This window comes from Mycobacterium sp. RTGN6, assembly GCF_033804605.1.
Classification (GTDB): domain Bacteria; phylum Actinomycetota; class Actinomycetes; order Mycobacteriales; family Mycobacteriaceae; genus Mycobacterium.
In genome coordinates, this window is the sequence record NZ_JAPZKZ010000002.1 from 170,184 (window position 1) to 283,734 (window position 113,551).

Annotated in this window: 107 protein-coding genes (2 of these 107 only partly in view); 43 read left to right on the forward strand and 64 right to left on the reverse strand. The window is 68.2% G+C overall.

Going from position 1 to position 113,551, the window contains the following annotated elements:
• The 6 genes from SLQ33_RS05120 to SLQ33_RS05145 all read left to right on the forward strand — a co-directional run.
• A protein-coding gene (locus SLQ33_RS05120) for a CDP-diacylglycerol diphosphatase (protein WP_319452719.1) crosses the window boundary here: on the forward strand, positions 1-702 show its 3' portion. It extends 96 nt beyond the left edge of the window; the window shows 702 of its 798 coding nt (coding positions 97-798); its start codon lies beyond the left edge, outside the window; the stop codon is at positions 700-702.
• A gap of 140 nt (positions 703-842) precedes the next feature.
• Positions 843-2,681, forward strand: coding sequence for a hypothetical protein (locus SLQ33_RS05125; RefSeq protein ID WP_319452720.1), 1,839 nt, complete (start codon positions 843-845; stop codon positions 2,679-2,681).
• Positions 2,681-2,881, forward strand: coding sequence for a hypothetical protein (locus SLQ33_RS05130; protein WP_319452721.1), 201 nt, complete (start codon positions 2,681-2,683; stop codon positions 2,879-2,881). The genes SLQ33_RS05125 and SLQ33_RS05130 overlap by 1 nt, the downstream gene beginning before the upstream one ends.
• Positions 2,878-3,327, forward strand: coding sequence for a hypothetical protein (locus tag SLQ33_RS05135; protein WP_319452722.1), 450 nt, complete (start codon positions 2,878-2,880; stop codon positions 3,325-3,327). The genes SLQ33_RS05130 and SLQ33_RS05135 overlap by 4 nt, the downstream gene beginning before the upstream one ends.
• The gene (locus SLQ33_RS05140; protein ID WP_319452723.1) at positions 3,324-4,613 is read left to right on the forward strand and encodes a hypothetical protein; all 1,290 of its coding nucleotides are present in this window, start codon (positions 3,324-3,326) and stop codon (positions 4,611-4,613) included. The genes SLQ33_RS05135 and SLQ33_RS05140 overlap by 4 nt, the downstream gene beginning before the upstream one ends.
• A gap of 10 nt (positions 4,614-4,623) precedes the next feature.
• Positions 4,624-5,175 carry an isochorismatase family protein gene (locus SLQ33_RS05145; RefSeq protein WP_319452724.1) on the forward strand — a complete coding sequence of 184 codons (552 nt, stop codon included), beginning with the start codon at positions 4,624-4,626 and terminating at the stop codon, positions 5,173-5,175.
• Here the strand turns inward: SLQ33_RS05145 and SLQ33_RS05150 are convergent.
• Positions 5,172-5,927 carry an enoyl-CoA hydratase/isomerase family protein gene (locus SLQ33_RS05150; protein WP_413467583.1) on the reverse strand — a complete coding sequence of 252 codons (756 nt, stop codon included), beginning with the start codon at positions 5,925-5,927 and terminating at the stop codon, positions 5,172-5,174. The genes SLQ33_RS05145 and SLQ33_RS05150 overlap by 4 nt on opposite strands.
• 167 nt (positions 5,928-6,094) lie before the next feature.
• Here SLQ33_RS05150 and glgX point away from each other — a divergent pair, with 167 nt between their 5' ends.
• Complete coding sequence (gene glgX / locus SLQ33_RS05155; RefSeq protein ID WP_319452726.1) at positions 6,095-8,242, forward strand: glycogen debranching protein GlgX; 2,148 nt, start codon at positions 6,095-6,097, stop codon at positions 8,240-8,242.
• On the opposite strand, the gene SLQ33_RS05160 is transcribed toward glgX, so the two are convergent.
• Positions 8,243-8,584 (reverse strand): hypothetical protein, encoded by a 342-nt coding sequence (locus tag SLQ33_RS05160; RefSeq protein WP_319452727.1) that lies wholly within the window; start codon positions 8,582-8,584, stop codon positions 8,243-8,245.
• Between the two features lie 57 nt (positions 8,585-8,641).
• Between SLQ33_RS05160 and SLQ33_RS05165 the strand changes: the two genes are divergently transcribed.
• The 4 genes from SLQ33_RS05165 to SLQ33_RS05180 all read left to right on the forward strand — a co-directional run bounded on the left by SLQ33_RS05165 (position 8,642) and on the right by SLQ33_RS05180 (position 11,396).
• Positions 8,642-9,220 (forward strand): hypothetical protein, encoded by a 579-nt coding sequence (locus tag SLQ33_RS05165; RefSeq protein ID WP_319452728.1) that lies wholly within the window; start codon positions 8,642-8,644, stop codon positions 9,218-9,220.
• Positions 9,221-9,320: 100 nt separating this feature from the next.
• Complete coding sequence (locus SLQ33_RS05170) at positions 9,321-9,770, forward strand: MarR family winged helix-turn-helix transcriptional regulator (RefSeq protein WP_319452729.1); 450 nt, start codon at positions 9,321-9,323, stop codon at positions 9,768-9,770.
• Positions 9,767-10,585 carry an ATP-binding cassette domain-containing protein gene (locus tag SLQ33_RS05175; protein ID WP_319452730.1) on the forward strand — a complete coding sequence of 273 codons (819 nt, stop codon included), beginning with the start codon at positions 9,767-9,769 and terminating at the stop codon, positions 10,583-10,585. Before SLQ33_RS05170 ends, SLQ33_RS05175 begins: the two co-directional genes overlap by 4 nt.
• Positions 10,575-11,396 carry an ABC transporter permease gene (locus SLQ33_RS05180; RefSeq protein WP_319452731.1) on the forward strand — a complete coding sequence of 274 codons (822 nt, stop codon included), beginning with the start codon at positions 10,575-10,577 and terminating at the stop codon, positions 11,394-11,396. The genes SLQ33_RS05175 and SLQ33_RS05180 overlap by 11 nt, the downstream gene beginning before the upstream one ends.
• Here SLQ33_RS05180 and SLQ33_RS05185 read toward each other — a convergent pair whose 3' ends face one another.
• A complete protein-coding gene (locus tag SLQ33_RS05185) occupies positions 11,397-13,319 on the reverse strand; it encodes a glycosyltransferase family 39 protein (RefSeq protein ID WP_319452732.1) in 1,923 nt (640 codons plus the stop codon).
• Positions 13,320-13,504: 185 nt separating this feature from the next.
• Between SLQ33_RS05185 and SLQ33_RS05190 the strand changes: the two genes are divergently transcribed.
• A complete protein-coding gene (locus SLQ33_RS05190; protein WP_319452733.1) occupies positions 13,505-14,635 on the forward strand; it encodes a cellulase family glycosylhydrolase in 1,131 nt (376 codons plus the stop codon).
• A gap of 3 nt (positions 14,636-14,638) precedes the next feature.
• Here SLQ33_RS05190 and SLQ33_RS05195 read toward each other — a convergent pair whose 3' ends face one another.
• Genes SLQ33_RS05195 through SLQ33_RS05215 form a run of 5 tightly spaced genes read right to left on the reverse strand, consistent with a single transcriptional unit; the run spans position 14,639 to position 19,948 of the window.
• Positions 14,639-16,000: a maltokinase N-terminal cap-like domain-containing protein gene (locus tag SLQ33_RS05195; RefSeq protein WP_319452734.1), complete on the reverse strand. Its 1,362-nt coding sequence runs from the start codon at positions 15,998-16,000 to the stop codon at positions 14,639-14,641.
• Positions 15,997-17,787 (reverse strand): maltose alpha-D-glucosyltransferase, encoded by a 1,791-nt coding sequence (gene treS / locus SLQ33_RS05200; protein WP_319452735.1) that lies wholly within the window; start codon positions 17,785-17,787, stop codon positions 15,997-15,999. Before treS ends, SLQ33_RS05195 begins: the two co-directional genes overlap by 4 nt.
• A 36-nt stretch (positions 17,788-17,823) precedes the next feature.
• Positions 17,824-18,321, reverse strand: a complete 498-nt coding sequence (locus tag SLQ33_RS05205) for a hypothetical protein (protein ID WP_319452736.1) — start codon at positions 18,319-18,321, stop codon at positions 17,824-17,826.
• Positions 18,322-18,340: 19 nt separating this feature from the next.
• Positions 18,341-18,853, reverse strand: coding sequence for a signal peptidase II (gene lspA / locus SLQ33_RS05210; protein ID WP_319452737.1), 513 nt, complete (start codon positions 18,851-18,853; stop codon positions 18,341-18,343).
• 60 nt (positions 18,854-18,913) lie between these two features.
• Positions 18,914-19,948, reverse strand: coding sequence for a hypothetical protein (locus SLQ33_RS05215; protein WP_319452738.1), 1,035 nt, complete (start codon positions 19,946-19,948; stop codon positions 18,914-18,916).
• Between the two features lie 208 nt (positions 19,949-20,156).
• On the opposite strand from SLQ33_RS05215, the gene SLQ33_RS05220 reads away from it, so the two are divergent.
• A complete protein-coding gene (locus tag SLQ33_RS05220) occupies positions 20,157-20,957 on the forward strand; it encodes a HugZ family protein (protein WP_319452739.1) in 801 nt (266 codons plus the stop codon).
• Positions 20,958-20,988: 31 nt separating this feature from the next.
• Entirely contained in the window at positions 20,989-21,567 is a 579-nt protein-coding gene (pyrE, locus tag SLQ33_RS05225) for an orotate phosphoribosyltransferase (RefSeq protein WP_319452740.1), read from the forward strand.
• Between the two features lies 1 nt (position 21,568).
• Here the strand turns inward: pyrE and SLQ33_RS05230 are convergent, their stop codons facing one another.
• The 4 genes from SLQ33_RS05230 to SLQ33_RS05245 are packed head-to-tail and all read right to left on the reverse strand — an operon-like array spanning position 21,569 to position 25,339.
• On the reverse strand, positions 21,569-22,609 hold the full coding sequence (locus SLQ33_RS05230) for an ABC transporter ATP-binding protein (protein ID WP_319452741.1): 1,041 nt from the start codon (positions 22,607-22,609) through the stop codon (positions 21,569-21,571).
• A complete protein-coding gene (locus tag SLQ33_RS05235) occupies positions 22,606-23,364 on the reverse strand; it encodes an ABC transporter permease (protein ID WP_319452742.1) in 759 nt (252 codons plus the stop codon). Before SLQ33_RS05235 ends, SLQ33_RS05230 begins: the two co-directional genes overlap by 4 nt.
• Positions 23,361-24,212 (reverse strand): ABC transporter permease, encoded by an 852-nt coding sequence (locus SLQ33_RS05240; protein ID WP_319453262.1) that lies wholly within the window; start codon positions 24,210-24,212, stop codon positions 23,361-23,363. The genes SLQ33_RS05235 and SLQ33_RS05240 overlap by 4 nt, the downstream gene beginning before the upstream one ends.
• Positions 24,209-25,339, reverse strand: coding sequence for an ABC transporter substrate-binding protein (locus SLQ33_RS05245; RefSeq protein ID WP_319452743.1), 1,131 nt, complete (start codon positions 25,337-25,339; stop codon positions 24,209-24,211). The genes SLQ33_RS05240 and SLQ33_RS05245 overlap by 4 nt, the downstream gene beginning before the upstream one ends.
• A gap of 223 nt (positions 25,340-25,562) precedes the next feature.
• On the opposite strand from SLQ33_RS05245, the gene SLQ33_RS05250 reads away from it, so the two are divergent.
• The 6 genes from SLQ33_RS05250 (at position 25,563) to SLQ33_RS05275 (ending at position 34,589) form a co-directional block, all read left to right on the forward strand.
• Positions 25,563-26,180 (forward strand): hypothetical protein, encoded by a 618-nt coding sequence (locus tag SLQ33_RS05250; RefSeq protein ID WP_319452744.1) that lies wholly within the window; start codon positions 25,563-25,565, stop codon positions 26,178-26,180.
• The gene (locus tag SLQ33_RS05255) at positions 26,177-26,587 is read left to right on the forward strand and encodes a TIGR03668 family PPOX class F420-dependent oxidoreductase (protein ID WP_319452745.1); all 411 of its coding nucleotides are present in this window, start codon (positions 26,177-26,179) and stop codon (positions 26,585-26,587) included. The genes SLQ33_RS05250 and SLQ33_RS05255 overlap by 4 nt, the downstream gene beginning before the upstream one ends.
• A 261-nt stretch (positions 26,588-26,848) precedes the next feature.
• Positions 26,849-27,148, forward strand: a complete 300-nt coding sequence (locus SLQ33_RS05260; protein WP_319452746.1) for a hypothetical protein — start codon at positions 26,849-26,851, stop codon at positions 27,146-27,148.
• Between the two features lie 133 nt (positions 27,149-27,281).
• Positions 27,282-29,384: an elongation factor G gene (locus SLQ33_RS05265; protein WP_319452747.1), complete on the forward strand. Its 2,103-nt coding sequence runs from the start codon at positions 27,282-27,284 to the stop codon at positions 29,382-29,384.
• Positions 29,384-30,451, forward strand: coding sequence for a dihydrodipicolinate reductase (locus SLQ33_RS05270; RefSeq protein WP_319452748.1), 1,068 nt, complete (start codon positions 29,384-29,386; stop codon positions 30,449-30,451). The genes SLQ33_RS05265 and SLQ33_RS05270 overlap by 1 nt, the downstream gene beginning before the upstream one ends.
• Before the next feature lie 202 nt (positions 30,452-30,653).
• Positions 30,654-34,589, forward strand: a complete 3,936-nt coding sequence (locus SLQ33_RS05275) for an Ig-like domain-containing protein (RefSeq protein ID WP_319452749.1) — start codon at positions 30,654-30,656, stop codon at positions 34,587-34,589.
• An 80-nt stretch (positions 34,590-34,669) separates the two neighbouring features.
• Here the strand turns inward: SLQ33_RS05275 and car are convergent, their stop codons facing one another.
• Entirely contained in the window at positions 34,670-38,116 is a 3,447-nt protein-coding gene (gene car / locus SLQ33_RS05280; RefSeq protein WP_319452750.1) for a carboxylic acid reductase, read from the reverse strand.
• Between the two features lie 174 nt (positions 38,117-38,290).
• On the opposite strand from car, the gene SLQ33_RS05285 reads away from it, so the two are divergent.
• Complete coding sequence (locus SLQ33_RS05285; protein WP_319452751.1) at positions 38,291-39,229, forward strand: class I SAM-dependent methyltransferase; 939 nt, start codon at positions 38,291-38,293, stop codon at positions 39,227-39,229.
• Between the two features lie 242 nt (positions 39,230-39,471).
• Here SLQ33_RS05285 and SLQ33_RS05290 read toward each other — a convergent pair whose 3' ends face one another.
• The 5 genes from SLQ33_RS05290 to SLQ33_RS05310 form a co-directional block, all read right to left on the reverse strand.
• Entirely contained in the window at positions 39,472-40,365 is an 894-nt protein-coding gene (locus tag SLQ33_RS05290) for a DMT family transporter (protein ID WP_319453263.1), read from the reverse strand.
• Between the two features lie 84 nt (positions 40,366-40,449).
• The gene (locus SLQ33_RS05295; RefSeq protein ID WP_319452752.1) at positions 40,450-40,722 is read right to left on the reverse strand and encodes a hypothetical protein; all 273 of its coding nucleotides are present in this window, start codon (positions 40,720-40,722) and stop codon (positions 40,450-40,452) included.
• Positions 40,723-40,766: 44 nt separating this feature from the next.
• Complete coding sequence (locus SLQ33_RS05300) at positions 40,767-41,981, reverse strand: cytochrome P450 (protein ID WP_319452753.1); 1,215 nt, start codon at positions 41,979-41,981, stop codon at positions 40,767-40,769.
• Between the two features lie 88 nt (positions 41,982-42,069).
• On the reverse strand, positions 42,070-43,059 hold the full coding sequence (locus SLQ33_RS05305) for a LacI family DNA-binding transcriptional regulator (protein ID WP_319452754.1): 990 nt from the start codon (positions 43,057-43,059) through the stop codon (positions 42,070-42,072).
• A gap of 17 nt (positions 43,060-43,076) precedes the next feature.
• Positions 43,077-44,357 carry an MFS transporter gene (locus tag SLQ33_RS05310; RefSeq protein WP_319452755.1) on the reverse strand — a complete coding sequence of 427 codons (1,281 nt, stop codon included), beginning with the start codon at positions 44,355-44,357 and terminating at the stop codon, positions 43,077-43,079.
• Between the two features lie 92 nt (positions 44,358-44,449).
• Between SLQ33_RS05310 and SLQ33_RS05315 the strand changes: the two genes are divergently transcribed.
• Together SLQ33_RS05315 and SLQ33_RS05320 are read left to right on the forward strand one after the other, a co-directional pair.
• Entirely contained in the window at positions 44,450-45,235 is a 786-nt protein-coding gene (locus SLQ33_RS05315; protein WP_319452756.1) for an oxidoreductase, read from the forward strand.
• 74 nt (positions 45,236-45,309) lie between these two features.
• Positions 45,310-45,963, forward strand: a complete 654-nt coding sequence (locus tag SLQ33_RS05320; RefSeq protein ID WP_319452757.1) for an O-methyltransferase — start codon at positions 45,310-45,312, stop codon at positions 45,961-45,963.
• On the opposite strand, the gene SLQ33_RS05325 is transcribed toward SLQ33_RS05320, so the two are convergent.
• Entirely contained in the window at positions 45,960-46,391 is a 432-nt protein-coding gene (locus tag SLQ33_RS05325) for an SRPBCC family protein (protein ID WP_319452758.1), read from the reverse strand. The genes SLQ33_RS05320 and SLQ33_RS05325 overlap by 4 nt on opposite strands.
• 27 nt (positions 46,392-46,418) lie before the next feature.
• Positions 46,419-47,375 carry an alpha/beta hydrolase family protein gene (locus SLQ33_RS05330; protein ID WP_319453264.1) on the reverse strand — a complete coding sequence of 319 codons (957 nt, stop codon included), beginning with the start codon at positions 47,373-47,375 and terminating at the stop codon, positions 46,419-46,421.
• A gap of 321 nt (positions 47,376-47,696) precedes the next feature.
• On the opposite strand from SLQ33_RS05330, the gene SLQ33_RS05335 reads away from it, so the two are divergent.
• Positions 47,697-48,074: a heme-binding protein gene (locus SLQ33_RS05335; RefSeq protein ID WP_319452759.1), complete on the forward strand. Its 378-nt coding sequence runs from the start codon at positions 47,697-47,699 to the stop codon at positions 48,072-48,074.
• A gap of 3 nt (positions 48,075-48,077) precedes the next feature.
• On the opposite strand, the gene SLQ33_RS05340 is transcribed toward SLQ33_RS05335, so the two are convergent.
• Both SLQ33_RS05340 and SLQ33_RS05345 read right to left on the reverse strand, forming a co-directional pair.
• Entirely contained in the window at positions 48,078-48,887 is an 810-nt protein-coding gene (locus tag SLQ33_RS05340; protein ID WP_319453265.1) for a rhomboid family intramembrane serine protease, read from the reverse strand.
• A gap of 46 nt (positions 48,888-48,933) precedes the next feature.
• Entirely contained in the window at positions 48,934-49,758 is an 825-nt protein-coding gene (locus SLQ33_RS05345) for an acyl-CoA thioesterase (protein WP_319452760.1), read from the reverse strand.
• 108 nt (positions 49,759-49,866) lie between these two features.
• On the opposite strand from SLQ33_RS05345, the gene SLQ33_RS05350 reads away from it, so the two are divergent.
• Both SLQ33_RS05350 and SLQ33_RS05355 read left to right on the forward strand, forming a co-directional pair.
• Positions 49,867-50,175: a hypothetical protein gene (locus SLQ33_RS05350; protein WP_319452761.1), complete on the forward strand. Its 309-nt coding sequence runs from the start codon at positions 49,867-49,869 to the stop codon at positions 50,173-50,175.
• A gap of 90 nt (positions 50,176-50,265) precedes the next feature.
• Positions 50,266-51,717 carry an RNA polymerase sigma factor gene (locus SLQ33_RS05355; protein ID WP_319452762.1) on the forward strand — a complete coding sequence of 484 codons (1,452 nt, stop codon included), beginning with the start codon at positions 50,266-50,268 and terminating at the stop codon, positions 51,715-51,717.
• Positions 51,718-52,149: 432 nt separating this feature from the next.
• Here the strand turns inward: SLQ33_RS05355 and SLQ33_RS05360 are convergent, their stop codons facing one another.
• Complete coding sequence (locus tag SLQ33_RS05360; RefSeq protein ID WP_319452763.1) at positions 52,150-52,590, reverse strand: hypothetical protein; 441 nt, start codon at positions 52,588-52,590, stop codon at positions 52,150-52,152.
• A 59-nt stretch (positions 52,591-52,649) separates the two neighbouring features.
• Here SLQ33_RS05360 and SLQ33_RS05365 point away from each other — a divergent pair, with 59 nt between their 5' ends.
• A complete protein-coding gene (locus SLQ33_RS05365) occupies positions 52,650-52,961 on the forward strand; it encodes an ATP-binding protein (protein ID WP_319453266.1) in 312 nt (103 codons plus the stop codon).
• A gap of 698 nt (positions 52,962-53,659) precedes the next feature.
• On the opposite strand, the gene SLQ33_RS05370 is transcribed toward SLQ33_RS05365, so the two are convergent.
• Together SLQ33_RS05370 and SLQ33_RS05375 are read right to left on the reverse strand one after the other, a co-directional pair.
• Positions 53,660-54,343, reverse strand: a complete 684-nt coding sequence (locus SLQ33_RS05370; protein ID WP_319452764.1) for a response regulator — start codon at positions 54,341-54,343, stop codon at positions 53,660-53,662.
• Positions 54,325-56,013: an ATP-binding protein gene (locus SLQ33_RS05375; RefSeq protein WP_319452765.1), complete on the reverse strand. Its 1,689-nt coding sequence runs from the start codon at positions 56,011-56,013 to the stop codon at positions 54,325-54,327. The genes SLQ33_RS05370 and SLQ33_RS05375 overlap by 19 nt, the downstream gene beginning before the upstream one ends.
• Positions 56,014-56,195: 182 nt before the next feature.
• On the opposite strand from SLQ33_RS05375, the gene SLQ33_RS05380 reads away from it, so the two are divergent.
• Entirely contained in the window at positions 56,196-56,816 is a 621-nt protein-coding gene (locus tag SLQ33_RS05380; protein ID WP_319452766.1) for a hypothetical protein, read from the forward strand.
• Between the two features lie 189 nt (positions 56,817-57,005).
• On the opposite strand, the gene SLQ33_RS05385 is transcribed toward SLQ33_RS05380, so the two are convergent.
• The 8 genes from SLQ33_RS05385 to SLQ33_RS05420 are packed head-to-tail and all read right to left on the reverse strand — an operon-like array spanning position 57,006 to position 63,746.
• Entirely contained in the window at positions 57,006-57,470 is a 465-nt protein-coding gene (locus tag SLQ33_RS05385) for a hypothetical protein (protein ID WP_319452767.1), read from the reverse strand.
• The gene (locus SLQ33_RS05390; protein WP_319452768.1) at positions 57,467-58,729 is read right to left on the reverse strand and encodes a DUF58 domain-containing protein; all 1,263 of its coding nucleotides are present in this window, start codon (positions 58,727-58,729) and stop codon (positions 57,467-57,469) included. Before SLQ33_RS05390 ends, SLQ33_RS05385 begins: the two co-directional genes overlap by 4 nt.
• Complete coding sequence (locus SLQ33_RS05395) at positions 58,726-59,703, reverse strand: MoxR family ATPase (RefSeq protein ID WP_319452769.1); 978 nt, start codon at positions 59,701-59,703, stop codon at positions 58,726-58,728. Before SLQ33_RS05395 ends, SLQ33_RS05390 begins: the two co-directional genes overlap by 4 nt.
• A complete protein-coding gene (locus SLQ33_RS05400) occupies positions 59,700-60,185 on the reverse strand; it encodes a hypothetical protein (protein ID WP_319452770.1) in 486 nt (161 codons plus the stop codon). The genes SLQ33_RS05395 and SLQ33_RS05400 overlap by 4 nt, the downstream gene beginning before the upstream one ends.
• Positions 60,182-61,141: a DUF4129 domain-containing protein gene (locus tag SLQ33_RS05405; protein WP_319452771.1), complete on the reverse strand. Its 960-nt coding sequence runs from the start codon at positions 61,139-61,141 to the stop codon at positions 60,182-60,184. The genes SLQ33_RS05400 and SLQ33_RS05405 overlap by 4 nt, the downstream gene beginning before the upstream one ends.
• Positions 61,142-61,169: 28 nt before the next feature.
• Entirely contained in the window at positions 61,170-62,348 is a 1,179-nt protein-coding gene (locus SLQ33_RS05410; RefSeq protein WP_319452772.1) for an alpha/beta hydrolase, read from the reverse strand.
• A 4-nt stretch (positions 62,349-62,352) separates the two neighbouring features.
• The gene (locus SLQ33_RS05415; protein WP_319452773.1) at positions 62,353-62,829 is read right to left on the reverse strand and encodes an SRPBCC family protein; all 477 of its coding nucleotides are present in this window, start codon (positions 62,827-62,829) and stop codon (positions 62,353-62,355) included.
• Positions 62,830-62,840: 11 nt separating this feature from the next.
• Entirely contained in the window at positions 62,841-63,746 is a 906-nt protein-coding gene (locus SLQ33_RS05420) for an SDR family NAD(P)-dependent oxidoreductase (RefSeq protein WP_319452774.1), read from the reverse strand.
• A gap of 101 nt (positions 63,747-63,847) precedes the next feature.
• On the opposite strand from SLQ33_RS05420, the gene SLQ33_RS05425 reads away from it, so the two are divergent.
• A complete protein-coding gene (locus SLQ33_RS05425) occupies positions 63,848-64,216 on the forward strand; it encodes a hypothetical protein (protein WP_319452775.1) in 369 nt (122 codons plus the stop codon).
• 4 nt (positions 64,217-64,220) lie between these two features.
• On the opposite strand, the gene SLQ33_RS05430 is transcribed toward SLQ33_RS05425, so the two are convergent.
• From SLQ33_RS05430 to SLQ33_RS05445, 4 genes are all read right to left on the reverse strand, one after another.
• A complete protein-coding gene (locus SLQ33_RS05430; RefSeq protein ID WP_319452776.1) occupies positions 64,221-64,661 on the reverse strand; it encodes a response regulator in 441 nt (146 codons plus the stop codon).
• Positions 64,658-66,169 carry a sensor histidine kinase gene (locus SLQ33_RS05435; RefSeq protein ID WP_319453267.1) on the reverse strand — a complete coding sequence of 504 codons (1,512 nt, stop codon included), beginning with the start codon at positions 66,167-66,169 and terminating at the stop codon, positions 64,658-64,660. The genes SLQ33_RS05430 and SLQ33_RS05435 overlap by 4 nt, the downstream gene beginning before the upstream one ends.
• 62 nt (positions 66,170-66,231) lie before the next feature.
• Positions 66,232-67,377 (reverse strand): fused response regulator/phosphatase, encoded by a 1,146-nt coding sequence (locus tag SLQ33_RS05440; RefSeq protein ID WP_319452777.1) that lies wholly within the window; start codon positions 67,375-67,377, stop codon positions 66,232-66,234.
• 90 nt (positions 67,378-67,467) lie between these two features.
• Positions 67,468-68,577 (reverse strand): FAD-dependent oxidoreductase, encoded by a 1,110-nt coding sequence (locus SLQ33_RS05445; protein ID WP_319452778.1) that lies wholly within the window; start codon positions 68,575-68,577, stop codon positions 67,468-67,470.
• A 63-nt stretch (positions 68,578-68,640) separates the two neighbouring features.
• Between SLQ33_RS05445 and SLQ33_RS05450 the strand changes: the two genes are divergently transcribed.
• Together SLQ33_RS05450 and lipE are read left to right on the forward strand one after the other, a co-directional pair.
• On the forward strand, positions 68,641-69,126 hold the full coding sequence (locus SLQ33_RS05450) for a peroxynitrite isomerase (RefSeq protein ID WP_319452779.1): 486 nt from the start codon (positions 68,641-68,643) through the stop codon (positions 69,124-69,126).
• Positions 69,123-70,409, forward strand: coding sequence for a lipase LipE (gene lipE, locus SLQ33_RS05455; RefSeq protein WP_319452780.1), 1,287 nt, complete (start codon positions 69,123-69,125; stop codon positions 70,407-70,409). The genes SLQ33_RS05450 and lipE overlap by 4 nt, the downstream gene beginning before the upstream one ends.
• Here the strand turns inward: lipE and SLQ33_RS05460 are convergent.
• On the reverse strand, positions 70,363-70,791 hold the full coding sequence (locus tag SLQ33_RS05460; protein ID WP_319452781.1) for a PPOX class F420-dependent oxidoreductase: 429 nt from the start codon (positions 70,789-70,791) through the stop codon (positions 70,363-70,365). The genes lipE and SLQ33_RS05460 overlap by 47 nt on opposite strands.
• Positions 70,792-70,899: 108 nt before the next feature.
• Between SLQ33_RS05460 and SLQ33_RS05465 the strand changes: the two genes are divergently transcribed.
• Both SLQ33_RS05465 and SLQ33_RS05470 read left to right on the forward strand, forming a co-directional pair.
• Positions 70,900-72,093, forward strand: a complete 1,194-nt coding sequence (locus SLQ33_RS05465) for an acyl-CoA dehydrogenase family protein (RefSeq protein WP_319452782.1) — start codon at positions 70,900-70,902, stop codon at positions 72,091-72,093.
• Positions 72,086-73,240 (forward strand): acyl-CoA dehydrogenase family protein, encoded by a 1,155-nt coding sequence (locus SLQ33_RS05470; protein ID WP_319452783.1) that lies wholly within the window; start codon positions 72,086-72,088, stop codon positions 73,238-73,240. Before SLQ33_RS05465 ends, SLQ33_RS05470 begins: the two co-directional genes overlap by 8 nt.
• Positions 73,241-73,253: 13 nt before the next feature.
• Here SLQ33_RS05470 and SLQ33_RS05475 read toward each other — a convergent pair whose 3' ends face one another.
• A complete protein-coding gene (locus SLQ33_RS05475) occupies positions 73,254-73,937 on the reverse strand; it encodes a GAP family protein (protein ID WP_319452784.1) in 684 nt (227 codons plus the stop codon).
• Between the two features lie 67 nt (positions 73,938-74,004).
• On the opposite strand from SLQ33_RS05475, the gene SLQ33_RS05480 reads away from it, so the two are divergent.
• The gene (locus SLQ33_RS05480) at positions 74,005-74,658 is read left to right on the forward strand and encodes an MOSC domain-containing protein (RefSeq protein WP_319452785.1); all 654 of its coding nucleotides are present in this window, start codon (positions 74,005-74,007) and stop codon (positions 74,656-74,658) included.
• A 62-nt stretch (positions 74,659-74,720) separates the two neighbouring features.
• Here the strand turns inward: SLQ33_RS05480 and SLQ33_RS05485 are convergent, their stop codons facing one another.
• The 6 genes from SLQ33_RS05485 to SLQ33_RS05510 form a co-directional block, all read right to left on the reverse strand.
• Positions 74,721-74,888 (reverse strand): hypothetical protein, encoded by a 168-nt coding sequence (locus tag SLQ33_RS05485; protein WP_319452786.1) that lies wholly within the window; start codon positions 74,886-74,888, stop codon positions 74,721-74,723.
• Between the two features lie 209 nt (positions 74,889-75,097).
• Positions 75,098-76,369, reverse strand: coding sequence for a wax ester/triacylglycerol synthase domain-containing protein (locus SLQ33_RS05490; RefSeq protein WP_319452787.1), 1,272 nt, complete (start codon positions 76,367-76,369; stop codon positions 75,098-75,100).
• A gap of 9 nt (positions 76,370-76,378) precedes the next feature.
• Complete coding sequence (gene hrpA / locus SLQ33_RS05495) at positions 76,379-80,293, reverse strand: ATP-dependent RNA helicase HrpA (RefSeq protein ID WP_319452788.1); 3,915 nt, start codon at positions 80,291-80,293, stop codon at positions 76,379-76,381.
• Between the two features lie 25 nt (positions 80,294-80,318).
• The gene (locus tag SLQ33_RS05500) at positions 80,319-80,699 is read right to left on the reverse strand and encodes a VOC family protein (protein WP_319452789.1); all 381 of its coding nucleotides are present in this window, start codon (positions 80,697-80,699) and stop codon (positions 80,319-80,321) included.
• On the reverse strand, positions 80,696-81,106 hold the full coding sequence (locus tag SLQ33_RS05505; protein ID WP_319452790.1) for a hypothetical protein: 411 nt from the start codon (positions 81,104-81,106) through the stop codon (positions 80,696-80,698). Before SLQ33_RS05505 ends, SLQ33_RS05500 begins: the two co-directional genes overlap by 4 nt.
• A 166-nt stretch (positions 81,107-81,272) precedes the next feature.
• Positions 81,273-82,166, reverse strand: a complete 894-nt coding sequence (locus SLQ33_RS05510; protein WP_319452791.1) for a mycobacterial-type methylenetetrahydrofolate reductase — start codon at positions 82,164-82,166, stop codon at positions 81,273-81,275.
• Between the two features lie 137 nt (positions 82,167-82,303).
• On the opposite strand from SLQ33_RS05510, the gene SLQ33_RS05515 reads away from it, so the two are divergent.
• A complete protein-coding gene (locus SLQ33_RS05515; RefSeq protein ID WP_319452792.1) occupies positions 82,304-83,758 on the forward strand; it encodes a protein adenylyltransferase SelO in 1,455 nt (484 codons plus the stop codon).
• Positions 83,759-83,777: 19 nt separating this feature from the next.
• Here SLQ33_RS05515 and SLQ33_RS05520 read toward each other — a convergent pair whose 3' ends face one another.
• The 6 genes from SLQ33_RS05520 to SLQ33_RS05545 all read right to left on the reverse strand — a co-directional run bounded on the left by SLQ33_RS05520 (position 83,778) and on the right by SLQ33_RS05545 (position 88,362).
• Entirely contained in the window at positions 83,778-84,986 is a 1,209-nt protein-coding gene (locus SLQ33_RS05520) for a hypothetical protein (protein ID WP_319452793.1), read from the reverse strand.
• A 31-nt stretch (positions 84,987-85,017) separates the two neighbouring features.
• Positions 85,018-85,488 carry a nitroreductase/quinone reductase family protein gene (locus tag SLQ33_RS05525; RefSeq protein WP_319452794.1) on the reverse strand — a complete coding sequence of 157 codons (471 nt, stop codon included), beginning with the start codon at positions 85,486-85,488 and terminating at the stop codon, positions 85,018-85,020.
• A gap of 262 nt (positions 85,489-85,750) precedes the next feature.
• On the reverse strand, positions 85,751-86,176 hold the full coding sequence (locus SLQ33_RS05530) for a cupin domain-containing protein (RefSeq protein ID WP_319452795.1): 426 nt from the start codon (positions 86,174-86,176) through the stop codon (positions 85,751-85,753).
• Positions 86,177-86,217: 41 nt separating this feature from the next.
• Complete coding sequence (locus SLQ33_RS05535; protein WP_319452796.1) at positions 86,218-86,940, reverse strand: SDR family oxidoreductase; 723 nt, start codon at positions 86,938-86,940, stop codon at positions 86,218-86,220.
• A gap of 2 nt (positions 86,941-86,942) precedes the next feature.
• On the reverse strand, positions 86,943-87,704 hold the full coding sequence (locus SLQ33_RS05540) for an SDR family oxidoreductase (protein ID WP_319452797.1): 762 nt from the start codon (positions 87,702-87,704) through the stop codon (positions 86,943-86,945).
• A 106-nt stretch (positions 87,705-87,810) separates the two neighbouring features.
• Positions 87,811-88,362, reverse strand: a complete 552-nt coding sequence (locus SLQ33_RS05545) for a hypothetical protein (protein ID WP_319452798.1) — start codon at positions 88,360-88,362, stop codon at positions 87,811-87,813.
• A gap of 58 nt (positions 88,363-88,420) precedes the next feature.
• Between SLQ33_RS05545 and SLQ33_RS05550 the strand changes: the two genes are divergently transcribed.
• Positions 88,421-89,149 (forward strand): TVP38/TMEM64 family protein, encoded by a 729-nt coding sequence (locus tag SLQ33_RS05550; RefSeq protein ID WP_319452799.1) that lies wholly within the window; start codon positions 88,421-88,423, stop codon positions 89,147-89,149.
• 9 nt (positions 89,150-89,158) lie between these two features.
• Here the strand turns inward: SLQ33_RS05550 and SLQ33_RS05555 are convergent, their stop codons facing one another.
• The 3 genes from SLQ33_RS05555 to SLQ33_RS05565 are packed head-to-tail and all read right to left on the reverse strand — an operon-like array spanning position 89,159 to position 91,209.
• Positions 89,159-89,815: a hypothetical protein gene (locus tag SLQ33_RS05555; RefSeq protein ID WP_319452800.1), complete on the reverse strand. Its 657-nt coding sequence runs from the start codon at positions 89,813-89,815 to the stop codon at positions 89,159-89,161.
• A gap of 23 nt (positions 89,816-89,838) precedes the next feature.
• Complete coding sequence (locus tag SLQ33_RS05560; protein WP_319452801.1) at positions 89,839-90,459, reverse strand: DUF3159 domain-containing protein; 621 nt, start codon at positions 90,457-90,459, stop codon at positions 89,839-89,841.
• 33 nt (positions 90,460-90,492) lie between these two features.
• Positions 90,493-91,209, reverse strand: a complete 717-nt coding sequence (locus tag SLQ33_RS05565; RefSeq protein WP_319452802.1) for a cutinase family protein — start codon at positions 91,207-91,209, stop codon at positions 90,493-90,495.
• A 146-nt stretch (positions 91,210-91,355) separates the two neighbouring features.
• On the opposite strand from SLQ33_RS05565, the gene SLQ33_RS05570 reads away from it, so the two are divergent.
• Positions 91,356-92,237 carry an endonuclease/exonuclease/phosphatase family protein gene (locus SLQ33_RS05570; RefSeq protein ID WP_319452803.1) on the forward strand — a complete coding sequence of 294 codons (882 nt, stop codon included), beginning with the start codon at positions 91,356-91,358 and terminating at the stop codon, positions 92,235-92,237.
• A 7-nt stretch (positions 92,238-92,244) separates the two neighbouring features.
• On the opposite strand, the gene SLQ33_RS05575 is transcribed toward SLQ33_RS05570, so the two are convergent.
• Positions 92,245-93,741, reverse strand: a complete 1,497-nt coding sequence (locus SLQ33_RS05575) for a potassium/proton antiporter (RefSeq protein WP_319452804.1) — start codon at positions 93,739-93,741, stop codon at positions 92,245-92,247.
• A 129-nt stretch (positions 93,742-93,870) separates the two neighbouring features.
• On the opposite strand from SLQ33_RS05575, the gene SLQ33_RS05580 reads away from it, so the two are divergent.
• Positions 93,871-94,560, forward strand: a complete 690-nt coding sequence (locus tag SLQ33_RS05580; RefSeq protein ID WP_319452805.1) for a TrkA family potassium uptake protein — start codon at positions 93,871-93,873, stop codon at positions 94,558-94,560.
• 10 nt (positions 94,561-94,570) lie between these two features.
• Positions 94,571-96,436, forward strand: a complete 1,866-nt coding sequence (locus tag SLQ33_RS05585; RefSeq protein WP_319452806.1) for a M48 family metallopeptidase — start codon at positions 94,571-94,573, stop codon at positions 96,434-96,436.
• Between the two features lie 8 nt (positions 96,437-96,444).
• On the opposite strand, the gene SLQ33_RS05590 is transcribed toward SLQ33_RS05585, so the two are convergent.
• Positions 96,445-98,073: a class I SAM-dependent methyltransferase gene (locus SLQ33_RS05590; protein ID WP_319452807.1), complete on the reverse strand. Its 1,629-nt coding sequence runs from the start codon at positions 98,071-98,073 to the stop codon at positions 96,445-96,447.
• Positions 98,074-98,232: 159 nt separating this feature from the next.
• Here SLQ33_RS05590 and SLQ33_RS05595 point away from each other — a divergent pair, with 159 nt between their 5' ends.
• Positions 98,233-99,153 (forward strand): acyl-ACP desaturase, encoded by a 921-nt coding sequence (locus SLQ33_RS05595; RefSeq protein WP_319452808.1) that lies wholly within the window; start codon positions 98,233-98,235, stop codon positions 99,151-99,153.
• Here the strand turns inward: SLQ33_RS05595 and SLQ33_RS05600 are convergent.
• On the reverse strand, positions 99,150-100,331 hold the full coding sequence (locus SLQ33_RS05600; protein WP_319452809.1) for a metallophosphoesterase: 1,182 nt from the start codon (positions 100,329-100,331) through the stop codon (positions 99,150-99,152). The genes SLQ33_RS05595 and SLQ33_RS05600 overlap by 4 nt on opposite strands.
• 59 nt (positions 100,332-100,390) lie before the next feature.
• Between SLQ33_RS05600 and SLQ33_RS05605 the strand changes: the two genes are divergently transcribed.
• Entirely contained in the window at positions 100,391-101,143 is a 753-nt protein-coding gene (locus tag SLQ33_RS05605; protein WP_319452810.1) for an alpha/beta hydrolase, read from the forward strand.
• On the opposite strand, the gene SLQ33_RS05610 is transcribed toward SLQ33_RS05605, so the two are convergent.
• The 4 genes from SLQ33_RS05610 to SLQ33_RS05625 form a co-directional block, all read right to left on the reverse strand.
• Entirely contained in the window at positions 101,051-101,989 is a 939-nt protein-coding gene (locus SLQ33_RS05610; RefSeq protein ID WP_319452811.1) for a hypothetical protein, read from the reverse strand. The two genes, SLQ33_RS05605 and SLQ33_RS05610, sit on opposite strands and share 93 nt — an antisense overlap.
• A 4-nt stretch (positions 101,990-101,993) precedes the next feature.
• Positions 101,994-102,611 (reverse strand): sigma-70 family RNA polymerase sigma factor, encoded by a 618-nt coding sequence (locus tag SLQ33_RS05615; RefSeq protein ID WP_319452812.1) that lies wholly within the window; start codon positions 102,609-102,611, stop codon positions 101,994-101,996.
• 141 nt (positions 102,612-102,752) lie between these two features.
• A complete protein-coding gene (locus SLQ33_RS05620; RefSeq protein WP_319452813.1) occupies positions 102,753-105,551 on the reverse strand; it encodes an ATP-binding protein in 2,799 nt (932 codons plus the stop codon).
• 36 nt (positions 105,552-105,587) lie between these two features.
• Positions 105,588-106,262: a nitroreductase gene (locus SLQ33_RS05625; protein ID WP_319452814.1), complete on the reverse strand. Its 675-nt coding sequence runs from the start codon at positions 106,260-106,262 to the stop codon at positions 105,588-105,590.
• A gap of 152 nt (positions 106,263-106,414) precedes the next feature.
• On the opposite strand from SLQ33_RS05625, the gene SLQ33_RS05630 reads away from it, so the two are divergent.
• Positions 106,415-108,145 (forward strand): L-aspartate oxidase, encoded by a 1,731-nt coding sequence (locus tag SLQ33_RS05630; protein WP_319452815.1) that lies wholly within the window; start codon positions 106,415-106,417, stop codon positions 108,143-108,145.
• A gap of 8 nt (positions 108,146-108,153) precedes the next feature.
• On the opposite strand, the gene SLQ33_RS05635 is transcribed toward SLQ33_RS05630, so the two are convergent.
• The 3 genes from SLQ33_RS05635 to SLQ33_RS05645 form a co-directional block, all read right to left on the reverse strand.
• On the reverse strand, positions 108,154-110,934 hold the full coding sequence (locus tag SLQ33_RS05635) for a helix-turn-helix transcriptional regulator (RefSeq protein ID WP_319452816.1): 2,781 nt from the start codon (positions 110,932-110,934) through the stop codon (positions 108,154-108,156).
• A 284-nt stretch (positions 110,935-111,218) separates the two neighbouring features.
• The gene (locus tag SLQ33_RS05640) at positions 111,219-112,085 is read right to left on the reverse strand and encodes an SDR family NAD(P)-dependent oxidoreductase (protein WP_319452817.1); all 867 of its coding nucleotides are present in this window, start codon (positions 112,083-112,085) and stop codon (positions 111,219-111,221) included.
• A gap of 41 nt (positions 112,086-112,126) precedes the next feature.
• Positions 112,127-113,182, reverse strand: coding sequence for an aldo/keto reductase (locus SLQ33_RS05645; RefSeq protein ID WP_319452818.1), 1,056 nt, complete (start codon positions 113,180-113,182; stop codon positions 112,127-112,129).
• Between the two features lie 104 nt (positions 113,183-113,286).
• Between SLQ33_RS05645 and SLQ33_RS05650 the strand changes: the two genes are divergently transcribed.
• Positions 113,287-113,551, forward strand: partial view of a helix-turn-helix domain-containing protein gene (locus SLQ33_RS05650; protein ID WP_319452819.1) — the beginning only. It continues 299 nt past the right edge of the window; the window shows 265 of its 564 coding nt (coding positions 1-265); it begins with the start codon at positions 113,287-113,289; its stop codon lies beyond the right edge, outside the window.

Genomic DNA, 113,551 nt, shown 5'->3' on the forward strand with positions numbered 1-113,551 from the left:
GCGCTGTGGATCATCACTCACGACAAGTGCGTGCCAGATCAGGAACGGCGCGACGACCCCGCCCCGTGCGCGCTCGTCGACCTCGCCGGTGGTGAGCGCGGCGGCTATGTCGTGCTGAAGGATCTGGTCGGCGCAACGCAATTCCTCCTGATCCCCACTGACCGGATCGACGGCATCGAGAGTCCGGAGTTGCTCGAACCGGGCGCGCCCAACTACTTCGCGGCGGCGTGGCGCGCCCGCAGCTTCGTCGAGCAGCGCGCAGGCACCTCCATCCCGCGCGACTGGATGAGCCTGGCCATCAACTCCGCCGTGGCCCGCTCCCAGAACCAGCTTCACATCCACGTCGACTGCGTGCGTGCGGACGTACGGGAAGCGTTGTTGCGCAACGTCAACGGCCTCGGACCGACCTGGACTCCGTTTCCGGAGCCGCTGGCCGGACACGACTATCTGGCCACCGTCGTAGCCGGCGACGACCTCGACGGCGTCGACCCGTTCGTGATGCTGGCCGACGGTGTCGTCGGCGCGAAGGCCGACATGGGCGCCGAGACACTGGTGGTGGTGGGCGCGTACCTCGCCGACGGCCGGCCGGGTTTCGTGCTGCTGTCGGACCGCGCCGATCCCGCGGCGGGTGTGGAAGCCGGCGGCGAGGAACTGCAGAACCACGACGCATGCCCGCCGCCGAGAGGCCAGTGGAGCAAATGACGACGCCATGATTCTGGCGCCTTGATGGTCCGTTAGCCCAGGTAATTACCCGGTACCCCTGGTTTCACCTAGCGGATTCTGGCAACATTACCGACCAGTAAGAATGGTTGCTCCACTCACCGGATGGGAATGAGCAGGCAATGACGACGGAGTCCCTTGCAGCGGCCAACGAGGGTGGCGGCGCCGCGCTCGACCAGGTAATCGGCATGTCGGCCGTCGCAGCGGTGGTGTCCCTCGCGCTGCTGTGGATCGGCTACCTCCACCGCCAACGCCGCATCACGTGGCTGAAGAACCTGGCGGAACGGTTGGGCACCAAGTTCAAGCGCCCGCCGTGGGTGGCACTGCAGGTGTTCCTGTTCACCGCGACGATCATCGCGGCGCTGTTCGGCTTCATCTGGGACGTCAGCCTGCACATCGGCAAGGGCCGCGACCCCGGTCCGCTGGCCAACCCCGCCCACTACTTCATCCTGTTCGGGCTCTTCCTGCTCTTCATCGCGGGCACCCTCGCGATCGTCCAGCCCTACGACAAGCCAGGTCCCGCCGCGATACGCATCACCCGCACCTGGTTCGCGCCGGTCGGCGGTGTGCTGATGGCGCTGTGCGGGCTGTACGCGCTCATCGGATTCCCGCTCGACGACATCTGGCACCGCATCTTCGGCCAGGACGTCACGCTTTGGGGCCCAACGCATCTCATGCTGATCGGCGGTGCAGGACTGTCGCTCATCTCCGTGCTGCTGCTGGAGTACGAGGGCAGACGGGTCATGCCCCCGGGAGACCAGACGGACGACACCTGGTACCTGAAGCTGTTGCGCTACTTGTCGTTCGGCGGCCTGTTCATCGGGCTGTCGGTGTTCCAGATCGAGTACGACTTCGGCGTCGAGCAGTTCCGGTTGGTGCAGCAGCCCATGATGATCGCCGCCGCCGCGGCGCTTGCCGCAGTGGCCGCCCGCATGGTGCTCGGCCGTGGTGCCGCGCTCATCGCCGCCGCGCTGGCGGTCGTGCTACGCGGTGCCGTGTCGCTGGTCGTCGGCCCGGTATTCGGTGGTCCGACAAGCTGGTTCGCGCTCTATCTCGGCCCGGCGCTGGTGGTCGAACTCATCGCCCTGACGCCGCTGTTGAAGAAGCCGATCCTCTTCGGCGCGGTCGCCGGGCTCGGCGTCGGCACCGTCGGCCTCTGGCTCGAGTCGTTCTGGATCGACGCGGTCTACCACTACCCGTGGCCGACGAGCATGTGGCCGGAGGCGCTGGCCATGTCGGTGCCAGTCGCGGTCGGGATGGGTGTCTGCGGCGCATTGCTCGGCATGGTGCTCACCGGGCAACGGCTGCCGCGGTCCGCGCTCGGCATCACGGCCGTCGTCGTCACCGTGCTGGTCATCGGCGGCGCGGTCGCCAACGGGCTACGTACCGAGGTGCCCGCGAACGCCAACGCCACGATCACGTTGATGGACCTGTCCAGCGACGCGGGCAAGCGCATGGTCTCGGCGGACGTGCGGATCGCCCCAAGCGACCTGATCAGCTCCGACCCCGAGTGGGTCACGATCCTGGCCTGGCAGGGTGGCCTGGCCAACGACCGCGGGCTGGCCATCGACAAGCTGGAGAAGGTCGGTGAGGGCCATTACCGCTCGACGCAGCCGATCCCGGTGTGGGGTTCGTGGAAGACGTTGCTGCGCGTGCAGGACGGCAACACCATGGCCGGCGTTCCGATCTTCCTACCCGCCGACCCCGGCATCGGTGCCGTCGAGACGCCCGCCCTGGCGTCGAGCACCCGGCCGTTCGTCGGTGAGCTCACCATCCTTCAGCGCGAGCGCAACCAGAACCACCCGTCGTGGTTGTTCACCGTCGCCGCACTGGTGGTGTTGGCCTGCACGCTGGTGCTCATCGCCGCGCTGACGTGGGGCGCCGGGCGGATCAACGCCCGCGATACGTTCACCGACGCCGAGGTAACGCCTGGGCCCAAGGAACCGGTGCCGCACGCCTGATGACGGTCGAAAACCTCGCCGATCACACGCTGCTGCTGGCGCTGCCCGCGTTCGCGCCCGCGGTGGTGGTGGTCGGCGTGGTCGTCTACGTGGCGATGCGGGATCGGCGCAGACCCGATGACGACGAGGCCGCCGCCGACCTCGGAGACGAGCCTCACAGTGAGCGCCCAGGCGCTGCCGACCAAGATGGAACCCCGTGACCACTTCGCCCCTTTCCCGGACACTGCTCACCCTGGCCGCGACCGCGCTGATCGTCGCGGGCTGCGGCGGATCCACCGGCACCGAGACGTCCAGCTCCACAGCGAGCGGGTCGAGCAGCCCCAGCGGGCCGCCGGCATCCACCGCCGCGCCGCAGCTCACCGACGATCAGTCGCCACCGACCCGACTGGTCGTCGACGTCACGATCAAGGGTGGTGAGGTGACGCCGACCAACGAGCCGCTGCAGGGCGCGGTCGGCGAGCCCATCGTCATCCGGGTCAACAGCGATGCCGCCGACCAGTTGCACGTGCACTCCAACCCGGAGCACACGTTCACCGTGGAGCCCAAGAACGGGCAGCAGTTCCAGTTCACCGTCGACGTGCCCGGCAAGGTCGACGTCGAACTCCACGAACTGAAGAAGACGGTCGCCACCATCACGGTGCAGTGACGGTTCTCGCCCACGGGTTGGGCGGGTCGGCCGATCTTCCGATCCCGTACACCTACGCGCTGATCGGCGCAGCGTGGGCGTTGACGTTCACGTTCGCCGTCGTCGCGCTCGCCTGGCGGCGGCCGCGATTCGACCCGGCCAAGCCGGGTCGCCCACTGCCCCAATGGGTTACGTCGGCGGTGGACGCGCCTGCGACGCGGTGGGCGGCGGCGATCGCGGGGCTGCTGTTCGCGGGCTGGGTGACGTTGGCGGCGGTGTTCGGCCCGCAGGACGGCGCCAACCCGCTGCTCGGCGTGTTCTACGTGCTGCTGTGGGTGGGGCTGGTGGCGGTGTCGCTGGCGATCGGGCCGGTGTGGCGCGCGGTGTCGCCGGTTCGCACCGTGTACCGGTTGCTGCCGCCGTCCCGCCGACCGCCGCCGACGGCGTATCCCGCGGGTTGGGGGTACTGGCCCGCGGCGTTGGGCCTGTTCGCGTTCGTCTGGCTCGAACTAGCCAGCCCCGATCCGGGTTCCCTTGCAGCGGTGAAGATTTGGCTGCTGCTGTACCTGGCGGTGACGCTGGCTGGCGTGCTTGTGTTCGGGACGCGCTGGCCGGCCAACGCCGATCCGTTCGAGGTGTACGGGGTGGTCGCATCGCGGCTGTCACCGCTGCGCCGAAACGCGGATGGCCGTGTCGCGCTGGGCAACCCGTTCGACCACCTACCCTCGATGCCGGTACGCCCAGGCACGTTGGCGGTGCTCGCGGTGCTACTGGGGTCGACGGCGTTCGACAGCTTCTCCGCGATGCCGCAGTGGCGCAACTTCGTCGACGCGCACAGCGATTCCCTCCCCGCGGGCGCAGTGCTGATCCGCAGCGCCGGGCTGCTGGTGTTCGCGGCGGCGGTGGGCGCGACGTTCTGGCTGGCCGCACGCGCCACCGGCGGCGTGACGCGGCAGCAGCGGCGGGCCTTGCCGGGGCAGATGGCGCACTCGCTGATCCCGATCGTCATCGGCTACGTGTTCGCCCACTATGTGACGTATCTCGTCGAGCGTGGACAGCAGACGGTGATCGGGCTGCTCGGGCTCCGCGACGTCGAGGTGAATTACGTACTGTCCCTTCATCCGTCGGTGTTGGCGACGCTGAAGGTCTGCTTCGTGGTGGCCGGGCACATCGCCGGCGTGATCGCCGCGCACGACCGGGCGCTGTGGCTGCTGCCAAAGGGCCATCAGGTGACGGGCCAGCTGGCCATGATGCTGGTGATGGTCGGCTACACGTTCACCGGGTTGTACCTGCTCTTCGGCGGCTAGGGTTGGACCCATGCGGGCGCTGATCGTCGTCGACGTACAACGGGACTTCTGCGAGGGCGGGTCGCTGGCCGTCGACGGCGGCGCCGAAGTCGCGCAGAAGATCACCGACCTGCTGATCGAGCACGACTACGACCACGTCGTCGCGACCAAGGACTACCACATCGACCCGGGCGACCACTTCTCCGACGACCCCGACTACCGGGACTCCTGGCCGCCGCACTGCGTCGTCGGAACCTCAGGCGAGGACTTCCACCCCGGGTTCAACCCGGTGCTCGCCGAAGCCGTCTTCCACAAGGGCCACTACTCCGCGGCCTACAGCGGTTTCGAGGGTGCCCACTCCGATGACGGCACCTCGCTGGCCGAGTGGTTGCGGGAACGCGGCGTCGACGAGGTCGACGTGGTGGGCATCGCCACCGACTACTGCGTGAAGGCCACCGCGGCCGACGCGGTCGCGGCCGGCTTCGCCACCCGGGTGCTGCTCGACCTGACCGCAGGTGTGTCACCGGCAACCACGGCCGACGCCGTCGAGTCGCTGCGCGCCGCGGGCGTCGCCATCGTCTAGCGGGTTGGGTCGACGGGGCGCCCAGTCCACTCCGGCGGGCGCTTGGCGAGGAACGCCCGCACCCCCTCCTTCGCGTCGTCGTGTCCCATGAGCGCGAGGTGGATGTTCGTCTCCCGCTGCCCCACGGCGGCGCGGTCCAGCTCGAACGAGTCCCACAGCAGCCGCTTGCTCGCCGCCACCGACATGGGGGCGGTGTTGGTGGCGATGTCGGCGGCCAGCTCGAGCGCGGCGGGCAGCACCTCGTCGGCGGGCAGCACCCGGCTGCCGAGGCCAAGCGCGACCGCGCGGTGGCCGTCGAACGTCGCCCCGGTCAGCAGGACTTCCGCCGCGTTCGCGATGCCGACGAGCCGGGGCAGTACCCAGTGCGAGTAGGCGTCGCCGACGACGCCGCGGCGGACCTGCACCACGCCGTAGCGGGCGTCGGCCGCGAAGAACCTCACGTCGCACTGCAGCGCCAGCGTCAGCCCCAGACCAAGGGCGTGCCCGTTGATCGCGGCGATCACCGGCTTGCTCAGCGACCACGCGGGCACGTCGAGGCCCGCCGCGCTGAACCCCGGCCCCGGGGCGTCGAACGTCGCATCGCCCGCGGCCAGATCGGCGCCGGCACAGAACGCCGGAGGCGTGCCGGTCAGCACGATCACCCGGACCGCGTCGTCGCCGTCGCACCTGGTGTAGGCGTCGGCCAATTCCTCCCGCATGCCGTCGCCGATCGCGTTGCGCTGGGCGGGCCGGTTCAGCGTGAGAGTGGCCACACCGGCCTCAACGCGAGTTTGCAACGTGCGGTAAACGGGCAGTTCAGCGTGTGTGTTCAACCGGCTCAGCTCCTGTCGCAGCGGTTCGCCCGCCAAGGTCTCGCCCCTCGGAACACCGTAAGGTCACCTTGGTCGACAAGGCGAAATTGCCAGACGAAAGGTGCATCTTGACTTCAGGCGCGCAGGCCACCCCCAAGGCTCCCGAACAGGAGATCTGGCGCGGCAAGGCCTACCCGCTGGGCGCGACCTACGACGGGTCGGGGACAAATTTCACGCTGTTCAGTGAGGTCGCCGAACGCGTCGAACTGTGCCTGTTCGACGCCGACGGCGCCGAGACGCGAATCGTCCTTCCCGAGGTCGACGGCTTCATCTGGCACGGCTTCGTGCCGGGCATCGAGCCCGGCCAGCGCTACGGCTTCCGCGTAGCCGGACCCTACGATCCCGCGACCGGTCACCGGTGCAACCCCAACAAGCTGCTGCTGGACCCCTACGCCAAGGCCATCGACGGAACCTTCGAGTGGAACCAGTCGCTGTTCGGCTACACCTTCGGCGACCCGGACAGCCGCAATGACGACGACTCAGCCGCCGCGATGCCCAAGTCGGTGGTGATCAACCCGTTCTTCGACTGGGGCACCGACCGGCCGCCGAACCACGAGTACGCCGACACCGTCATCTACGAGGCTCACATCAAGGGGCTCACCGCGACGCATCCGGACATCCCCGAGTCGATCCGCGGCACCTACGCCGCGGTTGCCCACCCGGCGATCATCGATCATCTGAAGGCGTTGGGCGTCAACGCAATCGAGCTGATGCCGATCCACCACTTCGCGAACGACGCCACCCTGATCGAGAAGAAGCTGTCGAACTACTGGGGCTACAACACGATCGGGTTCTTCGCGCCGGACCACAAATACGGCAGCAGCGCCACGCCGGGTGGGCAGGTGCAGGAGTTCAAGGCCATGGTGCGGACGCTGCACGACGCGGACATCGAGGTGATCCTCGACGTCGTCTACAACCACACCGCCGAGGGCAACCACATGGGTCCGACACTGTCGATGCGCGGGATCGACAACGCCGCGTACTACCGGCTCGTCGACGACGACAAGCGCTACTACACGGACTACACGGGAACGGGCAACAGCCTCAACGTCGGACACCCGCACTCGCTGCAGCTGATCATGGACTCGCTGCGCTACTGGGTGACCGAGATGCACGTCGACGGGTTCCGCTTCGACCTGGCGTCCACGCTGGCCCGTGAGTTCTACGACGTCGACAAGCTATCGACGTTCTTCGAACTGGTGCAACAGGATCCGACGGTCAGTCAGGTCAAGCTGATCGCCGAACCGTGGGACGTCGGGCCTGGCGGGTACCAGGTTGGCAACTTCCCGCCCCAGTGGACCGAGTGGAACGGCAAGTACCGCGACACGGTCCGCGACTTCTGGCGCGGCGAGCCCGCGACGCTCGACGAGTTCGCCTACCGCCTGACCGGTTCGGCCGACCTGTACGAGCACACCGCGCGGCGGCCGGTGGCGTCGATCAACTTCGTCGTCGCCCATGACGGGTTCACGCTGCGGGACCTGGTGTCCTACAACGACAAGCACAACGAAGCCAACGGCGAGGGCAACAACGACGGCGAGAGCCACAACCGGTCGTGGAACTGCGGCGTGGAGGGGCCGACCGACGACGCCGAGATCACCGCGCTGCGCGCGCGTCAGGAACGCAACTTCCTGACCACTCTGCTGCTGTCCCAAGGTGTTCCGATGATCGGCCACGGCGACGAGCTCGGCCGGACGCAGGGCGGCAACAACAACGGCTACTGCCAGGACAACGCGGTCACCTGGGTCGACTGGGCGGCCGCCGACACCGAACTACTCGAGTTCACGAAGTCGGTGTCGGCGCTACGCGCGGCGCACCCGGTATTCCGGCGACGTCGCTTCTTCAGCGGCAAGCCCGTGGGCAGACGCGGCCAGGAAGGCCTCCCGGACATCACCTGGTTCACTCCAGAAGGCACCGAGATGACCGGTGAGGACTGGGGATCGAGCTTCGCCAAGTCGGTCACGGCCTACCTCAACGGGCAAGGCATCCCCGACCGAGACGCACGCGGGCAACGGGTGACGGACGACTCGTTCGTGCTGTGCTTCAACGCACACTACGAACCGATCGAGTTCTTGATGCCCCCAACCGAGTTCGGCTCCAAGTGGCAGACGGTGCTGCGCACCGACGGAGCGGACGAGACGACCGTGGCCGCCGCGACGGCTCTGACCGTCGAGGCCCGCACGGTCATCGTGCTGCAAGCGGTCGACAAGCCCGCCTGATCACTCGACGACGTCGTAGAACGATCCGCCGTCCTCCGGCGTCCCGTCGATCTGGCCGCGGTCGCGGCCGTGGTGGGTCGGGTCGATCCGATCGAGTTGGTCGCCGCTCATCAAGACGAGTCCGCCACCTTCGCCCGAATCGTGGGAATCCATCGACACCGGATCCTCGGGCGTGACGTCGGGGACTTCGTCGGCCAGCCGCTCGGCGAGCGACTCGTGCTCTTCGGCCTCGATCCATCGCTCCGGAGGGTCGACCACCTCGTCGCCGTCGTCGTTGCGCACCTGTTCGGAGTCGAGGCTCTCGGACTTGTCCAACAGCCCTTCGGTTTCCTCACCGCTCATGCCGCCATGTTGCCCGACTCAGGGCGGGGAACATACCGCGACATCTAAATTGGCCTGGTGAAGTGGGCAGAGCGGGTGGCGGGCCACGTCAACGGTGAGACGGTGGTGACGGCGGCATTGTTCCAGCGGCGTGGGTCGGGCAGGGTCGGCGACGAGGGCGGCATGCCGTCGGGCGCCGCGTCGGAGTTGGAGGCGCCGGGCTTTCCGTCGAACACGATCTTCGCGGTGACCGACGCCGGAATGCTCTACGCGTTTCACAAGAACCCGGACGACGGGCTCATCGGGCGCTGGCCGCTCGCGGAGGTCGGCGCGCGGCTCGAGGAACGGGAGTCCAACTGGAACCACCTCGAGATCGTCGGCTCTTGGGAACTCCTGCTGACGTTCCCGAGTGGGCGTTCGGGCGCCTTCGAGAGCTCCAAGCGCGACGAGGACTGCAAGGCCACCTGCCGGGCCATCGCGGCGGGCGCAGGCGAGCTGACGCGCAACCTGCCCAAGCCCCGCTCCCTCGATCCCAACTTCACCGACTGGGATCCCGACGACATCGACACCTGGGACGAGCGCATCGTCATGGTGGCCGACGAGGCGGACTTCCTCGAGTGGCAGCGCGAGTGGCTTGAAGAGACCGGCCGCAGTTAGCGATTTCGGCGCGCTTTCGCCCGCTCACAGTCCGCGAGCGCGCCCAAATCGCGAGATGCCGGGTGGTAATTAGCTCTGCAACAGAGGTATTGTGGTCGACGTGGAGACTCGTACCGACCTCGCCGTGGAGCTCTTCGCGACCGTCGGCCGGTTTCGTCGCCAGGTCCGCCGCTCCGGCGGCCCCGCGATCGGCACCGGGCTGCCCGAATCCCAGGCCGAGTTGCTCCGGCTGGTGGGCCGCCAACCCGGCATCTCGGTGCGCCAGGCGGCGGCCGAGCTCGGGCTCGCCGCCAACACCGCGTCCACCCTGGTGTCGCGACTGTCGGCCGACGGGCTGCTGATTCGCGCCGTCGACCCCGACGACCGCCGCGTCGGCAGGTTGCGCCTTACCGAGTCGGCACAGGCCGTCGCCGACGAGTCGAGGGCGGCTCGCCGCGCCGCGCTGGTGGCGGTGCTCGAACGCCTCGACGACACCCAACTCGACCGCCTGACAAAGGGATTGGAGGTCGTCTCGGAGATGACCCGCATGCTGCAGGAGGACCGAACATGACCGCCCCGGCGATCGAATGCCGCGGACTGCGCCACCGCTACGGCGATTTCGTCGCCGTCGACGACCTGAACCTGACGGTCGAGGCGGGCGAGACCATGGGCCTGCTCGGGCCCAACGGGGCGGGCAAGACCACCGTGGTGCGGGTGCTCACCACCCTGACTCCCGTCCAGGAGGGCCAGGTGCGCATCTTCGGGCTCGACGCCCGCCGCGACACCATGGACATCCGGCACAACATCGGCTATGTGCCCCAACAACTCTCGATCGAGTCGGCGCTCACGGGTCGGCAGAACGTCGACCTGTTCGCCCGGCTGTACGACGTGCCCCGTCGACAGCGACGCGCCCGCGTCGACGAAGCGCTCGACGCCATGAGCCTGCTCGACGTGGCCGACAACCTCGCCGGCACCTACTCCGGCGGCATGGTGCGGCGCCTCGAGTTGGCCCAGGCGCTGGTCAACCGGCCGTCGCTACTGCTGCTGGACGAGCCCACCGTCGGGCTCGATCCGATTGCGCGCGACAGTGTTTGGACTCAGGTGGCGGACATGCAGGCCGAATACGGTATGACCGTGCTGCTGACCACCCACTACATGGAGGAAGCCGACGCACTGTGCGACCGCGTCGCGCTCATGCACCACGGCGTGCTGCAGGCCGTGGGAGCGCCCGAGGAGCTCAAGGCCGGGCTCACCTCCGAGGCCTCCCCCACCCCGTCGCTGGAAGACGTGTTCCGGCACTACGCCGGGTCCGACCTCGACGAGGACACCAGACGCGGTTTGCAGGAGATCCGCACCAGCAGAAGGACGGCCCGCCGTGTCAGTTGATCGCGCCGTTCACGTCGAGCTGATCCGGGCCCCGCGCGGCCTGCGCCGGGTCAGCGGTCTACTGCGTCGCATGGGCGCCTTCGGGCTCGTCGAATTCCAGAAACTGGGCCACGACCGCAGTGACCTGATCACCCGTATGGTGCAACCGGCGTTGTGGCTCTTGATCTTCGGGCAGACGTTCTCGCGGCTGCACGTCATCGACACCGGCGGCGTTCCGTATCTTTCGTTCCTCGCGCCCGGCATCATCGCCCAGTCGGCGCTGTTCATCTCGATCTTCTACGGCATTCAGATCGTGTGGGATCGCGACGCGGGCATCCTCGCCAAGCTGATGGTGACACCCGCCCCGGCCGCGGCGCTCGTCACCGGCAAGTCGTTCGCGGCGGGTGTGCGCTCGGCCGCACAGGTGGTCGGGGTGCTGGTGATCGCGTACCTGATGGGCATCGGACTGACGTTCAACCCGCTGCGCATCCTGGCGGCGATGGCGATCGTCGTGCTTGGCTCGGCGTTCTTCGCGTGCCTGTCAATGACTTTGGCGGGTCTGGTGCGCAACCGCGACCGCTTGATGGGCATCGGCCAGGCCATCACCATGCCGCTGTTCTTCGCCTCGAATGCCTTGTATCCGGTGGACGTGATGCCGAGTTGGCTGCGGGCGCTCTCGGCCATCAACCCACTGTCCTACGAGGTGAACGCGCTACGCGCAATCCTGTTGGGCACGCCGGGCAACACCCTGCTCGACGTCGCCGTGCTGGTGGTCGCCGCCGTCGTCGGCGTGCTCGCCGCGTCCGCGTTGCTGCCCAGGCTGGTGCGGTAGTCAGCGGCGCGATGACAGGTCGTACACGGTGGCGCTGCCCACCTTGGTCGCGGTGAAGTTGGCCGCCACCCACTTGGCGATATCCGCGTGGGCGTGGGAGTTCCACCCAGGGCGGTGACTCCCGGAGCCCGTGCTGACGTAGTACGCGACGCGATGGTTGGCGACGTCGTCCTTGAACTGCGGCAGCGTCGGCGCCGGATCGGTGCCCGAGAACCCGCCGATCGCCATCACCGAAGTGCCGGAGGACAATTCGAGCGCCGCAGCGCTCGACGACCGTTCGATGGCGGCCGACCACTTGGTGTCGGTCTGCTTCAGCATGTCCGCCAACTCGGGGCTGTCGACGCCCCTCGCCATGCCTCCGCCGAAGTGGCCGTCTTGAGCGGGGCCCACCGATGGCCCGCCACCCTCGTGCGCCGCGCCAACCGTCGCCACCGCGTATGCCGTAGGCCCGGCTAGCGCCGCCGTCAACGCCAGCGCCAGGGCCGCCGCGGCCGCCGCCGGCCTGGCTCGCGCGAGCCATCCGCTCGCCAACACCACCGCCGCCGCCACCGCCACCGCGAGCACCGCCCACCGCAACGCGGGCAGCCAGTCGGAGTTGCGGTGCAGGATCCACCACCCGAACGCCCCGGTGGCCAGCAGGAGAATCGCGAGTGCGCCTCGGTACCAAGCGGATTCGCGACGGGCCCACAGCTGGCCAACGCCGAGGGCGAACATCGCGGCGATGGGCGGTGCGATGGACAGGCTGTAGTACGGGTGGATCATGCCGTGCATCAGCGTGAGCACGGCCGCGTCGATCGCGAGCCAGCCGCCGAACATGATGGCGCCCGCGCGCACGAGATCGGTTCGAGGCGCGCTGCCCCGGGCGATCACCACCAGCACGGTGGCCACCAGTGCGGTGGGCAGCAGCCATCCGATCTCGTAACCGAACTCACCCGACACCAACCGCATCGACCCCGATGACTGGGAGCCGAACCCGCCGAAGGCCATCTGTGGACCCGTGCGTAGCTGCGTGCCCGCGAAGGTGCCGACGTCCGCGGGCGGCGGCGTGAATGCCGGGTGGTTGCGGCCCATCACCCTCGCGAAACCGTTGTAGCCGAGCACCAGGTTCATGAAGTTGTTGTCGGCGGACCCGGCGAGGTAGGGGCGCGACGACGCCGGCCACAGCAGTGTCAGCACCACGAACCAGCCCGCAGCCGCAACGAACGCGGCGGCCGCCCCCAGCAGGTGCAGCAACCTGCGCCGCATCGGGACGGGCGCGGCGACCAGATACGCCGCCCCGAGCGCGGGCATCACCATGACGCCCTCGAGCATCTTGGCCAGGAACGCGAACCCGACGGCGACGCCCGCGAGCGCCAGCCAGCGCGCCCCGTTGTGCTGCAGCGCCCTCACTGTGCAGTAGGCCGCGGCGGTCATCAGCAGCACCATCGCCGCGTCGGGGTTGTTGAACCGGAACATCAGCACCGCGACCGGCGTCACCGCCAAGGCCAGGCCTGCCAACAGCCCCGTCCACTGGCCACTGATGCGGGCGACCGCGGCGTACGTCAACGCCACGGCGGCCACGGCCATCAACGCCTGCGGGATCAGCATGCTGGCGCTGCTGAATCCGAATAGCTGCCCGGAGAGTCCCATGACCCACTGCGACAGCGGCGGCTTGTCGACGGTGATGAAGTTCTGCGCGTCGAGCGACCCGAACAGCAACGCCTCCCAGTCGCGTGACCCGGCCTGGGCGGCAGCGGCGTAGAACGGGTTGCCCATGCCGTTGATGGTGATGTTCCACAGGTAGAGCGCGGCCGTGGCGACCAGCAGGAGCACCAGGTAGGCGCGGCGGAAGGGGATGCGGAACGCTCGCGTGGACTGCGGCGGGTCGGCGGGCCCCTCGTTCGACGGGTCCCAGGTCTCCGGCCGCTCGAGCGTCTCTGTCACACCGACCAGTGGGCCATCGCGACATTGTGGCAACCTGTGAACCGACGGCGAGCCTGCTGCGGGTCCTGCCTCTGCAGCCTCATCGGTAACGCGGCGACGGCCCGGCGACGAAGTTCAAGTGACGTCATGATTCGGCCGATGTGCTGGACTTTGTTAGTTTTGAACTGCCAAGCGCCGGCTTTCCGGTGCCCAAGATTGGGGAGACTGTGCGCAACGCCTTCAAGATCGCCAAGGTGGTGGCCGCCGTTGCGGCCGTCGCCGTCGTGTCGGCCACCGCGGTACAGATGTTGACGCCGTCGCCGTCGCCGTCGGCGAAGCAGGAGACGGTGACCGTCCCCGTCCGCGAAACCGCGTCGATCAACGCGTCGGGCAGCACGGTCGGTATCTCGGACTCCGACATCTACGGCATGTCGCCCGAGGACGTGAATCACACGTTCGACTTGATGACCTCGACCGGTGTCCGCACGGTGCGCGTGATGATGCCGTGGGCGGGCATGGAGCCCAGCCCCGGCCAGTACGACTTCGGTCAGGTCGACATGATCGTCGACGCCGCCAACGCCCGCGGCATGTCGGTGCTGGGCACCCTGGTGTCCTCGCCCGGTTGGGCGGTCGAACCCGGACTGCCTGCCGTCTCGAGCCCGCCCGCGTCTGCGGCCACCTATGGCGACTTCGCCGGCGCGGCAGCCAGCCACTTCCGCGGCCGGGTCGCCGCCTACGAGATCTGGAACGAGCCCAACGCCGCGATGTCGTGGACGTCGGGTCCGCAGGGCCCCGAGCCCGCCGTGTACGCGGGGCTGCTCAAGGCGGCGTACCCGAAGATCAAGGGCGCCGATCCGTCCGCGCTCGTCATCGGCGGCGTCGTCGGCGCCGTCGTGTCGTTCTTCTCGCTGACGATGGATCCGGTGACGTTCGTCGAAAAGATGTACGGCGCAGGCGCGCAAGGCTCGTTCGACGCGCTGTCCTACCACCCGTACCAGTACACGACGATGTTCTCGGCGGGCGGCAACCTGCCGAATTCGCCGATCCTTCAGCTCGGGGCGATTCACGACAAGATGTCGGCCAACGGGGACGGCGGCAAGAAGATCTGGGCCACCGAGTATGGCGAGCCCACGTCGAGCGTCGACGAGGCCACGCAGGCCGCGTACCTGACCGACTTCCTGACGAAGTGGCGGGCGCTGCCCTATGCGGGCCCGGCGTTCATCTACACCACCCGCGACCGCAACACCGGCAGCGGCGCCCCCGACGACACGTTCGGGCTGTACCGGACGGATTGGTCGGCCAAGCCAGCGGCGGCCGCCGTCCAGGCGCTCGCCTGACGGCTAGCTGACCAGCCGCGAGATCGACTCCAGCGGGATGCCGAGCCAACTCGGGCGGTGTCGGGCCTCGTAGCCGACCTCGTACACGGCCTTGTCCAACTCGTAGACGGCGAGTAGCTCCGCGGAGTCGCGCGGATCGGCCCCCGACTCGGCGGCATACCCCACGCAGAACGCCGCCCGGTTGCGGTCCACCCATTCGCGGGCCCGCGCCGCCAGCTGCTTGTCGAGCTGCTCGTCGCCGCCACGGTCGGGCGGCCGCTCGACCACCCGTTGGTATGCCGCGTACTCGTAGGACCGCAGCACGCCCGCGACGTCACGCAGCGACGAGTCGGGGCGGCGGCGCTCTTCCAGCGGCTGTCCGGGCTCGCCCTCGAAGTCGATCACCACCCACTTCTCCGGCGTGCGCAACACCTGGCCCAGGTGCAGGTCGCCGTGCACGCGCTGCACGACGACTTGGCCGTCATCGAGTCCGTGGGCGCACTTGCGGTAGCGCTCCTCGATGAGCTCGACGTACGGCGCCAGGTCGGGCACCGCACTGGCCACCGAGTGCAACCTGGCGAGCAGCGTGTCGGTGGGAAACGGTGCGTGCGTCGTCCCGAGTGTCTGCGCCAGGCTGCGGTGCACGGACGCGACCGCCTCGCCGAGCCGTTCGGACTCCGCCGCGAAGTCTCCGCCCACTTCGTCGGCGTACAGGTCGCCCTCGGCGAACAGGTCGCGCGTGCTCGCCATCGCCATGTCCCAGCCCTCGGCCGAATTGGCCGCGAAGTCGGTGACCATGCCCAGTGCGTACGGCTCGCCGTCCGATTCCGTCTCGAACGAGCCGAGCAGCCGCGCCACGTGGGGGTTGCCCGCCCTGGCCAGCTCACGGTTGAGCTCGACGTCGGGGTTGATCCCCGGTGTCACACGGCGGAACACCTTGAGGATCGCGGTGTCCTCGAACACCACGCTCGTGTTGCTCTGCTCGACACCCATCGGCCGCGGCCAGGCCGCCACCGGCAGCTCCACGTCGGGTTCGCGTGAAAACCGCAGGGGCCCGACGACGGCCGACTGGTCGATGAGCGCCAGCAGGTGCTGCGCCGCGATCGGGTCGTAGAGCGCGTCGTAGCCGACGCGCACGCCGTGCTCGCCCGCGGCCTCACCGATGGTCGCGGCGTCGCTGAACTCCTCGCTCGGGCCGGTCCCCCAACGCACCAGCAGCTGGTAGCGCTCGGCCGGTCCGTCGTCGGCGTACGAGACGTCGAGCAGAACGTGGTCGAGGTCGTCGCGCAGCGCCACGACGGCGTGTGGCACGGCGGAGCGCAGCTCGCGGCCCCGCCCGGCGTACCACCGCTGCTGCGGTAGCCACTCGTCGAACGGCAGGTTCACGGCTGCGCTCCTTCCGTTTCGCTGGGGTCTCGCAACGGCGCCCTGAGTTGGAACCAGTAGAACCCGTGGCCAGGCAACGTCAGCAGGTAGGGCAGCTGGCCGATGGAAGGAAACTCGACGTATCCGGTCATCTCGACGGGCGTGTACCAGTTCCACTGCTGCAGGTTGAGCTCGATGGGCTGCGGGAACCGCGACAAGTTGTTGACGCACAGCACGGCGTCGGTCTGACCGTCCTCGCGGGTGAGCTCCCGCACGTAGGCGAGCACCGACGGGTTGGACCCGCCCAGCTCCCGGAAGCCGCCGATGGCGAACGCGTCGTGGCGACCGCGCACCGCCAACATGGTGCGCGTCCAGTTCAACAGCGACGTGTTGCTGTCGCGCTGGGCCTCGACGTTGACCGACTGATAGCCGTAGACGGGGTCCTGGTTCGGTGGAAGGTACAGCCGGCCGGGGTTGGCGGTGGAGAAGCCCGCATTGCGGTCGGGTGTCCATTGCATCGGGGTGCGCACGCCGTCGCGGTCGCCGAGCCAGATGATGTCGCCCATGCCGATCTCGTCGCCGTAGTACAGCACCGGAGAACCGGGTAGGGACAACAGCAGCGCGGTGAAGAGCTCGATCTGGTTGCGGTCGTTCTCCAGCAGCGGAGCGAGCCTGCGCCGGATGCCGACGTTGGCCTTCATCCGCGGGTCCTTGGCGTACTCGGAGTACATGTAGTCGCGCTCTTCGTCGGTGACCATCTCCAACGTGAGCTCGTCGTGGTTGCGCAGGAAGATGCCCCAGTGCGCCATGTCGGGGATCTCCGGGGTCTGCGCCAGGATCTCCGAGATCGGGAATCGGGATTCGCGGCGGACGGCCATGAAGATGCGCGGCATCAACGGGAAGTGGAACGCCATGTGGCACTCGTCGCCGCCGGTCGCCGGGTCGCCGAAGTACTCGACGACGTCAGCGGGCCACTGGTTGGCCTCGGCCAGCAGCACGCGCCCAGGGAACTCGTCGTCGATGACCTTGCGGCAGTGCTTGAGGAAGGCGTGCGTCTCGGGCAGGTTCTCGCAGTTGGTGCCCTCGCGCTCGAAGAGGTAGGGCACGGCGTCGAGCCGGAAGCCGTCGATGCCGAGGTCGAGCCAGAACCGCAGCACGTCGAGCATCGCCTCCTGGACGGCCGGGTTGTCGTAGTTCAGGTCGGGCTGGTGGGAGAAGAACCGGTGCCAGAAGAACTGCCGTCGCACCGGGTCGTAGGTCCAGTTGGACTCCTCGGTGTCGACGAAGATGACGCGCGCATCCGAGTACTTCTCGCTGGTGTCGCTCCACACGTAGTAGTCGCCGTACGGGCCTTCGGGGTTGCGCCGCGACTCCTGGAACCACTCGTGGCTGTCCGACGTGTGGTTCATCACCAGGTCGGTGACGACGCGGATGCCACGCCGGTGCGCGGCGTCGAGCAGGGCGACGAAGTCCTCGACAGTGCCGAACTCGGGCAGCACCTTGTAGAAGTCCCTGATGTCGTAGCCGCCGTCACGCAGCGGCGAGTCGTAGAACGGAGGTAACCAAAGGCAGTCGACGCCAAGCCATTTCAAGTAGTCGAGCTGCTCGGTTAGCCCCCGCAGATCGCCAGCTCCGTCGGAGTTCGAGTCGTAGAACGCCCGGACTAGGACCTCGTAGAACACGGCGTGCTTGAACCACGTGCGGTCCTCCGGCAGCACGCGTGCATGCCGGTAGTCGTCGGCGGTGGGATGCTCCACGACGCCGTCATGGCTGACGTCGGGTTCGTCTTCTTCGGTCACGTGGCTCATCAGTTCTGAAACCTACCCACGGAACCTGATTCTGAATCACGCCGCGGTCGGCGGCGCGTCGGGGGGTGTGCCACCCTCGATTTGTGCGGCGAGCGTGTCCCGCAACGTGGCGGCGCCGGCCGGGTCCTGCGCGTACTTCGTGGCGAAATGCTTTCCCTGACGGGCGATTTCGACCGGCCACCGGGCGGTCCCGACGAGTCGCAGCAACACGATGAACGGCATGACCACCAGTTCGAGTGCGAGTTCGAGCAGCGATACCACCACGAACAGCACGATGACGACGGCGTAGAAGAGCACCTTGGCCGCACCCCACACCACCCAGACGAGTCCGGCCAGCACCAGCAGCACCACCCGGAGCACGACGTTGCGGGGCAGCCCCTCCTCGGAGGTAGCGGGCGGCTCACCCTCGGCGGCCGGTTCGCTGGGCGAGCTACTCCATGCTTCGCGGAACGACAGCGCCCGGCGCCACGGATACCAGCGCCGGTGCACCCGCCACTGCACGCCGGCGGGATCGAGCACCTGCCGCGTCGCCACCCGACGAACCTACCGTTCCTCAGAACCGATCGTCGGCATCCCACCCGTAGCGCTCGGCGTGCGGCACCGCCGGTCCCGCCAGCTGCCGCCATGCCAGCGCCGCCACCCCCGCGAGCACGCAGACGTCGGCGGCGTTGAAGATCGGCGCCCAGCCCACCGAGACGAAGTCGACGACCGCGCCGCGCATCGGCCCGGGGCCACGGAACAGCCGGTCGGCCAGGTTGCCGCACGCGCCACCGAGCACCAAGCCGAGGGCGACCGCGGCGGCCCTGGACGCCACGCTGCGCCCGCGCCACGCGACGACGCCGACGATCGCCGCCAGGACCAGCGTGAGGTACACGGTCGAGTTGGCCCCCCACGAGAACGCTGCGCCCGGGTTGCGGATGAGCAACCACGCCACCACCTCGCCGACGACGGGTACCCGGTCGCCCGGATCCAGCACGCCCACCGCGACGGACTTCGTCACGACGTCGACGACCAGCGCGCCGGCGGCGGTGCCGAGCAGGAGTCCGAGCCTGGGGCGGTCGCGCATCGGTTGATCTTGGCGGGCGCCAGTGACCGAAAGGTGAACAGTCTGCGACCAGGTCACCTCTTAGCGAACGAAGCGCACCGCATCCTCGCGCAAGCGCCGACCCGAGTTCGCCTGCCGGTATCCGACCACGCTGCCGCTTGCGGTGAGGGCCATCAGGCCGAGCACGCCCGGCACCGCGACCGCGGTGAGCTCGCCGATGCCCGCGGTGCGCAGATACTGCGGATAGCCCTGTCGCAGGGCAGGACGGCCCACGGGCGCGGACGCTCCACCGGGAATGACTTCGGTGACCTGGACCGAACCGTTGGGCGTCACCGAACCGCGGATAGCGGGGGTCTGCGCGCCGGCAGACCCGCCGCCGATCACCTCGGGGCGGGCACCGCCGCCGCGGATGGGCTCCGGGAACCCGCGCGGCGCGCCGGCGATGGGCGGCGGCGGGACCATCGGGGCTTGCAGTACCGGAAGGTTCCCGCCACCCGGTCCTGCGGCGTACGAATGGGAATCGACGCCGTCGGCATCGAGCACCGGTTCCTCGGCCGTGATCCTGAACGACGGCTCCGGCTTCGGCGGCGGGAACGGGTTGTAGGGCGCATACGCGTCGGCGATCAACGAGTTGACGGTGTTGAGCGTCTGTTCCACGGTCGAGTACGTCGTATAGGGATCGGTCAGGTCGATCGACAATCGGAGGCCTTCGGTTCCTGGCAACGTGGGCAGGGGCACCGTGAACGCGGGGGTGAATGGCAGTTTGACGTCAGCGGCGGCCGACGTCCACACCGGCGTCTTGGGCGCGACGGGCTCGGGGGCCGTCGGCTCCGGCACCACCGGCTTGCGCGGCACCACGCCGTCGGACCCCGGGTCGGATTTCTTCGAGCTGGGCTTGACATCGCCGGGTTTCGGGACGTTAGGCGTGGCCCATTCGCCGGGAACGCGGCCGTTGCCGAAGATGCTCAGCGGCCGGTGCAGGAAGTCGCGGATCTGCTCGGCAATACTCCGCGGAATGGGGGCCGGGATGACGGTCGGCTCGGTTTCGGGGGGGTTGCCGGCGTCGGTGCTGGTCTCGGTGTCGGTATTGTTGCCGGGGTCGTCGGGGTCGGCCATCGCAATCCCCGCACCCGCACCGCTGAGTATTAGCGTCGCTGCAAGCGCGCCAATTATCAGGCCAAACCGGGCAGACGGGGTCGGCACAACCCTCTCGCTTCGAGTTGAATGGTGACCCATCGCGGGGTCGGTCTGCAGTTAATTGTCGCATACAAAACTCCTGGTACGTCAGTTTTTTGGTAGCCACGCACTCGGGTAGGGTTCGGTCGTGACGACCCGCGATCACGGCGACCCCGGCGATGCGCCGTCGGTCCCGCCCCCGTTGACCCCCATTGCCGAATTTGCGCGACCGTCAGCGGCCGAGGAGGCGCGCACCATCGCCGTGTCGACCAACACCGGCACGCTCGCCACCCTGACCTCGGCGGGTGACCCGTGGGCATCGTTCGTCACCTACGGACTGCTCGGCGGGGCGCCGGTGCTGTGCGTCTCGAACCTCGCCGAACACGGCCGCAACCTCGCGGGTGACCCACGGGCCAGCATCGCGATCGTCGCGCCGACCACGGACACCGATCCGCTGGCCAGCGGCCGCATCACCCTGGCCGGCGTGGTCGAGCGGCCGGCGGGTGACGAGCTCGCCGAGGCACGTCAGGCGCACCTCGACGCCGTCCCCGCGGCGAAGTACTACCTCGACTACAGCGACTTCACGCTCTGGGTGCTCCGCGTCGACCGGGTGCGCTGGGTGGGGGGCTACGGGCGCATGGACTCCGCGGACGCAGCGTCCTATGCGAGCGCCCAACCCGATCCGGTCAAGCCGGTGGCAGCGGGCGCCGTCGAGCACCTCAACGCCGACCACGCGGACTCCCTCGTCGCCATGGCGCGAAAGCTCGGCGGTTACCCCGACACCGTCACCGCGACCTGCACCGGCGCCGACCGCTACGGGCTCGACCTCCGCGTCACCGCCGAGCGCGGCGTGGCCTACACCCGCATCGGATATGCGAAGCCAATCGACTCCATCGATGAATTACGCATGGCCACAGTCGAATTGGCTCGACGCGCGCGGGAAGCCTGAGCTCGCCACGGCGGGCCGATACCATCAGGTCATGCCTGCCGACACCGAGCGCCCGGACACCTGGCGAGCCGCGTTCGACCTGATCCGCACCCGCGGCCACGAGCGTCGCGAGGAGCCCTTCAAGCTGGCCAGCGGCCAACTGAGCCACGACTACATCGACGGCAAGTTCGCGGTGGACACCGGCGAGCGGCTCACGATCGTCAGCAAGGCGGTGGCCGACCTCGCTGCTAGCCACGGCATCGAGTTCGACGCCGTCGGCGGCCTGACCATGGGCGCCGACCCGCTCGCACACGGCGTCGCGATGGTGACCGGTAAGGCCTGGTTCTCCGTGCGCAAGGAGCAGAAGCAGCGCGGTCGGGAGCAGTGGGTCGAGGGCACCCGCCTTCAGCCCGGCACCCGGGTGCTGCTCGTCGACGACGTCATCAGCACGGGCGGCTCCACGGAGCTCGCGCTCGAGCGGATCGCCCCGCTCGGCGTCGTCGTCACCGGCGTCATTCCGATGGTCGACCGCGGCGACGTCGCAGCCAAGCGCTTCGCCAAGCGCAACGTGCCGTTCGTCGCGCTGGTCACCTATCGCGACTTGGGCATCGAACCCGTCAAGGACGTGTGAGCTAGCTGGGCACCACCAGCACGCGGGTCTGCTCGACGCCGACGGTCACCGACGCCCCAGGCTCGAACACCCGAGCTTGGGTCGACGACAGCTGCGCGTCGATGACGGCACCGTCGGCCAGTGCCACGTACACCCGCGAGATCGGCCCGAGGAACGCGACCGACTTCACGGTCGACGTGCCCGCCGCATCCGCGGTGACGGTCACCGACTCGGGGCGCAGCAGCGCGGTGCCTGCACCCGATGCGATCGACCCGTCCAGCGTCGCCACCTCGGTGCCGAGCAGCCGGGCGCGCCCGGACGCGACGTCGGCGGGCACCTTGTTGTTCAGCCCGACGAATTCGGCGACGAACGGCGTGGCGGGATCGGCGTACACATGCGCGGGTGGCGCGAGCTGCTCGAGCTTGCCCTGGCTCATCACGCCGACCCGGTCGGCGACGGCGAGCGCCTCCTCCTGGTCGTGCGTGACGAACACCGTCGTCGTGCCGACCTCGAGTTGCACCCGCCGGATCTCGTCGCGCAGCTGGACGCGCACCTTCGCGTCCAACGCGGACAGTGGCTCGTCGAGCAGCAGCACGCTGGGCTGGATCGCTAATGCGCGCGCCAATGCGACTCGTTGCTGCTGACCGCCGGACAGCTCCGAGGCGTACTTGTCCATGTGCGCGGAAAGCCCAACCAACTCCAGCATCTCGGACGCGCGGGCGCTGCGCTTGGCCCGCTCGCGACCACGAACCTTCAGCCCGAACTCCACGTTCTGGCGCGCAGTCAGGTGCGGGAACAGGCTGTAGGCCTGGAACACCATGCCCATGTCGCGCTTGTTCGCGGGAACCGACGTCACGTCGCGACCGCCCACCGAAACCGTGCCCGACGTGGCTTCGTCGAGCCCGGCCAGGATGCGCAGCGCCGTCGTCTTGCCACACCCGGACGGGCCCAGCAGCGCGACGAACTCCCCCGGTTCGATGTGCAGGGTCAGGCCGTCCAGCGCGCGTACCGTGCCGTACACGCGAGTGAGGTCGGTCAGCTCTACGGCCACACCGGTCGTCACGTTCTCCGCCTCCGTCTGGTCAATAGCGAAAGTCCTAGCAGCAGCACGAATCCGAACACCAGCACCGCCAACGATGCGGCCACCGACGTCGGGCCGTCGCTCTTGCCGATCGCGACGATCTGCACCTGCAGCGTCTCGAACCCGGACAGCGACGCGATGGTGTACTCACCGAGCACCACGGCGACCGAGATGAACGCCGCCGACAGCACACCGGATGCGATGTTCGGCACCAGCACCCGCACGATCGTCGTGGTCCAGCCCGCGCCGAGTGACCGGGCCGCTTCGGCGAGCGTCTGAAGGTCGATGGCCGACAGCGCGGCGTCGAGCGCCCGGTACGCGAACGGCAACACCACGACCACATAGACGAACGTGAGGGTCAAGGCCGACTCACCGAGCAGATATGTCACCCAGAGGTAGACGTTCTTGAGCCCCACCACGATCACCAGCGCCGGGATGGTCAGGGGCAGCAGGCAGAGGAACTCGACGAGGCCCTTCGCCCACGGTGTGCGCAGCCGCACCCAGATCATGGTGGGCACCAGCACGACGAGCATCGCGACGACGGTCAGCACGGCCAGCAGCAGCGACGTGATGATCGCCTCGTACAGCGCCTCGTCGGTGATCAGGTTGGCCCACGCGGCCCCAGTTCGCCCGCCCTTGATCAGGTTTCGTGTGGAGAAGTCCGCCATCGCGTACAGCGGGAACAGGAAGAACAGGCCGAACACGAGCCAGAGCGCGCCGCGGCCCAGCGTCCTCATCGAAGCCACCGTGCCGTCCGGCGGACCAACAGGTTGTAGGCCACCATCACCACTGCCACCACCACGATCATCTCGAGCGCCAGCGCGTAGGCGAAGCCGGCCTGCCCGAGCACCACCTCGCTGGTGAGCGCCGAGCGGATCAGCAGTGGCAGGATCGGACTGCCCTGGCTGACCAGCGCGGCCGCGGTCGCGTAGGCGGCAAAGGCGTTGGCGAACAACAGAAGTATCGAACCGAGGAACGCGGGCGTGAGCAACGGGACGGCGACTTCACGCCAGTACTGCCACGTCGACGCGCCGAGGCTGATGGCGGCTTCCCGCCACTGCTCGCGCAGGCCTTCGAGCGCGGGCAGGAAGACGATGACCATCAGCGGGATCTGGAAGTACGTGTACACCAGGATCAGCCCGGGCAACCCGTAGAGCCAGCCCGATCCGGTCAGGTTCGCGCCGAGGTACTCCTGCACCCACAGGGTCAGTACGCCGTTGAGCCCGATGGTGGCGAGAAACGCGAAAGCCAGTGCGACACCGCCGAACTGGGCGAGCACGCTGCACAGCGACAACACCGTCCGGCGCACCAGTGACTCGGCGGGCCGGGTCACGATGAGCCACGCCAGCAACGCGCCGAAGATCGCGCCGAGCAGCGCCGTGCTCCCGGAGAGCAGCACGCTCTTGCCCAGCGCCGAGAGGGCGGTCTCGCTGAACAGCGCCTGCACGCGCGCCAGCGAGAAGCCACCTTCGTCGTAGACCGCGCCGACGAGAACCGTGATCGTCGGCACGATCAGGAAGATCGCGACGACCGCGAAGAACGGCAGCAGCGGTAAGGCGTCTCGGAGTCGGCGGAACAGGATCAGCCGACCGCCTTCGCCCAGTTGGCTTCCAAATACTTCTTCGCTTCCTGGTTCTGCGCTTCGGAGATGAACGTTGCGCCGCCGTCGACGGGCGGCAGCTGCCGGTATGCCTCGAGGTCGATGGTGCCCGCGACCACCATCGTGTCCGCGCGCACCGGCCGGGCCCCGCCCTTCAGGTAGAGGTTCTGCCCCTCGTCGCTGTACAGGAACTCCTGCCACAGCCGCGCGGCGGCCGGGTGCGGCGCGTCGGCGTTGATGGCCTGGTAGTAGTACCCCGCGACGGCGGCGTTCGGCGGGATGACGACCTTCCACGACGGGAGCTTCTTGGTCTCGGCGACGTTGAGGTAGTCCCAATCCATGACGACGGGCGTCTGGCCGGACTCGACGGTGGCGGGCGTCGGGTCGACGGGCAGAAAGTTGCCTGCCTCCTTGAGCTTTCGGAAGAACTCGACCCCCGGCGCGATGTCGTCGGGCGAGCCGCCCTGGCTCACCGCCACCATCATCACTCCGGAGAATGCCGCGCCCGCCTGAGTCGGGTCACCGTTGAGCGCCACCTTGCCCTTGAACTCGGGCTTCAACAGGTCGTTGACGCCGGTGATCTCGGGCACCTTGCTCGAGTCGTAGCCGATCGACATGTAGCCGCCGTAGTCGTTGATCCACTTGCCATCCGGATCCTTGAACGACTCCGACACGTCGTCGAACTTCGCCACCTTGTAGGGCGCGAACATCGACGTGTTGGCCAGCGCAACGGACTGACCGAGGTCGAACACGTCGGGCGCGGTGCTCTTGCCCTTCTGCTGGTTGGCGGTGTTGATCTCGTCCTGGCTGTTGGCGTCGGGCTGCGCGGAGTTGACCGCGATGCCGTACTTGTCCGAGAAGGCCTTGATGATGGCGCCGTAGTTGGCCCAGTCGGGCGGCAGCGCGATGACGTTCAGCTCGCCCTCCTTCTTGGCGGCCGCGACGAGGCCCTCCATGCCGCCGAAGTCGGCGGCCGAGGTGGCTTCACCCGCCTTCACCCCCGATTCGGTCCGCGCGCCGTCGTCCTCCTTCTGAGGGGGTGCGCAGGCCACCACTCCGCCCGTGACGAGTAGGACAAGGGCGCACGCGGCGACGAGCCGGGAATTCTTCATTGCCGAACCTTCTTATGGTCGGGAGGCGCTGCGATGACGCAGACCCCAATGCGGGGTGACTGCGCCGGGGCGCCACGGTGAACGAATCGACATCGACCGCGACCTTACCGGTGGGACTGAGCAGCGGCGGACGTTCTCGAGACACCCGATACCGCGGCAGGCACGACGTGACGATTTGGACACGACCGCACGATTGACCAGGTAGCCACCTAGCATCAGAGGGGTGGCTGACAGCGAGGCCTCGGGGGATTCGAGAGTGGACGATCCGGTCGACACCGACCGGCTCGGTGTTCAGGCGCCCGATAGCGCCGAACCCGAGCAGGAGTTCGACTACCTCTTCGAGCAACAGGGCGAGGGCGACCCGCCGACCGAACTCGAATATGCACCGGTAGAACACGGCACCGACTGGGGCCCCGTCGCCGCCGCCGACGAGCCTCGCGACGACAGGTTCGACGCCTTCGACGCGAACACCTGGCACTTCAAACCCGCTCCGACTCCGTGGTTTGCGACCCGGACCGCGATCCTGGGCATCGGTGCGGTGTCGATCGCGGTGGTTGCGCTCGTCGTGTCGGTCGTGCTGCTCGCGTTCCAGCCCTCCGAAGACGTTCCCACGCAAGGCACGTCGACGACCCCTAGCTCGGCGCCCACCACGGCGACAGCCACCAGCAGCGCCCTACCCCCGCCGCCGCCTCCGCCGCCCCCACCACCGCCACCGCCGCCTCCCTCGCAGTCGGCGCCGGCGTACTACCCGCGCAGTCAGCCAAGGCCGACCAAGAAGCCGGAAATCAACGTCACGCGTGCGCCGATGAGCGTGTCACCCCAGCCGCGCGGCACGAGGTGACCAGCGAGTCGGATCCCGCCGCCGTGTTCGCGGCCGCTCCCGTCGCGGCGCTGGCGACGGTGGGGTCCGACGGTGCGCCCCATGTGGTTCCGGTGGTCTTCGCGCTGCACGACGACGTCGTCTACACGGCCATCGACGCGAAGCGGAAGACCACCCACCGGCTGCGTCGGCTCGCCAACATCGCCGCCAATCCGCGGGTGAGCCTGCTGGTCGATCACTACGACGAAGACTGGTCGCAGCTGTGGTGGGTGCGCGCCGATGGCGTTGCGGCGGTTCACGACAGCGGCGAACAGATGGCTGCGGGCTACGCACTGCTGCGCCAGAAGTACTCACAGTACGAGCGGATCGCGCTGAACGGTCCCGTCGTCACGGTGAACGTCCTGCGCTGGTCGTCCTGGGAAGCATGAACGGTAGCTGACCCCTCCGTTTCGGGCGACCATCACGCACGGGTCTGTTGAGTGACGCGCGGCACGAGAAGGCTTGTGACGTAGATCAATTCCTGCCAACCGTCGATCATTTACTGCCACCGGAATTAAATGCCTGACCACTTGGTTTGACCTATCGGACCGGGTTGGGAAATGGCCCCCAAACCGGCGATTGGGGAGCATCCGAGCCGCGGTAGACCTACCACGGCTCGCGTGCAGAAGAAGATGAAGAGGTAGCACCACATGAAGAAGTTCGGATTTGCCACTGTCGTTGCGAGCGGGCTAGCCGCCGCCGTCCTCGGGTTCGCTGCACCCGCCTTCGCCGCACCGAGCGGCCCGGGCAGCGCCCAGGACACCATCAGCAAGCTCGAGGCGCAGGGCTACAACGTGATCGTCAATCACGTTGGCACCACGCCGCTGGATCAGGCGAGCGTCGTAAGCGTCCGTCCCGGACAGACCTACAGCCGCACGGATTCCGGCAACCCGGGTGACGATCTGCTCACCACGGTGACCGACAAGACGGTCTACGTCGACGTGAAGTAGCCCATCGCGCGACGGCTTGAGAGGGGCACCCCGCATGGGGTGCCCCTCTTTCGTGCGTCGGTGCCTTGTGCCACGCCCCGGTTCGGGGAATGGTGGATCGACGGGGACCCCAAGGGCGCTGGAGGGGCATGTCATGGCAGACAAGGCGAATAGTTCGCACGGCAACGGAGCCGCCCCCACCGCGGACGATCCGGCTTCCATCCGCAACGTGGTGCTCGTCGGGCCGTCGGGCGGCGGCAAGACAACGCTCGTCGAGGCGCTGCTGGTGGCGGCGAGCGTGCTGACGCGACCAGGCTCGGTGGCCGACGGCACTACGGTCTGCGACTGCGAGGACGCGGAGGTCGACCAGCAGCGCTCGGTCGGACTCGCACTCGCGTCCCTTTCGCACGACGGCGTGAAGATCAACCTCGTCGACACGCCCGGCTACGCCGACTTCATCGGGGAACTGAGGGCCGGCCTGCGGGCGGCCGACTGTGCCCTTTTCGTCGTCGCGGCCAACGAGGACGTCGATGAGCCGACGCGCTCGCTGTGGTGGGAGTGCAGCCGGGTCGAGATGCCGCGCGCGGTGGTGATCACCAAGCTCGACCACGCGCGCGCCAACTTCGCGAACGCGGTCGCGACGGCGCGGAAGGCGTTCGGCGACAAGGTGATCCCGTTGTTCGTGCCCGACGGCGGCGGCGTGACCGACCTGCTGTCCGAGTCGGCGCCCGACGAGCTGCGCAGCACGCTGATCGAGGGCATCATCGAGGAGTCCGAGGACGAGTCGCTCATGGAGCGCTACCTCGGCGGCGAGTCCGTCGACCGCGCGGTGCTGATCGACGATTTGGAGAAGGCCGTCGCGCGCGGCTCGTTCTTCCCGGCGCTCCCGGTGTGCAGCACTACCGGGGTCGGCACCCGCGAACTGCTCGACGTGATCGCGCGCGGCTTTCCTGCGCCGCTCGAGCACCCGATGCCCGAGGTCTTCACCTCAACCGGTGCGACCCGCCCGTCGCCCGCGTGCGATCCGGCGGGTCCGCTGCTTGCCGAGGTGGTGAAGACGACGTCGGACCCGTACGTCGGCAGGGTCAGCCTGGTCCGGGTCTTCTCGGGCACCATCTGGCCCGACATGACGGTTCACGTGTCGGGCCATTTCTCGTCGTTCTTCGGATCCGAGGCGGTCGGGCCACTCGCCGGACACGTCGATCACGACGAGGACGAGCGCATCGGCGCGCTGTCGTTTCCGCTCGGCAAGCGCCAGCGCCCGGCACCCGCGGCGGTGGCGGGTGACATCTGTGCGATCGGACGGCTCAGCCGCGCCGAGACCGGGGACACGTTGTCGGACAAGGGGCATCCTCTGGTGCTGAAGCCGTGGACCATGCCCGAGCCGCTGCTGCCCATCGCCGTTGCGCCGCACGCCAAGACCGACGAGGACAAGCTCGCGGTCGGGTTGGGGCGGCTGGTCGCCGAGGATCCGACGCTGCGCGTCGAGCAGAACTCCCAGACGCATCAGATCGTGTTGTGGTGCATGGGCGAAGCGCACGCGGGAGTGGTGCTCGACGCGCTGTCGAAGCGCTATGGGGTCGCCGTCGACACCGTCGAACTGCACGTGCCGCTACGGGAGACGTTCTCGCGACCAGCCAAGGGGCACGGCCGTCACGTCAAACAGTCCGGCGGGCACGGCCAGTACGCGGTGTGCGACGTCGAGGTCGAGCCGCTGCCGGAAGGGGCGGGCTTCGAGTTCGTCGACAAGGTCGTCGGCGGCGCCGTGCCGCGCCAGTTCATCGCGAGTGTGGAGAAGGGCGTTCGTGCGCAGATGGAGAAGGGGGTGTCGAACAGCGCGGGCCCAGGTCATCCGGTCGTCGACATCCGCGTCACGCTGGTCGACGGCAAGGCCCACAGCGTGGACTCGTCGGACTTCGCGTTCCAGGCGGCGGGCGGGCTGGCGCTACGCGAGGCCGCGGCCACGGTGCCGGTGAAGCTGCTCGAGCCCGTCGACGCCGTGTCGGTCGTGGTGCCCGACGACTTGGTCGGCGCGGTGATGAGCGACCTGTCGAGCCGACGCGGCCGCGTGCTGGGCACCGACCGCGGGGCCGACGACCGCACGGTGGTGAACGCCGAGCTGCCCCAGGCCGAGTTGACCCGCTACGCCATCGAACTGCGCGCGCTATCGCACGGCGCGGGTTCGTTCACCCGAACCTTCGCCCGATACGAGGCCATGCCAGAATCAGCAGCCGCCAAAGCGAAGACGGGAGTCTGATGGCACTGCGCATCGTTCAATGGGGAACCGGTGCCATCGGCAAGGAAGTGCTCGCGACCATCCTCGATCCGCGGTCCGGGCTCGAATTGGCCGGGGTGAAGGTGTATTCCGACGACAAGGACGGGGTCGACGCGGGCGTCCTGCTCGGGCGCGACCCCGTCGGGGTGACGGCGGCGAAGGACACGGCGACGATCCTCGCGCTCGACGCGGACTGCGTGGTCTACACACCGCGGCTCACCGACGTCGACGAGGTCTGCGCGATCCTCGCCAGCGGCAAGAACGTGGTGACGACGGCGTTCCTGTTCCATCCGGACCGCATCGCCGCGACCGACCGCGACCGGCTGCTCGCGGCGTGCCACCAGGGCGGCACCACGGTGCACGGCTGCGGGCTCAACCCGGGCAACATCTCCGGAGCGCTGCCGCTGGCGCTGAGCGGGATGAGCCGCACCATCTCCAAGCTGACGCTGCAGGAGCGCGCCGACTGGTCGGTTTACGACAGCACGGCCATCACGTTCGACAACATGCGCTTCGGTGCGCCCGTCGACGAGATCAGCGTCACCGCAAACGATTTCCTCGCATTCAACAGTTCGATCTTCACCGAGCAGGTCTGGCTGCTGGCCGACGCCTTGCATGCGGGCATCGACGAGGTGACGGCGACAGTCGAGGCGGTCGCCGCCGAACACGACCACCAGATCTTCGATCACGTGCTACGCGCGGGCACCACCGCGGGGCAGCGGTGGAACTGGGTCGGCAGGCGCGCGGGAGAGCCGCTCGTCGAGATCGAGACGTTGTGGACCGTCGGCAACGAGTACCCCAAGCACTGGCCGAAGCCTCAGCACGGCTGGACGCTGACCATCGAGGGCGACCCGTCGATGCGGACGCACTTCTTCTCGCTGGCCAGCTTCGAACGGGACGCCACGATGCTCGAGCACGTCAACTCCGCGAATGTCGCAACTGGGATGCAGGTGCTCAACGCGGTGCCTGCGGTGTGTGCGGCCGCGCCGGGTTTCGCGACGGCGGCGACGTTGCCGCAGGTGCACACCCTCATCGGCTTCGGCAACGCCTGAGCTCGCCGACACCGACGCCAGCCACCGCCCCTCGAAACTGCGGTGAGATCGCGATTCTCGATGTTTTCGCGATCTCACCGCAGTTTCGACGAGCAACGTCAGCGAATTCATTGGTCATTGCCAGACCCCATGTCGGGGGCTAGCCTCACCCTTACTGAGAGCTGGCTGATTGTTTGCTGCCTCCCGGGGGGAGGTCGTCGTCGTGGGATGTGCGAAGTACGTGGGCCGGGTCGGCGCGCTGGCGGTGGCACTGGGCATTGGCTCGGCGATCGCAGGCGCGGCGGGGGTCGCGGTAGCGGAGCCGACGAACCCCGACACGGCGTCGGCCACGGAGAAGGGCCAGGCGCCACCCCCGCCACCTGCACCGGAGGCGCCCGCCTCGAAGGACGACGCCCCACCTCCCGCCCAGGAACCAGCAGACCCTGACGAGAACGCCGCGCCGGAATCGGCAACGGAGTCGACCGTCGAGGTGGCGGACGGCGTAGTGGTGTCCAGTTCGGGCGGGCCGCACACCTCGACACACAGCGCATCCGAGCGCGTCTCGAAGAAGTCGGCCAAGCCGAGGCAGACGGCTACCCCTTCGTCCCCGTCGACGCCGGAGTCGACGACGTCCAACCGTCGCGCCGTCGACGCCGATACCGCGAAGCCGAGCGTCTCGTCGCCGGCGCCCTCGGTGGCCAAGCAGTCGTCCTCCGAGCCGACGTTCGCGACGACTGCGACGGTGCGCGCCTCGGTGCCGCAGCCTTCGACGCCGCCCGCCGCGGCGCCCGCTCCGATCGTGAACGTCGTGTTGAGCGCGCTGGCCGCGGCGTTCGGAGCCACCGGTGGACCAACATCGCCCGTGCAGTCGCCCATGGCGTGGGTCGTCACCGCCGTTGCCCGCCGCGACCTGGGCGAACCGCTCGACACGACCGCCGCCGCGCGCACCTCCGCCGTCACGCTGGCCGCGGCCGCCCCCAATCAGCCGCCGACGAATCCCGTTGCGACGGTGAGCACTCCGAACTCCTCGACGGGCGTGGTGACCGGAACCGTCAGCGCCACCGACCCCGACGGCGACACCCTGACCTACACCACCCCGGCCAACACCACCAAGGGCAGCGTCAGCATCACCAGCACCGGAGCCTTCACCTACACCCCCACCGCCGCCGCGCGGCACGCCGCCGCAGCAGTCGGCGCCACCACCGCCAAGGAAGACACCTTCACCGTCACCATCAAGGACCCCTACGGCGGCACCACCACCAAGGCCGTCACCGTCACCGTGCTCGGCAAGAACACCGCACCCACCGGCTACGCCTACGTCGGCTACCCCAACGGCACCACCGGCGTCGTCACCGGCTCAATCTCCGCCGGCGACAACGACTACGACCCACTGAGCTACTCAGCCACCAACACCACCAAGGGCACCATCACCGTCACCAACACCGGCGCCTGGACCTACACCCCCACCGCCGCCGCCCGGCACGCCGCCGCCGCGGTCGGTGCCCCGGCCACCGCCAAACAAGACACCTTCACCATCGCAGTCAAAGACGGCTACGGCGGCACCGCCAACATCAACGTCACCGTCACCGTGCTCGGCAAGAACACCGCACCGGTCAATCCCATTGCGACGGTGGGCAGTCCGAACTCCTCGGGTGTGGTGACGGGGACCGTCAGCGCCACCGACGCCGACGGCGACATCCTGACCTACACCGCCCCGACGAGCACCCCGAAGGGCACCGTGAGCATCACCCCCGCAGGGGCGTTCACGTACACCCCGACGTCCGCGGCCCGGCGCACGGCCGCGTTGGCCACCGCCACCGCCGCAGACAAGCAGGACACCTTCACCGTCACCATCAACGATGGCTACGGGGCGACCATCACCAAGACGGTCACCGTCACCGTGCTCGCCAGGAGCAACGCCGCACCGGCGAATCCGATTGCGACGGTTGGCACTCCGAACTCCTCGGGTGTGGTGACCGGAACGGTCAGCGCCACCGACCCCGACGGCGACACCCTGACCTACACCACCCCGGCCAACACCACCAAGGGCAGCGTCAGCATCACCAGCACCGGAGCCTTCACCTACACCCCCACCGCCGCCGCGCGGCACGCCGCCGCAGCAGTCGGCGCCACCACCGCCAAGGAAGACACCTTCACCGTCACCATCAAGGACCCCTACGGCGGCACCACCACCAAGGCCGTCACCGTCACCGTGCTCGGCAAGAACACCGCACCCACCGGCTACGCCTACGTCGGCTACCCCAACGGCACCACCGGCGTCGTCACCGGCTCAATCTCCGCCGGCGACAACGACTACGACCCACTGAGCTACTCAGCCACCAACACCACCAAGGGCACCATCACCGTCACCAACACCGGCGCCTGGACCTACACCCCCACCGCCGCCGCCCGGCACGCCGCCGCCGCGGTCGGTGCCCCGGCCACCGCCAAACAAGACACCTTCACCATCGCAGTCAAAGACGGCTACGGCGGCACCGCCAACATCAACGTCACCGTCACCGTGCTCGGCAAGAACACCGCACCCACCAACGCGAGCGCAACGGTCACGAACACCAACGTCAGGACCGGCGTGGTGACGGGCGTCGTCACGGTCGTCGATCCCGACGACAGCACGTTCACCTACACGTCGACCACGTCGGCGAAGGGATCGCTGGCGTTCGGCGGGAACGGGTCGTTCACGTACACGCCTACGCTCGCTGCGCGCCAGGCCGCGACCGCCCCGAACGCCACCACCGCAACCAAGACCGACACCTTCACCATCACCATCAACGACGGCTACGGAGGCCGGGCCACCACGGTGCTCAACGTCGCGGTCACGCCGCTGGGGATCAACGGCCCAATTACTACCGTGAACACCACTGTGGGACAACCGAACCAGGCGCTCGGCGTGGTCGAGGGCACGGTCAAGGGCGTCGACCCCGAAGGCGACGCGCTGACGTACACGCTGACGGGCGGCCCCTCCAGGGGAGCCGTCACCGTCGATGCCGCGACTGGCGCGTTCACCTACACCCCCACCGTGCAGGCGCGGTACGACGCCACCGTCGGCCCCGGCCAGGTCGTCGACGGGTTCACCGTCAGGGTCGCGGACGCGTTCGGCGCCTCGACGTCGGTGGCGGTGACGGCGGTGCCCGTCGCCCCGTACGTGGCGTGGGCCATCGATCAGCGGCCGACGTCGGTCGGCGTGACGGACCCGTACCTGTTCTACGCGTCGCAGGCCGAGACGGACGCGATCCTGGACGCGTTGCAGGCGTCGGGTGTCGACACCGTTCGCATCCACGTCCCGTGGGCCTGGGTCGAACCGGTTGACGACACCTACGACTGGACGGCGATCGACCGGATGGTGGACTCGGCGCGGGCGCGCAACATGACCGTGCTGGCCACGTTGAACCACACGCCCCAATGGGCGGCGACTCCCGGCACTCCCGCGCTGAGCGGCGTCCCCGCGGATCCGCAGAAGTACGCCGACTTCGCCAGCGCCGTCGCCACGCGGTACGCGGGCCGGATCTCGGCCTACGAGGTGTGGAACGAGCCGAACGGCAAGATGTTCTGGGAGCCCGAACCCAATGCCGCGCAGTACACCGCGCTGTTGCGGGCCGCCTACCCGGCGATCAAGCTGGCCGACCCCAACGCCACGGTGCTCGCAGGGTCGATGGGCAACGTCCCCGATACTCCGGGCGAGAGCATCCACGCCGTGCGGTTCCTCGAGCAGATGTACGCCAACGGCGCCGCGGGCTACTTCGATGCGCTGGCTTACCACCCCTACCAGTACTGGGTGCCGTTCTCCGACGCCGACGTGTACCAGGTCCATCCCCGCACCCAGATGGAGGCCATGCACCAGCTGATGGTCGCCAACGGTGACGGCGAGAAGTTGATCTGGGCCACCGAGTACGGGCAACCCGCGGTGGTGGGCGGCGAGCTCCAGCAAGCCGAGTACCTGGCCGACTTCCTGCGCACCTGGCGCGAAATCGACTATGCCGGACCGGCTTACCTGTACACCACCCGCGACGACGCCTCCACCAATCCCACGGATGGGTCCTTCGGACTCTTCCGCGCCGACTTGACCCGCAAGGCCGCGATCGGCGCGGTGGAAGAGGTCATCGACGAGAACGACGCCGCCGACGAAGCGCGCAACCTCTAGCTCCCAACAACCTCGCCGAGACTGCGGGGAGATCGCGAATCTACCGAAAATCGCGATCTGTGAGCAGTCTCGGCGGGGGATTAGAGCAGGCCGAGCAATTCCAGATCGGTGACGTACTTGACGATCACTGCCGGGCTCACGTGCGGAATGTCCTTGTCGGGCCCAATCTTCGCGTCCTGCACCGCCGCCCGGAACAGCTCGGTCGACGCCATCGCACCGTTCACCGGACGCTCCGGCTGCTGGTAGTTGTGCAGCAGCGGAAGCAGCGACGCAGCGCGTTGCTTCTCCGGCAGTGCCCGCAGCGTCGTCTCGAACCGCGACAGCCACTCGCCATATGAATCGAGGCGCCGGATCGCATAGCCGGCCTCGACGAGCCAGTCGACGAACTCGTCCATGCCGATGCCGTCGTCGTACGGGTTCATCACGTGGTAGGTCTCGAACCCGTCCTGCACCCTCGCCCCCAGCGTTGAGATGGCCTCGGCGATGAACTCGACGGGGAGCCCGTCGTAGTGGGCCCGCTGCCGGTGCCCGGACGCGTCGAGCTGGTAGAACGACTGCGGCGCAACGCCGGTCGCGACGAGGCTGAGCATCATGCGGGTGAACATGTCCGGCAGGTTCAGCTGCCCGGCGTAGCTGGTGTCGGCCAGGATCATGTCGCAGCGGAACACCGAGACGGGCAGCCCGAACTTCTCGTTGGCCTCGCGCAGGAGCACCTCGCCGCCCCACTTGCTGTTGCCGTAGCCGTTGGCGTAGCTGTCGTCGACCTTGCGAGTCGCGCTGACCACCCGGACGTCCGCGTCCTCGACGTTGTCGCTCGGGTTCATCCCCGCGCCGACGGCCATCGTGGACACGTAGGCGAACGGCTTGACCTTCGCCGTCAGCGCGATGCGGATGAGCTCCGCCGTGCCCAGCACGTTCGGCCCGAACAACTGGCTGTACGGCAGCACGTGGTTCACCAAGGCCGCGGGGTCGACGATGAAGTCGACGGTGTCAGCCAGCCGCTGCCACGTCACCGTATCGAGGCCGAGGTTCGGCTCGCCCTTGTCGCCCGCGATCACCTCCAAGTGCTTGGCGGCGAGTTCCCGGTAGTGCACAAGCAGTTTCGGGTCTCCCGTGTCGAACGTCGCGTCCAGTCGGGCGCGGGCGGCGGCGTCGTCGCGGCCGCGGATGAGGCAGATGACCTTGCCGTCGACGAGGTCCATGCGCTCGAGCCACTCCAACGCCAGGTACCGACCGAGGAATCCGGTGGCGCCGGTGAGCAGCACGGTCCGGATCTCCGAAGCCGGTCCGGGCAGCGACGCGGCGGCAGAAAGGGTTTCAGAGTCGAGGAACTTGTCCAACGTCAGGTCGCTGGCGTGCACCTCGGTGGCTTCGCGGCCGTGGACGGCGTCATCCGTGGGCCGCTTGCCTCCGCCCGCACGTTCGGCCTCGACGTACGCGGCGATGGCCGCCAGGTCGCTGGCCGGGCTGACGATCACGCCGACGGGCACGTCGACGTCGAAGATGTCGTGCAGCAGGTTGGCAAAGGTCAACGCAGACAACGAGTCTCCGCCGAGATCGGTGAAGGCCGCGTCGGGTGCGACGTCGGCGGCGGCCGCGCTCAGTAGCGCGCCCGCGGCGCGACACACCGTCTCGAGCACCGGCTGCTGCGCCCCGGTCTGCCGCAGCGCCCGCAGCTCGCCTGCCTGGCCGTCGGCCAGGTCGGCATATAGCTGTTCGAGTTCGGGACCGTAGCGTTCCTTCAGCCGCGGCCAGGCCAGCTTCCGGATCCCGGTGAGCAGGCCGTTCTCGAGCGTGAAAGGCGTTGTCTCGATGAGGAAGTCGCGTGGAATCTCGTACGACTGCAGACCCGCTTCGCGCGCTGCGTCCTTCAGTGACGCGCCGATGGCTTCCTTCGAAGCATTCTGCGTGGGCACCACGACGGCGAGCAGATACGGCCGTGCACTGTTGCCGTAGAGGTAGATCTGGCGCACCAGCGGACTGTCGTTGAACGCCGCCTCGAGCTTGGACACGGTGACGAACTCACCTTGCGACAGCTTGAGCACGTTGTTGCGGCGGTCGACGTAGCGCAGCTGATCTGGGCCGAGCTCGGCGACGATGTCACCGGTGCGGTAGTAGCCGTCAGCGTCGAACACCTCGGCGGTGACTTCGGGTCGTTTGTAGTACCCGGGGAACAGCTGCTCGGACTTGACCAGCAGTTCGCCGCGCGGATGCGGAACGTCGCTGGCGAAGTAGCCCAGGTCGGGCACGTCGACCAGCTTGTAGTCGATCACCGGGGGCCGCCGGATCTGGCCGTCGACGAACACTGCGCCTGCCTCGGTCGACCCGTAGCCCTCGGTCAGGTGAATGTCGAGGAAGTCCTCGACCCACGCCTTGAGCTCGGGCGAGATCGGCGCCGATCCAGTCAGCGCGGACACGTGGCGTCCGCCGAGCATGCGCTGGCGCAGCTCGTCGACGCCGACGCGGTCCACCTGGCTGACGTACTCCTGGTACAGCATGTCCCAGATGCGGGGCACGAAGTTCATCTGCGTCGGCCGGGCCAACGCGAGGTCGTCGAGGAAGGTGGACAGGTCGCTGCGGGCAGCGAAGTAGACGGTGCCACCGGCAGCCAACGTGCCGTACAGGACGCCGCGGCCCATGACGTGGCTCATCGGCAGGAAGCTCAGCGTGATGGCGGGCACTACGCCTTGCTGGTCGTCCCAGTGGCCGGCGGCGGAGGACGCCCATATGCTGGCGACCTTGCTCTCCGGGTAGATCGCGCCCTTCGGGGCTCCGGTGCTGCCGGACGTGTAGATCAGCAGCGCCAGCGGGTCGTCGCCGTCGGGGGCGATCGACGGCGTGGGCAGCGGGGCGCCGCGGTCGAGCACGTCGGTCAGCGTCTCGACCACGACGGAGGTGTCGGCGAGCGCTGCCTTGGCGGCGTCGAGCGCCTCGCGTTGTGCGTCGACCTGGGGCAGGTAGTCGAACACCACCAGGCGCTTGGGTGCGGGGCCGGTCTTGATCAGGTTCACGGCGTCGGCGACGTAGTCGATGCTCGATGCGATCAGGCTTGGCTCGGTCTCGGCGATGATCGGCTGGAGTTGGGCCTGCGGTGCACTGGTCTGCAGCGGCACGGATACGGCGCCAAGTTGGGTAAGGGCGGTGTCGACGACGGTGTAGTCGACGCTGGTGAAGCCGAGGATGGCGACGCGATCACCGGGCCGGACGGGCTCGTCGTGCAGCGCCGCAGCGACGGCGCGGACGCGGTCGCCCAACTGGCCGTAGGTGACGGTGTCGACATGGGGCAGCAGTTCGGCGGTGGTGCGGCCCGTGGCGTCGGTGACGAACTCGACCGCCCGCGTAGCGAGCGCGGGCCGGTCAGCGTAGCCCGCGAGGACGGCGCGGACGACCTCCGGCAGACGCAGGCCTGGCTCGGCGGCGGCCTGGCTGACTGCCTGGTCGGGCTTGGCGTCGGCGAATTGCTGGTCGTTTTCGTAGAGCTGGGCAATACGGCGTTGGAGCCGGTCTTCGCGGGTATCTGACGACATGGTGATCCTCTGAAATAGCGCTTCTAGTGGGGCGCTCCGTCGCGCCTTACAGAAACAACGTTAGCAAAACTAAGAATTATGCCCGAATCCGTGACCTGGCAGTTCGCTGTGTGAGCAGCCTCACGTAGCGCTTTTGCTTATATTAGCTAACTATTGAGGCAGGAGGTTTGACCAATGACACGAACTGACAATGACAGCTGGGACTTGGCTACCAGCGTGGGCGCAACGGCGACCATGGTGGCCGCGGCCCGGGCGATTGCTACCAACGCCGACGAGCCCAAGATCGACGACCCGTTCGCAGAGCCGCTGGTACGCGCCGTCGGGGTGGACTTCCTCACCCGGTGGGCCACCGGCGAGCTCTCGGGCGACGACCTCGACGCCGACGGATCCGGCTGGGGACTGCAGCAGATGCCCGCCGCGATGGCCTCTCGCACGATGTTCTTCGACGAGTTCTTCGCCGACGCGGCGAAGGCCGGGATCCGGCAGGCCGTGATCCTGGCGTCGGGCCTTGACGCGCGTGGCTACCGGCTCGACTGGCCCGCCGACACGACGGTGTTCGAGATCGACCAGCCCGAGGTGATCGCGTTCAAGACGACGACGTTGGCCGGCCTCGGCGCCGAGCCGACCGCCGACCTGCGCACGGTGGCGATCGACCTACGCGACGACTGGCAAACGGCGCTGTTGGCCGCCGGGTTCGACACCACCAAGCCCGCCGCCTGGATCGCCGAGGGCCTCTTCGGCTACCTGCCTCCCGAAGCCCAGGACCGGCTGCTGGATGCGGTCACCAAGCTGAGTGCACCCGGGAGCCGAATCGCCACCGAGGCGGTGCGGGGCAACAGCCTCGACGACGTCGACGCCGACGCCGTCCGTGAGCGCATGCGCGAGTCGACCGCCAAGTGGCGTGAGCACGGCTTCGAACTCGACTTCGCGGAGTTGGGCTTTCATGGCGAGCGCAACGACGTCGGCGAGTACCTCGACGCCCGCGGCTGGTCTTCAGTCGGCGCGCCGATGGGTGAATTGTTGGTGTCCAACGGATTTCCGGCGCTTCCGCCGTCCGACGACGATCACGTGACGATGGCCAACGTCGTCTACTACACGTCGACGCTGCGCTGAGCTGACAGGAAGTTCACAGCGCAATTCGCAACCGCAGCACACCGCAGCGGCTACCGTTCGGCCGATGTTCAGCGGGACGGTGAACATCATGCGGTCGGCTCTCCAGAAAAAAGAAGGCCGTCGTATGGGCAGGGATGCTCGGGGCGCTGCTGGTCGGTAGACGCTACTCACCGTGGTGATCGTGGTCGGCTTCCTCGCCGCCTTGTTCGGCTTCGCCTACTGGAAGTCGACGGGTCACTGACTCAGGCCGTTTTGCGCGCGACCTTCAGCTCTAGTTCGGCCTCGTAGGCGCCTTCGTCACGGCCGAGGGCGACCGTCGCCGCGGTCATGAAGACCACCGCGACGGCCAACGCGATGGCCTCGTACCGCCCGGCCTCCAGTTGCTCACCGAGCACGAGCGCACCGAGTATCACGGCGACGACCGGTTCGAGCACCAGCATCGTCGGCACCGACGTCTGCAGTGCGCCTGAGTGAAATGCGGACTGCTGCAACAGCGTTGCGATGACGCCGAGCACGACCAGTGCGTACGGCGCCGGGGTTGCGAGCAGGGACAAGATGCCCCGCTGGTCGGCGATGTGCATGTTGATCTTGGTCACCACGGCGACCACGCCGAACAGCACCCCGACCGAGACCGCAAGCAGCACGGCACGCTGCCAGCCACCGATCCGCACGGCCACGACGACACAGCCGAGGATGATCACGGCACATACGCCCGCGACGATGGCGGCGACGGGCAGCGACGCGGGAGTTTCCTGCGGCCCGGGGTGGGCCAGCAGCACGAAGACCGCGAGCCCGATCGTCAACAGCCCCGCCCAGATCCATTCGCCGCGGGTGACGCGTCGCCCCGCCAGCCGCGCGCTCAGCGGCAGCGCGAACAACAAGGCCGACACAAGGATCGGCTGAACCAGCATCAGTGAACCCTTGATCAGGGCGAGTGCCTGGAACACGTAGCCGAGCACGGCCGCCCCGGTGCCCGCCCACCACATCGGGCTGCGCAACAACGTGGTGACCATGACGGCGCTGACGCCGTCCTCGGATGGCACGTTCATGGTGGCGCGTTGGCGGATCACGATGCCGATGGCCATGAATACGGCCGCGCACAGGGCGAGAGTGATGACGAGCCCGTGAGTGAAGATCAAGAGCGCCCTACCACCTTTGGTGACACTCCTTCATGGGTTCGTGCGACGACGATGTCCGACGCCTACACCGTAGAGGGGTTGTCAGCTCGCTTCGACTCGGGCGTCGGAGTCGACGTCCCCGCGGACCCCTTGCGGCCCGAGCCGGCCGGTCACCCGGCCGACGGCGTCATCGACGCGATGGACGGCGGCGTCGCACACGCCGCGAACCTTGTCACCCGCGGTGTCGACGTCGTCGGCGGCGCTGAGTAGGTACGCGCGGACGTTGAGCCGCATACGTTCGGCAGTGGCGCGCAGCCGCCGCCGCGCGCGGTCGTCGACCTCGATGGTGACGTAGGGAAGAACCTTGAGCCGCATGCGCCCAGAGTAGTTGAGGACGCTGCGCCAGTCAGGTTCTGCGGTCACCCGACGACCGCCGGCATGCTTTCCCAGCCACGAATGGTCGATGTCGTAGAGAACACCGCATTGGGCAAGTCGACCTCCCACTCCGGGAACCGCTTGAGGATCTCCTCCAAGGCGACTCGGCCCTCGAGCCGGGCCAGCGACGAGCCCAGGCAGTAGTGCGCTCCGACGCTGAAGCCGAGATGCGCGCGGACCTCGCGGTTGATGTCGAAGACGTCGCCGTCCGGCGGGAACTGACGGTGATCGCGGTTGGCGGCGCCGATGAGCATCATCATCACGGCGCCCTGCGGCACGGTCTGGCCGTAGAACTCCGCGTCGCGGGTGACGTAGCGCGCCACGTGCGGCGCGGGCGGCTCGAACCGGACCAATTCCTCGACGGCCTTGGGGATCAGTGTCGGGTCCTCGACGAGCTGGCGTCGCTGGTCGGGGTGCTCGGCCAAAACCTTTCCGGCCCAACCAATCAGACGCGTGGTGGTGTCGTTGCCCGCGCCGGCGACGACGTTGATGTAGATGAGCAGTTCGTCGCGAGTCAGCCTGCGAATGGTCCCGGTCTCGTCGACGAACTCGACGTTGAGCAGCTCCGTCATGATGTCGTCGGACGGGTTGTCGACGCGCCAGTCGATGTAGTCGGCGAAGATGTCACCACTGACCAGGCCCTCTTCGGCCGCCTTCATCGGCTTGCCTGCCTCGGTCTTCATCTGGGAAGTGACGTGATCGCGGATCTTCTCCTGGTCGCCCTCGGGGATGCCGATCAGCGCGCTAATCGTCTTCATCGGCATGACGGCGCCGAGGTCCTTGACGAAGTCGAACGTGCCGGTGCCGACGAGCGGGTCGAGGCTCTGGGCGCAGTAGTCCCGGATCTTGGCCTCGAGCAGCGCGATCTTGCGCGGGGTGAACATCCGCGCGAGCAACTTGCGGTGGATGTCGTGCACCGGCGGGTCTTCGAAGATCAGCACGCCGGACGGGATCGGAAAGTCGGCCCTGATCAGTTCGAGGATCGCGCCCTTTGCGGAACTGAACAGTCCGTGGTCGACGATGCCGCGGTTGACGTCGTCGTAGCGGCTCAGCGCATAGAAGTCGTGCTGCTCGTTGTAGTACAGCGGCGCCTCTTCGCGTAGGCGCGCGAACGCCGGGTACGGGTCGGCGTTGATGTCCACGTCATAGGGGTCGAAGTACGCGTCACCGGTTGCTTCACGCGTTGCCGTTTCAGTCACGAAGTCCGCCTCTCTGGGGGCTGCGAGAGCATTGCTTACACGCGTAAGTTACACCGCTGAGCGACCGCTCGACAACAATCGGGCACGATCAGGTGGAGGCGCGCTGAATCAGTCTCGCGACGTTCGCGCTGCTGGGCTCGCTTTCCGACGGATAGCCCAACTCCGCGAGCATCGCCGCGACGGCCACGTCCACGATGGTCTCCGCGTCCAACGCGACCGACGTGAGCGGGGGCCCGCTGACAGCACCGAGCGTGCCCCCGACCACGCCCATCACCGCAAGGTCCTCCGGGCACCGCAGCCCCGCGCGACGGATCCCGTGCAGCACGACGAACGCCGTCTCGTCGCTCTGCGCGCACACCGCCGTGACGCCGTCGGCCACCCAACCCCGCACCACGTCGGCGGCGTCCGAGCCGTCCGCGGCGAGCGTGCCGACGGTGAGCTCGGGGAGCCCGCGCTGCCGCGCCGCGACCTGCAGGCCCGCGAGCCAGTACTCCCCGAGCGGGCGTAGCTTCGGCTCATCCGAGCTGGCGACCGCAAGCTTGCGATGGCCGCGGGAAACCAGGTGCTCGACGCGCAGCTCGCCGATGGTCAGGTGCAGCGCACCCATCGCGTGCAGTTGCGCGCTGCCGAGGTGAATCTGCGGGATGTCTGCCGCCGTGACGGCGTCCAACGCCGCGCCGCTGAGCGGGAAGACGCTGGTGACCGCGATGGGGTTGAGGTCGGCGACGGCGTCGACGACGTTGCGCCCGTCGTCCGTCTCGAACTGCAGCGACAACACCACTCCGTGACGCGCGAGCGCAGCCGTCAGCCGGCTGCCGACCTCCAGCAGCAGTTCGCCGAGCGTGATGCGCGGCACGATGTAGAGCACGACGCCGCTGGCCCCGACGGCGAGGTTTCGGGCCGCGAGGTTGGGGCGGTACCCGAGTTGTTTGGCAGCCGCGTGCACGGCGGCCGTGGTCTGCGCCGAGATGGTCTGGCCCGCGACGTTGTTGAGCACGTAGGTGACGGTCGCCGGGGAGACGTTGGCAAGGCGCGCGACGTCGGCCTTGGTCGGCCTCGGCGCGCGCATCCCTCCCATCGCATCATCGTGGCACGTCAGATCGCCAACGTTCGCAATTGCCGCCCAGCGGTCTCCCGCAACATCAACACCGCGACGAGCGACACCGCCGCCGCGGTCATCAAGTAGTACGCGGGCGTCATCACGCCTGCACGTGCGGTCAGCCAGGTGACCACGTACGGGGTGGTGCCGCCGAAGCCGGCGACGGCGATGTTGTAGCCGATCGAGAAACCGCTGTAGCGCACGCGGGTGGCGAATAGTTCGACGCCCGCGGTGACCGCCGCCGAGATGTACACCGACTCGATCGCCGCCAACGCACAGTGGGCCGCCATCGCCGCGCCGAGTGAACCCGAGTTCAGCAGCAGGAACAGCGGATAGGCGAAGACGACAAAGCACGCCGAACCGGCGATCAGCATCGGCCGCCGCCCGATGCGGTCCGACAGGGCCGCGAACGGCAGGATCAGCACCAGGGCGACGAGGCTGGCCAAGGTGACCGACACGAACGACTCCGTGGTGCCGTAGCCCAGCGGCTTGATGAGGTAGTTGGGCACGAAGGTGAAGACCACGTAGTAGCCGACGTTGAAGATCAGGAAGAGCCCGAAGACTTGCAGGATCGACGGCCACGACGTGGTGACGGCCTCCCACAGCGGCCGCTTCGCCAGCTGATCCGCCTTGCGGAGCTCGGTGAACTCGGGAGTGTCGTCGAGCCGCAGCCGGATGTAGAGCCCGATCAACCCGAGCGGGGCGGCGAGCAGGAACGGGATTCGCCACCCGTAGCTCGCCATCGCCCCTGCGGGCAGCGCGGCCTGCAGGACGGTGACGGTCACCGAGCCAAGCAGGAAGCCGACCACACCCGACCACGCCATGAACGTGACGACGAGTCCGCGGCGTTCATCCGGGGCGTACTCGGCGAGGTACACGGCGCCGCCGCCGTATTCACCACCCGCCGAAAAGCCTTGCAGGCAACGAAAGAACAGCAGCATCAGCGGCGCCGCCACGCCCACCGACTGATAGGTGGGCAACAGTCCGATCGCCAGCGTCGCACCCGACATCAGCAGGATCACCAGCGCCAGCACGCGTTGCCTGCCGATCCGGTCGCCCAGCGGCCCGAACACGAAGCCGCCCAACGGACGCATGAAGAAGGCGGCCGCGAAGATCGCGAACGTCTTCAGCAGGGCGGCGGTGTCGTCGCCTGCGGGGAAGAAGTTGGTGGCGATGATCGTCGCGAGGAAGCCGTAGATCGCGAAGTCGAACCACTCGACGGCGTTCCCGATGGAGGCACCGGTGACGGCCTTGCGCAGCGCGGGATTCGACGGCATGGCGCAATACGGTAACGAGGCGTCGGTCCCTCGGGCGCAGAACGGATTTAGGCATATTGCTTATCCGGTGTGTTCGACAGAGCATGTCCGTCATGGACATGAACCTGATCGGCAAGATCGTCGTGGTAACCGGCGCAAGCAAGGGCATCGGGCTGGCCGTCAGCCAGGCCTTCGCGGAAGCGGGAGCCTTCGTCATCGTGGGCGCCCGGCACAACTCCCCCGGACTGCAGGCGTTGGAAGCCGCGGGTTCGGCCACCTTCGTCGCCGCCGACCTCTCCACACCGGAAGGCCCGCGGGCGCTGATCGCCGCCGCGGCCGAGCGGGGTGGCCTCGACGTCCTGGTCAACAACGCCGGGGCGGTGACGCCGCGGTTCGACGGCATCCTTTCCGTCACCGACGACGACTGGGATGCTGCGCTGGCGCTGAACTTCCTCTCCGCGGTGCGCGCGACGCGCGAGGCCGTCCCGCACATGCTGGCCCGCGGGGGCGGCTCGATCGTGATGATCGGCTCGGTCAACGCGACACTGCCCGAGTGGAACATCGTCGACTACAGCGCCACCAAGGCTGCGTTGGCCAACTACGCCAAGAGCCTGTCGAAGGAGTTCGGCCCCAAGGGAATCCGGGTCAACACCATCAGCCCCGGACCGGTGTCGACCGAGCTGTGGCTCGCCGACGACGGAGTGGCGGCGCAGTTCGCCGCGGCCAGCGGCGCCACCCCGGACGACGTGGTGAGCTCCGTGGCCGCGGGTTCGGCGACGGGTCGCTTCACCACCCCGCAGGAGGTCGCCGATCTCACCGTCTTCCTGGCCGGCGACCGCTCGGCCAACATCACCGGCTCCGACGTGCGCATCGACGGCGGATACGTCACCACCATCTGATGCGTTACACGGTGACCTTCGTCGACGAATAGGTACCAGGCCGTCGCTCGGATTCGCGGCGTAGCGTCGTCGTCATGAGCACTCTCCTCGATCCCAAAGTCGCTGCAGCCCTGGACCGGATGTACACGGAGTCCGGCGAGCAGATGACCACGTTGCGGCAACGGTTCGACGGCATCGACATGAGCTCGGCCACCGCGCAGGAACGGGCCGACGCACTGAGCGACGTGTACATGCCGGTGACCCCAGAAGCGGGCCGGTTGCTCTACGCGCTGGTGCGGGCCACCAGGCCGGGCACCGTCGTCGAGTTCGGAATGTCGCTGGGGCTGTCGGGGCTGCACCTGGCCTCGGCCGTCAAGGACAACGGCACCGGACGTGTCGTCACCACCGAAATGAGCGCGGCCAAGATCGCGTCGGCCAAGCAGACCTTCGCCGACGCGGGCCTGACGGACGTGATCACCGTGCTCGAGGGCGACGCACTGGAGACACTGACCGGGCTCGACGGCCCGGTCGACTTCGTGCTGCTCGACGGCTGGAAGGAGTTCTACCTGCCGGTGATCAAACTGCTGGAGCCGCGGCTCTCCCCCGGCACGCTCGTCGTCGCCGACAACACCAACATGCCCGACACCCAGCCGTACCTCGACTACGTGCGCGATCCCGCCAACGGCTACGTCAGCGTGAACTTCCTGGCCCGCGACTCCGACAGCATGGAGCTCAGCTGCCGCGTCTAACGGCCCAGCGCGACAAGGTTCTGTACGGACTTCTCGACGTCCGAGCGGATCACCCGCGCGACCAGTCCACCGACCGGGCCACTGAGTAGGCCACCCTTGAGTTCCGCGAACAGGTGGAACGTGGTGCCTGCGCCGACTTCGGCGACCGTCATCGTCAGCGAGATGCGCACACCACCGAAACCGGTGCCCCACAATGCGATCCGTCGTGGCGGGTCATACTCGGTGACTTCCCAACCGATGGTGTTGCGGAAGCCCTTGACCTTGATGCGCGACGACACCTTTGTGCCCACCTCGATGATGTCCGGCACCGGACTGCGCCATCCGCCGAAGATGGTCAGCCACTCATCGAAGCGGTGCAGATCCGACGCCAGCTTCCACGCCTGTTCGGGCGACAACTTCGAGGAAACCGAGACGTCGACGTTCGCCATCTCCCACTTGTACCCAATCGGCGCCGGTTAAGCAGGCGGTGTGACGGGCACGACGGGTGCGGCCGGTGCGACACCGAGCACCCGCACCAGGTCGGGCTTCATCGCCTGCAGCTGCGCACCCCAGTACCCCCAGCTGTGGGTGCCGTTGGCGGGGAAGTTGAAGACCGCGTTGCGCCCACCGGCGGCCACATAGTTCTTCTGGAAGTCCTTGTTGGTGTTGATGGTGATGTTCTCGAGGAACTGGGCGCTGTACTGGACGCCGAAGTCACCGGGTGGGTCGAGGTCCGAGGTCCGACCGTTTCCGCAGTAGATCCATATCGCGGTGTTGTTGGCCACCAGGGTGGGAATGTTGACCATCGGGTCGTTGCGCCGCCAGGCCGGGTCGCTCGCGATGCCCCACATGTCGGTGGAGTTGTACCCGCCGGCGTCCTTCATGGCGAACCCGATCATGGTGGGCCACAACCCTTGTGATGGGTTGAGGAACCCGGACAACGAGCCCGCGAAGATGAACTGCGTCGGGTAGTAGGCCGCGAGGATCAGCGCCGCACCCCCGGACATCGACAGCCCGACCACGGCATTGCCGGTCGGCGTGACGCCCTTGTTCGCGGCCAGGTACGACGGCAGTTCCTGCGTCAGGAACGTCTCCCACTTGTAGGTGGTGGTGCCACCGCTGCCAGCCGCGGGCCGGTACCAGTCGCTGTAGAAGCTGGACTGGCCGCCGACGGGCATCACCACCGAGAGCCCGGATTGATAGAACCACTCGAACGCGGCCGTGTTGATGTCCCAGCCGCTGGCATCGTCTGTGGCGCGCAACCCGTCGAGCAGGTACACGGCATGCGGGCCGCCACCCTGGAACTCGACGTGGATGTCGCGGCCCATCGACGGCGACGGCACGTTCAGCTGCTCGACCGGGAGCCCTTCGCGTGAGTAGGCACCCGCAGTGGGCGTGGAGAAGGTGACGCCGAAGAACCCGGGCAGCATCATCACCGCGAGGAGGGCGATCACCAAACGGCGCGTGCCGCGCGGTTTCTCACCAACGAAGGTCGCCAACACCGGAGGTACCCCATCTCTGTCGCATTGCGTCATGGGCAAGCTATCGCGCGCGTTGAGCAGCGCCCGGCACCCCACGCGGGCCGTAATCGCCTTGTTATCAAGGTGTTCCGCGATCGGTGCCGTCAGTTCGCTGGTGAGCCGCCCGTCGTCGGCTGGGAGCACGACGTGAATGACCTGTGAATCGCCTTGCATGACGGGCCATATGGTTCGTCTCAGGGCAAACTCAGAGCACACACAGCAAGGAGTTGAATCATGTCGAATCTCGCACACCACATGCGGCTGCTGACGGGTGGTGGCCTCGTCGCAGGCGCCCTGGCCGCCGCGGCCATGTTCGGCGGCGCCCCGGCCGCGTTCGCCAACGAAGATCCCGCCGCGGACCCCCCGAACTGCACTGCGGCCGACCTGGAAGGCGTCCGTGCGGGCGTATCGGAGGCCACGTCGGCCTACCTGTTCACCCATCCGGACTACAACTGGTTCATGACCAGCCTCGAGGGGCTGTCCCGAGCGGACGTCGCCAAGCAGGTCAGGACCTATCTAGACGCTCACCCGGACACCAAGGCCGACATCATGGGCATCCGGCAGCCGTTGATGGACCTCAAGGACCGGTGCGGCGCACCGCTGAGTCCGTAGCGACTAACCCGCGCCCGTCAGGATGGCGCCGGTGCGCCACCAGATGAGCGCGGCGAAGATCAGCAACAAGGCGACGCTCGCCCCGAGCTGAACCAGGTTGCGGTGCGCGCGCGGCGCGTAGGCGTACACGGCCGCCACCGCGGCGCCGGTCAGCAACCCGCCGACGTGACCCTGCCAGCTGATGCCGGGCGCCACGAAGGTAATCACCAGGTTGACGGCGATCAGCCCGACGAGGCCCCGCATGTCGAAGTGGAGCTTGCGGGCAAGCACGAACGACGCACCGAAGACCCCGAAGATCGCTCCCGACGCACCAAGGGTCGGCGTGTCGACGGGAGTCAGCAGGTAGACCAGCACCGCTCCGCCCAACAAGCTGAGCAGGTAGAGGCCGAGGAAGCGGACGTGCCCAAGGCCACGCTCGAGGGCGGGACCGGTGAAGTACAGGGCCACCATGTTGAACAGGATGTGCATGATGCCTGCGTGCAGGAACCCCGACGTCAGCAGCCGGTACACCTCGTCGTCGTGGGCGATACCCCACGGCCACAGCACGAGCTCGAGGTAGACGGCGGGCACGGCCTGCTGCGCGACGAACATCGCCAGGTTGAGTGCGATGAGCACGTAGGTGACCAACGGCCTGGTGTCCAGCCGCGCGCCCAGCGCCGTGGTCGGCTGCCGCACCGACCGGGCGGCCTCGTCGACGCAGCCCACGCACTGATGCCCGACGGGCGCCGACCGCATGCAGTCGGGGCAGATGCCGCGCTGGCAGCGTGTGCAGCGGATATAGGTGGGGCGGTCCGGATGGCGGTAGCAGCTCATCGCCTGCGGCGGTGTGCTCGGAATGCTCACGATTCATTGTCCCGCACTAGAACCGCCACAACGCTTCCTGGGTGGTGCTGGCCACCAATGCACCCGCTCCGTCGTAGAGCGATCCGACGACGAGCCCGCGTGAGTCGGTGTTGTTCAGCGACCGCACGTCGTAGAGGTGCCACTGGTTGGGGGCGAACGGCCGGTGAAACCACACCGCGTGATCGAGGCTCGCGGCGTAGCCGATGGCGACGTCCGCTGGCACGTCGGGCGGACGCGCGACGGGTACGGGCCCGAAGTCGGACATGAACGTCAGCACACAGGCGCGGATCAGCGGATCGTCTTCGACGATGTCCTTGCTCCTGATCCAGAACGGCGGAGTTGCGAACACCGAATCGTCGCCCGGCGTGACGCGGATGTCGAACCGCTCGGCGAAACCCAGGTCGGGCACCTTCGGAACCGCCACGTCGAACGCGAGCACAGGCGCGCCCTGCGGCTGCCAGTCGGCGCCGGGCTCCGGGCGGTGAAACGAGGCGATCATCTCGAGGATGATCTTGCCGTGCTGGACGGCCGTCACCCGCCGCGTGTCGAACGACCGACCGTCGCGGGTGCGCTCGACCTCGAGTTCGACGTCGACGCCGTACTCGCCGCCACGCACGAAGTACAGATGCAGCGACTGGGGCAGCTTCTCCGGGTCGACCGTGGCGCCGGCAGCAGCAAGCGACTGCGCGGCGATGAGCCCGCCGAAGAGCCGATCGCTCGGGCCGCTGCGTGGGTTGGGCGCGATGAAGACGTCGCCGCGGCGGTCGAAGTGCAGTAGTCGGGCGATCCAGCTTTCGTCGCCCGCGCCGGGTAACCCCTCGGCGAACTTGACACGTGTCATCGATTCGCACCTTACGGGCCGCCGAAAAAGTGTGGGAATCCGGGCCGCTGCGCGCTCCTAGCTGATGAACGCGGGGTACAACGCGTCCCCGTTCGGAAGGAGCCAACCATGAACACCCTGCTCAGCCGCATCACCGCAGTCGCAATCGGCGCCGGGGCCATCGCCGCAGGCGCGCTCGCCACGGGCGGCCTGGCACACGCCGCCACGTTCGACCAGCTGTGCGTGCTCAGTCCGGAGAACTACGCCGACGGTGCCGTCCGCGGGGTCTTCAGCACGCAGAAGCAGGGCTTCGACCTCGCACAGATCTGCCGGCTGTACGACTCCAAGGACTATCTGATCCACACCGAGACCGAGTTGATCCCCGGGTACTACCGGGTGGCCCGACCCGTGCCTCCGACCCAACTCGCGAGCCGCTGACCCGCCGCCGGTGCGGTCATTGCGACGGATTCGAGCAAAGACGATGATGATTACCTCGGTGCACGTCAGATGCGCCATGGGGGTGGATCGATGACCACGTTCGCACTGTCGTCTGCGGGCAGTCTCGACGACGCCACGCTGGCCCGGGCGGCCGCCACGGGTGATCGCACCGCGTTTGCCGCGATCTACGACCGCTATGCCGACCGGCTGTACGACTTCTGCGTCGGCATGCTGCGCGACCGGGACTCGGCCGCAGACTGCGTGCAGGACGTCTTCGTCACCGCCGCAACCAAATTGGTCCAACTGCGCGAGCCCGACCGGCTGCGGTCGTGGCTGTACGCCATCGCGCGGTCCGAGGCGCTTGCCCGGATCCGGGACCGCAAACGTGAAATGCCCAGCGAGGAACTCCCCGACATGCCCACCACCGAAGCCGATCTCGCCACCATGGCGGCGCGCAACGAGCTCGCCGAGCTCATCGCCGAGGCCAGCGGTGGGTTGAGTGAACGCGACCGCCTCGTCCTCGAACTTGCCTACCGTCAAGGGCTCGACGGGCCCGAGCTCGCCGACGCCCTCGGCGTCACCCACAAGAACGCGAACACTCTCGTCGAGCGACTCCGCGACACCATCGCGCGCTCGCTGGGTGCGCTGCTGGTCTGCCGCCGCGTCAAGGCGGACCCCAGCCAGTGCCCCGAACTGGCCGAGCTCCTCGTGGACTGGGACGGCAAGTTCACGGTGTTGATGCGCAAGCGGATCGCCCGGCACATCGACGGGTGCGCGGTCTGCGAGGAGGACCGCGCGCAGCTCGTCAGCCCCGCCGCTCTGCTCGGCGCGGCACCCATCGCGCTGCCCGCCCCGGTGTGGCTGCGCGACCGCACGCTCGAGCACGCGACACTTCCCGCCCCCAGCGCGGGCCCGGCATCCGACGAATCGTGGTGGCCCGACGCCGATGTCGACGTCAGCGACCTCCGCGAGCAGCCCGCCACTCCGTCGACGCCGTCCGCGCCGCCTCGGCGTGGGGTGCGCGTCGGGCTTGGGGCCGCGCTGGTGGCGTTGACCGTCGGAGCCGCGGTGGTGCTCGCGACCCCATCGGCGTTCCGCGTCACGCCGGTCAACGACCCGCAGCAACTCGTGACCACCACGACGGCGCCCGTCACCACCACGCCGTCCGCGGTCCCGCGGATCGCACCCCCGCCCACCGAACCGCCCCCGCCGCCCGTCGTTCCCACCACCACCTTCGAGGTCGCACCCACCACCGAGGCTCCGCCGCCGAGTCCCGAGGCGCCGAAGCGGACGGCCCCGCACACCACGGAGCCGACGGAGGAACCGATCACCACCGAGCCAGGCCCCACGTCGCAGAAGCCTCCGCCGAGCCAGCCGCCCGCTGAACCCGAACCCGAACCCGAGCCGGACGAACCGACGACGCCGCCGACGCCGAAGAGCAAGCCGCCGGTAATTTCGCAGGCTCCGGAGGCGCCCAAGCAGAGCCCAGAATGCCCGCCGCTCAATCCCAACTGCAACGGCGACGGCCCGGTGTTCAGCTGACGTCGGAGGAAGTGCGCCACCCCTACACCAGATAGCAACGCCGACCACTGACCTCTCATTACCCACTTACAGAGAACCGTCAGCCGCCGCATGTAACTCGTCGAATACGGTGCACCGCTTCATCATCACAAGACGAGGGGCCGTGGACGTCACGCGGAACGTGACGGCAGTATCACCCAAAGTGAGGTCCGCGCGACTGCACGTGTGCACCACTGCGAGGCAGAGATCTTCCCCGCGATAGGGCACGACATGATGCTCGAGCCGCGCTGGGCTGCCGTTGCAGAGCGAATCCACACATCGCTTGGCACTCATGGACTGTGACTGGCAGCCACCGTGGCGACGCAGAAAGACCTGACCGTTCGCCGGTGAGCTCGGCCCGCCGTCCGGGGTCTGGGACGGCGGGCCGGTCGAGGTGGCGGCCGATTCGCTCTGTCAAGCAGATGGCGAGGCAGCCGCTGTGGTGGTCAGGCACTTCAGCGGGGCTCCTTGCAATTGCCATGTCCCGCCGCGGTCGTCGGTTCCTTGCGCGGACCCGTCAGGGTTGACGTGTCCTTGCACCGTCAATCCTTCTGGAGCTCCTGGCGGCTTCGAGAGGTAACCCAGGTTGAGTTCGTCGCCTGAGATGCCGCCGTGCAGTATGCCGATCCCCGATGCGTGTTTGGGGTCGTCGGGAAGCCGCGAGGCTTCGATGTAGTGGTCGATGGTTGGGCCGGTAAATACGAACGCAATCCCGTCGATCTCGGTTCCGCCGTTGAAGCTCCACTGAGTGCACGACGCCGTGCTCGGTGCGGCGTCAGCCAACGCGGGCGGCAGGCCTGCGATCAAGAGGCCAGCGGCCATGGTTGCGATGACGATGATCGGTGTGCGGTTCATGTTCGTTGTCCTTCGGCTAGTTGGGAAGTTCGGGGATGAACTTCGCTGTCGATAAAGCTATGGCGCTACGGGTGGGGGTGTCTCGCTTGTGCGCACAACCCGCGAAGAGCGCGATTCCTCGGCTTTTGCGCATTGTGCTCACCGAGGGCACCCGCCCGGAGAGTCGACGGGTGGCTGTACAGACCGCCATTGACCTCATGCGTTTGAGATCTAGAAATTCACGAAAGTCATTGGCACAGTTAGACTTCTGTCACGCGCGTTGGCGTAGACGCGTCCGTGTCGCCCACCTCGGGACGCTGGATGTCGTGGTCGTCAAGGACAACGTCGTCTTCCTCTGGCCACCGAGCACTGGCAAGTGCAGCCGAACATGAGCCCCTGCAAGGGCAGTCGAGATGCAGCGAGGATTGGCCAACCGCAGAGTGGCTAGCTGCTCGCGGAATCTCACGCTGGCGAGGAGTCAGTTGATGCGCCGGTCGTACGGAGCCGCCGACGGTGTCATCCAGACGCCATGAAGGGCCTTGCTTCCAAAGTATCGGGAAGCGAACTCGGACTTTGTCATTGGTGACAACCCGTTTCCGATCGAACGCGGCCCGCCGTCCGTGGGTGTTGGGCGGCGGTGGCAACCGCGGTAAGCAGGCCTGCGGCGAGCATCCCCGCTATCGGTACCCGACTCGTCATCGGTGCCTGTCGACTTGGCCCAGAATTTGGGGCAAGAACAGCAGCGCTTGCCCCGTCAAAGCAAGCCCAATTGGTGAACCCTGCGAGACGGGATTCGCGGTGCCGGGCGCGGTTGTCCCGGCGGCGGTGCTCGGCGCGGAGGCTGCAGCATCGGGGGTGGATGCGGAGGCCACGGCCGGGGCCAGAACCCCGGTCATCAGCAGGCCGGCCGCCAGGGCTCCGATCAGTGGTAAGCGAGTCATGGTTGTGTCCGTTCGGGTGAGGACAAGTTCGGTGTTGAACTTGCTTGCACGAAGTTAGGTGCTCGTGATCGTGGTGTCGCGGTTGTGCGCGCAACCCGCGAATCCGCTGATTCTTCGGGTTTTCCGCATTGTGCTCACCGGGTGCCGGGTCAGCGTGGGGGGCGTTGTGGCGGTTTGTCGACGGCGAAGAATTCCTGTTCGGGGCGTCCGGTGGTGCCGTAGCGGAGTTGGACTTTGACGTCCCCGGAATTGGCCAGGGTTGACAGATACCGTTGCGCGGTGGCCCGTGAGACCCCGATCTCCGCGGACAGCTCAGCCGAGGACATTGGCTGGCCCGACGCGCGAAGTGCCTGCATCACAAGCTGTTTGGTGGGGGAGGCCACCGCTGTCGGCGACTTCGCGGGGGTAATGCGGGGACGCAGGGCATCAAGTGCGGCGTCGACCTGTTCGGCGTCAAGGTGGGAGCCGGACAGTATTTTGCGGTATCGGGCGTAACCCGACAGTCGGGCCGCCAAGTCTGTGGGGGCGAAGGGCTTGACGAGGTAGCTCAACGCGCCCGCGGCCACCGCGGCCCGAATCGATGCGGCATCGTTGGCAGCGCTTAAAATCATGCTGTCGCAGCGTAACTCGCGCACGAAGTCGATCCCGGACCCATCGGGAAGATACACGTCCACCAGGGCCAGGTCGACGGGGTCGGCCTTGCGAGCTGCGGCCAGTGTCGTCGCGGTCGTCGTCACGGCGAACCCGGGTAGCGCGTTGACGATGCCCGCGTGCATGTTGGCGACGCGGAAGTCGTCATCGACCACCAGCACTGTCAGTTCTGCGCCACCCATTGGGCTTCCTCCTTGACCATCACGCCCGGCAGCCGGGCGATGAACTCGGCGCCGCACAGCTCGGCGCCAGGGTTACCTGGGCTCGACAGCCAGACATCACCGCCCAGCGCACGGCTGATCTGTCGGGACAACGCCATTCCGATGCCGCGCCCGCCCGGTATCCCCGATTCGAGCTTGGTCGACTTGCCCTCGGTGAACACGTGCTCGACGAACTCGGGGGTCACCCCGTTGCCGGTGTCGGCGACGGTGATGTGCAGTGTCGAACCATCCTGCAGCAGCTCAACTTCGACGACCTTGGTGTCGTTGGCGCCGGTGCGGGACGCGTCGATGGCGTTGTCGAGCAGATTACCCAGCACCGTCGTGACGTCGACGGGCAGCGTGAGTCGCCCTGGCACCCAGGTGTTCTCACCGATCGTCAGCGTCACGCCGGCTTCACGGGCAGAGGCGGCCTTGGCTGCCAGGAATGCCTGCAGGAACGCGTCACGAATGGTGTCGATCCCCGGCAGCGCCGATCCCAGCGGACCTGACCCCAACAACTCCTCCACATATTGGGCGGCTTCCTCGGTGTGGCCGCCGTGCAGCAGACCGTTGAGCAGATGCAGCCGATTGGCGAACTCATGGCGTTGGGCGCGCAGCACCGTGCTCATCAGCTGCACCGCATCGAGTTGGCGGGTCAAAGATTCGACGTCGGTGCGATCGCGCACCACCAACACCTTTCCCAGCTCGCGTCCCTCACGTGCGACGTGTCGGGCGGACACCACCACGATCCGGTCACCGACGGTGGCAAGTGCGGGGGTCGAATCGGCGCCTTTGAACACTTCGAGCACCCGTGGGGTCAAACCGATCTCCTCCACCGACTTACCGGACCCGTTGGTGATCTCGAGCAAGCGCGCCGCCTCGTCGTTGACGAAGGTGGTCTTCCAGTCGGTGTCGACGGCCAGCACACCCTCGCCGATGCCGTGCAACACCGCGGCCTGACCGCGGATCAACTCCGCCATCTCCGCAGGCTGCAGCCCCATCGTCAGCCCTCGCCATCGCCGCGCCAGAAACACCGAGCCCACGACCCCGATCAGCAGGGCAACCCCGACGAGGACGGCCGCTGCCCGCACGTCGCTCCACAATTGGTGGTGCACCGCCGCGGTCGAGATCCCGACACTGACCTCGCCCACCACCCGATCCGAATCGGGAGCCCGCACAGGAACTTTCGCGCGGACCGATGGCCCCAGTGTGCCCGAATCGCGCTCGACGACCTCGTGGCCGGCCAGCGCCTGGGTGGGATCAGTGCTGACATGCCGGCCGAGTTCGTCGCGGTTGGGGTGCGACAGCCTGATGCCTTGATCGTTGGTAATCACCACGAACAACACGTCGGTGCGCTGCTGGACTTCGGTGGCCAATTGCTGCAACGGGCCATCGGCCAGCTCATCGGTGAGCGCCGGGCTCGGCGTCAAAGGCGCCGTGTCGTAGCGTGCGACGTCAGCGCGCACCGCCGGGGCCGATGCGAGCGCACGCGCCACGTCCAACGACCGGGTTTCGTATTCGGCGGCAAGGCGGTTGTGGCTCAACACGGCAAGCAGCCCACCCGCGATCCCAAGGGACAGCACGACAACGGCGACCTGCAGCAGCAGCACCTGGGTGGCCAAGCGCACATCCACGCGCTGCAGCCGCACCATCTGTCGAGCGTACGGCGTCGCTGCGCACAATGCGCAAAAGCTCGAAATCGCGCACTGCGCGGCTTGTGCGCACAAGCGAGCCACGGCGACTGCGGACCCATAACTTCGGTCGTGGCAACACACCACACCCAACCGTTCGTCATCGCCAAGAGCGACGGCGACAAACAAAGAGGAGAACTCAAATGAACACCACAACGTCTCGCGGACTCGTCCGCTTCATCGCAGGCCCCGTCGCTGCCGCCAGCATCATCGGCGGTGCCTTGGGATTGGCGGCTGTCGCCAATGCGAGCACTGCGCCGACTCCTGCCGTCGCCGCGTCCACGGCACCCACAGTCGGTCCCGCGACCAACGCCAAGGCCACCGACGGCGGAGAATCCACCAACGCTGGCGGCCTCATGCAGGCGACCAACGCCGGGGGCCTCATGCAAGCGACCACCCCGACGGCGGTCGCTGCCGCCGCACCAGATGCGGCGTCGTGCACTCAGTGGGGCTTCAACGGCACAACTAGTCTGTCAATGGGCAACGGAGGCACTATGTTTTTCAATGCGAAGGGTGCCTCCCTTGGGCAACCAGGGGTGCCGACCACCCCAGCCGAGGTGACCCAAATCGTCGGCAATCAAGGGACCGTTTTGTTCAATGGCTTTGTCACCGGCGGGATCGCCGGCGATCAGATCGCTGTGACGTTCGCATCGCCTCAGACCGGGGGCATTCAGCTGACCGGACAGGTCAGCCCGGACGGGTCCGCACGCGGCACCGGCAGCAACGGGGCCTGGAAGATGAACCCCCAACTGAAGTGTGTATGAGCACCGCTACGTAGAGAATGCCGTCCGCCTAAGCACCGGAATCGGCCCGCCACCTGTGGGGATCTAGGGTGGCGGGCCGAACACGTTCTGAGGCTAGTGCTTCCGGCTGGGGTGCCCCTGCGCTGACGTTGGCGTGGATGCCGTCTCCGCGCATGGTGCCGACGAACACTCGCCGAACGCGTGCCCAGATCACGGCGAGTTCCAGGAGCCGCCGCGCGACTGGGCGGCCCGCCGGGCCAAGCGCAGCGGCTGAACGACGATCACGAACAGACCGAACACCGCGAGCGGCGCGGCCAGCGGCACCCACGGCAGGTGGGTGGGGATCGTCGTGGCGACCAACCCAAGCGCCGAAGCGACGAGCACGCAGGCGATGGTCGGCCCGGTGATCGACGCGCGGCCACCGACGTGGAGCAGCAGATAGCACGTCGCGTTGAGCCCAGCCAGCACACACAGCAGTGGCGACGCGTCGGACAACCCGATCGCGCCAACGCAGACGAGCACGGCAACCGTTGCTGCGCTGGGGAATTGGACCGAGGCTACCACCGCGACGGCGGCCGCCAGCGCGGCGATCAGCGCAGGGGCGTCCGCCTGAAGGGCCACCGCGGCGACCATCAGCAGCCCGAAGGCGCTCGACAGCGCTCGCGTCGGACTCATCGCCGACGCTCCCGGCGCCCCGACTTGCGCCGCCGATGATCGGGCACCAGATGCATCGCCTGGTCCAACGCCACGTCGCTCCTCCACGACACCACGTCGACGCCGATCGTGCGCATGTCGCGGTACATGAACGCGCGCTGCAACCCCCACATCCGGTTGATCAGCGGATCCTGCTCGACTTCGAACGGCGGCCCGTCGAGCACGTCGACGGCCACGACGACGTGTCCGCGGCGACAGAGTTCGATCAGCGCGAGCGCGAAGTCGGTGTCCAGCAACGTCGAGAACGCCACCACGAGGGCGCCCGACGGGAGTGCGGCCCGCGGCGCCAACGTTCCCGACGTGGTCTCGAAGCCGTCACCGGCGCCGAGCACCGCGTCGAGCACGCGATAGAACTGTCTGCGCCCGATGTCCGCACCGAGCCAGCGCGGCTGGCCGCCCAGTGCGACGACGCCCGCCCTGTCTCCGCTGCGCAAGGCGCTCTGCACGACTTGCACGGCACCGCGCACCGTTCGCTCGGTCGCTTCGGTGGCGGGCCCGACGGGCTGGTCGTGCGTGTCGACGAGCACCACCACGTCGGCGGCTCGTTCGCTCAGTCGCTCGGTGACGTGGAGGCTGCCGCGGCGGGCACTCACCGGCCAGTTCACCGTCCGCAACTGGTCGCCGGGAACGTAGCTGCGGATGTTGCCGTACTCGACACCACGCCCGACGTGGCGGGTCAGATGCGTGCCCAGTCGGTCGAGTAAGTCGGTGCGCGGCAACGTCGTCGACTGAGCTGGGGCCACGGGGAACACGAACACCTCGGCCGCGTCCACCGACGTGGTCCCCGTCAGCAGTCCGCCTCGCGCGGGCACGGTCAGTCGGGCGCGCATCGGATACCGCCCCCAACGCTGCGCGGACGTCGTCACCTCCACGCGGGCCGAACCGTCCGGCCGGACGTCGAGCTGCGGCCCCGCGACGGTCGAGAGGTCAAGGCCGACCGGGGTTCCGTCGTCGGCCTCCGCCCATACCGTGAGCCGCGCCTCTTCGGCCTCGAAGCAGCGCACCAGCCCCGGCTCTGCGTGGACGCGGACCTTCGGCGGCTCAGGCTGCCACCGCAGCGACGCCAACATGCCGAGCAGCGGCGCGACGAACGCGACGAGCTGCCACGTGCCGGTCACCACCGCGGCGGCGAGTGCCACGGCCACGCAGGTGACCAGCGCCCGCGCCAACCCGGAAGTCCGCCAACGGAGTTCGACGTCCGTGGTGCGTCGGTCGATCACGTCGTGCCGCGGGTGCGCGGCACCGGGACGCGACGCAACAACTCCTCGACCACGTCGCCGCTGCGAACCTGTCGGACCCACATCTCGGGCCGCAGGCTGATCCGATGCGCCATGGCCGGAACCGCCAGCGCCTTGACGTCTTCGGGGATGACGTAGTCCCGCCCCGTCAGCAGGGCGCGCGCCCGGGCCAGCTGCACCAGGTCGAGTTCGGCGCGCGGGCTGGCCCCCACCGCGACCTGAGGGTGCTGCCTGCTGGCGGCCGCGAGTGACACCACGTAGCCCAACACGTCGGAGTGCACGGTCACGTGTTCCACCGCCTCGCGCATGGCCAAGAGGTCACGAGCATCCACCACCTGGTCGACGAGTTGCTCCGGCGCGCCGCGGTCCAGCCGGCGCTGCAACATCGAAACCTCTTCGGCCTCTGAGAGATACCGCAGTTCCAGTCGAATCGTGAACCTGTCCAGCTGGGCCTCCGGCAGTGGATAGGTGCCCTCGTACTCGATGGGGTTGTCGGTCGCCAACACGATGAACGGGTCGGGCAGCGGGTGGGTGACGCCGTCGATGCTGACCTGGCCCTCGGCCATCGCCTCCAGTAGCGCGGCCTGCGTCTTGGGCGGCGTTCGGTTGATCTCGTCGGCGAGGAGCAGGTTGGTGAAGATCGGGCCGCGCCGGAACTCGAACCGCCCCGACTGCATGTCATAGATGGTCGAGCCGAGCAGGTCGGCGGGCAGCAGGTCGGGAGTGAACTGCACGCGGGTGAACTCCAGCCCGAGCGCCGCGGCGAAGGACTTGGCGATCAGAGTCTTGCCCAGTCCCGGAAGGTCCTCGATGAGCACGTGCCCCCGGGCCAGCATCGCGGTCAGGATGAGCGTCAGAGCCGGACGCCTGCCCACCACCACGCGCTGGATCTCGTCGAGCACGGCATCGCATTGCGCGGCCGTCGTGGGCGCCGGTGTCGGCGGGGGTGATGTCATATTCGCTCCAACCTCTGCAGGACGTCGTCGAGCACTCTGCGGCCAGGGCCCGGTTCGTCGAGCCCGGTGCGGGACACGTTGTCGGGATCCACCCACACCCACAACTCGTCGCCGAAGACCATTCGAGCGGTCACCTGGAAGGCCCTCGGGTCCTTGCTCTTTCGTTGACCGGTGGCGAGTTCGAACTGCCGCGCGAGCATCGGGCGCAGGTGCTTGTCCCAGTCCGACCGCGTCGTCTCCGACCGCGCCACCAGCGTTTCGGTCCGCGCCAGCCACCGCCGCAAGGACTCCGACGGGTCGCGCGCCGTCGACTCGTCGGTGCCCTGCCGCTCCTCTCGGGCCAGCACCCACCGCGCGGTCAGCAGGGCCAGCGCCGCGACGCCGGCGGCGGCCAGCAGCGCGGCACCCCTTTCCGGCACCAGAAGGAGGCCCACCTCGACCGCGACGATGAGGCAAACCGACAGCGCGACAACCCCCTTCATGTCGCACCTCGCAGTTCGGCGTGTACCCGCTGCAACACCTGGACCGCGACCTCGCGGTGGCCCTCGTTCATCACGTGCGGGCTGAACCGCGCCTCGTCGAACAGGTCGACCAGCTGTGTCGCACTGTCGGGCCCCAGCGCGTGACGGTCCACGGCGCGGGCCAGCACCTCCGACGCCGTGTCGAAGTCCTGCGGTGCGGCGTCCGGTACGCGCGCCAGTTCACGCTCCATCGCCGCATAGCAGGCGATGATCGCCGCGCGCGGATCCCGACCAGGGTCCGCTACCTCGGCGAGCCCGACTTCGGCTGCGCGCGCGAGGGATTGGGCGCCGTCGGGCGGTTTGTGACGCGGGTCGAGGTCGGGGTCCGGGGTGGATGTCGGCGACGCGGGTCGGCGGCGCATGGCGACGACCGAGCCCGCGACGAGCACCAGGAGGAACAGTCCGGTGGCGGCGTAGAAGTAGCCGATCAGATCCGGCTCGGGGTGCGGCGCCTCGGGTGGCGGTCCCGGGTCGGACTCTGCGGCACCGGGTTTCGGCGTGCTGGTGTCCGAGGTGCCGGGCGGCACGTACGCGGGCGGGTTGAGCCCTACTCCGCCTCCGAGCCGGCTGAGCGCCATCGCCGCGAACAACGCGGCCACGACGACACCGAACGCGATGAGGGCCATCCGCCACGTCGGCCGACCCACGTCGGCTCGGAGCCAGTCGAGCCGGCTCGCGGCGCCGGCGCGTCCCGCCGTGCGATTGCGAGCCCGCACGATCACCGCCATCATCACGATGGCGACGGCCGCGACGAGTAGCCCGACGACGGCGAACAGTGCGAACGGGTTGTCGGCGGCAGGCTCGCGGGGCATGCGCTGGGCACCGGGGACGTACCCGCGAAGGGCCACCGCGGCGACGACCATCAGGACCGCCAGCGCGAGCACCGGCCACGCGGACGCCTTCGTCGGGCTTGCCATGGGCGACCTCCTGCGCCGATATCAGACGTTACGGGGCCTGACCGTGCTCGCGCAGCCACTTCGCGGTCAGTTGGCGGTAGGCCTGTTGCCCAACGCTGCCCGTGCGCGCATCGAATATGTGGTCGGCATACGGCACCGCGACGAGCTCGACGTCGACCCCTGCCGCGCGGGCGGCGTCCGCGAATCGGTACGTGGCACCGGTCGGCACCAGATGGTCGGACTCGCCGAGCAGGATCAGCGTCGGTGGCGCCGACGCGCTGAGGTGCGTCGCGGCCGCGATGGCGGCGTAGCGCGCAGGGAACTCCTGCGGCGACCCGCCGGTGTACGCACCGGCCATCGCTCTTGACGTGTCACCCATGGCGAAGTCCGGGTTGGCGTAGAAGTCCGCGGGATCGACCGCCGGGTAAAGCGTGGACACCGCGGCCACCTCGGGAAGCGTTCCACCACAGGAGGACTCGAGCGTGCCGTTCGCCCTGCGGTACGCCACGTTGATGGCCAGGTTCCCGCCCGCGGAGTCACCCGACAGCGACACCCGGGCAGGGTCACCGCCATAGCGGGGCGCGTTCGTCGCCGCCCATGCCAGCGCGCATCCGAGTTGGCCCTCGACCACGTCCCAGAGATGACGGTCGGCCGAGGACAGGGCGTAGTCGACCGTGATCACCAACCAACCCCGGTCGGCGAACCAGCGCATGTCGGCGGCGTGGGCGTCGCGGATGCCCGCCACCCAGCCGCCGCCGTGGACGAAGACGAGGACGGGGGCCGGCACCGACGGCGACGACGGGCGGTAGACGCTGAGCTCGAGTGGCTCCCCCTCGTACGTCGCGTAGGTGGCCTCGGCGTCTGGCGCCGCCGCACCCTTGGCCCAGACGCCGAGCGTGTCGACGACGTCGACGGCGGCTCCCGCGCGTTCGACGGCATCGATCATGCGGACGTTCGCCACGGTGGCGGCGAGCACCGTGACCACCGCGACGACGGCCAGCGTGCCCGAGAACCAGCCGCGTCGTCGCCACCAAGCCAAGAGCGCGAACGCCGAAGCGACAACCGCCGCGATCATCACCCACGACATCACCGGCGGCACGAATCCGGTCGCCAGCCCGAGGAACGGCAGGTCGGGCAGGAACGTCCCAAGCACGCCGAGCGCGAGGCCCGCAATCAGCACCGTGACTAGGCAGCGGACCACCATGGACACGATGCCCACGATGCGCATGACGTCAACCCGTTGAGCCCGTTCGGGTTTCGCGCTCGGCGGCCTCGACTAGTCGCTTCGAGACGTCCTTGATCGCATTGCGCACGATGGCGAGCACTAGCGGTCCGGTACCTGGCAGCGGTCCGTCGGTGAACGAACCAGTCCAGCGCAGGTCGGTGCCGCCGGACGCGTTCGGGGTGAAGAAGACCTCGGCCCGGTAGTCCTTCGCCGGGCCCTTGCCGTCGGCGAAGACGTAGACGTGCCTGCGGTCCTGCTCGTACTCGACGGTCTCCTCGCGCATCGCCATCGGCCACACCCCGACCTTGCGGATGGCCCCGAGGCCTCCGGGCGCGGGGTCGCCCTGGCGCTCCCAACTCGACTTGACGATCATCGGCCCGGCCCACTTCGACCAGCCCGCCCCGTCGGTTTCGAGCCGGAACAATACCTCCGGCGGCGCGGTACTGGTGCGGTTGAACTCGAAAGAAAACCTGCGGTCCGACATGGTGCGAGACCCTACCCGAGCGCTCCGAGGGTGGTCCCCGTCTCCCGTTCGGCGAACTCCCACAGCCGCGCCGCCGCGTCGTAGTCGCAGGCGGTGGTGGAACGGCCGATCAGCACGGGCCCGCCGCGCAGCCCCCCGATCCCGTCGACCCCGACGTAGCTGCCCGGCGGGATCGGTTCGCTGATGCAGTACAGCGTCGGCGCCGCGCCCGCATCGATGTCGTTGGCGAGCAGGTTCCCCGCCGTCTGAACCACGCGGTGCACCAACGACATCAGTGGTTTGTCCGACACCTTCGACAGGTTCGACGCCACCCAGCCGGGATGCGTGAGTTGGCTGACGACGGGTGAGCGCGCCTCGCGGAGCCTGCGGTCGAGTTCCAGCCCCCACAGCATCACGGCGAGCTTCGAACGTCCGTAGGCGCCCATCGCCTTCCACTTGCTGCGGCGCAGGTGCATGTCGTCGAGCCGCAGCGTGGCCGACTTGTGGGCCTCGGAGCCGACGTTGACGATCTGTGCCCGAACGCGGTCGGCGATCAGGTTCGTCAGCGCGAACGGGCCGAGGAAGTTGGTGCCGATCGTCGCCTCGAAGCCGTCGACGGTCTCGGTGCGGGCCGTCGTGACTGCGCCGGCGTTGTTGACGAGGATGTCGACGTCGTCGCAGACGTCGTCGAGGAGCGTGGGGAACGCGCGGACGGACGCCTGGTCGGCGAGGTCGAGGCGCACGACCGACGTCGTCCCGCCGAGCTCCGCAGCGCGTTGCGCCCCGAGTTCGGTGTTGCGCACCGCGAGGATGACGTGGGCGCCGGCGTCGGCCAGCGCGCGTGCGGTGGCGAGGCCCACCCCGTTGGTCGCGCCCGTGACGATGATGCGCTTGCCGGTCAAGTCACCGAGGCGGGTCGGCGTCCAGGCTTGGGTCACGGTGTCGAGGGTAGAGCTCGTCGAACTCGCGAGCAGGCCGGGGTTCGGTTCGGAATGACGTAAATTCCTTGTTACGACGGTGTTACCCGTATGCTGGTTCCATGCGGGTGAAGAGCGTATTCACTGAAGTCGAGACCCTGTTGTGCCGTAACAATATGCGCGACGTATCACCGCTCGCGCTGGAGATCCACGTGCGGGCGGTCGGGCGCAGCGTCCGCACCGCAAACCCGGCGTTCATCTCCGATGCCGGCCTCGACGCCATCGCGCCGGGCCACGCCACCACTATGGCGGCGGTCGAGTTGTGTCTGGCTGGGCTGTGGCACCGGACCACCAACGGCTACGGCGGCTACGTCATCGCCGATGCGGAACTCATCGACTACATGGCCGAGGTTCCCGTGCTGCGACGGTTCAAGGTCTTCTGCCGCAAGCTCTGGCGGGAACTCAACAGCGAGAAGTTCATCCCGCTGTAGCGCCTCAGAACTGCGGCAGCCGCACCACCTGCAGGAAGAACTGGTCGATCTGCCGCACCGCGCTCATGAACTGGTCGACGTCCACCGGCTTCGTCACGTACGCGTTGGCGTGCAGCTGGTAGCTCTTCACGATGTCCTCTGAGGCGGCCGACGTGGTGAGCACCACCACGGGGATGTGGCACAGGTCGGCGTCGGACTTGATCTGCTCGAGCAGCTGCCGGCCGTCGTACTTCGGCAGGTTCAGATCTAGCAGGATCAGATCCGGCCGCGGCGCATCGCCGAACTCACCTCTTTGGTAGAGGAAGTCCAAGCCTTGCTCCCCGTCGCGCGCCACATGCAGATTGCTCTTGATCTTGTTGTGCTCCAACGCTTCCCGGGTGATCAGCTCATCGCCTGGGTCGTCTTCGACGAGCAAGATGTCGATCGGGCGTACGGCGGCCATCATTGCGGCGATCCTTCCACAACGGCAGTCGCCATCGGCTTGACGGGCAGGGTGAATCTAAAGCGAACTCCGGCGGTGTACGACGTGTCGATCCAGATCGTCCCGCCATGCTGCTCCACGATCTTCTTGCATAGTGCCAGTCCAATGCCCGTTCCGCCGTACGTCTCGCGAGCATGCAGCCGCTGGAAGATGACGAAGACCTTGTCGACGAACTCGTCGGCGATCCCGATCCCGTTGTCCGACACGCTGAACAACCACTCGTCCTGATGCCGGCCCGCGCCGGGCTCGCACTCGACGACGATGCGCGGCGCTTGGCCGGGCTTGCGAAACTTCACCGCGTTCCCGACGAGGTTCTGCCACAGCATGGCCAGCAACATCGGGTCGCCAACGACCTGCGGAAGCGGTGCCGTTCGCACCACTTCGGCGCCGGACTCCTCGATGGCGCTCTCCAGGTTGCCGATGGCGGCGTCCAGGCTCGCGTCCAGCGCGACGTCGGCGTAGGTCGCGTTCAGCCGGCCCACCCGCGAGAACGTCAGCAGGTCGTTGATGAGCGCCTGCATCCGCTTGGCGCCGTCGACCGCGAACGCGATGTACTCGATACCCCGCTCGTCGAGTTGGTCGCCGTAGCGCTTCTCGAGCAGCTGGCAGAACGACGCGACCTTGCGCAGCGGCTCCTGCAGGTCGTGGCTGGCGACGTAGGCGAACTGTTCGAGCTCCGCGTTCGAGCGACGCAGCTCCTCGGTCTGTTCGGCCAACGCCTCGCGCGCCGTCTGCGCCGTGAGGAGTTCGGCGACGATGCGCTGTCGCATGTCCTCCACGTCGGCCGCGATGGCGCGGATGTCCTTGGGCCCGCGCGGGACGATCTTCTGGTCGAACTCACCGTCGGTGATCCGCCTGCACGCCGCGGCCAGCCTGTCGAGCGGGCGAGTCACCGTGCGGTTGACCACGATCGCCAGCAGGATCGCCGTAGCGAAGAACGTGAGAATCATGACCAGCAGCACGCGGTCGCGCCAGCCGCGCACCTCTGCGAGGTTGGCCAGGCCCTCGTCGCGAACCGTCGCCAAGTGCTCGCTCTGCACGTCGAACAGCCGTCGGATCTCGTCGAATTCGACTTTGCCGCGGTCGAGGTCAGCCGGGTCGAGCAAGTTGGTGGCCCCAGGTTTGACGCGCCCGATCAGCGGCTCCGCATAGCTCGACCGCCAGCCCGCCACGGCCCGCTCGACCGCATCCAGGTCGGCGAGAAGTTCGGGCCGGTCGGCCAGCCGCCTGCGCATGGCTTCGGCGGCGACCTGCGCGTCCTTCTGTCCGTCGTAATAGGGGTCGAGGAACTGCCGGTCGGTCGAGATGGCGTATCCACGAAGGGCCGTCTCCTGGTCGCGCACCGCCGTCTGCAAGCGGTAGGACGCCACGCGGGAGGGCTGGATGTCGTCGGTGAGCTCGCGGGCGAACTCGTCGGTCCGGCTCAGCAACACGCTGCCGACGACCGCACCCGCCAGCACGACGACCCCCATGGCGATGAGGACGAGGTTCTGCCAGCCCTGGACCGTCAGCCGGCGGTCCGGCTTCGCCGCCTTCACGCAGTGCGCTCCACGCGCACCACCGCGATGTCGTCGGTGAGCCCGCCGTGCGCATGCGCGAGTTCTTCGGCGCCGTCGACGAGCGCGCGGACGAAGTCCGGGCCTGCCAAGTTGGCCAGCGAGCGGGCCATCTCGAGCAGGCCCGCCTCGCCGAGCCGTTCGTTGCCCGCGCCGGAGTGCCCCTCGAAGACTCCGTCGGTGAGCAGGACCAGCCCGTGTCCGGCGGGTAGTTCGAACGTGTCCGACGGCCAGTCGGAGTTCGCGGGCAGCCCGAGGGCGGGGCCGCTGAACGGATCGACCCACCAGACCGAGCCTGCGCCGTGTAACAACATTCCGGGATGGCCTGCGCGGACGGCGACCACCATGGGGTCGTTGGGGTGGATCGTCAGGCTCAGCACGGACGCGAACGTGCCGACGCCCGCGCGCTCGGCGATCAGGATGCGCTCGAGCTGAGGCATCAACTCGACACCGCGGAATCCGGCCAATACCAGTGTGCGCCAAGCGATCCGCAGTGCGACGCCGAGGGCGGCCTCGTCGGGCCCGTGCCCGGAGACGTCGCCGATGACGACGTGGGCCGTCCCGTCGGGCGTCTGCACCACGTCGTAGAAGTCGCCGCCCAGCAGGCCGTTCTCGCGGCTGGAGCGATACTGCGCGACGACGTCGATACCGGGGGGATCCAGGAGCAGCGGGGTGGGCAGCAGCCCGCGTTCCAGCCGCGCGTTCTCTCTGGCGCGGATGCGGCTGGCGTGAAGTTCGACGGCGGTGAGCTCGGCGCGCTTGCGCTCGATCGCGTAGAACAGTGCGCGCCTGAGCATTTCGGGATCGACGCGACCCTTCACCAGGTAGTCCTGGGCGCCAGAGGCGACGGCCGAGACGCCGAAGTGCTCGTCGGACAGGCCGGTCAGGACGACGATCGGCACGTTGTCGTTCTTCTTCGTGATGCGGTCGAGCGCGCTGATGCCGTTGGCGTCGGGCAGGTTCAGGTCGAGCAGCACGCAGTCCGGCCGCCAGTTGCTGAGCTCGCGTTCGGCATCCGACATCGACGGGGCGACGACCATGTCGATGTCGGTGTTCGCGTCGGCGATCAGCTCCTCGACGAGCACGACGTCGCCGCGATCGTCCTCGACCAGCAGCAGCGACAACCGTCGCCCGGTCCCCGCGGAGTGCTCAGAGTGGTGCAGTTCGGTCGGTCCAGTGCTAATGCACAGACGATACCCATAGCTCCCGACGTGTCACTCGCGTATTCCGCGGTAGATCCCACGCCGAACGATCAACCGCATGAGAATTCGCTCGAACGACCATGCCGGGAAGCGGAAGGCTCGGCCGTTCGGGGCGAACACCTCAAGTCCGTCCGTCTGGATCCCAATGACCGAGCCCCATCGTCGCTTCGGCGGTTGATACGCGCGCAGCGGGCGGCCGTCGAATTCGGCCAGCACGTTGTGCGCGAGCAGCCCGTCGCCACGGTTGCGGGCGGAGCTTCGCAGTGGGTCGGTGGCTGCGACGTCGCCGACCGCGAAGACGCCCGGCTGATCGGGCACCCGAAGCTCCTGGGTGACGCGGACGAAGCCGGCCTCGTCGAGCAGTTCTGGCGGCAACCAGTCGGTGTTGGGTCGCACGCGTCCGATCGTCCAGAGCACGGCGTCGGCGGAGGCCGGCGACTGTCCGGTGCTCCACTCGACCGGGGCGCTGGTGATCTCGTCGCCGGTGAACCCGTCCGGCAGCACCGCGCGGTGGCCGGGATGCAGCGTGACACCGGCCTCGTTCAGCCTGCGCCGGACGCGTTCCCAGGTGCGGTCGTGGTACTGGGTCAGCGCCCGCTCGCCGGGAAAGTAGAGGTCGACGCGCGTGCCGGGCCACGTTCTCGCGATGTTCGCGGCGCTGCTGACTGCCGCGGCGCCACCACCGACGACGATCACCGACGACGCGGCCTTGAGCCGGTCGTGTGCGGTGCGCAGTTCGGCGCCGATCTCGTCGGTGGACTGCAAGGTGGGTTGACGCCAGAACCCGTTGGTGACGCCCGTCGAGATGATGAGCGCGTCGTATGGCTCGTCGACCATCGAGCCGTCGTCGCGCTGGACGGCGACGGTCCGCTGCGAAAGGTCGAGGCCGGTAAGCGTGCCGTGGACGGTGCGCACGCGATCCAGCCCTTGGAACCGATCGAAGGAGATCCAGTTGTGCTTGGCCCAGTGGTCGGGGCGGCTGATGCGCCAGCCGAGTTCCTGGCCGCTCACCAAGGCGGGTTTGGTCGAGATGCCGACGACGTCAGCGTGCTTGGCCAGCCGGATCGCGGTGAGTACGCCGCTGTCGCCGAGGCCGGCGACGACCACCCGTTTGCGGCTCATCCCGCTCCATCGTCGACTTGGTCACCGAGTCTTGCCTACTGATCCGCACCGTACCCTGGCGACGTGGCCGATCTCCATCCCGACGTCGCCGTGCTCGCTCCGCTGTTGGGCACGTGGGCGGGCCGAGGAACTGGTGAGTACCCGACGATCCAGCCGTTCGAATACACCGAGGAAGTCACCTTCGGCCACGTCGGCAAGCCGTTCCTCTCCTATGGGCAGCGCACCAAGGCCGGCGACGACGGCAGACCGCTGCATGCCGAGACCGGCTACGTGCGGGTGCCGTCGCCCGACCGCGTCGAATGGGTGCTCGCCCATCCGACCGGGGTGACGGAAATTCAGGAGGGCACGCTGTCGGTGCACGACGGCGTCATCGAGCTGGAACTGATCGCGACGTCGATCGGGCGCACCGCGTCAGCCAAGGACGTGAACGCGCTCGGCCGGTCCATCCGAATCGATGGGGACACGTTGACGTACACGGTGCGCATGGGCGCGGTGGGCCAGCCGCTTCAACACCACCTCGCCGCCACGCTGCACAGGACGACGCCGTGAGCTCCGACGGGCGGGTACGCGTCCCGGCCAACCTCGACGCGGTGACGGCGGTCGGCGAGGAGGACCACTCCGATGTCGGCTCGCCTGCCGTCGAGCGGATCTGGCAGGCCACGCGGCACTGGTATCGGGCGGGCATGCACCCCGCGATTCAGGTGTGCGTGCGGCGCGAGGGCAAGGTCGTGCTGAACCGGGCGATCGGGCATGGTTGGGGCAACGGCCCCGACGACGCTCCCGACGCCGAAAAGGTGCCCGTGACAACGGAAACCCCGTTCTGCGTGTACTCGACGGCCAAGGGCATCACGACGACGGTGGTGCACATGCTCGCCGAGCGCGGGTACTTCTCGCTCGACGACCGCGTCTGCGACTACCTGCCCAGCTACACCAGCCATGGCAAGCACCGCACGACGATCCGGCACGTGCTGACGCACAGCGCAGGCGTCCCGTTCGCCACCGGACCCAAGCCCGACCTCAAGCGGATGAACGACAGCGAGTACGCCCGCGAGATGCTCGGCAACCTCAAGCCGGTCTACCGGCCCGGGCTGGTGCACGTCTACCACGCCGTGACCTGGGGCCCGCTGATGCGGGAGATCATGTCCGCCGCCACTGGGCGGGACATCCGCGAGATCCTGGCCACCGAGATTCTCGAGCCGCTGGGGTTCCGCTGGACGAATTACGGTGTGGCGGAACGGGACGTGCCGCTCGTCGCCCCCAGCCACGCCACCGGCAAGCCGTTGCCGCCGCCCATCGCCGCGGCGTTCAAGACTGCGATCGGCGGGACGACGCACCAGATCATTCCGTTCACCAACACTGCGCAGTTCCTCACCAGCGTGGTGCCGTCGTCGAGCACCGTCTCCACCGCCGACGAACTGTCGCGCTTCGCCGAGCTATGGCGCCGCGGCGGCGAGTTGGACGGGGTGAGGGTCATGTCGGCCGCGACGTTGCGTGAGGCGACGGTGCAGCGCCGCCGACTGCGTCCGGACGTCGCGACGGGCCTGGTGCCACTGCGCTGGGGCACCGGATTCATGTTGGGGTCCAAGCGCTTCGGGCCGTTCGGACTCGATGCGCCCGCGGCGTTCGGCCACACTGGGTTGGTCAACATCGCCATGTGGGCCGACCCCGAGCGCGAGCTCTCGGTGGGGGTTGTCAGCAGCGGCAAGCCCGGCGGACACCGTGAAGCCAAGCGCTACCCTGCGGTGCTCGACGCGATCAACGCCGAGTTTCCCCGCGTGACCCGCGTCAGCGGATCTTCTCGCCGTACACCCGGTCGACCGTCAACGTCATGAGCACCCGGCGGTCGGAGACCATGACCGCGCGGTACTCGGCCCAGTCCGGATGCTCGCCCGCGGCGGCGCGGTAGTAGTCCACCAGCGCCTCGACCTCGGGGCCGTTCGGGTCGGTGCCTGGCCCGATGAGCGTCACCGTGCCCTCGGCCGTCGCCCACGACCAGCCGTCGGCGCTGGTGACCTCGAAGGCCGCCCGAGGGTCGCGGCGCAAGTTCGCGGTCTTGGCCCGGCCGTCGGTCATCGACACGTAGATCACATCGGCGTCGCGGTCGTAGTACGGCGTCACGGGAGACAGCTGGGGTAGGCCGTTGGACTTGATGGTGGCCAGCACGCCGATTCGGCTCTCGGCGAGCAGGGTGCGGGGATCGAAGGCTGAGGTCATGTGTCGGGCAACCCGTGGCGCGGCAGGGGATATTCCACCCCCCACCGTTTCTTGACGGGTGTCGAGGGCCAGGGACTGGCCAATGTGACGCCGTTCTATGGTGACCAGATGAGCAACGATGCTGATTCCGAGCGGGTCGCCGAGCTGGCGCGCGGGGTGGTGGCCGCCCACGACCCCAAGAAGGTCCCCGTCCCCGAACTCCTCGGCGCGTGTTACGACGCCGGACTGTCGTGGGTGCACTTCCCCGAGGGCCTCGGCGGGCTCGGGGTGTCGCGCGGGCTGCAGGCCGTCGCCGACCGAATCCTGCAGGGCGCGGGCAGCCCGGTGCCGCTGGGCCTGAACCCGATGGGCTACGGCATGGCGGCCCCGACCATCCGGGAGCACGCGCAGAGCGACGACGTCAAGCATCAGTGGCTTCGCCCGCTGGCGACCACCGAGCACCTCTGGTGTCAGCTGTTCTCCGAGCCCGGCGCGGGATCCGACCTCGCAGGCCTCGCCACCTCGGCGGTCCGCGACGGTGACGACTGGGTGATCAACGGGCAGAAGGTGTGGACAAGCCTCGCGCACCGCGCCCGCTGGGGACTGCTGCTCGCGCGCTCCAACCCCGACGTGGCCAAGCACAAGGGCCTGACCTACTTCGTCATCGACATGCACGGCCCCGGCGTCGAGACGCGACCACTGCGCCAGCTGACCGGACAGGCCGAGTTCAACGAGGTCTACTTCACCGACGCCCGCATCCCGGACAAGCACCGGCTCGGCGAGATCGGCAACGGGTGGGGCGTCGCGATGACCACGCTGATGAACGAGCGCACCGCGTTGGGTGGCAGCGGCAGCCGTCGCGGCGCAGGCACCATCTCGGAGGCGGTGTCCCTGTGGGCGTCGCGCCCCCACCAACAGACGCCGGTGCTCCGCGACCGACTGACCCAACTGTGGCTGCGCTCGGAGGCGCAACGCCTGACCTCGGAGCGCTCTCGAGCCGCCGCGGGCGTCGGAGGCCCCGGGCCGGAGGGGTCGATCGGCAAGCTCGTCGGTGCGGAGCTGAACCAGCACATCTACCAGTTCTGCATGGATTTCCTTGGGCCGGAAGGACTTCTATATCACGGCTACCACCAGGGCGCCGCCACGGGAGAGAAGGACTGGCAGGGTCCCATTCAGCAGCGGTTCCTGCGCAGCCGCGCCAACACGATCGAAGGCGGCACCTCAGAGGTGATGCGCAACATCCTCGGCGAACGGATCCTCGGACTACCCGGCGACCTTCGCGCAGACGCAGGCATGGCTTGGAAGGAGATCCCCCGTGGCTGAGTTCACGTTCACCGACGAGCAGGTGCAGCTGCGTGACGCGGTCCGCAAGTTCAGCGCCGAGAACTTCGACGAGCCGACGGTGCGTGCGTTGATGGAGTCGGACCCACCGTTCGACGCGAAGGTGTGGGCGCGCCTTGGCGGCGAGCTCGGCGTGCTGGGTTTGTCGGTCGCAGAGGCCGACGGCGGCGTCGGCGGCACGCTGGTCGACCAGGCCGTCGCGGTCGAGGAGCTCGGCGCCCGGCTCGCCTGCGGGCCCGTCTTCGGCACGGTGTTCCTTGCCATTCCCGCGCTGGTGGCCGCGTCGTCGGGTCCGGCGCGTGACGAATTGCTGAGCGAGCTCGTCGAGGGCACCCGCACGGCGGCGTTCGCCGTCCCGGACCAGGCGGGCCGCTTCGTCCCCGACGCCGTCACTGTGACCGCGTCCGGCGACACCGTCACGGGTGCCGTCAAGCAGGTCGTCGACGCCGGTGCCGCGGACGTGCTGTTGGTCGCCGCCAACGGCCCCGACGGGGTGGCGCTGTACGCGGTCGACGCGGGCGCAGCGGGCGTCGAGCGGACTCCGCTCGCCACGCTCGACCTCACTCGACCTCAGGCGAACGTGCGGTTCACCGACGCGCCCGCGCGTCTGATCGCGGCGCCTGACGACGCAGCGCGGGTGATCGACCACGCGCTGCAGGTTGGTGCGGCGCTGCTGGCCGTCGAGATGGTCGGCGCCGCACAGCATCTGCTCGACCTGTCCGTCGAGTACGCGAAGTCGCGGCTGCAGTTCGGCAGGCCGATCGGCTCGTTCCAGGCCGTCAAGCACCGGCTGGCCGACGTGCTCGTCGACGTCGAGCACGCCCGGTCGACGGCGTACCACGCGGTGTGGGCGCTGACCGACGGCTCCGACGACCCGGCACTGGCGACGAGCATCGCCCAAGCCGTCTGCTCGGCCGCGTTCAGTCACGTCGCGACCGACACCATCCAGGTGCACGGCGGCATCGGGTTCACGTGGGAACACCAGGCGCACCTGTACTTCAAGCGCGCGGCCACCGACGCCGCGCTGCTGGGCACCGCCGAGCAGCACCGGTCGCGGGTCGCCGCGATGGTGCTCGACGACGCGTCGGCCGAGAAGCCCCCGCGGGTGGCCGACGGCCTGCCGGCCTAACTCGGCGAGGTACTCACCAAAGTGCGCGCCAGTTCCACAGCGCGTCGCCGACGAGCAGCACGCCGATGCCGAAGAACAGCGCCCGCACCACGATCGGCGCGTACTTGAACAGCACGCGGACGATTCGCCGCTGCAGCCGTCGTGCGCGCATGGTCTTGCGCACCGATAGGCCGAGCACGAACAGCGCGGGAACCAACGCGCTTGCGCAGTAGGCCACGACGACGAGCGGCCAGGCCGTCGGCAGCACGTCGCGCGCGGAGATCATCGTGAGCGCCGACAGGTACGGCACCGACGTGAGCGCCTGTCCCAGTCCGACGACCAATCCCGCGACGGCGAACAGCCACGGACTTCGCCGCGCCACGTTGAGCGCCCACGCCGGCGGTTGCCGTCCGTTCGACGACGACAACGAGGCGACGGCGATGAGCACCAGCCCCAGAACCAGTTGACCCCAGTACCGCACCGTCGGCGTGACCTCGATGTCCACGCGCTGGGTCAGGAAGCTCAGGCCGAGCACGATGCAGACGCCGGTCGTGCTCGTCGCCGTGAAGACGCCCGCGATGAAGCTCAGCCCGGCAGGCAGCGGCGACCGTCGGGTGAGCCGGCTGTCGTAGACGACCGCGGTCGTGACTCCCAGGTTGAGCAGGTTGAGCGAGTCGAGGAACGCGAACCCCGCGAGGGGCAGGAGGAGAGCCAGCATGTCACACGAAACCCTAGGGGCCGGGCCGCTCCCGGCGCCAACGCGGCGGCGGAACTACGCTCGGGGGGTGGCCACGGTGTTGACGGTGAACAGCGCGCACGTACAGCCCGGTGTGAGCACCGCGACCACCGGCATCGACAAGCGGCCCGTCGTCGGCGCCGTCGCGGTCCGCGCGCCCGGCCCCATGCAGGGCGGGCTCGGCAGCGGTCTCGTCGGCGACACCATCGGCAACCCGAAGGTTCACGGCGGTGACGATCAGGCGGTCTACGCCTACGCCCGGGAGGATCTCGACGTTTGGGCGGCCGAGCTCGAGCGCGAACTCACAAACGGCATGTTCGGCGAGAACGTCACGACGTCGGGGATCGACGTCACCGGCGCCGTGATCGGCGAGCGCTGGCGCATCGGCTCGGACGGTCTGCTGCTCGAGGTGACGCGACCCCGCGTGCCCTGCAAGACGTTCGAGCTGCGGCTGGGCATCTCCGGCTGGATCAAGACGTTCACGCACGGCGGCACCCCTGGCGCCTACCTGCGGGTGGTGGAACAAGGGACGCTTCGCGCGGGCGACGCCATCGAGCTCGTCGACCGGCCCGGACACGGCGTCACCATCGGCACGGTGTTCCGCGCGCTCACGCTCGAGCCGAAGCTGCTGCCGACCATCCTCGCCGCCGACGCGCTGCCCGAGGAGATCAAGGCGAAGGCCCGCCGCCGCGCCGCCGGCTGAGCGAACCCCGAACGCGAAAAGAGGGGCACCCGATGATCGGGTGCCCCTCTTGCTTCGCTGTGTCAGCGGCCGTTGCCGAAGACCGGCGTAACCGCGCCGACGGTCGCCTGCTGCTGGATGTCGGCCACCCAGTCGTGGTGGACGACGTCCGCCTGGGCGGGGGCTGCCAGCCCGAACAGGGCGGCGGCGAATCCGGTGGCGATGGCGCTAGCAAATCCAAACTTCTTCATTTCGAAGACCTCTTCCTCTTTTGCTTCGGTGTTCGAGCCGTGGCGTTCGTGTCGCGGTTCGGACCCTACGTCTTCCGGTTGGGAGATTTCCTACCCGGTCTGACAGCTAGAACGCACTGTTCAGCGCGGTAATTCCATTGGCAGCAATTGAACGGCGGATGGCAGCAATCAACCGGTTGCGCGCCTCGATCCAGGGTTGGCCGACGCTGTTACGTCACCGCGGCGGCGCGTAGTTCGGCAAAGGCGTCTTGCACCGCGTCGGCCATGAGGGCGATGTGGGCTAGCGCCTGCGGATCGGTGCACAACCCGATGCCGATGTCGCCCGCGCACGAGATCGCCGAGATGCGCAGCGCGTGGTGTGCGGCGGGCTCCGACGACGAGAACAGGTTGAGCACGCGTCGACCCGCCACGGAGACGGCGGTACGCGGCCCGGGAACGTTGGAGATCGACAGGCTGAACTCGCGCGCGCTGCCCGCCAGTCGCTTCGCGGCCTTGCCGACGTACTTCACCGCGCCGAGCGCATGGAGCAGCTCGTACATCTCGTCGGCGTCGTCGAGTCGCTTGCGTTCGCGGGTCTGCGCGCTGATGAGGTCGAGCATGAGGAGCGGATCGCGTTCGCCAAGCGGCAGGTCGACGTTCATGAAGGAGTCGCGGTTACCCACGGTGGCATCCTCGTCGCGTCGGTGCAGGCTCACCGGCACCTGGGCGCGCAGATGCTTGCGGGCCAATTCGTGGCGTTCGAGCCAGGTGCGCAGTCCGCAGCCGACGATGGTGAGCAGGACGTCGTTGACGGTCGCACGCACGGGCCGCGACGCGCCGATCGCGGTCAGTTCAGCGAGCGGGGCGGCGGTGAACGCCAGCTCGCGGGAGACGGTGATCGGACGGTCGAACGGCGAGCGCGAGCCTGGACGGCCGAGTTCGCGGAACGCCGCCGCGGGCAGCCTGCGCAACTCGTCGCGGCGGGTGAGCGGGGCCGGCGCCGCGTGCCCGCCGCTCGCGGGGGCCGACTCGTGGGCATCGAAGAGCACCGCGTCAAGGAACCGGACGGCGGCGATCCCGTCGCACATCGCGTGGTGGATGCGTGCCGCGATGGCCTCGCGACCGTCGGCCATGGGCCCGATCACGTCGAACGTCCACAGTGGGTGCCGACGGTCGAGGTGCTCCGACATGAGCTCACTGACGATCCGCCACAGGTCGGCCCGTGACGCGCACGCGCTGTCGGCACGACGCCGGACGTGGTTCGTGACGTCGAAATCCGTTGCGGGAACCCAGCGTGGCTCGGACGCGGACGTGTCAACGCGCTCGGTGGCGCGGGGTTGGCTCGCCAATCTGGCGCCGACGGTGGCTCGTAGCGCGTCGAGGTCGAGCGGCTCACTACCCGGTTCGAGGACGATCAGCTTGAGGGTGTGGCCGGTGATCGCAGCGGATTCGAGAGCGAGGATGCGCGCGTCGTCCGCCGAGAGTCGGTCCTCGTCTGCCACCCGTCGAGTCTAGACGGCGTCGATTGCGCGGTAGATGCGCTGTTCGCTGACCGGGCGCGGCGTGCCCAGCTGCTGTGCCCACAGGCTTACCCGCAATTCCTCTATCTGCCTGGCGATTTCGCGGACGTCGGCGGCATCCGCCCGCCCCGTCGGCAGTGCGGCGACGAGTTCGTCGTATGCGGCCTGCACGGCATGGACGCGCTGCATCCGTTCACCGTCGGCGGCCACCGCGTGCGGTAGCCGCTCCAGTCGGCGTGCGATCGCAGTCAGGTAGCGCGTCAGGTCGGCCAGGTGCGCGACGCCGGTGGCGGTGACAAACCCCACGGGCAGCAGCCGCTCGAGCTGGGCACGGACGTCGGCGATCGCGGTCGCCTGCGCGGGCGGCGGCTTGTCGGGCACCCCGAGCCGCGCCGCCTGCGCCGCGTCGAGCACCCGCTGGACGCGCGCAACCACGTCCAACGTCGTCTCGGTCAGCGCACCGGCCACCCGGTCACGCAGGGCGGTGAAGTCGGCCCGATTCCACGCCGGCGCCGACACCAGAAGGTCGGCCGCGGCGTCGGCACAGTCCTCGAGCAGGGCCGCCAGCGACCCGTCGGGATTCGTGCTCAGCGCCAACCGAGCCCGCGGATCGAGTGCCCGCTCAACGGCTTTCACCGGTGACGACGTCGCAAGGCGCAGCAACCGGCGCGTGCCGGGACCCATCGCGGCGGCCTGCTCCGCCTCCGTCGCGAACACCCGTACGTCGACGCCGCCGCCTGCATCCGTCAGCGCCGGGAAGCCCCGCACGGTGCGTCCCGCGACGCGACGTTCGACGGTGCGCGGGAGTTCGGCCAGGTCGTCGGGCCAACCCCGCAGGTCGCTGCGTTCCAGCCCGTCGGCGACCGCCTCGGCGACGGCGGTGCGCGCGGGTGCGGCCAGCCGCTCCTGGAGCGCGTCGAGATCCTTGCCGCGGCCTAGTTCTCGACCTTCGGCCGACTCAACGACGAACGTGACGCGAAGGTGCGCAGGCAGCTTGTCGAGGTCGAACTCCTCGATGGGCACCCGAACGCCGGTGCGGCGCAGCAACGCACGCTGCAGCCCGTCCAGCAGGGGTTCGCGTTCGGGATCGAGCTCGCCGAGCACTGCACGGGCGGTGTCGGGGGCGGGCACGAAGTTGCGGCGCAGGGCCTTCGGCAAGGATCGGATGAGCTCGGTGACCAACTCCTCGCGCAATGCCGGTACGTGCCAGGCGAATTCGTCACCACCGAGCCTCGCAAGCACGTCGACCGGTACGTGCACGGTGACGCCGTCGTCTTCGGCGGTCGGCTCGAAGCGGTAGCTCAGCGGCAGTTCGGCGTCGCCCGTCTGCCAGGTGTCGGGTCGGTCGTCGGCGTCCTCGGCCCGCAGCAGGTCGGCGCGGGTGAACGTCAACAGCTCCGGTGTGCGGTGCCGTTGTTTCTTCCACCACGCGTCGAAGTGCCGCGCCGACACCACGTCTGCGGGGATGCGCGCGTTGTAGAGCGCGTGAACCTCGTCGTCACCGACGAGCAGGTCGCGGCGCCGGGTGCGCTCCTCGAGTTCGGCGAGCTCCTCCAGCAGGCGCGTGTTGTCGCGGACGAAGTGGTGCCGGGTCTGCCAATCCCGCTCGACGAGTGCATGTCTGATGAACAACTCGCGGGCCAGTGCGGGCTCGAACGTCGCGTACCCGACGCGGCGGCCGGCGACCAACGTCAGCCCGTACAGCGTCACCCGTTCGAAGGCCACCACCTCGCCGCGCTTTGCCTCCCAGTGCGGCTCGCTGTAGCTGCGCTGGACGAGGTGTTCGGCGATGCGCTCGACCGTGGCGGGGTCGATGCGCGCGGCGATCCGGCCGAACAGCCTGCTCGTCTCGACGAGGTCGGCGACCACCACCCAGCCTGGCGGGCGCTTCGTCAGCACCGACCCCGGCGCGAGCACGAACTTCGAGTTGCGGGCGCCGGCGTACTCCCTGCCAGTTCCCGCGCGCTGCCCGATGTGCGACAGCAGTCCGGCGGTCAGTGCGGCGTGCACCCGGGCGGGGTCCGCCGGTTCCGGGTCGTTCGACTCCCTGATGCCGAGCCCCCGTGCGATGTCCCGCAGCTGGCCCACCAGGTCCTGCCACTCGCGGATACGCAGGTAGTGCAGGAATTCCTGTCGGCACATTCGGCGAAAGGCGCTGCCCGACAGGTCTCTTCGCTGTTGACGGAGGTAGCGCCACAGGTTGAGATACGACACGAAGTCCGAATGCTCGTCGGCGAACCGGGCGTGCTTGGCCCTGGCGGCCTCTTCCTTGTCGGCGGGCCGTTCACGTGGGTCCGGGATCGACAGCGCTGCCGCGAGCACCAGCACCTCGTGGACGCAGCCCTCGGCGTCCGCGGCCAGGATCATCCGACCGATGCGCGGGTCGACGGGCAACTGCGCGAGCCTGCGACCAACGTCGGTGATGGCGCCCTGCTGGTCGAAGGCGCCGAGTTCGCGCAGCAGCAACACGCCGTCGCGGATGCTGCGCGCGTCCGGCGGGTCAAGAAACGGAAAGTCCTCGATGTCACCGAGTTCCAGCGCAGCCATCTGGAGCGTGACGGCCGCCAGGTTGGTGCGCAGAATCTCCGGATCGGTGTAGCGCGGCCGCGACGCGAAATCCTCCTCCGAGTACAGCCGGATGCACACGCCTGGCGCCACGCGACCCGACCGTCCCGCGCGCTGGGCTGCCGACGCCTGCGAGATCGGCTCGATCGGCAGCCGCTGCACCTTGGTCCTGCGGCTGTAGCGCGAAATGCGTGCGGTGCCGGGGTCGACGACGTAGCGGACGCCGGGCACCGTCAGCGACGTCTCGGCGACGTTGGTGGCCAACACGATTCGGCGCGCGGTGCGACTTGGCGCAAACACCTTCTGTTGGTCGGCGGTGGGCAGCCGGGCGTACAGCGGGAGTACTTCGGTGCCCAGCGGGTTGTCCTTCAGTGCGTCCTGCAAGGCCTCGGCAGTGTCGCGGATCTCGCGCTCACCGGAGAGGAAGACCAGCACGTCGCCAGGAGGTTCGGCGGCGAGCTCCTCGACGGCGTCGACGATGGCCTCGGTCGGGTCGCGCAACTCGGTGCGCACGATCTCGTGGTCGGGGTCGTCGGGGTCCTCGTCGTCACTGGCGGGAACGACGACTTCCAGTGGCCGGTAACGGATCTCGACGGGGTAGGTGCGCCCGGACACCTCCACGATCGGGGCACCGCCGAAGTGTTCCGCGAAGCGGCCGGGCTCGATGGTCGCCGAGGTAACGATCACCTTCAGGTCGGGCCTGCGCGGCAGCAGTTCGCGGAGGTAGCCGAGCAGGAAGTCGACGTTAAGGCTGCGCTCGTGTGCCTCGTCGAGGATCAGCGTGTCGTAGCGCAGCAGGCGCCGGTCGCGCTGAATCTCGGCGAGCAGGATGCCGTCGGTCATCAGCTTGACGAGGGTGCGGTCGCTGGCCTGGTCGGTGAAGCGGACCGTGTAGCCGACGGCTTCGCCGAGTGGGACGGACAGTTCGTCGGCGATGCGCTGGGCGACGGTGCGCGCGGCGAGCCTGCGCGGCTGCGTGTGGCCGATGGTGCCCCGGATGCCGCGGCCGAGTTCGAGACAGATCTTGGGCAGCTGCGTCGTCTTGCCGGAGCCGGTCTCACCGGCCACCACGACCACCTGGTGTTCGGTGATCGCCTTCGCGAGGTCGTCGCGTCGCGCGCTGACGGGCAGCTCGGGGTAGGTGATGGTCGGAACGGCGGCGACGCGGGTGGCGACGAGGGCTTCGGCCGCGGTGATTTGCTCGGCCAGCCGCCCGAACTGTTCGGGCGTCACGCTGCGCAGCTGTCGCAGCCGGCGGCCCAGCCGGGCGGCGTCCCGAATCGTCAGACCGTCGAGGCGGGCACGCAACGCGCGCACGTCGGCACGGGACGGTTCGGACACTCGGGCAAGGATAGGCGGAGCGTGCTCAGTCCGCTCCGACCGTGGTCAGACAGAAGGGATGGCCCGCAGGGTCCAGTAGCACCCGCCAGCTAGCCGGGTCCCGCTGATGCTCGGCGATTCGTGCGCCCAAGGCGACCGCTCGCTCGACCGCCTCGTCGAGGTCGCTCACCGAGACGTCGAGGTGCATCTGCTGAAGCTGCCCCGGCTCCGGCCACGTCGGCGCCACGTAGTCGGCGACGCGCATCATCGCCAAGGTCTGGGCGCCGTCGGTGATCGCGATGACGCTGCCGTCGGGGCTTTCGACGAGCCTGCGCATGCCGAGCAGCGCACCCCAGAAGTCAGCGAGTGCGGCTGGGTCTGGGCAGTCGATTGAGGTAGCGCCCAGGCGTCCCACGGGTGTCGTCATGACGGGGCAAGCCCGCGAGTCCGGTGGAACAGCACGGCCGCGGCGATCACCACTTCGATCACCGCGAGAACGGTGGCCAGGGTCATCGCCGCCGAACCTGTGGGCACTGCGGGCAGCGCGACGCTCGCGCCGTGGTGATGCGCCGCCATCGGAAGGTGAACGCCGATCATCGCCAGGTTCATCAGCGCCACCAGCGTCCAGCTCCGCGACGTACCGCGCGTCCAGAGGTCGCGCGCACAGTAGAGGCACCCGAACGCCATCGCCACCATCACCGTCGCGGCCACGGGGTTCGTGGCATGTCCGAGCGAAATCACGTGCAGCGCAGCTGAACACACCGCCGACAACGCGAAGGCCCGACGGCCCAACAGGGCGAGCGGCGTGGTCACGTCGACTCCGGGTGTGTTCACGAGTGCTCGCCGCCTTCCGTCCTGCGATTCGGCTATCTAAGTAGACTCCGCGGAGACGGGAAATTCATCCCGAGGCGGGCGAGCTGTCCACTTCGCCTGCACTGAGGGTCGTGATTTCGCCGATTCAACAGCCGTGACTACAGCCGAAACGAGCACGGGGGCAGGCTCAGGGGCGGTCGGGCGCCCAGTAGGCCAGCATCTCGGCGAAGGTCTCGAAGGCCGGCGTGTTGACGCCGTAGACGGGCTCGAAGTGCACGCTCATCGGGAAGCCGAGGCCGCCGACGCCGTCGATGACGCGCTTGTAGAGGTCGACCATCAGCGTGCGGCGCTGCACGGGCTCGGTGCCCGCCAACGTCTTGACGAACTCCTGCTCGGCGGCGACGGCGGCGTTGCCCTGATCCTGAATGAGCCAGCTGATCAGGCCCACCTTGGTCTCGACCTTCGGCACGAAGCCGAACGACAGCAGAATCTCAGGCCGGTGGTCGGTTTCCCTGGCGAACTCGGTGAGGAAGTCGACGATGGCGTCGGAGTACAGCAGTTGGGTCATGCCGTAGGTGGCGCCCTGCTTGCACTTGAACTCGAACCGGCCGTGTTCGCCCTCACGGGTGGGGATCAGGATGACGCCGCGGTTGTCGACCAGTCCTTCGAAGATGCCAAGGGCATCCGTTGGTGCGACGCCGGACCCCTCGCCGTCGTTCATGGTGCGCGGTACTCCGACGAAGGCGATGCCGTCGATCCCAGTGTCGCCGAGCACAGTCAGCCGCTGGCGTAGCGTCGGCTCGTCGAGGAACGCGGTGACCTGGGTACACAGTCCGTTCACGCCCGGCAGCTCCGGCTTGATGATCGACCAGAAGTCGAGCACGTCCATCTTCGGCTTCATCTCGATGGGACGGTCGCCGTCCTCCTCGATCATCCCTGGGATCATGACGTGCCGGAACCGCCCTCCGAGCCCCGCTTCCCCGGCGCTCTTGAGCACCTTCTGGGCTTCCTCGAGGGCCCGCTCGCGCCCCTGGTCGAGGTTCGGCGGGACGAGCTCGAGCGCGATGGTGTTGAGGCTCAACGGACTGCTCCTGTGGGGACACGTGCCTGCGGCGGAGAGTCGACCTCGATGTCGACTCGGCGACCAGATCGCCCTCCGCAAAGAAATTAGCGTACCGAACTGGGCTGGGACACCGCCCGCTCCGTAGGGTGGGTCACGTGACCAGCGCGCCGGAAACCGCCGTCGTCCTCGACGCCGGCTACGCCCGCGAACTGCCGGAACTGGCCGTTGCATCGAAGGCCGCCGACGCCCCCGATCCGCGGCTGCTCGCCCTCAACGAGCCACTCGCCCGCGCGCTGGGCCTCGACGTGGCGTGGCTGCGGAGCCCCGACGGGCTGCGCTTCCTGCTGGGCAACCTCGTCCCGGACGGCGCGACGCCGGTGGCGCAGGCGTACTCCGGGCATCAGTTCGGCGGGTACAGCCCGCGCCTCGGCGACGGACGTGCGCTGCTGCTCGGCGAGTTTGTCGACCCCCACGGGCAACGTCGCGACCTGCACCTCAAGGGCTCGGGCGCCACCCCGTTCGCCCGCGGCGGTGACGGCTTCGCGGCCGTGGGCCCGATGCTGCGCGAGTACGTGGTGAGCGAGGCGATGCACGCGCTGGGCATCCCGACCACGCGTGCCCTCGCGGTAGCGGCGACGGGACGGCCGGTGTACCGCGACACGGCCCTGCCCGGCGCGGTGCTCGCCCGCGTCGCCAGCAGCCACCTGCGGGTGGGCACCTTCCAGTACGTGGCGGCCTCCGGCGAGGTGGACCTGTTGCGCCGGCTGGCCGACTACGCAATCGCGCGGCACTACCCCGCAGCGGCGTCGAGCGAGCACCCGTATCTCGTGTTCTTCGACGAGGTCGTCGCGCGGCAGGCCGCACTCGTCGCCCAGTGGATGCTGGTCGGGTTCGTCCACGGGGTGATGAACACCGACAACGTGACGATCTCGGGAGAGACCATCGACTACGGGCCGTGCGCGTTCATGGACGCATTCGATCCGGCGACCGTGTTCAGCTCGATCGACTACGGCGGCCGCTACGCCTACGGCAACCAGCCCGCGGTGGCCGCGTGGAATCTGGCTCGGTTCGCCGAGGCGTTGCTCCCGCTGTTGTCCGAGGACCAGGAGCAGGCCGTCGCGCTCGCCACTGAGTCGCTTGGCCGGTTCGGCGGCCAGTACGAGCACGCTTGGTCGACGGGAATGTGCGCCAAGCTCGGGCTCGCCGTGGGCGTGGACTCGGCGGTGTTGATCGAGGACCTGCTCGGCCTGCTCGCGGGCGAGGGCGTCGACTACACGTCGTTCTTTCGTGCGCTCGGCCGCAGTGCACGCGGCGACGCGGAGCCGGTGCGCGGGTTGTTCGCCGACCTCGCAGGGTTCGACGCGTGGGCCGCGCGGTGGGCGGCGCTCGATCCCGACGCCGCGGCGATGGACCGCGTCAACCCGGTCTACGTCCCGCGCAACCACCTCGTCGAGGAGGCGCTGGCGGCGGCCACCGAAGGCGACCTCGGTCCGGTGGAACGGCTGCTCGAGGCACTGGCCGCTCCGTATGACCAGCGTCCCGGCCTTGATCGCTACGCAGAACCGAACCCCGACGCGTCCGCCAGCTACCAGACCTTCTGCGGCACTTGAGCTTTCGCTCGGCCTAGGCTCACTTCGCCGTCAGGATGATGTACTGGGCGGCCACCAGCTGGTGCAGCGTGTCGAGCTTGTCGCTCGTCGCCTCGATCGCGTACCGGTCGGCGGGTGCCACGCAGTAGAAGGCCTTCGGGAACGCGAAGCAATGACTGTCCGGAATGTTGGGCACCGGCGCGGCGATGGTGGTGCCCTCGGTCTTGGCGAGCTCGTCGGTGAACGACTTGATGACCATGCCTGCCGACGGCGCGCTCCTGGCCGCGTAGACGTTCGTCCCGGCCATCGCCACCTCGGTGACACCGGTGTCCTTGAACAGCGTCTCCGACCCAACGGGGTTGCTCTGGAAGTGCGCAGCGCCGCGCGCGTCGTAGACGGAGTTCTTTGCGGCGGACGCGCCGCTGGTGAGCGGAACGGTGCGCGCCAGCATCCCGGTCGGGTCAAGCTCGACGGCCGCGAGGGCGTTCAGGTCGGCCGGCGTGAACTTGTCGATGAGCGGAGCCTGGATGTCGACGGCCTTGGCGACCATCGCAGCGGCGGCGTCGAACCCGTCGATCGACTGGACGAAGTCCATGAACACGTAAGGCCCATGAGGGGTGAACGACCGGATCGTGGCTCGCACGCGGTCGGAACCATGGGGAGTGAACGGGTAGGTGGAGGCCGCGGCTTCCGGATGGCCGGGAATCGCGGCGACGGCCGGAAGGGCGCCCGCGATCGGCTTGCCCGACGCGGCCTTGTTCATGTCGGCGCTCGCCGCGGCGGCAGCGGCTGGGTCGGTGAAGCGCATGACGGCATGGACGAGGGCGGCCTTGTCGGTCGCCTCGCGGGCCGAGGCGAACCCGTTGACGAAGCCGTGTTGACCGGCGGCGGCCGCCACCGGTTCCGGTCCGATTCGGGACAACACGCCTGGGTTGTCCATCAGGTAGAAGCTCTCGAGGTATGGCGTGATCAGGGTCTCGTCGACGTCCCACGGCCCGATGACGAAGTCGGCCATCTGCTGCGCCTGAGCGACGGCCCCGCGGGCGGGACTGCCCGCGGTACCGATTGGCGGGAGGGGCTTCGTCGGGTACGTGCCCGCATCGAGCTTGTCGGGGCTCGTGATGGGCAGGACCGGCGGCTGCGCGATCGTCGGGGTGGACGAGGCACTGGTGTCGGTGGTGCCGCCGCCGCACGCGGCGACGAGCAGCGCACAAGCCACCCCGGCTCCGACTCCAAGAACGCGTCGCATCGTGTCTCCCGTCGTTGCGCCGACGTCCAACCTACAGAGCGGGCTCAGGCGTGAAGACTTCGATCGGCCGCACCGGGTTCAACATCACGACGGGGATGTGACGACTCGTCGACCTTTGGTAGGCGAGATACGGCGGGTACAGGTGGGCCATGAAGGCCCACACGTCGTGGCGCTCTTCACCTTCGGGTTCGCGCCACGTCGCCTCGAACGCCTGGGTCGCGATCTGAACGCCAATCGTGTTGCTCGCCAGGATGTTCAGATACCACTCCGGATGGACGTCGGCGCCACCCTTCGATGCGACGATCACGATCTCTCCGCCAACGTTGCCGTAGATCAGCGGACTGATGTAGCTCCTCCCAGACGTGCGGCCCGTGCACTTGATCAAGCAGTGGGTCGTCAGTGCACGGCCGCCGACGGAGCTGAGGTCCACGATGTGGCCGCGGGTGCCACCCGAGGTCAGATACGTCTCCCGGTGCTCACTCGCCCAGTCGGCGTCCCCCATGGATGGCTTCCCTTCGGTCGGCGCGCTACCTCGACCGTCTCACATGGCGCGCCTTCTCGCCATGACCGAGCCATTCGGCAATCGGGATGCAGGTAGTCCGCTACGCTACGGCCCCGCGCCGCTGCACGCCTACACCGACTACCTCAAGGCCCTTTCCGGGCCGAGGCTTCACCCTTGCCGGTGAGCAAATCCCGTCGGTGGAGCAGGGCGACGGTGCGGCATCGGGGTGCGGGTGCTCAGCTACGCAACAAGGCAGTCGACCTCATTCCGGCGCGGGCACCCGTAAGTGCTTGCGCTGCTTGAGTTCGTCCTCGTCGACGAGCTTCAGCATCGGCTGTCCGGGAACGCACAACATCGTGACGACGAAGCGGCTGGGGATGTCGTCTCGATTGTTGCCGTCCGAGTAGTGGATGACGTCACCGCCCGGTTCCCAGAACGCCTCGCCGGCGCGAATGACCCGTGGCGCTTCGCCTTCGAGCTCGAACAGCATCTCCCCTTCGAGCATGTAGCCGAAGGCCGGGCCGCTCGGGTGGCGGTGCGGCGGGGCGCCGGGATCACCGGGCGGGTAGTGGATGACGACCGTCATGGCCTCGGCGCCCTCGGGGATGAACGGCGGGTGCGCTTCCTGAATGACGGTCAACGCCGTCTCCCACATCGGGCTTGATTCCCTGGTCGTTTCGCTGGACATCGGAAACTCCTCTCTCGGTTGGTTCTTCGGATGGTTGGTGCTCAGACGGCCGAGCCGCCGCCGTCGACGTGCAGGGTCGAGCCGGTGACGAAGCTCGCCCTGGGTGAGGCCAGGAACAGGATGGCCTCGGCGATCTCCGACGGGTGTGCGGTGCGGCCCAACGGCAAGGTCCTGCCGAGCTCTTCGTTGGTCTCGCCCCACGCGGCGGCCACTCCCTCGGTGCGGGTCGGGCCAGGGGCGACGTTGTTCACCCGCACCCCGTGGGGCCCGAACTCCACCGCCCACGTACGGGTTAGCGCTTCGAGCGCGGCCTTCGACGCGCTGTAGACCGACGCCCCTGGCACTCCCTTCGAGGCCACCATCGTGGTGACGTTGACGATGCTTCCGCGGCCCCGTTGCACCATCCCCGGCACCAGGCCGGCGACCAGGAAGTAGGCGCCGCGAACGTTGGTGTCGAACACCGCCTCGAACACCGCCGGATCCTGGTCGACGGTGCTCGAGGCGGGGAAGCTCGCCGCGTTGTTGACGACGATGTCGACGTCACCGCATCGCTTCACCAGCGCTCTCACCGAGTCGGCGTCCGACATGTCGGCCTGTATGAAGCGCGCATTCGGGCAGATCGCGGCGACGGCCTCCTCACCCCGGTCGGGGTTGCGGCCGGTGACGATGACCGAGGCCCCCTCCTGGGCGAGCAGCTTGGCGGCCTCGAGCCCGATGCCCGCCGTCCCGCCGGTGATCAGCGCGGTGTGATGTCGCAGTTCCATGCCTACCGCGCACCGGTCGGCACGTTGGTGGCGAGCCAGTCCGCGAAACGGGTTCCGAACGTGGTGAAGCTGCCGAGGGGAACGATGCTCCGTTCGTCGATCACCGCGCCGAAGTAGGGCGCCTGCGGGTCGGTCACCACGAGGCGGGAGTCGCCGTACGCAACCAGCCCGGTGCGGATGAAGTCGTCCATGGCGATCGGCTCGGGCCCGGCGATCTCGGTGGCGCCGTCCAGCGGCGGCTCGGCGGCTGCGCGCGTGACGGCGGTGGCGACGTCCTCCGCGGCGATGGGCTGCATCCGAGCGTGCGGCAACCGCACGACGTCGCCGTCGGTGGCGGAATCGGCGATGCGGATGACGAACTCGTAGAACTGGGTCGCCCGCACGATCGAGTAGGGCATGCCCGATTCCTTGATGAGCTTCTCTTGGGCGGCCTTGGCCCTCATGTAGCCGCTGTCGGGGACGCCGTCGGCGCCCACGACGGACAGCGCGACGTGGTGGCTGACGCCGGCCGCGCGCTCGGCGTCGAGCAGGTTCGCCGTGGACGTGGTGAAGAAGTGCATGACGTCGTCGTCGGCGAAGGACGGCGAGTTCGAGACGTCGACCACGACCTGCGCGCCGGTGAAGGCTTCGGCCAGGCCGGCTCCGGTCAGCGTGTCGACGCCCGACTGGGGGGACGCGGGGACCGCATGGTGGCCCAGTTCGTTCAGGTTGGTGACGACCTTCGAGCCGATGAGCCCGGTTCCGCCGATGACGACGATCTTCATGATGATGCCTTTCAGGGGACGTGTGATCTGGACACCACAAGCGTCGCTTCAGGCGATGCGTGGTCGAACCCTTGAAAGTCCGTAGTCGTTTCCGTGGGGGCCCGAACTAGGTCAAATTGGCCAGGATCTTCGCGAAGGCGTCGCGCGAGGCGTCCGTTTCGAGACCGCCGGTGCTGATGGCGATCGCCACGGTCGACCCCTGCGCGTAGGTGTAGCCCTCGGTCCCCGCGGCGACGTTGAAGTGGGTCACGGAGTGCCCGTCGAGCTGTTCCGATTCGGTGGCGACGGTCTTTGGCGGGTTGGCTTGAGCCATCCGGTCACTCAGGTCGGACAGGAAGCTCTCGACGAACGCGTCGCTGTTCCCCGACTCGAGTCGACCCACTACGACCCTGAGCACCGCGTCGCCCCTTTGACTGACGATGGCGGCAGTGACGTCGGAGAACTGGGACCCGGTGAACGTCGGGTAGACGTCGACGGCGGCGATGGACGTCGTGGTGTAGCCCGGCAGTTCCGCCAATGTCCCGGCGATGGCGGTTGGCGACGTCGACGCCTGAGTGCTCGTCGTGGTCGACGGGGTCGGCTCCGGCGTCGTCGCACACGAGCTCAGCATCACCGCCGCCACGAAAATGGCTGCCAACCTCGCTGCGTTGATCGTCATCACGGATCCTCCTTGGCGTAAGCATCTTGGAGGATTCTGCGGCAGGATCGCGTCCAGCATGACCGACAGCGACGATTCCCCCGCCACATCGCGACGACGCCACGTCGTGCGATTGGCCCTCTTCGCGGCGTTTCTGCTCGGGCTGTTCTATCTAGTCGCCGTCACGCGGGTCGTGGACGTCGAGGCCGTCCGCAGGGCCGTGTCGGCGACGGGTCCCGTCGCGCCGCTGACCTACGTGGTGGTGTCGGCCGTACTGGGTGCGGTGTTCGTCCCCGGCCCGATCCTGGCCGCGGGCAGCGGCATGTTGTTCGGGCCGGTGCTTGGCACGTTCGTGACGCTCGGCGCGACGGTAGGCACGGCGACGATCGCCAGCCTCGTCGGAAGGCGCGCCGGCCGCGACAGCGCACGGGCGCTGCTTGGCACCGAACGGGCTGACCGCTTCGACGCGCGCATCGAAAGGGGCGGCCTGTGGGCGGTCGTTGGTCAGCGCTTCATCCCCGGCATCTCGGATGCCCTGGCCTCCTACGCGTTCGGCGCCTTCGGAGTTCCGTTGTGGCAGATGGCCGTCGGGGCGTTCATCGGATCGGTGCCACGCGCGTTCGTCTACACGGCACTGGGCGCGTCGATCGGTGAGCTCTCGTCACCGCTGGCGTACACCGCGATCGTGGTGTGGTGCGCGAGCGCCATCGTCGGTGTCTTCGCCGCCCGCAGTGGCTATCGCCATTGGCGTGCGCACCCGGGTGAGCGCCCCGACGATCCGGTTCACGAGGCGGAAGCGGGCAACTGAGCCGTCGGCTCAGGCGCCCAGTTCACCCGCGATTCCGCGCTCGATCTCCGCGCGCGTGCGCTCCGGCAGCACGACCAGACCGTCGAGTTCTCTACCGGCGAGGTCGTAGGCGCTTTCGCGTTCCTGCGGCGTCGCCGCCGAGTTCGTTGCCACCCGCAGCAAGCTCAAGGCGCGGGTGAGCCGTTGCTGATCGATGCGCGAGAAGTCGTTGCGGCGTCGGCGAATCGCTTCGGCCTCCGCCACACTGAACGCACTCACGTACTCCTCGACGGCGTCGAGGTACTCCCTGGCGGCATCGCGGTCGTCGAGCAGTTCTTCGGCCTTGCCTGGCCGAATCAGGTCGGCGCGCAGCTTGGCCCGATGGAATCGCACCGTGAGCGGGTCGCGCATGTCGGTCATCACCGGAAAGTCGAGCAGCTTGGTGACGTCGAGTTCGTAGTCCAACCAGCGGGTGTCCGTCCGGTCGTGCTCCTTGACGGCGCGCGATATCGCTCGCCATTGCGCCGACTTGTTGCTGGTCCCCTGCGCGTGCGGTGCGGTTATCGTTTCGGCGTCAGCGGCTTGGCGACCTTGAGCAGCCGCCCACGCCTTCCGGCCAGCGATGATCACCCCGACCAGCGGGACGAGGATGATCAGCAGTTCGACGAGACGAACGACGAGGCCCACCCATCCAGGATGCCACCAGCCCGTCACTCAGCCGTGCGTGGCAGGGTCCGGATCGCGGTTCGGACGGCCAGGTAGATCGCCGTCGAGGTGACGAGGAACAGGGGCCAACCCATCGCGATGCGCGCCACCGCGAGCAGCTCTGCCTGGTTCGTGTCGTAGAGGTAGTACTGCACCAGGAAGCGGGCCCACGACGCGGTGGCCATCGCCGCGGTGGCGACGTCGAATGCCAAGCGCACCCGCGGAACTCGGCGCCAGTCGCCGTCGCGACCGGTCATCCACGCCCACCCCACGCCGACGAGGGGCCGACGGACGAGCAGCGAGCTGGTGAACACGATCGCCGCCAACAGGTACATCCAGATGCCCGGCAGATAGAAGTCCTTGGCCTGGCCGGTGACGAAGGCGAACGCCGCCCCGACCGCGACCGCCGCGAAGCCGAAGAGCGCAGGTCGGATGGACTCCCGACGGAGCAGCTGCCACGCCAGGATGAGCGCCGCGACGCCGAGCGCCGCCGCCAGGGCGGGCCCGAGCCCCAGCAGTTGCGACGACGCGCCGAAGACCGTGACCGGCAGCGACGAGTAGACGAGTCCGCGGATCCCTCCCGCGCGTGCCAACAGTGCGTCGAACGGCGAGCGTGTGTCGGTCACCCGATCAAGCGTACGGACTGTCGGGACGGGCGCTCAGGATCCTGATCCGGAGGCGAGCTCCGTCACCGCCGTCTGGCCGTGCGCGTGTACCCGGTCCGCGACGAAAGCCGCTGCCTGGCTGGTCAATCCGGATTGGACGTAGAGGCTGTGCGCGGGACGGTCGTCGCCGTTGGAGCAGACCGGGTCGGCGCCGTTGCACAGGTCGATGGTCTTGGCTCCGTACAGCGGGCTCAGCGCCGTCAGCGGTCCACCGAAGCGGTTCAACGGGTTTCCGAAGACGGCCACCGCGGCCACGTGATTCGCCACCTCGGGCGGCATGGGCTGCCCCAAGCCGAACAGCGCGCCCGGATCCGCAGTGATTCCGTCGATCACGGCGGCGCCCTGCGAGAACCCGCCGAGCACGATGCTGGTGTTCTGGCACGCAGCGGCGGTGGCCTGAACGTGTGCGCTGGCATCTCCTGCGCCGTCGGTGGCCTTCAGAAAGTCGTAGGAGGCAGGGTAATTCACCGCGTACACCCGCACCGTCTTGTTACCAAGGTCACTCTTGAGCGCATCGACGAACCCTTGGCCGACACGCCCAACGCCGTCGGGTTCGGCCGTTCCGCGGGCGAACACCACCTCGACGTCCGGACATGCGTCCGCCGCCGACGCGGCGGGCGAGAGCCCAATTACGCTCGCAGCGAACAACATCCCGGCACTCACCGCGAACACTGCGCGCGCCACGCGGCGTGGTTTCGTCTGATTGGACATGGCTTTCCCCTTGATCGTCGCAGTTCGTAAGCTGCTCTATGGAACTCCGCCGACACGATTTGAATTCCGCTGCAGCAATCGGTAGCCGACAATCGAGGCGTGCGCTATGTCACGAGAACGCGGGGATGAGGCCCCGGCGAGTTCCCGTGACCGCTTTCGATGCCGTCGCCGAGCGCTGGGCCGACGTCGACGCGTCCGGCGACGTCGATCGTGACGAGCTGACCGTGTCGACCTACAACGTGTGGTTCGACTCGTACTTCGCCGACGAGCGCTACCGCGCGATTGCGGAGCTCCTGTCCCGAACCATGCCCGACGTCATGGTGTTCCAGGAGATCACTTCGGACGCGCTCGCCGTGTTCCGCGCACAGCCGTGGATACGCGAGTACTACTTCTGCGCATCGATCGTCGGAGCCGAGCTCGGCAACTACGGAATGCTGCTGCTGTCCCGGCTGCCGATCACCCGGGTCACCTACACGCCGCTTCCGACCCAGCTGGCGCGCGGATTCCTCCTTGCCGAGTTCACGATCAACGGCTCACCCCTGCTGGTGTGTTCGGTGCATCTGGAAAGCGGCAAGCAGAACGCGGGGCTGCGGGCCCGACAGTTGCGCAGCATCTACCGAGCCACGGGATCGTGCGACGACGCGATCGTGCTCGGCGACTTCAACATGCGCGACGACGAGAACGGGCGCATCTCCGCGCCCTACGTCGACGTCTGGCCGGCGTTGCGGCCGAGCGACGCGGGCTTCACCGAGGACACGTCGATCAACCACATGCGGCTCGACAGCAAGAACAAGGATCGCCACGTCCGCTTCGACCGCGTGCTGCTCCAGGGTTCCGCGTGGTCGGCCTCGGCCATCGTGTTGTTGGGCACCGAGCCGGTGTCGCCCTCGCTTCCGCGGGTGTTCCCCTCCGACCACTTCGGCGTGTGGTGTCGGCTGAACCATCCGGCGGCAGCACCCGCGCCCGCGCCCACCGCACGACGCCGCCGCGGGCCGCGCTGGTTGCGCCCGTTCCGGTCGTCGCACTGACGCACCGTCAGTCGGGTTCCCCGTACTCGTCGAACCAGTACGCGAGCTTTCCCCGGCGACTCACCGCACGCAATCTGGATTCGGCTGCCGCGCGCGTCTTGCTGGTCGTCACGATCAACAGTTCGTCGCCCGTCTCGATCCGGGTCTCGGGCAGCGGGACGAAGGTGTGCCCGTGGCGGATGATGAGCGTGATCACGCTCGGGTCGGGCAGTCGGAGTTCGAGGATGGTCACGTTGTGCAGCCGCGACGACGCCTGCACGGTCATCGTCAGCAGCTCCGCGTCCAGCACGTCGAGCGGCGCGGCCTCCACCTGGATCTCGCGGGTCGATTCATCGGTTATCAGGCCCAGCCGACGCGCGATCGGGCGCAAGCTGGGGCCCTGCACCAACGTGAACACGACGACCAACATGAACACGATGTTGAGCAGTCGGGAGCTGTCGGGAACGCCCGCGACGATCGGGAACGTGGCCAGCACGATGGGGACCGCGCCCCTCAGCCCCGCCCACGACAGGAAGACCTGCTCGCGCCACGGCACCCGGAAACCGACCAGCGACGCCACGACCGACAGCGGCCGCGCGACTAGCAGCAGGACGAGTCCGACGACGATCGCCGGAACTGCGTCGGCGGCCACCTCGCTCGGATCGACCAGCAGTCCGAGCAGCACGAAGAGTCCGATCTGCGCCAACCAGCCGAGTCCTTCGGCGAACGACCGGGTCGCCGCCCGGTGCGGCAGCCCCGAGTTCGCGAGCACCACCGCGGCCAGGTAGGCGGCGATGAATCCGCTGGCGTGGACGGTGCCCGCCGCAGCGAAGGCGACCAGCCCCAGCCCGAAGGTCGCGATCGGGTACAGCCCGGACGCGGGCAGCGCGATGCGGCGCAGCGTCAAGGCACCCAGGAATCCGACGGCCAATCCGATCGCGGACCCGGCGATCAGTTCGTACACCAGGTCGGCGACCGCGCTTTCCGGCTCGAGGACGAACGGCACGACGCTGAACATCAGCACGAGGATGACGGCGGGCGCGTCGTTGAAACCGGATTCGGCCTCGAGCAGGCCGGCGACGCGCCTGGGCAGCGGGAGCACGCGCAGCACCGAGAACACCGCTGCCGCGTCGGTGGACGAGACGATCGCGCCCAGCAACAACGCGAGCTGCCAGTCCATGCGGAGCAGCACGTGCGCGCCGAGCGCCGTGATCACCGTGCTGACGAGCACGCCAATGGTGGCCAGGGCACCCGCGGGGGCCAGCACCTTGCGGATGTCGGTGAAGCGGGTGGTCAAGCCGCCTTCGACGAGGATGACGGCCAGCCCTGCCGTGCACACGTTCCTGGCGAGTTCGACGTCGTCGAACTGCAGCCCGAGCCCGTCCTCGCCGACGACGACGCCGACCAACAGGAAGAAGAGCAGGCTGGGGAACCCCACCCGAGTCGCCACCCGCGTGCCGACGATGCTGGCCAGCAGCACGAAGCCGCCGATCAGCAATGCCAGGTACAGCTGGTCCAAACTCATGCGGTTCCCGTTCCGGAGACGATGTCGGCCAGTAAATCAGTACCAAGGCCCATCGAGGGGCGCCGTCGACGCGATGCCCGCGTCCGACGCCGCCGGATGGGTGAAGATGAACCAGTGGCGGAACGACGGATGCGAATCGGGATTGCCGGGGCGGGCAATGTCGGGCGGTCCGTCGCGCGGGAGCTGCTCGGCTACGGCCACAAGGTGCTGCTGATCGAGAAGGAGTGGCGCCGGTTCGAGCCGCAGACCGTTTCCGATGCAGACTGGTTGTTCGCCGACGCGTGCGAGTTGTCCTCGTTGGAGGAGGCCGGCGCCCAGACGTGCGACGTGCTGATCGCCGCCACCGGCGACGACAAGTCCAACCTCGTCGTCGGCCTGCTGGCGAAGTCCGAGTTCGGAGTGCCTCGGGTGGTCGCGAGGATCAACGACGTCCGCAACGACTGGCTGTTCAGCCAGGCGTGGGGCATCGACGTCGCCGTCTCGACGCCCGGCGCGTTGGTCGCGGGTATCGAGGGCGCGATCGACGTGGGCCACCTGGTGCGGTTGATGGGGCTGCGCGAGGGCCGCGCCGACTTGACGAAACTGACTCTGCCCGAGGACAACCCGCTCGTCGGACAGCGCGTCGACGGACTGGAGCTTCCGGAGGACACCGCCCTGGTCACCATCATCCGCGGCGCCAACGTCAACCTTCCGCGGCCTGACCTCGTCTTCGAAGCCGGCGACGAGTTGCTGTTCGTCGCCGACAGTTCCCGGGATCGTTCGGTCCGCGACGCACTCCACAGCGTCGAACCACTTCGGGCGCCGCTCGACCGCGAGTAAGGCTGTCGACGTGTCTGCAACTCTGCGCGCGGCGGTCTCGCTGCTAGCACTCGTCGGTTTCTACGTCGTGACCTTCTGCCTCATCGTGGGCACCATCCTCGGTGCGTACCTGCTGGGCGAGCACATCACGATGATGTATTGGGTGATGGTGGTCGCCGCCATCGGCGGACTCATCGTCATCGGCACGATCGTGTCGGCCCTGTACGCCCGCCCGCAGGTCCAGGCCGGCCTCGACATCACCGGAGACGACGCCCCCGAACTGTGGGCACTGGTGACCGAAATCGCAACGACCGCAAAGACACCCGGCCCAACGCACATCCGGCTGGTGGCCGACGTCAACGCGTCGGTCAGTGAGGACTCGCGGTTCCTCGGGTTGATTGGCGGACCCCGGCGCATGTACCTCGGCGTCCCGCTCCTGCAGGGGTTGAGCGCGGGCCAGCTACGCGCGGTGCTCGCCCACGAATTCGGCCACTACTCGGGCGCTCACACCCGGCTCGGTCCGCTCGCCTACCGCGGTTGGAACGCCGTCGTGGGCACCATGCAGTTGCTACAGGGCGAGGACGTCACCTGGCTGTTGCGGCTGTACGGATGGGTGCTGCGCCTCCCCGCCGGAACGTATCTCTTGCTGTCGCTTGCCATGCGGCGCAGCCAGGAACGCGAGGCCGACCGGCTCATGGTCCAGTTCGGCGGGAAGGCGAACGCGGAGACGGCGCTGCGGCAGCTCGACGTACTCGCCGTCTACTGGCACGCCTACATGCAGCAGTTCGTCGGCATGGGCTGGGCCTTCGATCTAGGACCCACCGCTGACGACTTCTTTGGCGGATTCCAGCAATTCATCGACGGTCGCGCCGACGACATCGCCGAACAGCGAGCGTTGCCGCCCCGCTCCGAGGGCTCCCTCGTGGACACTCACCCACCCACGGCCGAGCGCATCGCCGCCATCGAGACCATGCCGGAGCCCGTCGACTCTTGGCCGGCCGACGACCGACCCGCCACGGCCCTGCTGTCGACCTTCGCGGGGCTTGCGGCGGCGACGGCCGATGCAGCCTACGTGTTCGGTTACCGGGAGCGGCTGAACTGGCCTGACCTGGCGGCCCGTGCCTCAGCGCTCGACGACCAGACGAGCGCCGACGTCGTCTACGGCGCTGCCGCCCGATTGACCGGCGATACGCCAGCGACGCTCGCCACGGTCGTCGGCCTCGCGCGCGCGGGCCGCACGTTGGACCTGATCCGGTCCGTGTACGGATCCGACGTCGAACGACCGCGTGAGGAGTTGGCCACCGCAGCCTTCGCCACCCTGGTGCGGGCAGCGGCGGTGGGCTCCGGGGCGGCACGGTGGCGACTGTCGTGGTCCGGTCCGTTCGAATTCGTGACACCCGATGGCGAGCCGTTCGACGCGGATTCCCTTGGGGCACTTCTGGCCGACGAGAACACCGCACCCGAGGCGGCCGCTCGACTCACCGCCCTGGGTATCGACCTCGCCTCCGTCGGTGCGACGCCAACCAACCCCGGTGCCGACGTCGGCGCGGTGGTCGGAGGGATCTCCGACATGAAGGGCGAAGGGGCCAGCTTCGACGTACTCGTCCTGGAGCACGGCCTCCTCCTCGCCGAACACCCGGGAGCGAACGGCAGTTGGGCCAGCCTCGACGACCTGGTCAATCACGGCTCCGTGGCCGAGCTCGCTGCCCGGCACCGCTTCGTGCCCTACGCGGCGATGGCGGCGGCCAAGGTGTCTGGTCCGTTGAGGCTGACGGCGAGGGTCACGCTGAACGACGGTGTCACGCTGGTGCTCAAAGAACAGTTCTCCTCGAATCGGCTGCGCGAGAACAGCGGTGACGTTTTCAAGGACTACCTGGGTCGTGTCGGCAAGCGGTGATGGGTCCTTCAGCCGTCGACCCGCAATAACTTCAGCTCCGCCAGCCGTTGCGGCGCCGCGTCGACGTACTCGGCCACCCCGGCGCGCAACTCCGCCTCATCGGGCACCGGCGTGCCATCGGGCTCGGCAGAACTCGACTCGGACAACACCGCGGTCAAGAGGGCATCCACCAGCGCGTCGCGATCACGGGTGCCGTCCAACAGCGGCAGCAGGTAGCGATCCAGCGGCGACAGCGGCACCGTCTCGTGCCAGCGGGTGAACGTCGTCGCGTCTGCGTCTGCTCCGGCGAGCTCCGCCATGCGCCGCACAGGCTCGTCGAGCCGCAATGGTCCCGCCGCCGGTTCCGGCAGCACCGGGTCCAGCCGAAAACGGGCCTGCCCCTGGAAGATCAACAGTTGAACGAGGTTGTCGACGACCTCGGAAAGCTCGGCAGTGGGGTTGAACCCTGCGGAGACCAGCCGCGCGTGCACGTCGTCGACGAGCTCCTGCCGGGACAGCGTCCACGGCCAACGCGCGCTGAGCGCATCGAGCGCCGCCTTGATTCCTGGATCGTTCGTGAACAGCGTCGAGTCCTCGGCTTGCTGGTACTCCTGGCGCGAGTGGTCCATCAAGGTCGGTCCATCGACGGGTGGCACCGACGCCGCGAAGTGCACGCGGGCGTACCGACTCCGATCGGGTTGATACCGGATCTGCGCCGAGCGTTCGGCATGGACGAATAGCGATTGGCGGAACGTCCGGTTGACCACGAAGTCGAGGTACTGCTCGATCAAGATCTGGACGCCGCCACACCTGGAGAGCAGCTGCTCCTCGACCTTGGGCCCGAAGTTGCCGGGGATCATCGTCTCGGGACGGGCCTCTGCGAGATACGCGAGCCCGTGTGCGCCTACGCGCCCGATCAGTTCGTAGAAGTAGCACGGCGCGTTGAACGTCTCGAGTTCGTCGTGCAGCAGGTAGGAATCGTCGAATTCTTCGTTGGCGGAGCGCGATTCGGCAAGCACCCGGGCCAGCACGCCGTCGGGAGGAGCGACCTCCTCGAGAAACTCGGCCATGCTGAGCGCAGCGCGTACCTTCTCGTCGGGACCCTCGCTCGCACCGCTGGCCAACAGCATGGCGTCGCGCACGATCTCCTTGGACTTCCACCCGGGGTACGTGTTGTAGCTGAGGTAGGCGACGCCGTTGGGCGCCAACAACCGCCGGATGGCGGCCAGCAAGGCCTCCTGTACATCGGCAGGCACCCAGCTGTACACCCCGTGGGCGACGATGTAGTCGAACGGTCCGCTCAGGTTCGTGCGTGCGATGTCGCCCGCGACGAGCTCCAGGTTGTCCAGGTCCAAGGCCTGGATTCGGGCCCGCCCGTGCTCGACCTGCACTTCCGAGAGGTCGATGCCCACCACCTGCGCCTGCGGATGAAACGCCGCGAACGGGATGATGTTTCCGCCTGCCGCACAACCGATTTCGAGCACCCGCGCAGTCGCCACCGGAGGTGGATCCAATCCGAAGAGGTGGGCGATCGCCGCGAGCTGCTCCGGTGCCGACTGCGGGAAGGCGTTCGACGTGTACGGCGTCGCGTCGTAGTTGGCGCGCAGCTGATCCACCGCGTCGTCGATGCCATGGGTGTGGCCTGCCGGTCGAGTCACAGCGCACATTCGACCATGCACCCGACGGATTCGTACAAGCGGCATCCGTCGCCACCCCGCACGAGAAAGTCGTTGATCTCCAACCTACGGAAGCGTAACCTACGGTACCGTAGGTTACGTACCCGAAAGCGGATCACGCGAGAACGGAGTCGAACAGCAATGGATCTACAGACCACGCTCCTGCACGAACTGGAACCGGTCGTCGAACAGAACCTGGAACGCCATCTCGCGACGGTTCGGCCATGGGACCCGCACGACTACGTGCCGTGGAGTCGGGGCCGCGACTTCGCCTTTCTCGGTGGCGAGGACTGGGCGCCAGAGGACTCGCCGCTCGACCCCGTCGCCAAGGCCGCGCTGACCGTGAACCTGTTGACCGAGGACAACCTGCCCTCTTACCACCGCGAGATCTCCACGCGCTTCGGGCGCGATGGCGCGTGGGGCACCTGGGTCGGACAGTGGACCGCCGAGGAGGGCCGCCACAGCATCGCGCTGCGCGACTACCTCGTCGTGACCCGCGGCGTCGATCCCACGAAGCTTGAGGCACTGCGCATGGAACACACCGTCGCCGGCTACGACTCGGGCGACAAGACACCGCTCGCGGCGCTCGCCTACGTGTCGTTCCAGGAACTCGCCACGCGGGTCTCCCACCGCAACACCGGTCGGGCCTCGGGCTGTCCCGTCGCCGATCAACTCCTGGCCAGGATCGCGGCCGACGAGAACCTGCACATGGTCTTCTACCGCAACCTGATGGCGGCGGCGCTGGACATCGCGCCCGACGCGGCCATGGGCGCCATCCGCGACGAAGTGGTCGGCTTCGCGATGCCGGGCACCGGCATGACGGACTTTCGCGAGAATTCCATCCTGATCGCCAAGGCCGGGATCTACGACCTGCGCATCCACCACGACGAGGTGCTCCAACCGGTGTTGCGATTCTGGCGCATCTTCGACCGCACCGACTTCGGCCCCGAAGGCGAGCAGGCCCGTACGCAGTTGGCGCAGTTCCTCGCCGCGGTCGACGAACGGGCCCGCTTCTACGAGGAGAAGGCCGCGGCCCGCGAAAGGGAGACGGCGTCGGTCTAGCCGTCGCCCTGCAGTGTGATCACGGTGATGTCCGGTCGCGCGCCCACACGTACCGGCGGACCCCAGAATCCGGCGCCGCGCGTGACGTACAGCTGCGTGTCGCCCACCGTCGACAAGCCGGCGAGGGACGGTTGGATAGCGCCTACGACGTAGTGGAACGGCCACATCTGGCCACCGTGGGTGTGCCCCGACAGTTGCAGGTCCACTCCGTGCGCGGCGGCCTCCTGCACCTGAACCGGTTGGTGCGCAAGCAAAACCGTCGGCCGCGACGAATCCAGCCCGGACAGGGCGCGGTCGAAGTCGGGGCCGTCTGATCTGGACTCGCCTGCGACGTCGTTGACGCCGGCCAGGTCGAAGGCCGACCCGCCACGCGTGATCACCGTGTGCTCGTTGCGCAGCGGCGCAACCCCGAGCCGCTCCAGCTCACTCAACCAGGAGAACGGATCGTCGACGAAGTACTCGTGGTTGCCGGTGACGAAGAACGCGCCATCCCGGGACACCAAGTCGCGCAACGGTTCCGCCGCGTGACCGAGCTCGTCGACGGTCCCGTCCACCAGGTCGCCCACGATCGCCACGAGGTCCGGTTCGGTCTCGTTGATCATCCGCACGATGCGCTCGGTGTGTGCGCGCCCCGACAGTGGACCCAGGTGGATGTCCGACACCACGGCGATCCGGAACCCGTTGAACGCCGGATCGAGCGTGCGCAGGCGCACCGGCACCCTCAATAGGTCCGGCGGACCGAGGGCATTGGCCGCGCCGACCCCGACGAGGCCCACCGAGGCGGCACCGGCCGCCACTGCGCTGGCCCTGGCGAGGAACACCCGCCGGTTCACCGCCGAAGGAGTCGGCTCGGCCTCGGTGCCCTGCGTCGGGGGCTCGGGTCGGCTCCGCTTCACCCAGCGTCGCAGCGCGAGCCTGCCCGGCTCCAACACCAGCAATGTCAGGAACAGATACGCCAAGAGTCCGAACCAGACGTAGCCCGGCCATGCCAACCAGGCCGGTTCGGCGATCCCGGTGACCCTCGGCACGATCAGCGTGGCGGCCAACATCACCGTCAACCCGACGAGGACGGCCGTGAACGCCCGTCGCGCGCGGCCCGTCGTGGTGTCCTTGACGAGTCGCTTCCAGACGTAGAGCGACATCAACGCGAGGACGGCGCTGAGGATTACGACGAACACGCGGCAACGGCGGGTCGGCTCATCTCGTCAGCCTAGGTTCAGGTGACAAAATGGCACGCGTGGCCGAACGCGTCAGCTTCTCAAGCACCACCGGACCCGCGCTGGCAGGTCTCATCGACCCGCCGGAGGGCGAGGTCCGCGGCTGGGGTGTCTTCGCCCACGGGTTCACGCTCGGCAAGGACTGTCCCGCCGCGAGTCGGATCTGCAAGCAGCTCGCCAGCGAGGGCATCGGCATGCTGCGCTTCGACAATCTCGGCCTCGGCGACTCCGATGGCGACTGGGGTGACGGATCGTTCTCCCACAAGGTCGCCGACACCGTGCGCGCCGTGGAGTTCATGAATTCCTCCGATCGGCCGGTGCGACTACTCGTCGGGCACTCCTTCGGCGGGGCCGCCGTCATCGCCGCCGCCCACGAGTGTCCGACCGTCGAAGCGGTAGTCAGCGTCGGGGCGCCGTACGATCCCTCGCACGTCGAGCACAACTACGACGCCCTGGTGGCGCGCATCGAAACCGAGGGGGAGGCGCCATTCCCCATCGGCGGCAAGGCCCTAACGCTCAAGCGGGCCTTCATCGAGGACGTCCGCGCCGCGGATCTCAAGGAGCGCATCCGCACGCTGCGCCGCGCGCTGCTCGTCATGCATTCGCCGACGGACAACACCGTCGGCATCGCCAATGCGAGCGACATCTTCCGCACCGCGCGGCACCCCCGCAGCTTCGTGTCACTCGAGGGCGCCGACCATCTGCTCACCGGAAAGAACCAGGCCGCGCGGGCAGCGCGCATCATCAGCGCCTGGGCCGACCCCTACCTGTGACGCGGCGGGCGAGAGCCAGTTGGCGATGTTGCGGACGTAGTCCATGAAGATTGCCAGCCGGGAGGGGTCGGCCTTGATCTGCGTGCCGGGCGGCTCGGTGACGAATGACGGTGCCCCGCAATCGATTTCCCAGTTGTAATCAGCGAAGTGGTGGAAGGTCGACGCCGCGAGCGCGCGGCCCATTGGTCGGCCGTCGGGCGCGAGCTCACCGTCCAGCGCAACGGCGAGGTTGAACCGGCGGCCCGTCGTCGTGCTTCGGCCCTGGGCGAGCACTCGCGCGGACGGGTCGTCGGCCGATACCAGGCCCTCGTGCGGGTGAGCGGGGAACCATTCGATGCGCCCACTGGCCGTGCGCGTGGTGCGCAGCACCTCGTGCACCGGTTCGGACACCAGCACCGGCTGGTAATCCCCGTTGGCGCCGGAGTGGAAGTTGGGCCACGAGATCGTCGGGGTATCCACGTCGTCGCACATGGTGGCCGGGTCGACGCTTGCGTCGTGGAACCGGTTGACCACGCCCAGCGACCCGAGGCACGTCAGGCAGCTGCCCAAGTCCTCGTGGTCGCGCGCGGTGAGCACTCCCCCGCCGCTGCGACGGAACCTCGCGATCGCCTCGGACTCGGCGTCGGTGAGGCCGTCGCCGACGTCGACCGCCATCAGCCACAACTGGTCGAAGCCGAGCTCGTCCAGGTGACTCAGTACCGGGTCGTCGCTCCAAGCATCGGACCGATTGCGCGCGATCACTTCGTGGCCCGCCGCCCGCAGCTCGTGGGCGAGCAGGGAGAAGCGGTCGACGTTCCAGTCGTCGGGGTTGTCGGCGATGGTCGTCTGCAACAAGATCCTGGCCATCGGACTACGCGACTTCGCGATCGGCCGCGACGAAGTCGGTTCGGCCGGGGGCGAGATGTGCCAACGCGATGCGGAGCCGTTGCCGTCCGCGGGACACCCGCGACATCACGGTGCCAAGGGGCACGTTCAGAATCTCGGCGGTTGCCGCATAGGTGTAGCCGTGGACGTCTGCGTAGTACAGCGCTGCCCGGTAGCCCTCGGGCAGCGACTCCATCGCGGCCTTGACGTCGTTGTCCGGCAGGGCATCCAGCACCTCGTCCTCAGCGGAGCGTGATCCCGCGGGTAGCCGCGCGGAACCAACGGCCAGGTCGTGCTCGGTGACATCGTCGACCGAGACCTCTGCGGGGCGGCGCTGCTTGTAGCGATGCGTGCTGACCCACCGGTTGTAGAGGATCCGGAACAGCCACGCCTTGAGGTTGGTGCCCTCCTTGAACGTGCGAAAACCCGTGAACGCGTGCAGCAGGGTGTCCTGCAGCAGGTCCTCGGCGTCCGTGTCGCTGCGCGTCAACCGTCGCGCTCCGCGGGACAGGACGTCGAACAGGGGCTCCACTTCGCGGGCGAATCGAGCGGCGAGCTCCGCCTCCGACGTGTGCGTGCTGGGTACGGCAACTACGACCTTCATGAGAACCTCCGGTTGGTTGGGTTGCGTTCGCGCTACTGGAATCAGATTCGCGCTAACGCAGCCGAAGAGAACCCTTGGGAGTTCGTGGTCCGTAGTCCGTAGTCCGTAGTGGACACCGGGGTGCGTGGTGCCGGGGTGGGCCTAGCTAGCCCACGAAACGGAGCGCAGCTGTCTGCGTGAGGTGATGCCGAGCTTGGCGAAGACCTTGCGCAGGTGCCATTCGACGGTGTGGGTGCTGATGAACAGCTGCGCGCCGATCTCGGAGTTGGTCAGCCCGTCGGCGGCCAACCGTGCGATCTGGGCTTCCTGCGCGGTCAGCTCGTTTCCGGAGCCGACCGTCTTCTTGCGCACCTTCTCACCGGTGGCGGCCAGCTCCCGGCGCGCACGTTCGGCGAAGCCCTGCGCACCCATCGTGGTGAACATCTCGTACGCGCTGCTGAGCTGCTTGCGGGCATCGACGCGCCGGTTCATCCGCCGCAACCATTCGCCATACGACAATCGGGTGCGAGCGAGGTGGACGACGACCCTGGTGCGGTCCAAGCGTTCGAGCGCTTCGACGAACAAGCCTTCGGCGTGCTCGTTGTCGGCCAGCAGGGCCTGCGCACTTGCCAGGGCACCCACACCCCAGTCGGTTCCGCTCGCGCCTGCCCGCTCTTCGAACCGTTGCATCGCAGAGGCAACGGCCTCGTGCTCGCCGGTTCGCGCCGCCGCTTCGATCATTTCGAAGAGGCACCAACCGTAGAAGCCGAGATCCTCGTATTCACAGCCCTCGCGTGCGGCCGCGAAGGCCTCTTCGTATCGACCGAGCCCGTTGTAGAGCACTGCGGTGGCGTAGCGAGTGAGGCCGAGCAAGCGGCCTTCACCCCGCGCAATTCCGTCCGCGGCGGCCGCATCGATCGTGCTGATCGCCTCGGCCGGATCACCCCGCCATGCGGAGAGCAACAGCGAGTGGTACCTCACCGGCCGGTGGTGATCCGTGGCCGCGGCGATCCCGTTTGCCTCTTCGATAAGTGTTGTCGCCGTTGCGAATTCGCCCGCTAGCAGATGCACACCGGCCCGGTAGACGAGCGCTCGTGGAAGTCCGTCCAGTGCGCCGACGTGCCGCGCCTGGCGCACGACGGCCGTAGACAGTTGGTCCACTATTTCTTCATCCCACAGTTCATGCGCGGCGGCCTCCTGCAAGATCGGAAACCCTGGCACCACCATCCAGCGCCGGACCGAGCTAGCGTCCGACTGAGCCAATTGGCACATGGCCTCCAACGCGGCGCGCAGCGTCGCCGAACCAGCGCTCAGGCCGCCGGTGACCCGCTCTGCCACGCCTTTCAGGAGCAAGTCGACGGGCCGCGGCAGCTCCGGTGTACGGCTAATCGCGGGGCCCGCGGCATAGGCGATGTCAGCCAGGGCCGCGGGTTCACTGAGTCGCCCGGCGTACATGGTCGCGGCGATGGCCTCGAGATAGGTCTCCCTAGCGGAGAAGTCGTCGTGGTGCTCGAGCCCTTCGGCTGCGTCGAGCAACTGCGGCGCGGTTTGGCCGACCCGGGGCGCGCCGTCCTCGCCTCCGCGGCTGCGGACGAACTCCATCTGCGCGCGCAACCGAGCGACCTGCGACCGTTGGAAATCCGACAGCCGACCGAGTTCGGCTATCGCCAGGAGCTCGTGTGCGGCTTCCGGCGCTGCTGCGTCCCGTTTGGCCTGTGCGGCCGCGAGCGCCCTGGCAGCACGCTGGGCCGGGTCCGAGGTCAATGCGGTGGCGCGCTCCAAGAACGTTGCCGCGGCGGCGATACCGCCCCTGCTCTGGGCCCGGCTCGCAGAGGCTTCCAGCTCCGCGGCCACTTCGTCGTCGGGTCCTGCTGCGGCATTGGCGGCGTGCCATGCCCGGCGGTCGGGGTCGGACTGCGGATCCGTCGCCTCGGCCAGCGCCCGATGGGTGGCCCTGCGATCAGTCAGGTCGGCCGCGCGGTACGTGGCCGAGCGCATCAACGGATGGTGAAAGCGCACGCGCGGCCCGAGCTCGATCACTCCGGCCGCTTCGGCGGGCCCCAGTGCGTCGACCGGAATGCCCAGCCGCGCGGCCGCAGCCAAGAACAGCGCCAAGTCGCCCACGGGCTCGGCCGCCGCGACGAGCAACAACCGTCGAGTCTGCGGCGGAAGGGCCTGGATGCGACGGACGAAGTCGTCCTCGATCGCCGCCGTCGACGAACGCTTCCCCGAAATCCAGAACCCACCCGCGAGTTCCGACGACGAGACACTTCGCGGCACCTCGAGGATGGCCAACGGAATTCCGCGCGTCTCTGCGACGAGCCGGTCGCGCACCAGCGGATCGATACCGCCCACCATCACCGATTCCAACAACTCCCGAGCGTCGGCGTCGGACAACCCGCCGATCACCAGCTCCGGCAGGCCGGCCAACACTGGGCCGCCGGTGGTGCGTACCGCGAAGACCAAGGCGACTGGGTCGGCCAAGAGTCTCCGTGCGACGAACCCGAGCGTCTGCACCGACACCTGGTCGAGCCACTGCGCGTCGTCGACGACGCATAGCAGTGGTTGGTCGGTGGCTGCGGCGGCCATCAGGCTCAGCACTGCTAACCCGACCAGGAAGCGGTCCGGCGTCGGGCCGACACCGCGGCCGAACGCCACGTTCAACGCCTCGCGCTGCGGTTCCGGTAGCTCATCAAGGTGCTTGAGCAGTGGTGCGCAAAGCTGCTGCAGCCCGGCGTAGGCGAGTTCCATGTCCGATTCGACGCCGCTGACGCGAGCGACGCGGAATCCCGCAGCCTGCTCCGCCACGTAATCCAGTAACGCAGTCTTACCGACGCCCGCCTCACCGCGCAGCACCAGCACCCGGCTGCCATCCGAACGGACGTCGGTCACCAGCTTGCGCAGCGTCTCGCACTCGGTGGGCCTGCCGCGCAGCACCGCCCCGCGACTCTGCCTCGCCATCTCGCTCAGAATCGTAACCAGTGCACGTGCCGGAGGCTAAGTGGCCTGATCCCCCACGAACGTGACGGTCTCGTCGAGCGGCGCCCGGCCGGTGCGGTGGTAGGGCGCCGTGGTGTCTTCGTGGCCGATCGACATGCCACAGAACAGCATCAGGTGCTCCGGAGGCGACAATACGTCCGCGACGGTCTCGCGAACCTGCGACCACGCCATCTGCGGACAACTGTGCAGCCCTTCGGCCCGAAGCAGCAGCATGACGGTTTGTAGGTACATGCCGAGATCGGACCATTGGGGCAGCCCAAGGTCGCGGTCGACGTAGCAGAAGAGGGCGGCGGGCGCGCCGAAGCAATCCCAGTTCGCGATGGCGGCCCTCATCCGCGCCTCCCAATCCTCACGCACTATGCCGAGCGCGCGATAGCGCTCCTCGCCGAAGGCCGCTCGGCGGTCGCCGTACGGCGATTTCATTTCGGCCGGATACATCACGTACTCCCGCTCGTCCCAGCGGTCACCTGCGGCGACACGCTCGGTGGCGAGTTTCTTCAGCTGCGCCAGCGGTGCCCCTGTCACCACGTAGATGTGCCACGGCTGCACATTCGATCCCGACGGCGCCCACGCAGCGGCGGAAAGCACGCGCTTCAGCACCTCCTCGGAAACCGGTTCGTCGGTGAACTGGCGCACCGCCCGTCGACTCGTCACTGCCTCATAAACGTCCATGTACTCAGCCTCAACGCCGCGGCCGGCGAGCGAACCCTTGGAAGTTCGTAGTCACCCTTCGACTACGGAAACACTCGAAGAAGGTTCGACCATCGGGATGAGTTCGTTGTCTCCAATCCGTTCTGGCCCTCAGGGCACACGAGGAGTGAGACATGACCAACGCCGAGCACCAACTCGCAACTTCAGTACTCGTCATCGGAACCGGCGGATCCGGGCTACGGGCAGCGATCGAACTCGCAGAGCAAGGAACCGACGTCCTCGTCGTCGGCAAGCGGCCGAAGACCGACGCGCACACCACCTTGGCAGCCGGCGGCATCAACGCGGCGCTGGCCACCATGGACGCCGCCGACACGTGGCAGCAGCACGCGGCCGACACGCTCACGGAGAGCTACCTGCTCGCCGACCCCGCGACGGTCCGGGTGGTCACCGAGGGTGCCGCAGCGTCGATCAAGGACCTGGAGCGTTACGGCATGGCCTTCGCGCGTGAAGACGACGGCCGAATCTCTCAGCGCTTCTTCGGCGCACACACCTTCCGTCGCACCGCATTCGCCGGTGACTACACCGGCCTTGAGCTACAGCGCACCCTCATCCGGCGGGCGGAGCAGCTCGCCATTCCGATACTCGACTCGGCCTACATCACCAGATTGCTCGTCGACGACAACGTCGTGTTCGGTGCGTACGGCTTCGACCAACAGAGCGGCACCCGATACACCATTCACGCGGATGCCGTCATTCTCGCGACCGGTGGGCACACTCGGATATGGCGACGCACGTCGTCGCGTCGCGACGAGAACACCGGTGACGCGTTCCGGTTGGCAGTCGAAGCGGGGGGACGGATCCGGGATCCCGAGCTCGTTCAATTCCATCCGTCCGGGCTCATCGAGCCCGAGGACTCCGCTGGAACTCTGGTATCGGAGGCGGCCCGCGGCGAAGGGGGAATCCTGCGCAACGATCTCGGCGAGCGCTTCATGAAGCGTTACGACCCCGAGCGGATGGAACTGTCCACCCGTGACCGGGTCGCGCTCGCCGCGTACACCGAGATCAAAGAGGGTCGGGGCACCCCCCGAGGAGGCGTGTGGCTGGATGTGTCGCATCTGCCGCGTACGCAGATCATGGACCGACTGCCGCGCGTGTACCAGACGCTGATGGACCTGCAGCTGCTCGACATCACCACGACGCCAATGGAAATCGCTCCCACAGCGCACTACTCGATGGGCGGCGTCTGGGTTCGTCCAGAGGATCACAGCACCGACGTCGAGGGGCTTTACGTCATCGGCGAGGCTTCGAGCGGACTGCACGGCGCCAACCGCCTCGGCGGAAACTCGCTCATCGAACTGCTGGTGTACGGCAAGCTCGTCGGTCAAGCGGCGGCGGCCTACTCGGCACAGCGCGACGCCCAACGACGTTCCCGTGCAGCAATTTCCGACGCGCGCGCGGAGGTCGACGGAGTACTGCATCGCGACGGTCCCGAGAACGTCCGATTTCTCCAGCGCGCCCTCCGCAACGCCATGACGGAATACGCAGGCGTCGTGCGCGACGAGGCGGGCCTACTGTGCGGTCTGCGTGAGCTGTCGGAGCTCGAGGAGCGGCTCACCCACGTCGGCGTGCACCCGGACATCGCGGGGTTCTATGACCTCGCCCACGCGTTCGATCTCAAGGCCAGCGTCATCGCAGCGCGCGCCACACTCGAAGCGGCGCTGGAACGCCGTGAGACGCGGGGCTGCCACAACCGATCCGACTACCCCCAGCTCGACGAGCGGTTGCAGGTCAACCTGGTGTGGTCTGGACCCGGTCGCATCGCTCGCGAGCCCACTCATGCCATACCGCAGGACATTTCGGCTCACATGCGCGAAGTGAGCGCTGACGGCAAGCTGGTCGAATGAAGCGCCCCTTAGTTGGCCCACGCGATAGTGCGCAGTTGCCTGCGTGAGGTGATGCCGAGCTTGGCGAAGACCTTGCGCAGGTGCCATTCGACGGTGTGGGTGCTGATGAACAGCTGCGCGCCGATCTCGGAGTTGGTCAGCCCGTCGGCGGCCAACCGTGCGATCTGGGCTTCCTGCGCGGTCAGCTCGTTTCCGGAGCCGACCGTCTTCTTGCGTACCTTCTCACCGGTGGCGGCCAGCTCCCGGCGCGCACGTTCGGCGAAGCCCTGCGCACCCATCGTGGTGAACATCTCGTACGCGCTGCTGAGCTGCTTGCGGGCATCGACGCGCCGGTTCATCCGCCGCAGCCACTCGCCATACGACAGCCGAGCGCGGGCCAAGTGCAGCACGATGTGTGCGCGTTCGAACCGCTCAATGGCCTCGGCGAACAAGGCCTCGGCGTGCTCGTTGGGGGCGAGCAGGGCTCGCGCGCCTGCCACCATGCCCAACCCCCAGTCGTTTCCAGCGGCGCTCGCCCGCTCCTCGAACCGCGGCAGCGCCGAGCCGGCGGATTCCTGGTCCCCGAGGTGTGCCGCGGCTTCGATGAGTTCGAAGAGGCACCAGCTGTGGAAACCCAGATCCTCGTATTCACAGCACTCCCGGGCGGCTGCGAAAGCCTCTTCATACCGACCGAGCCCGTTGTAGAGGACGGCAGCAGTGAACTTGCTCAAGCCGATCAATCGGCCTTCTCCCTTGGCGGCTCCATCCGCCGCGGCTGCCTCGATCAGGTTCACCGCGTCGTTGGGAATCCCCCGCCACGCCGCGAGATTCAACGAGTGATACTTCGCCGGCGTGTAACCCGTCGATACCGTGATGGCATCGGCCTCTTCGATGAACCTTGCGGCCGTGGCTAATTCGCCCCGGTAGACGTGGGCGCCGGCCCGATAGGCGAGCGCAGGTGGAATCACCGCGAGCGCACCCGTGTCACGCGCGCGCCGAACCATGTCGGTGGCGATCTGCTCCAAGATGAGGTCGTCCCAGAGCTCGTGGGCGGCGGATTCCTGCGCAATCGGGAACGGCCACATCACGGGCTTGCCATCGCCCCGCTGCGCGTGGTCGTTCCAAAGTTCCAGGGCGGAACGCAGATGCTCGGATCCAGCACCCGGACCGTCGATGATCCGACTGGACATGCCACTCAACAGGTAGTCGATCGACCGCCGCAATTCAGGCACCCGTGCGACCGCCTTGCGGGCCGCGGCGGCGATCTCGGCGAGTAAGCCTGGCTCGCCGAGTCGCCCGGCGTACATGGCTGCAGCGAGCGCCTCGAGATACGTCGCTCGAGCCACGTCGTCGTCGAGGGTGTCGAGTCCCCGTGCGGCACTGAGCAGTTGCGCGGCGGCCTCGCCGGTTCGGAGTGCACCCTCCGCGCCTCCGCGGCTGCGGACGAACTCCATCTGCGCGCGCATCCGGACGACCTGCGCGTACTCAAGCTTGGACAGCGGCGCCAGTTCGGCCAGCGCGAGGAGCTCGTACGCCGCCTCGGGCGCCGCGGCTTCGCGCTTGGCGTGTGCGGCGGCGATCGCCCTGGAGCCGCGCAGGTTCGGGTCCGCCGTGAGGATGGCCGCGCGCTCGAGGAACGCCGCTGCCGCCGCCACGCCACCCCTGCTTTGAGCTCGGCTCGCCGACGCTTCCAGGTCGGCGGCCACCCCGTCGTCGGGTCCCGCTGCGGCGTTGGCGGCGTGCCAGGCCCGGCGGTCGGGATCGGACTGCGGATCCGTCGCCTCGGCCAATGCCCGATGGACCGCCCGGCGTTCGGTCAGGTCCGCCGCGCGGTAGGCGGCCGAGCGCATCAACGGATGGTGAAAGCGAACGCGCGGCCCGAGCTCGATCACTCCAGCGGCTTCGGCTGGCCCCAGTGCGTCGACCGGAATGCCCAGCTGTGCGGCCGCTGCGAGGAACAGCGCCGCGTCGCCAACGGGCTCGGCCGCCGCGACGAGCAACAACCGTCGAGTCTGCGCCGGAAGGGCCTGGATGCGACGCACGAAGTCGTCCTCGATCGCCGCCGTCGACGAACGCTTCCCCGAAATCCAGAACCCACCCGCGAGTTCGGTCGCAGACACGCTGCGCGGCACCTCGAGGATGGCCAACGGGACGCCGCGGGTCTCTGCGACGAGCCGGTCGCGCACCAGCGGATCGATGCCCCCCACCATCACCGATTCCAACAACTCACGAGCGTCGGCGTCGGACAGCCCGTCGATCACCAGCTCGGGAAGGCCGGCCAACACGTCGGGGCGATCTCGCACCGCGAAGACCAGGACCACCGGTTCGGCGAGTAGGCGGCGCGCGACGAACCCGAGCGTCTGCACCGACACCTGGTCGAGCCACTGCGCGTCGTCGACGACGCATAGCAGTGGTTGGTCGGCGGCGGCCGCCGCCATGATGCTCAGCACGGCCAGTCCGACCAGGAACCGGTCCGGGGTCGGGCCGACCCCGCGGCCGAAGGCCACGTTCAGCGCCTCACGCTGCGGCTCGGGCAATTCCTCGATGCGATCCATCAACGGCGCGCTCAACTGCTGCAGCCCGGCGAAGGCGAGCTCCATGTCCGATTCGACGCCGCTGACGCGAGCGACGCGGAATCCCGCGGCCTGTTCCGCCACATACTCCAGTAGCGCGGTCTTGCCGACCCCCGCTTCACCGCGCAGTACTAGCACCCGGCTGCCGTCCGAACGGACATCCGTGACCAGCTTGCGCAGCGTCTCGCATTCGGTGGGCCTGCCGCGCAGCACCGCCCCGCGACTCTGGCTCGCCATGAGCACCACCGTGTCTATTCGAGGGCTGGTCCGATTCTCAGAATCGTAGCCAGTGCGCACACCGGGGGCTGAGCGGCCTGCTTGCGTTGCCGCGGGTTCATCCCGGCGTGCTGGGCGGCCACCGACGCAACGCCGAGCGTGCCGCCAGGGCGGGATTCGACTCGATTCTTCGCCCTGGGCGCACGCTCGGCGAGGCACCTCGGTCGATCAACCGCCACTTGCGTGCTGACCACCAACGCGACCGGTCTGATCGGTCCAATGTCGGCGGTCGGTGTGCGAGTCGGTCAGGCGGCAACGTCGGGCGGAAAGTCGACGGGGTAGGGCTCGGCGAAGTCGGCGGATCTCCCCACGGCAGCCCATTTCCGGTCTTCGGTGAGCAGGTGTTCGTCGTGTCGAAGCGAGCCCTCGACCGCGTTGACGCCGAGCGGCAGGTGGTACGGGAGGTCGGTGCGGCGCGACATGCGTACCAGGATCTCAGCGGCACGCGCCGGATCCCCCGCGGTGATGGCGTCGCTGCCGCGCACCGCCTGCATCGCTCCGACGGTTCCCGCGTAGCTGTCCGGAACGTCGGCGAGCGCCATCGACGATCCCGCCCAGTCCGTGGCGAATCCACTGGGCTCAACGACCAGGACCTTCACTCCGAACGGTTCGGTTTCAGTCTGGAGCACTCGGGAGAAGCCGTCGATGGCGAACTTCGCGGCTTGGTACGACGCGATGCCTGCCGATCCACCCACCCGGCCACCCATGGACGAGAATTGAATGATCAACCCGCCCTGCTGTTCTCGCAGGACTGGGATTGCGGCCTTCGAGACGTTGTAGACACCCCAGAAGTTCGTCTCGAACTGGGCGCGGAAGTCGTCGTCCTCCACGGTTTCGATCGGCGCAACGTTGGCGTACCCGGCGTTGTTGACGACGACGTCGATCCGGCCGAAGCGCTCCCGCGCGGCCGCGATGGCCGCTGCCGACGCGGCCGCGTCGGTGACGTCGAGCGTCAGCGGCAGGATGCGCTCGCCATACGCGTTCACCAGCTCGGCGAGTTGCTCGGGGTTTCGGGCCGTGGCGGCGACCGCGTCGCCGGCGTCCAGTGCCGCGCGGACGAGTTCGCGGCCGAACCCCCGTGACGAGCCGGTGACGAACCAGACCTTGTTCATGACGTCTTCCTCCAATGTGTTTGCAGTGCTGGATGTTCGATTCACTTCGCGACGGTTCTGGCGTGCGTGGCGTTGTAGCGGTCTCCCACGATCCGTCCTGGCGCGAAGACGTGACTCAGATAGGCGACTTCATCGGCGCTCACCGGCACCGAGGTGGCCGCGAGGTTCTCCGCCACGTACTCGATTCGCTTGGTCCCCGGGATCGGCACGACGTCCAACGGCTGCGCCAACAGCCACGCGAGCGCGAGCTGCCCCGGCCGGCACCCCTTGGCCGCGGCCAGCTCGACGAGGGCCTGGACCGGTTCGAGGTTGGCGGCGAGGTGCTCGGCCGCGAACCGCGGATTGGAGGCACGGAAGTCGCTCCGATCGAAGGTGGCGCCGGGCTTCAGTGCACCGGTCAGCGCCGAACGACCCAACGGGCTGAAGGGCACCAAGGTGATTCCCAGTTCGCGGCACGTCGCGGTGACGCCCTGCTCGACACGGCGCTCCCAGAGCGAGTACTCGCTCTGCAGCGCGGTAATGGGATGGACCGCGTGAGCGCGACGGATCAGGTCGGGTCCCACCTCGCTGAGCCCGAGCGTGCGGACCTTCCCGGCAGTGACGAGCTCCGCCATCGCTCCGACGGTGTCTTCGATCGGCACACTTGGATCCAGCCGGTGGACGTAGTACAGGTCGATGACGTCGGTCCCCAGTCGGCGCAGGCTGGCGTCGCACGCCGCGGCCGCGTACTCCGGGCGTCCATCAAGCACGACCCCGTCGCGAGTGTCGTTGACCTTGGCGCCGAATTTCGTTGCCAGCACCACGTTCTCGCGACGGCCTTCAATGGCGGCGCCAATCAGCTGCTCGTTGTGGCCAAAGCCCCGGACATTGCTCGCCGTGGCGATGTCCGCTGCACCGTAGACATCGGAGGTGTCGAGAAGGTCCACTCCGAGCTCGATCGCCGACCGGATCGTCGCGATGGAGGCGCGGTCATCGGCAGGACCGTAGAACTGCGACATTCCCATGCAGCCCAGTCCGATGGGGCGCACCGTCAGATCCGAATGCCCGATCCGCACCCGCGCGGATCCGGTGACGTCCGCACGTCCGTTGTCCGACATGATCGAGCACCTCCAGGCTAACTGATAGTTAAACTCTCAGATAGTATGAACGTGGCTGCGGGCCATTTATTTCCAGCCGGACACACGGATGGGAGGGCAACACGGTGCGTCGAGACGCCGCCATCAACCGCGAGCGGCTCGTCGAGGCCGCCGAAGAGGTCTTCGCCGCCCGCGGTCCGGCCGCCACTCTGGACGACGTCGCGAAGGCCGCCGACGTCGGACCGGCGACGTTGTACCGCCGGTTCGCCAACAAGGACGCACTCGTCCAAGAGGTCCTCAGCGGGTTCTTCCAACGGCTGATCGACCGCGCCGAAGACGCCGCACGGGCGCCGGCGCAGAAGTGCCTAGACGTGTTCTTGAGCACGGTCG

Bases quoted from the DNA above. Each gene is read 5' to 3' on its own strand.
- SLQ33_RS05445 (WP_319452778.1), bottom strand. From the start codon at position 68,577: ATGAGCCGCAAACGGGTGGTCGTCGCCGGCCTCGGCGACAGCGGCGTA.
- SLQ33_RS05235 (WP_319452742.1), bottom strand. From the start codon at position 23,364: ATGAGGACGCTGGGCCGCGGCGCGCTCTGGCTCGTGTTCGGCCTGTTC.
- SLQ33_RS05270 (WP_319452748.1), top strand. From the start codon at position 29,384: ATGGCACTGCGCATCGTTCAATGGGGAACCGGTGCCATCGGCAAGGAA.
- SLQ33_RS05475 (WP_319452784.1), bottom strand. From the start codon at position 73,937: ATGCTGGCTCTCCTCCTGCCCCTCGCGGGGTTCGCGTTCCTCGACTCG.
- SLQ33_RS05630 (WP_319452815.1), top strand. From the start codon at position 106,415: ATGACCAACGCCGAGCACCAACTCGCAACTTCAGTACTCGTCATCGGA.
- SLQ33_RS05305 (WP_319452754.1), bottom strand. From the start codon at position 43,059: ATGGGAGGGATGCGCGCGCCGAGGCCGACCAAGGCCGACGTCGCGCGC.
- SLQ33_RS05325 (WP_319452758.1), bottom strand. From the start codon at position 46,391: ATGGCGAACGTCGACGTCTCGGTTTCCTCGAAGTTGTCGCCCGAACAG.
- SLQ33_RS05545 (WP_319452798.1), bottom strand. From the start codon at position 88,362: ATGACGATCAACGCAGCGAGGTTGGCAGCCATTTTCGTGGCGGCGGTG.
- SLQ33_RS05345 (WP_319452760.1), bottom strand. From the start codon at position 49,758: ATGACACGTGTCAAGTTCGCCGAGGGGTTACCCGGCGCGGGCGACGAA.
- SLQ33_RS05550 (WP_319452799.1), top strand. From the start codon at position 88,421: ATGACCGACAGCGACGATTCCCCCGCCACATCGCGACGACGCCACGTC.
- SLQ33_RS05430 (WP_319452776.1), bottom strand. From the start codon at position 64,661: ATGATGGCCGCCGTACGCCCGATCGACATCTTGCTCGTCGAAGACGAC.
- SLQ33_RS05580 (WP_319452805.1), top strand. From the start codon at position 93,871: ATGCGAATCGGGATTGCCGGGGCGGGCAATGTCGGGCGGTCCGTCGCG.
- SLQ33_RS05130 (WP_319452721.1), top strand. From the start codon at position 2,681: ATGACGGTCGAAAACCTCGCCGATCACACGCTGCTGCTGGCGCTGCCC.
- SLQ33_RS05485 (WP_319452786.1), bottom strand. From the start codon at position 74,888: ATGAAGAAGTTTGGATTTGCTAGCGCCATCGCCACCGGATTCGCCGCC.
- SLQ33_RS05175 (WP_319452730.1), top strand. From the start codon at position 9,767: ATGACCGCCCCGGCGATCGAATGCCGCGGACTGCGCCACCGCTACGGC.
- SLQ33_RS05525 (WP_319452794.1), bottom strand. From the start codon at position 85,488: ATGGGGGACGCCGACTGGGCGAGTGAGCACCGGGAGACGTATCTGACC.
- SLQ33_RS05385 (WP_319452767.1), bottom strand. From the start codon at position 57,470: ATGAGTCCGACGCGAGCGCTGTCGAGCGCCTTCGGGCTGCTGATGGTC.
- SLQ33_RS05615 (WP_319452812.1), bottom strand. From the start codon at position 102,611: ATGAAGGTCGTAGTTGCCGTACCCAGCACGCACACGTCGGAGGCGGAG.
- SLQ33_RS05610 (WP_319452811.1), bottom strand. From the start codon at position 101,989: ATGGCCAGGATCTTGTTGCAGACGACCATCGCCGACAACCCCGACGAC.
- SLQ33_RS05565 (WP_319452802.1), bottom strand. From the start codon at position 91,209: ATGTCCAATCAGACGAAACCACGCCGCGTGGCGCGCGCAGTGTTCGCG.
- SLQ33_RS05425 (WP_319452775.1), top strand. From the start codon at position 63,848: ATGCGGGTGAAGAGCGTATTCACTGAAGTCGAGACCCTGTTGTGCCGT.
- SLQ33_RS05435 (WP_319453267.1), bottom strand. From the start codon at position 66,169: ATGGGGGTCGTCGTGCTGGCGGGTGCGGTCGTCGGCAGCGTGTTGCTG.
- SLQ33_RS05595 (WP_319452808.1), top strand. From the start codon at position 98,233: ATGGATCTACAGACCACGCTCCTGCACGAACTGGAACCGGTCGTCGAA.
- SLQ33_RS05415 (WP_319452773.1), bottom strand. From the start codon at position 62,829: ATGTCGGACCGCAGGTTTTCTTTCGAGTTCAACCGCACCAGTACCGCG.
- SLQ33_RS05245 (WP_319452743.1), bottom strand. From the start codon at position 25,339: ATGAAGAATTCCCGGCTCGTCGCCGCGTGCGCCCTTGTCCTACTCGTC.
- SLQ33_RS05500 (WP_319452789.1), bottom strand. From the start codon at position 80,699: ATGACGACACCCGTGGGACGCCTGGGCGCTACCTCAATCGACTGCCCA.
- SLQ33_RS05265 (WP_319452747.1), top strand. From the start codon at position 27,282: ATGGCAGACAAGGCGAATAGTTCGCACGGCAACGGAGCCGCCCCCACC.
- SLQ33_RS05520 (WP_319452793.1), bottom strand. From the start codon at position 84,986: ATGCGACGCGTTCTTGGAGTCGGAGCCGGGGTGGCTTGTGCGCTGCTC.
- SLQ33_RS05400 (WP_319452770.1), bottom strand. From the start codon at position 60,185: ATGAAGGGGGTTGTCGCGCTGTCGGTTTGCCTCATCGTCGCGGTCGAG.
- SLQ33_RS05340 (WP_319453265.1), bottom strand. From the start codon at position 48,887: ATGAGCTGCTACCGCCATCCGGACCGCCCCACCTATATCCGCTGCACA.
- SLQ33_RS05530 (WP_319452795.1), bottom strand. From the start codon at position 86,176: ATGTCCAGCGAAACGACCAGGGAATCAAGCCCGATGTGGGAGACGGCG.
- SLQ33_RS05320 (WP_319452757.1), top strand. From the start codon at position 45,310: ATGAGCACTCTCCTCGATCCCAAAGTCGCTGCAGCCCTGGACCGGATG.
- SLQ33_RS05355 (WP_319452762.1), top strand. From the start codon at position 50,266: ATGACCACGTTCGCACTGTCGTCTGCGGGCAGTCTCGACGACGCCACG.
- SLQ33_RS05645 (WP_319452818.1), bottom strand. From the start codon at position 113,182: ATGTCGGACAACGGACGTGCGGACGTCACCGGATCCGCGCGGGTGCGG.
- SLQ33_RS05310 (WP_319452755.1), bottom strand. From the start codon at position 44,357: ATGCCGTCGAATCCCGCGCTGCGCAAGGCCGTCACCGGTGCCTCCATC.
- SLQ33_RS05330 (WP_319453264.1), bottom strand. From the start codon at position 47,375: ATGATGCTGCCCGGGTTCTTCGGCGTCACCTTCTCCACGCCCACTGCG.
- SLQ33_RS05460 (WP_319452781.1), bottom strand. From the start codon at position 70,791: ATGACCTCAGCCTTCGATCCCCGCACCCTGCTCGCCGAGAGCCGAATC.
- SLQ33_RS05350 (WP_319452761.1), top strand. From the start codon at position 49,867: ATGAACACCCTGCTCAGCCGCATCACCGCAGTCGCAATCGGCGCCGGG.
- SLQ33_RS05365 (WP_319453266.1), top strand. From the start codon at position 52,650: ATGGCGCTACGGGTGGGGGTGTCTCGCTTGTGCGCACAACCCGCGAAG.
- car (WP_319452750.1), bottom strand. From the start codon at position 38,116: ATGTCGTCAGATACCCGCGAAGACCGGCTCCAACGCCGTATTGCCCAG.
- SLQ33_RS05625 (WP_319452814.1), bottom strand. From the start codon at position 106,262: ATGGACGTTTATGAGGCAGTGACGAGTCGACGGGCGGTGCGCCAGTTC.
- SLQ33_RS05575 (WP_319452804.1), bottom strand. From the start codon at position 93,741: ATGAGTTTGGACCAGCTGTACCTGGCATTGCTGATCGGCGGCTTCGTG.
- SLQ33_RS05640 (WP_319452817.1), bottom strand. From the start codon at position 112,085: ATGAACAAGGTCTGGTTCGTCACCGGCTCGTCACGGGGGTTCGGCCGC.
- SLQ33_RS05375 (WP_319452765.1), bottom strand. From the start codon at position 56,013: ATGGTGCGGCTGCAGCGCGTGGATGTGCGCTTGGCCACCCAGGTGCTG.
- SLQ33_RS05370 (WP_319452764.1), bottom strand. From the start codon at position 54,343: ATGGGTGGCGCAGAACTGACAGTGCTGGTGGTCGATGACGACTTCCGC.
- SLQ33_RS05215 (WP_319452738.1), bottom strand. From the start codon at position 19,948: ATGGCCGACCCCGACGACCCCGGCAACAATACCGACACCGAGACCAGC.
- lspA (WP_319452737.1), bottom strand. From the start codon at position 18,853: ATGCGCGACCGCCCCAGGCTCGGACTCCTGCTCGGCACCGCCGCCGGC.
- SLQ33_RS05380 (WP_319452766.1), top strand. From the start codon at position 56,196: ATGAACACCACAACGTCTCGCGGACTCGTCCGCTTCATCGCAGGCCCC.
- SLQ33_RS05335 (WP_319452759.1), top strand. From the start codon at position 47,697: ATGTCGAATCTCGCACACCACATGCGGCTGCTGACGGGTGGTGGCCTC.
- SLQ33_RS05535 (WP_319452796.1), bottom strand. From the start codon at position 86,940: ATGGAACTGCGACATCACACCGCGCTGATCACCGGCGGGACGGCGGGC.
- treS (WP_319452735.1), bottom strand. From the start codon at position 17,787: ATGAGCCACGTGACCGAAGAAGACGAACCCGACGTCAGCCATGACGGC.
- SLQ33_RS05315 (WP_319452756.1), top strand. From the start codon at position 44,450: ATGGACATGAACCTGATCGGCAAGATCGTCGTGGTAACCGGCGCAAGC.
- SLQ33_RS05360 (WP_319452763.1), bottom strand. From the start codon at position 52,590: ATGAACCGCACACCGATCATCGTCATCGCAACCATGGCCGCTGGCCTC.
- SLQ33_RS05260 (WP_319452746.1), top strand. From the start codon at position 26,849: ATGAAGAAGTTCGGATTTGCCACTGTCGTTGCGAGCGGGCTAGCCGCC.
- SLQ33_RS05635 (WP_319452816.1), bottom strand. From the start codon at position 110,934: ATGGCGAGCCAGAGTCGCGGGGCGGTGCTGCGCGGCAGGCCCACCGAA.
- SLQ33_RS05295 (WP_319452752.1), bottom strand. From the start codon at position 40,722: ATGCGGCTCAAGGTTCTTCCCTACGTCACCATCGAGGTCGACGACCGC.
- SLQ33_RS05465 (WP_319452782.1), top strand. From the start codon at position 70,900: ATGAGCAACGATGCTGATTCCGAGCGGGTCGCCGAGCTGGCGCGCGGG.
- SLQ33_RS05160 (WP_319452727.1), bottom strand. From the start codon at position 8,584: ATGAGCGGTGAGGAAACCGAAGGGCTGTTGGACAAGTCCGAGAGCCTC.
- SLQ33_RS05410 (WP_319452772.1), bottom strand. From the start codon at position 62,348: ATGCGCATCGTGGGCATCGTGTCCATGGTGGTCCGCTGCCTAGTCACG.
- pyrE (WP_319452740.1), top strand. From the start codon at position 20,989: ATGCCTGCCGACACCGAGCGCCCGGACACCTGGCGAGCCGCGTTCGAC.
- SLQ33_RS05285 (WP_319452751.1), top strand. From the start codon at position 38,291: ATGACACGAACTGACAATGACAGCTGGGACTTGGCTACCAGCGTGGGC.
- SLQ33_RS05405 (WP_319452771.1), bottom strand. From the start codon at position 61,141: ATGGCAAGCCCGACGAAGGCGTCCGCGTGGCCGGTGCTCGCGCTGGCG.
- SLQ33_RS05145 (WP_319452724.1), top strand. From the start codon at position 4,624: ATGCGGGCGCTGATCGTCGTCGACGTACAACGGGACTTCTGCGAGGGC.
- SLQ33_RS05125 (WP_319452720.1), top strand. From the start codon at position 843: ATGACGACGGAGTCCCTTGCAGCGGCCAACGAGGGTGGCGGCGCCGCG.
- SLQ33_RS05540 (WP_319452797.1), bottom strand. From the start codon at position 87,704: ATGAAGATCGTCGTCATCGGCGGAACCGGGCTCATCGGCTCGAAGGTC.
- SLQ33_RS05620 (WP_319452813.1), bottom strand. From the start codon at position 105,551: ATGGCGAGGCAGAGTCGCGGGGCGGTGCTGCGCGGCAGGCCCACCGAG.
- SLQ33_RS05395 (WP_319452769.1), bottom strand. From the start codon at position 59,703: ATGACATCACCCCCGCCGACACCGGCGCCCACGACGGCCGCGCAATGC.